At 74.0% G+C, this 96,204-nt stretch carries 78 protein-coding genes and 2 pseudogenes; 45 read left to right on the forward strand and 35 right to left on the reverse strand.

Translation table 11 applies throughout. The features are described from left to right. Window positions 1–160: 160 nt before the first annotated feature. A complete protein-coding gene (pspAA, locus tag ACZ6EJ_RS11625) occupies window positions 161–439 on the reverse strand; it encodes a PspA-associated protein PspAA (RefSeq protein ID WP_469266423.1) in 279 nt (92 codons plus the stop codon). 10 nt (window positions 440–449) lie between these two features. Then, entirely contained in the window at window positions 450–1,232 is a 783-nt protein-coding gene (locus ACZ6EJ_RS11630; RefSeq protein WP_469266424.1) for a PspA/IM30 family protein, read from the reverse strand. A 317-nt stretch (window positions 1,233–1,549) separates the two neighbouring features. On the opposite strand from ACZ6EJ_RS11630, the gene ACZ6EJ_RS11635 reads away from it, so the two are divergent. The 3 genes from ACZ6EJ_RS11635 to ACZ6EJ_RS11645 all read left to right on the forward strand — a co-directional run bounded on the left by ACZ6EJ_RS11635 (window position 1,550) and on the right by ACZ6EJ_RS11645 (window position 4,124). Further along, on the forward strand, window positions 1,550–2,140 hold the full coding sequence (locus ACZ6EJ_RS11635) for a DUF3043 domain-containing protein (protein WP_469266425.1): 591 nt from the start codon (window positions 1,550–1,552) through the stop codon (window positions 2,138–2,140). A 98-nt stretch (window positions 2,141–2,238) separates the two neighbouring features. Then, a complete protein-coding gene (locus ACZ6EJ_RS11640) occupies window positions 2,239–2,931 on the forward strand; it encodes a methyltransferase domain-containing protein (RefSeq protein WP_469266534.1) in 693 nt (230 codons plus the stop codon). An 89-nt stretch (window positions 2,932–3,020) separates the two neighbouring features. Further along, a complete protein-coding gene (locus tag ACZ6EJ_RS11645; RefSeq protein WP_469266426.1) occupies window positions 3,021–4,124 on the forward strand; it encodes a S1C family serine protease in 1,104 nt (367 codons plus the stop codon). A gap of 92 nt (window positions 4,125–4,216) precedes the next feature. On the opposite strand, the gene ACZ6EJ_RS11650 is transcribed toward ACZ6EJ_RS11645, so the two are convergent. After that, complete coding sequence (locus ACZ6EJ_RS11650; protein WP_469266536.1) at window positions 4,217–4,426, reverse strand: hypothetical protein; 210 nt, start codon at window positions 4,424–4,426, stop codon at window positions 4,217–4,219. A gap of 78 nt (window positions 4,427–4,504) precedes the next feature. On the opposite strand from ACZ6EJ_RS11650, the gene ACZ6EJ_RS11655 reads away from it, so the two are divergent. The 10 genes from ACZ6EJ_RS11655 to ACZ6EJ_RS11700 all read left to right on the forward strand — a co-directional run bounded on the left by ACZ6EJ_RS11655 (window position 4,505) and on the right by ACZ6EJ_RS11700 (window position 18,926). Next, a complete protein-coding gene (locus ACZ6EJ_RS11655) occupies window positions 4,505–5,707 on the forward strand; it encodes a bifunctional adenosylcobinamide kinase/adenosylcobinamide-phosphate guanylyltransferase (protein ID WP_469266427.1) in 1,203 nt (400 codons plus the stop codon). Window positions 5,708–6,020: 313 nt separating this feature from the next. After that, the gene (gene cobT, locus ACZ6EJ_RS11660) at window positions 6,021–7,217 is read left to right on the forward strand and encodes a nicotinate-nucleotide--dimethylbenzimidazole phosphoribosyltransferase (RefSeq protein ID WP_469266429.1); all 1,197 of its coding nucleotides are present in this window, start codon (window positions 6,021–6,023) and stop codon (window positions 7,215–7,217) included. Window positions 7,218–7,423: 206 nt separating this feature from the next. Further along, on the forward strand, window positions 7,424–8,206 hold the full coding sequence (locus ACZ6EJ_RS11665; RefSeq protein WP_469266430.1) for an adenosylcobinamide-GDP ribazoletransferase: 783 nt from the start codon (window positions 7,424–7,426) through the stop codon (window positions 8,204–8,206). A 182-nt stretch (window positions 8,207–8,388) separates the two neighbouring features. Continuing rightward, on the forward strand, window positions 8,389–9,951 hold the full coding sequence (locus ACZ6EJ_RS11670) for a leucyl aminopeptidase (RefSeq protein WP_469266431.1): 1,563 nt from the start codon (window positions 8,389–8,391) through the stop codon (window positions 9,949–9,951). Between the two features lie 334 nt (window positions 9,952–10,285). After that, complete coding sequence (lpdA, locus tag ACZ6EJ_RS11675) at window positions 10,286–11,674, forward strand: dihydrolipoyl dehydrogenase (protein WP_469266433.1); 1,389 nt, start codon at window positions 10,286–10,288, stop codon at window positions 11,672–11,674. Between the two features lie 62 nt (window positions 11,675–11,736). Then, the gene (sucB, locus tag ACZ6EJ_RS11680) at window positions 11,737–13,566 is read left to right on the forward strand and encodes a 2-oxoglutarate dehydrogenase, E2 component, dihydrolipoamide succinyltransferase (RefSeq protein WP_469266434.1); all 1,830 of its coding nucleotides are present in this window, start codon (window positions 11,737–11,739) and stop codon (window positions 13,564–13,566) included. 146 nt (window positions 13,567–13,712) lie between these two features. Beyond that, complete coding sequence (locus ACZ6EJ_RS11685; RefSeq protein ID WP_469266436.1) at window positions 13,713–14,336, forward strand: GntR family transcriptional regulator; 624 nt, start codon at window positions 13,713–13,715, stop codon at window positions 14,334–14,336. Between the two features lie 258 nt (window positions 14,337–14,594). Then, window positions 14,595–17,276, forward strand: a complete 2,682-nt coding sequence (gene aceE / locus ACZ6EJ_RS11690; RefSeq protein WP_469266438.1) for a pyruvate dehydrogenase (acetyl-transferring), homodimeric type — start codon at window positions 14,595–14,597, stop codon at window positions 17,274–17,276. A gap of 91 nt (window positions 17,277–17,367) precedes the next feature. After that, complete coding sequence (locus ACZ6EJ_RS11695; protein WP_469266439.1) at window positions 17,368–18,342, forward strand: helix-turn-helix transcriptional regulator; 975 nt, start codon at window positions 17,368–17,370, stop codon at window positions 18,340–18,342. 62 nt (window positions 18,343–18,404) lie between these two features. Further along, on the forward strand, window positions 18,405–18,926 hold the full coding sequence (locus ACZ6EJ_RS11700; RefSeq protein WP_469266441.1) for a DUF4240 domain-containing protein: 522 nt from the start codon (window positions 18,405–18,407) through the stop codon (window positions 18,924–18,926). A gap of 18 nt (window positions 18,927–18,944) precedes the next feature. Here the strand turns inward: ACZ6EJ_RS11700 and ACZ6EJ_RS11705 are convergent, their stop codons facing one another. After that, a complete protein-coding gene (locus ACZ6EJ_RS11705) occupies window positions 18,945–19,463 on the reverse strand; it encodes a GNAT family N-acetyltransferase (protein WP_469266443.1) in 519 nt (172 codons plus the stop codon). A 304-nt stretch (window positions 19,464–19,767) separates the two neighbouring features. Between ACZ6EJ_RS11705 and ACZ6EJ_RS11710 the strand changes: the two genes are divergently transcribed. After that, window positions 19,768–20,667 carry a TIGR01777 family oxidoreductase gene (locus ACZ6EJ_RS11710; RefSeq protein WP_469266445.1) on the forward strand — a complete coding sequence of 300 codons (900 nt, stop codon included), beginning with the start codon at window positions 19,768–19,770 and terminating at the stop codon, window positions 20,665–20,667. Window positions 20,668–20,822: 155 nt separating this feature from the next. After that, window positions 20,823–22,184, forward strand: a complete 1,362-nt coding sequence (locus tag ACZ6EJ_RS11715; RefSeq protein ID WP_469266446.1) for an FAD-dependent oxidoreductase — start codon at window positions 20,823–20,825, stop codon at window positions 22,182–22,184. Window positions 22,185–22,191: 7 nt separating this feature from the next. On the opposite strand, the gene ACZ6EJ_RS11720 is transcribed toward ACZ6EJ_RS11715, so the two are convergent. After that, window positions 22,192–23,787: a regulator gene (locus ACZ6EJ_RS11720; RefSeq protein WP_469266447.1), complete on the reverse strand. Its 1,596-nt coding sequence runs from the start codon at window positions 23,785–23,787 to the stop codon at window positions 22,192–22,194. 347 nt (window positions 23,788–24,134) lie between these two features. On the opposite strand from ACZ6EJ_RS11720, the gene lipB reads away from it, so the two are divergent. The 4 genes from lipB to ACZ6EJ_RS11740 all read left to right on the forward strand — a co-directional run bounded on the left by lipB (window position 24,135) and on the right by ACZ6EJ_RS11740 (window position 27,277). Further along, the gene (gene lipB, locus ACZ6EJ_RS11725; protein WP_469266448.1) at window positions 24,135–24,944 is read left to right on the forward strand and encodes a lipoyl(octanoyl) transferase LipB; all 810 of its coding nucleotides are present in this window, start codon (window positions 24,135–24,137) and stop codon (window positions 24,942–24,944) included. Between the two features lie 142 nt (window positions 24,945–25,086). Further along, window positions 25,087–26,067: a lipoyl synthase gene (gene lipA, locus ACZ6EJ_RS11730; RefSeq protein WP_469266449.1), complete on the forward strand. Its 981-nt coding sequence runs from the start codon at window positions 25,087–25,089 to the stop codon at window positions 26,065–26,067. Window positions 26,068–26,338: 271 nt separating this feature from the next. Further along, on the forward strand, window positions 26,339–26,539 hold the full coding sequence (locus tag ACZ6EJ_RS11735) for an SCO2195 family GlnR-regulated protein (protein WP_469266450.1): 201 nt from the start codon (window positions 26,339–26,341) through the stop codon (window positions 26,537–26,539). 30 nt (window positions 26,540–26,569) lie between these two features. Continuing rightward, entirely contained in the window at window positions 26,570–27,277 is a 708-nt protein-coding gene (locus ACZ6EJ_RS11740) for a DUF4191 domain-containing protein (RefSeq protein WP_469266452.1), read from the forward strand. Between the two features lie 280 nt (window positions 27,278–27,557). Here the strand turns inward: ACZ6EJ_RS11740 and ACZ6EJ_RS11745 are convergent, their stop codons facing one another. Beyond that, window positions 27,558–27,965, reverse strand: a complete 408-nt coding sequence (locus ACZ6EJ_RS11745; RefSeq protein ID WP_469266537.1) for an RDD family protein — start codon at window positions 27,963–27,965, stop codon at window positions 27,558–27,560. Between the two features lie 284 nt (window positions 27,966–28,249). Between ACZ6EJ_RS11745 and glnA (ACZ6EJ_RS11750) the strand changes: the two genes are divergently transcribed. Next, entirely contained in the window at window positions 28,250–29,659 is a 1,410-nt protein-coding gene (gene glnA / locus ACZ6EJ_RS11750; protein ID WP_469266453.1) for a type I glutamate--ammonia ligase, read from the forward strand. Window positions 29,660–29,764: 105 nt separating this feature from the next. Here glnA (ACZ6EJ_RS11750) and ACZ6EJ_RS11755 read toward each other — a convergent pair whose 3' ends face one another. The 3 genes and pseudogenes from ACZ6EJ_RS11755 to ACZ6EJ_RS11765 form a co-directional block, all read right to left on the reverse strand. Further along, complete coding sequence (locus tag ACZ6EJ_RS11755) at window positions 29,765–30,331, reverse strand: GNAT family N-acetyltransferase (RefSeq protein WP_469266455.1); 567 nt, start codon at window positions 30,329–30,331, stop codon at window positions 29,765–29,767. Window positions 30,332–30,417: 86 nt separating this feature from the next. Continuing rightward, window positions 30,418–30,948: pseudogene (gene cpt / locus ACZ6EJ_RS11760) on the reverse strand (chloramphenicol phosphotransferase CPT); the annotation flags it as partial. Window positions 30,949–31,078: 130 nt separating this feature from the next. Further along, window positions 31,079–31,384 (reverse strand): hypothetical protein, encoded by a 306-nt coding sequence (locus tag ACZ6EJ_RS11765; RefSeq protein ID WP_469266457.1) that lies wholly within the window; start codon window positions 31,382–31,384, stop codon window positions 31,079–31,081. A 119-nt stretch (window positions 31,385–31,503) separates the two neighbouring features. On the opposite strand from ACZ6EJ_RS11765, the gene ACZ6EJ_RS11770 reads away from it, so the two are divergent. Next, window positions 31,504–31,869, forward strand: coding sequence for an ArsC/Spx/MgsR family protein (locus tag ACZ6EJ_RS11770; protein WP_469266459.1), 366 nt, complete (start codon window positions 31,504–31,506; stop codon window positions 31,867–31,869). Window positions 31,870–31,981: 112 nt separating this feature from the next. Here the strand turns inward: ACZ6EJ_RS11770 and ACZ6EJ_RS11775 are convergent, their stop codons facing one another. Next, window positions 31,982–32,914, reverse strand: a complete 933-nt coding sequence (locus ACZ6EJ_RS11775; protein ID WP_469266460.1) for a Gfo/Idh/MocA family protein — start codon at window positions 32,912–32,914, stop codon at window positions 31,982–31,984. A 122-nt stretch (window positions 32,915–33,036) separates the two neighbouring features. Between ACZ6EJ_RS11775 and glnII the strand changes: the two genes are divergently transcribed. The 5 genes from glnII to ACZ6EJ_RS11800 all read left to right on the forward strand — a co-directional run bounded on the left by glnII (window position 33,037) and on the right by ACZ6EJ_RS11800 (window position 38,132). Further along, window positions 33,037–34,068, forward strand: a complete 1,032-nt coding sequence (glnII, locus tag ACZ6EJ_RS11780) for a glutamine synthetase (protein WP_469266462.1) — start codon at window positions 33,037–33,039, stop codon at window positions 34,066–34,068. 398 nt (window positions 34,069–34,466) lie between these two features. Next, entirely contained in the window at window positions 34,467–35,135 is a 669-nt protein-coding gene (locus tag ACZ6EJ_RS11785; RefSeq protein WP_469266464.1) for a winged helix-turn-helix domain-containing protein, read from the forward strand. 261 nt (window positions 35,136–35,396) lie between these two features. Beyond that, window positions 35,397–36,302 (forward strand): metal-dependent hydrolase, encoded by a 906-nt coding sequence (locus ACZ6EJ_RS11790; RefSeq protein ID WP_469266466.1) that lies wholly within the window; start codon window positions 35,397–35,399, stop codon window positions 36,300–36,302. Window positions 36,303–36,304: 2 nt separating this feature from the next. Further along, window positions 36,305–37,381, forward strand: coding sequence for a PDR/VanB family oxidoreductase (locus tag ACZ6EJ_RS11795; protein WP_469266467.1), 1,077 nt, complete (start codon window positions 36,305–36,307; stop codon window positions 37,379–37,381). A gap of 34 nt (window positions 37,382–37,415) precedes the next feature. Then, window positions 37,416–38,132 carry a TetR/AcrR family transcriptional regulator gene (locus ACZ6EJ_RS11800; protein WP_469266469.1) on the forward strand — a complete coding sequence of 239 codons (717 nt, stop codon included), beginning with the start codon at window positions 37,416–37,418 and terminating at the stop codon, window positions 38,130–38,132. Between the two features lie 26 nt (window positions 38,133–38,158). On the opposite strand, the gene ACZ6EJ_RS11805 is transcribed toward ACZ6EJ_RS11800, so the two are convergent. The 9 genes from ACZ6EJ_RS11805 to ACZ6EJ_RS11845 form a co-directional block, all read right to left on the reverse strand. Next, complete coding sequence (locus ACZ6EJ_RS11805) at window positions 38,159–38,863, reverse strand: DUF2470 domain-containing protein (RefSeq protein ID WP_469266471.1); 705 nt, start codon at window positions 38,861–38,863, stop codon at window positions 38,159–38,161. A 150-nt stretch (window positions 38,864–39,013) separates the two neighbouring features. Then, window positions 39,014–41,158 (reverse strand): ATP-binding protein, encoded by a 2,145-nt coding sequence (locus ACZ6EJ_RS11810; RefSeq protein WP_469266538.1) that lies wholly within the window; start codon window positions 41,156–41,158, stop codon window positions 39,014–39,016. Between the two features lie 321 nt (window positions 41,159–41,479). After that, window positions 41,480–46,798 (reverse strand): pullulanase-type alpha-1,6-glucosidase, encoded by a 5,319-nt coding sequence (gene pulA / locus ACZ6EJ_RS11815; RefSeq protein WP_469266472.1) that lies wholly within the window; start codon window positions 46,796–46,798, stop codon window positions 41,480–41,482. A 78-nt stretch (window positions 46,799–46,876) separates the two neighbouring features. Continuing rightward, window positions 46,877–48,592: a carbohydrate-binding module family 20 domain-containing protein gene (locus ACZ6EJ_RS11820; RefSeq protein WP_469266474.1), complete on the reverse strand. Its 1,716-nt coding sequence runs from the start codon at window positions 48,590–48,592 to the stop codon at window positions 46,877–46,879. A gap of 265 nt (window positions 48,593–48,857) precedes the next feature. Beyond that, window positions 48,858–49,916, reverse strand: coding sequence for a LacI family DNA-binding transcriptional regulator (locus tag ACZ6EJ_RS11825; RefSeq protein ID WP_469266475.1), 1,059 nt, complete (start codon window positions 49,914–49,916; stop codon window positions 48,858–48,860). Continuing rightward, window positions 49,901–51,628 (reverse strand): glycoside hydrolase family 13 protein, encoded by a 1,728-nt coding sequence (locus tag ACZ6EJ_RS11830; RefSeq protein ID WP_469266477.1) that lies wholly within the window; start codon window positions 51,626–51,628, stop codon window positions 49,901–49,903. The genes ACZ6EJ_RS11825 and ACZ6EJ_RS11830 overlap by 16 nt, the downstream gene beginning before the upstream one ends. Window positions 51,629–51,718: 90 nt before the next feature. Then, window positions 51,719–52,597: a sugar ABC transporter permease gene (locus tag ACZ6EJ_RS11835; RefSeq protein ID WP_469266478.1), complete on the reverse strand. Its 879-nt coding sequence runs from the start codon at window positions 52,595–52,597 to the stop codon at window positions 51,719–51,721. Further along, a complete protein-coding gene (locus ACZ6EJ_RS11840; protein ID WP_469266480.1) occupies window positions 52,594–53,613 on the reverse strand; it encodes a carbohydrate ABC transporter permease in 1,020 nt (339 codons plus the stop codon). The genes ACZ6EJ_RS11835 and ACZ6EJ_RS11840 overlap by 4 nt, the downstream gene beginning before the upstream one ends. Before the next feature lie 19 nt (window positions 53,614–53,632). Next, complete coding sequence (locus ACZ6EJ_RS11845; RefSeq protein ID WP_469266481.1) at window positions 53,633–54,901, reverse strand: extracellular solute-binding protein; 1,269 nt, start codon at window positions 54,899–54,901, stop codon at window positions 53,633–53,635. Window positions 54,902–55,247: 346 nt separating this feature from the next. Here ACZ6EJ_RS11845 and ACZ6EJ_RS11850 point away from each other — a divergent pair, with 346 nt between their 5' ends. Then, a complete protein-coding gene (locus ACZ6EJ_RS11850; RefSeq protein WP_469266482.1) occupies window positions 55,248–56,291 on the forward strand; it encodes a LacI family DNA-binding transcriptional regulator in 1,044 nt (347 codons plus the stop codon). A gap of 86 nt (window positions 56,292–56,377) precedes the next feature. Beyond that, entirely contained in the window at window positions 56,378–57,361 is a 984-nt protein-coding gene (locus tag ACZ6EJ_RS11855; RefSeq protein WP_469266483.1) for a phosphatase PAP2 family protein, read from the forward strand. Between the two features lie 31 nt (window positions 57,362–57,392). On the opposite strand, the gene ACZ6EJ_RS11860 is transcribed toward ACZ6EJ_RS11855, so the two are convergent. The 3 genes from ACZ6EJ_RS11860 to ACZ6EJ_RS11870 form a co-directional block, all read right to left on the reverse strand. Next, window positions 57,393–60,389, reverse strand: coding sequence for a bifunctional [glutamine synthetase] adenylyltransferase/[glutamine synthetase]-adenylyl-L-tyrosine phosphorylase (locus tag ACZ6EJ_RS11860; RefSeq protein WP_469266485.1), 2,997 nt, complete (start codon window positions 60,387–60,389; stop codon window positions 57,393–57,395). 76 nt (window positions 60,390–60,465) lie between these two features. Then, window positions 60,466–61,329 (reverse strand): putative protein N(5)-glutamine methyltransferase, encoded by an 864-nt coding sequence (locus ACZ6EJ_RS11865; RefSeq protein ID WP_469266486.1) that lies wholly within the window; start codon window positions 61,327–61,329, stop codon window positions 60,466–60,468. 327 nt (window positions 61,330–61,656) lie between these two features. After that, window positions 61,657–62,421, reverse strand: coding sequence for a GntR family transcriptional regulator (locus tag ACZ6EJ_RS11870; RefSeq protein ID WP_469266488.1), 765 nt, complete (start codon window positions 62,419–62,421; stop codon window positions 61,657–61,659). A gap of 160 nt (window positions 62,422–62,581) precedes the next feature. Between ACZ6EJ_RS11870 and ACZ6EJ_RS11875 the strand changes: the two genes are divergently transcribed. The 3 genes from ACZ6EJ_RS11875 to ACZ6EJ_RS11885 all read left to right on the forward strand — a co-directional run bounded on the left by ACZ6EJ_RS11875 (window position 62,582) and on the right by ACZ6EJ_RS11885 (window position 64,916). Continuing rightward, window positions 62,582–62,920, forward strand: coding sequence for a hypothetical protein (locus ACZ6EJ_RS11875; protein WP_469266540.1), 339 nt, complete (start codon window positions 62,582–62,584; stop codon window positions 62,918–62,920). Between the two features lie 334 nt (window positions 62,921–63,254). Continuing rightward, the gene (locus ACZ6EJ_RS11880) at window positions 63,255–63,551 is read left to right on the forward strand and encodes a hypothetical protein (RefSeq protein WP_469266489.1); all 297 of its coding nucleotides are present in this window, start codon (window positions 63,255–63,257) and stop codon (window positions 63,549–63,551) included. A 225-nt stretch (window positions 63,552–63,776) separates the two neighbouring features. After that, a complete protein-coding gene (locus ACZ6EJ_RS11885) occupies window positions 63,777–64,916 on the forward strand; it encodes a hypothetical protein (protein WP_469266491.1) in 1,140 nt (379 codons plus the stop codon). A 289-nt stretch (window positions 64,917–65,205) separates the two neighbouring features. Here ACZ6EJ_RS11885 and ACZ6EJ_RS11890 read toward each other — a convergent pair whose 3' ends face one another. Further along, window positions 65,206–65,403, reverse strand: a complete 198-nt coding sequence (locus ACZ6EJ_RS11890) for a hypothetical protein (protein ID WP_469266492.1) — start codon at window positions 65,401–65,403, stop codon at window positions 65,206–65,208. Window positions 65,404–65,783: 380 nt separating this feature from the next. Then, on the reverse strand, window positions 65,784–67,145 hold the full coding sequence (gene glnA, locus ACZ6EJ_RS11895; RefSeq protein ID WP_469266493.1) for a type I glutamate--ammonia ligase: 1,362 nt from the start codon (window positions 67,143–67,145) through the stop codon (window positions 65,784–65,786). Window positions 67,146–67,389: 244 nt separating this feature from the next. Here glnA (ACZ6EJ_RS11895) and ACZ6EJ_RS11900 point away from each other — a divergent pair, with 244 nt between their 5' ends. From ACZ6EJ_RS11900 to ACZ6EJ_RS11915, 4 genes are all read left to right on the forward strand, one after another. Continuing rightward, on the forward strand, window positions 67,390–68,070 hold the full coding sequence (locus tag ACZ6EJ_RS11900; RefSeq protein ID WP_469266495.1) for a DUF3105 domain-containing protein: 681 nt from the start codon (window positions 67,390–67,392) through the stop codon (window positions 68,068–68,070). Next, the gene (locus ACZ6EJ_RS11905) at window positions 68,067–68,798 is read left to right on the forward strand and encodes a DUF305 domain-containing protein (RefSeq protein ID WP_469266496.1); all 732 of its coding nucleotides are present in this window, start codon (window positions 68,067–68,069) and stop codon (window positions 68,796–68,798) included. Before ACZ6EJ_RS11900 ends, ACZ6EJ_RS11905 begins: the two co-directional genes overlap by 4 nt. A 445-nt stretch (window positions 68,799–69,243) precedes the next feature. Next, entirely contained in the window at window positions 69,244–69,669 is a 426-nt protein-coding gene (locus ACZ6EJ_RS11910) for a CBS domain-containing protein (protein ID WP_469266498.1), read from the forward strand. 508 nt (window positions 69,670–70,177) lie between these two features. Then, on the forward strand, window positions 70,178–71,932 hold the full coding sequence (locus tag ACZ6EJ_RS11915; protein WP_469266500.1) for an NAD+ synthase: 1,755 nt from the start codon (window positions 70,178–70,180) through the stop codon (window positions 71,930–71,932). Window positions 71,933–72,152: 220 nt separating this feature from the next. On the opposite strand, the gene ACZ6EJ_RS11920 is transcribed toward ACZ6EJ_RS11915, so the two are convergent. Next, on the reverse strand, window positions 72,153–73,382 hold the full coding sequence (locus ACZ6EJ_RS11920) for an MFS transporter (RefSeq protein ID WP_469266501.1): 1,230 nt from the start codon (window positions 73,380–73,382) through the stop codon (window positions 72,153–72,155). Between the two features lie 183 nt (window positions 73,383–73,565). After that, window positions 73,566–74,591: an endonuclease/exonuclease/phosphatase family protein gene (locus ACZ6EJ_RS11925; protein ID WP_469266502.1), complete on the reverse strand. Its 1,026-nt coding sequence runs from the start codon at window positions 74,589–74,591 to the stop codon at window positions 73,566–73,568. 366 nt (window positions 74,592–74,957) lie between these two features. Between ACZ6EJ_RS11925 and panB the strand changes: the two genes are divergently transcribed. The 3 genes from panB (at window position 74,958) to ACZ6EJ_RS11940 (ending at window position 77,795) form a co-directional block, all read left to right on the forward strand. Continuing rightward, window positions 74,958–75,839 (forward strand): 3-methyl-2-oxobutanoate hydroxymethyltransferase, encoded by an 882-nt coding sequence (panB, locus tag ACZ6EJ_RS11930; RefSeq protein WP_469266504.1) that lies wholly within the window; start codon window positions 74,958–74,960, stop codon window positions 75,837–75,839. Between the two features lie 106 nt (window positions 75,840–75,945). Beyond that, window positions 75,946–76,959, forward strand: a complete 1,014-nt coding sequence (locus tag ACZ6EJ_RS11935) for an ATP-binding cassette domain-containing protein (RefSeq protein WP_469266505.1) — start codon at window positions 75,946–75,948, stop codon at window positions 76,957–76,959. After that, on the forward strand, window positions 76,956–77,795 hold the full coding sequence (locus ACZ6EJ_RS11940; RefSeq protein WP_469266506.1) for an ABC transporter permease: 840 nt from the start codon (window positions 76,956–76,958) through the stop codon (window positions 77,793–77,795). The genes ACZ6EJ_RS11935 and ACZ6EJ_RS11940 overlap by 4 nt, the downstream gene beginning before the upstream one ends. A 9-nt stretch (window positions 77,796–77,804) precedes the next feature. Here ACZ6EJ_RS11940 and ACZ6EJ_RS11945 read toward each other — a convergent pair whose 3' ends face one another. Then, complete coding sequence (locus ACZ6EJ_RS11945) at window positions 77,805–81,182, reverse strand: AfsR/SARP family transcriptional regulator (protein ID WP_469266507.1); 3,378 nt, start codon at window positions 81,180–81,182, stop codon at window positions 77,805–77,807. Window positions 81,183–81,339: 157 nt separating this feature from the next. On the opposite strand from ACZ6EJ_RS11945, the gene ACZ6EJ_RS11950 reads away from it, so the two are divergent. Then, on the forward strand, window positions 81,340–82,146 hold the full coding sequence (locus ACZ6EJ_RS11950; RefSeq protein WP_469266508.1) for a site-2 protease family protein: 807 nt from the start codon (window positions 81,340–81,342) through the stop codon (window positions 82,144–82,146). Window positions 82,147–82,252: 106 nt separating this feature from the next. Here ACZ6EJ_RS11950 and ACZ6EJ_RS11955 read toward each other — a convergent pair whose 3' ends face one another. Continuing rightward, complete coding sequence (locus tag ACZ6EJ_RS11955) at window positions 82,253–82,435, reverse strand: hypothetical protein (RefSeq protein ID WP_469266510.1); 183 nt, start codon at window positions 82,433–82,435, stop codon at window positions 82,253–82,255. 209 nt (window positions 82,436–82,644) lie between these two features. Then, window positions 82,645–83,349 (reverse strand): NADPH-dependent F420 reductase, encoded by a 705-nt coding sequence (npdG, locus tag ACZ6EJ_RS11960; RefSeq protein WP_469266512.1) that lies wholly within the window; start codon window positions 83,347–83,349, stop codon window positions 82,645–82,647. A 152-nt stretch (window positions 83,350–83,501) separates the two neighbouring features. On the opposite strand from npdG, the gene ACZ6EJ_RS11965 reads away from it, so the two are divergent. Further along, window positions 83,502–84,803 (forward strand): MFS transporter, encoded by a 1,302-nt coding sequence (locus ACZ6EJ_RS11965; RefSeq protein WP_469266513.1) that lies wholly within the window; start codon window positions 83,502–83,504, stop codon window positions 84,801–84,803. A gap of 252 nt (window positions 84,804–85,055) precedes the next feature. Here the strand turns inward: ACZ6EJ_RS11965 and ACZ6EJ_RS11970 are convergent, their stop codons facing one another. Next, the gene (locus tag ACZ6EJ_RS11970; protein WP_469266515.1) at window positions 85,056–85,310 is read right to left on the reverse strand and encodes a hypothetical protein; all 255 of its coding nucleotides are present in this window, start codon (window positions 85,308–85,310) and stop codon (window positions 85,056–85,058) included. Window positions 85,311–85,368: 58 nt separating this feature from the next. On the opposite strand from ACZ6EJ_RS11970, the gene map reads away from it, so the two are divergent. Together map and ACZ6EJ_RS11980 are read left to right on the forward strand one after the other, a co-directional pair. Continuing rightward, window positions 85,369–86,226, forward strand: coding sequence for a type I methionyl aminopeptidase (map, locus tag ACZ6EJ_RS11975; RefSeq protein WP_469266517.1), 858 nt, complete (start codon window positions 85,369–85,371; stop codon window positions 86,224–86,226). Window positions 86,227–86,448: 222 nt separating this feature from the next. Then, window positions 86,449–87,114: a biliverdin-producing heme oxygenase gene (locus ACZ6EJ_RS11980; RefSeq protein WP_469266518.1), complete on the forward strand. Its 666-nt coding sequence runs from the start codon at window positions 86,449–86,451 to the stop codon at window positions 87,112–87,114. A 175-nt stretch (window positions 87,115–87,289) separates the two neighbouring features. On the opposite strand, the gene ACZ6EJ_RS11985 is transcribed toward ACZ6EJ_RS11980, so the two are convergent. After that, the gene (locus ACZ6EJ_RS11985) at window positions 87,290–87,961 is read right to left on the reverse strand and encodes a PhzF family phenazine biosynthesis protein (protein WP_469266519.1); all 672 of its coding nucleotides are present in this window, start codon (window positions 87,959–87,961) and stop codon (window positions 87,290–87,292) included. A 146-nt stretch (window positions 87,962–88,107) separates the two neighbouring features. Between ACZ6EJ_RS11985 and ACZ6EJ_RS11990 the strand changes: the two genes are divergently transcribed. Further along, entirely contained in the window at window positions 88,108–89,121 is a 1,014-nt protein-coding gene (locus ACZ6EJ_RS11990; protein WP_469266521.1) for an SCO2278 family lipoprotein, read from the forward strand. 111 nt (window positions 89,122–89,232) lie between these two features. On the opposite strand, the gene ACZ6EJ_RS11995 is transcribed toward ACZ6EJ_RS11990, so the two are convergent. Further along, window positions 89,233–89,979, reverse strand: coding sequence for a bifunctional DNA primase/polymerase (locus ACZ6EJ_RS11995; RefSeq protein WP_469266523.1), 747 nt, complete (start codon window positions 89,977–89,979; stop codon window positions 89,233–89,235). Window positions 89,980–90,194: 215 nt separating this feature from the next. Beyond that, on the reverse strand, window positions 90,195–90,824 hold the full coding sequence (locus ACZ6EJ_RS12000) for a TetR/AcrR family transcriptional regulator (RefSeq protein WP_469266525.1): 630 nt from the start codon (window positions 90,822–90,824) through the stop codon (window positions 90,195–90,197). Between the two features lie 209 nt (window positions 90,825–91,033). Here ACZ6EJ_RS12000 and ddaH point away from each other — a divergent pair. Next, window positions 91,034–91,870, forward strand: a pseudogene (gene ddaH, locus ACZ6EJ_RS12005) (dimethylargininase); the annotation flags it as partial. Between the two features lie 38 nt (window positions 91,871–91,908). Here ddaH and ACZ6EJ_RS12010 read toward each other — a convergent pair. Then, window positions 91,909–92,916, reverse strand: coding sequence for a small ribosomal subunit Rsm22 family protein (locus ACZ6EJ_RS12010; RefSeq protein WP_469266527.1), 1,008 nt, complete (start codon window positions 92,914–92,916; stop codon window positions 91,909–91,911). A gap of 152 nt (window positions 92,917–93,068) precedes the next feature. On the opposite strand from ACZ6EJ_RS12010, the gene ACZ6EJ_RS12015 reads away from it, so the two are divergent. After that, a complete protein-coding gene (locus ACZ6EJ_RS12015) occupies window positions 93,069–94,388 on the forward strand; it encodes a hypothetical protein (protein ID WP_469266528.1) in 1,320 nt (439 codons plus the stop codon). Window positions 94,389–94,490: 102 nt separating this feature from the next. On the opposite strand, the gene ACZ6EJ_RS12020 is transcribed toward ACZ6EJ_RS12015, so the two are convergent. Continuing rightward, window positions 94,491–95,891 carry a multidrug effflux MFS transporter gene (locus ACZ6EJ_RS12020; protein ID WP_469266530.1) on the reverse strand — a complete coding sequence of 467 codons (1,401 nt, stop codon included), beginning with the start codon at window positions 95,889–95,891 and terminating at the stop codon, window positions 94,491–94,493. Window positions 95,892–96,204 lie beyond the last annotated feature (313 nt).

A 96,204-nucleotide genomic window follows, 5' to 3' on the forward strand; every position in this document is an offset into this window, starting at 1 on the left:
GAGAACTGGCACGGCGGCCCCGGTGATCGTTCGTTTTCTTGAGAAGATGCAACTCCCCCGCTTGGGGACGGGGAACCGGCCATGGGCCCCCCCGGGGGGGGCCCCCCCCCCCGCGGCCGGTGGACCGGTCGCGGGGCGGGGGGCGTGCCCGGTACGGGTGTCAGTTGGGGATGAGCCCGTCGTCGCTCAGCATGGCCCGTACGTCTTCGAGGGAGGCGTCGGGCGCGGGCAGGATCAGCTCGGACGGCTCCAAGGAGTCGTCCGGCAGCGGCGCGCCCAGCTCGCGCACCTTGTCCAGGAGCGCGTGGAGGGTGGTGCGGAAGCCGGGGCCGTCACCGCTCTCCATCTCCGCGAGCAGGAGGTCGTCGAGCGCGTTCAGCTCGGCGAGGTGACTGTCGGCCAGCTCTACCTGGCCCTCCCCCATGATCCGTACGATCATGACGCCGTCCTCACTGCTTGTCGAACTTGTGCGGGGACTGCTGCGACTGCGGCGCACCGCCCTGCGCGCCGCCCTCGATGGCCTGCTGCGAGGACGAGGAGCCGCCCGCCAGCTCGGCCTTCATCCGCTGGAGCTCCAGCTCCACGTCCGTGCCGCCGGAGATCCGGTCCAGCTCGGCGGCGATGTCGTCCTTCGCCGTGCCGGTCGGGTCGTCCAGGGCGCCGGAGGCGAGCAGTTCGTCGATGGCGCCGGCCCGCGCCTGGAGCTGCTGCGTCTTGTCCTCGGCCCGCTGGATCGCCAGGCCGACGTCGCCCATCTCCTCGGAGATGCCGGAGAAGGCCTCGCCGATCCGGGTCTGGGCCTGGGCCGCCGTGTAGGTGGCCTTGATCGTCTCCTTCTTGGTGCGGAAGGCGTCGACCTTGGCCTGCAACCGCTGGGCCGCGAGGGTGAGCTTCTCCTCCTCGCCCTGCAGCGTGGTGTGCTGCGTCTCCAGATCGGTGACCTGCTGCTGGAGGGCGGCGCGCCGCGACAGCGCCTCGCGCGCCAGGTCCTCGCGGCCCAGCGCCAGCGCCTTGCGGCCCTGGTCCTCCAGCTTGGCCGACTGGCCCTGCAACTGGTTCAACTGCAGCTCCAGGCGCTTGCGGGAGGTCGCCACGTCGGCGACGCCGCGCCGCACCTTCTGCAGCAGCTCCAACTGCTTCTGGTACGAGTAGTCAAGGGTCTCGCGCGGATCCTCGGCCCGGTCGAGGGCCTTGTTCGCCTTCGCGCGGAAGATCATCCCCATACGCTTCATGACACCGCTCATGGGCTTCGCGCGCCCCCTTCTGACGGGCTGAACTCCAGCACTCCGGATAGAACCCACAGTACGGGCCCTGCCTCTATTACCGCACTGTTCGGGTGCGGATGTGCTCCTACCCAAGAACGACTGCGCCCCTCGGGCGCTCCCGCCCAGGGTGGATGCGAAGGCCCCGAGCCGCGGTGGCCGGCGGCGAAACGGACGGTAAACATCCGTTCTGCCCCGCTCCGGCGGCCGGCCGGGCCGGGTCCGTTGCCGGATCGTGCCCGGCCGGGTCCACGGGCCCGTCCGCCGACCCCGTACCCTTGGGTTTTGTGTTCCGTAGCCGTGCCAAGGAAGAGAAGGCCCCCACCGACAAGGTGACGGCGGACCTCTCCAAGCAGCCCCGCGACCCGCAGGCTCCCAAGGGTCGCCCCACCCCCAAGCGCAGTGAGACGCAGCGCAAGCGCGCCTCCACCACGCCGGTCGACCGGAAGGCGGCGGTCAAGAGGCAGCGCGAAGCGCGCCGCGCCGACCTCGCCCGGCAGCGCGAGGCCCTCGCCTCGGGCGACGAGCGCTACCTGCCGGTCCGCGACAAGGGACCGGTCCGGCGCTTCGTCCGCGACTTCGTGGACTCCCGCTTCTGCGTCGCCGAGTGGTTCCTGCCGCTCGCGGTGATCATCCTGGTCCTCAGCGTGATCCAGGTGCAGAACATCCAGAGCATCTCGCTGCTGCTCTGGCTCGGCGTGATCGTGCTGATCGTGATCGACTCGATCGGCCTGTCGATCCGGCTGAAGAAGCAGCTCCGGGAGCGCTTCCCGGACACCCCGAAGCGCGGAGCCGTGGCGTACGGCCTGATGCGCACGCTCCAGATGCGCCGACTGCGGCTCCCGAAGCCGCAGGTCAAGCGCGGAGAGCGGCCCTGAGCACGGAGGCATCCGGCTCCACCGGGGTCCCCCCGGCGTGGCCGGTCGGCACCGGCGGCGTACGCGACGCGGTCCGCCGGGAGCTCGTCGCACGGCAACTGGACGAGCAGATAGCCGGGCGGTTCCCGGTCGGGCGGCGGCTGCGCGTCCTGGACGTCGGCATGGGCCGGGGCACCCAGGCGCTGCGGCTGGTACGGGCCGGCCACTCGGTGACCGGCCTGGAGTCGGACGCGGAACTGCTCGGGGCGGTGCGCGCCGCCCTGGCGACGGAGCCCGAGGGCATCCGGGAGCGGTTCAGGCTCATCGAGGGCGACGGCCGGGAGACCGGGGTGCACTTCCTGCCCGGCAGCTTCGACGTGGTGCTGTGCCACGGCGTCCTGATGCGCGTCGAGGAGCCGGACCCCGTGCTCGCGGGGCTGGCCCGGATGCTGGCCCCCGGCGGCCTGCTCTCCCTGCTCGTACGGAACGCGGACGCGCTCGCGATGCGCCCCGGACTCGCGGGCGACCACGCGGCGGCCCTGGCCGCCTTCGACACCGCCACCTACACCGACCCGCGCGGCCTCACCGTCCGGGCCGACCGGCTCGACGCCCTGCGGGCCACGCTCGCCGGGATCGCCGCGCCGCTGCACGCCTGGTACGGCGTGCGGGTCTTCACGGACGGCGTGGCGGACGGCGCGGAGCCGCCGGCCGACGAGCTGGAGCGCGTCCTGGCGCTGGAGGACCGGGCCGGGCGGACCGACCCGTACCGGGGCGTGGCGGCGCTGCTGCACCTGTGCGGCGTACGGGGCTGACGCGCGGCTCCCTCCGGGCCCGTTCGGCCCATCAGCGCGGGCACTCGAAAGGGTGGGCGCGGCAGACTCCGGATATGGACACTCCGGGCATGGACGCCTCCCCCTCCCGCAGCCGTGCGCGCGGGCCGCTGCTCCCCCTGTCCGCCGCCGTCTGCGCGATCGTCCTGGCGGGCGGCTGCGCGGGGTCCGGCCCGGCGGCCCCCGAGTCCGGCGCGTCGCAGACCGTGCGCGGCGCCGCGGCCCGCGCGACCGGCGACCCGTCGGGCTCCCCCGGCGATCTGGAGAACGCCTACAAGAAGGTCATCGAGGACGTCCTGCCGTCGGTGGTGCAGATCGACGCCTCCGACAGCCTCGGTTCGGGCGTCGTCTACGACGACCGGGGCCACATCGTCACCAACGCCCATGTGGTCGGCGACGAGAAGAGGTTCAAGGTCAGCGTGGCCACCGGGGAGGCCGTGCTGAACGCCTCGCTGGTCTCCGCCTACCCCGAGCAGGACCTGGCGGTGATCAAGCTCGACGAGGTGCCCGACGGGCTGAAGCCCGCGAAGTTCGGCGACGCGGACGAGGTCGAGGTGGGGCAGATCGTGATGGCGATGGGCTCGCCGCTCGGCCTGTCCAGCAGCGTCACCCAGGGCATCGTCTCGGCGCTCGGCCGGACCGTCAGCGAGAGCCGGGCGGGCGGCGGCACGGGGGCGACGATCGCCAACATGGTGCAGACGTCCGCCGCGATCAACCCCGGCAACAGCGGCGGGGCGCTGGTGAGCCTGGACAGCGAGGTCATCGGCATCCCCACCCTCGCCGCGACCGACCCGCAGATGGGCGACAGCGCGGCTCCGGGCATCGGCTTCGCGATCCCCGTCTCGATGGTGCGGACGGTCGCCGACCAGATCATCAAGGACGGCCGGGTCACCGACTCGGGCCGGGCCGCGCTGAACACCACCGGCCGCACGGTCGTCGACGACGCCTACCGCCCGGCCGGGGTGGCGCTGGTCAGCGTGGAGCGGGGCGGCGCGGCGGACCGGGCCGGGCTGCGGGCCGGGGACATCATCACGAAGCTCGGGAAGGCCCAGGTCACCACCATCACCTCGCTCGCCGAGGCGCTGGCGGGCGAGAAGCCGGGCCGGAAGGTCACGGTGGCCTACACCCGCGACGACGACCGCCGGACGGCCGAGGTCACGCTCGGCGAGATCTGAGCCGGACGGCGTCGCACGACAGGGCGGGCGGCACGAGGAACCGTGCCGCCCGCCCTGTCGCGCCGTGCGCGTGCCGCCCGTGCCGCCGGGGCTCAGGCGTCGTCGGCCCGCAGGCTCATCGGACCGTAGATCTCGGTCGTGTCCTCGAAGAGCGTCACCTGGGCGGCGCCGCCCTCCAGCAGTTCCTTCCAGTGCTCACCGATCCAGGACTCCGCGTCGCCCTGGGTGGTGAACTCCTCCGGCTCCGTCGCCGGCTCCGTCTCCGTACCGTCGGACTTCTCGAACCGCCACGTCCACGCCATGTCCGCCTCCTGGGTCACGTTGCTGCCCGAAGCCTAGCCGGGCGCGCACCCGGCGCGGGGACACGGGAAGATCGGGGGGTGGAACTGACACTGCTCGGCACCGGAGCCCCCGAGGGGCTGCCGCGCCCCTCCTGCCCCTGCGCGGCCTGCGCCTCGGCCCGCGGCCCGTGGGCGCGGGCCGCCGCGGCCCTGCTGGTCGACGACGCGCTGCTGCTCGACCTCACCCCCGGAGCGGAGTTCGCGGCCGCGCGGGCGGGGCGTTCGCTGGGCGCGGTCCGCCAGGTGCTGCTGACCCACCCGCACGACGGGCCGGCCGTCGAGCTGCCCGCCGTGCTGCCGCCGGCCGGCCGGGTGCCGGACGGCCAGGTCCTGACGCTGATCAGCGGCCACCGGGTGCGGGCGGTGCCGATGGACGCGCCGGGCACCGGGTACGAGGTGAGCGCGCCGGAGGGCGAGCGGCTGCTGTACCTGCCGCCGGGGGCCGCGCCCGCGGGGCTGACCGAGCGGGCGGAGCGGCCGTACGACATGGTCGTCTGCGACGTCGTCGGGCGGCCCGACGCGGTGGCCCGGTTGCGGGGGGCGGGGGCGGTCGGCCCGACCACCGAGGTGATCGCGGTCCACCTGGACCACGACGTGCCGGCGGGCCGCGCGCTGGACCGGCGGCTCGCGGCGGCGGGGGCGCGGGCGGTGCCGGACGGGACGACGCTGGTGGTGGGCGAGTACCACGCGGTGCCGGACGTGCCGCGCCGGGTGCTGGTGACGGGCGGCGCGCGGTCGGGGAAGTCGCTGGAGGCCGAGCGCCGCCTGGAGTCGTACCCGGACGTGGTGTACGTGGCGACCAGCGGCCGCCGCGAGGGCGACCCGGACTGGGCGGCCCGCGTGGGGCTGCACCGGGAGCGCAGGCCGGGCGCCTGGCGGACCGAGGAGACCTGCGAGGTCGCGGCGCTGCTGGCCGAGGACGGGCCGCCGCTGCTGATCGACTGCCTGTCGCTGTGGCTGACCGACGCGATGGACCGGGTGGGCGCGTGGGAGGGCGCGCGCTGGCGGGACGGCGGTGAGACGGCGCTGCGGGAGCGGGTCGCGGAGCTGGTGGGCGCGGTGCGCGGGACCCGGCGGCAGGTGGTGCTCGTGACCAACGAGGTGGGGTCGGGGGTGGTCCCGGCGACCCCGGCGGGGCGGCGCTTCCGGGACGAGCTGGGGCGGCTGAACGCGGCGGTGGCGGCCGAGTGCGAGGAGGTGCTGCTGGTGGTGGCGGGCGAGGTGCTGGTCCTGCGGGGGTGACCGCTGGTGCGGGGCGGGGGCGGGGGCCGTTGCGGGGCGGAGCGTCGTACGGGGGCGGGGCGGTGTCCGTTACGGGGCGGAGCGCCGTACGGGGGGGGCGGGGGCCGTTGCGGGGCGTTGCGGCGTACGGGTCCGGGGCGGGGGCCGGTGTGCGTCGCGGGGCGGAGCGCCGTACGGGTCCGCCGGTGTGCGTCGCGGGGCCGTGACGCGGGCCGGGGCTGCCCGGGCGGGCCGACCGGTACTGTTCCGGCAGGAGCCCGCCGCCGGGTTCCCGGACCGGACCCCGACGTGACGACCCGCGAGGCAGACCTCCGTGAACCTGGACGACTTCTCCGACCTGATCGAACGCCCCGACGGGGGCGTGCGCCGCGACGCCGAGGAGCGGCGCGAGCGGTTGATCGTTCCGCCCGGAGCGCTCGGCCGGCTCGACGAGCTGGGCGAATGGCTCGCCGTCGCGCAGCATTCCGTGCCGGTCAGGGCGGTGGAGCAGCCGCGCCTGGTGCTCTTCGCCGGTGACCACGGGGTGGCGGAGCTGGGCGTCTCCGGCCGGCCGGCGGGAAGCGCGTACGAGCTGGTCCGGGCCGTCCTCGACGGGGCGAGCCCGGCCGCGGTGCTCGCGCGGCGCTTCTCGGTGCCGGTGCGGATCGTGGACGCCGCGCTGGACTGCGATCCGGAGCTGCTGCCCGAGTCCGTGGTGCGCCACCGGGTGCGGAGGGGTTCGGGGCGGATCGACGTCGAGGACGCGCTGAGTGCCGAGGAGGCCGAGCGCGCGCTGCGGATGGGCATGGCGATCGCCGACGAGGAGGCGGACTCCGGCACCGACCTGGTGGTGCTGGGCGACCTCAGCGTCGGCGGGACCACGGCGGCGGCCACCCTCGTCGCCGCGCTCTGCGGGACGGACGCCTCCGTGGTGACCGGGCGCGGCGGCGCCGGCATCGACGACCTGGTGTGGATGCGCAAGTGCGCGGCGATCCGGGACGCGCTGCGCCGGGCCCGGCCGGTCCTCGGCGACCAGGTGGAGCTGCTGGCCGCGGTCGGCGGCGCGGACCTGGCGGCGATCACGGGGTTCCTGCTGCAGAGCGCGGTCCGCCGGATGCCGGTGATCCTGGACGGGGTCGTCTCGGCGGCCTGCGCTCTGGTGGCCCAGCGGGCGGCGTTCCGGGCGCCGGACTGGTGGCTGGCCGGCCAGGTCAGCGGGGAGCCCGCGCAGACGAAGGCGCTGGACCGGATGGCGCTGACCCCGCTGCTGGACCACGGCCTGACGGTCGGCGAGGGCACCGGAGCGCTGCTCGCGCTGCCGCTGGTGCAGGCCGCCGCCGCGCTCGCCGCCGAACTGCCCGAGCGCCCCGAGGAGGAGGCGGCGGACTCCGAGGACTCCGCGGGGGCCGACGAGGCCGACGAGGCCGGGGACGCCCCGAGCGCCGGTGACCCGCCGGGCGGGGAGGCGGCCGGGCGGACGGCCGGGGAGCCCTCCGGCGAAGGCGCGGCGAAGGCCGCCGGCGGCGTCTGACCGGCGTGCGCCGGCGCCCCGCGGTCGGCGCCGTCGTACGCGGCGACGGGCGGCGTACCGGCCTGTGCGACGGCGCACGTGCCCGACCCCGCAGCGCCGCCGCGCCGCCCGTGACCCACGCCACCCGCCCCGATGCGCCGGGCTTCCACGCGTTCGTCGGGTTTCGCCCCTTCTGTCGGTGAGCGTCAACGGCTAGCCTGCGCGCGGTGACCTCCCTGAACAGCCACGGCCTCCGTTTCGCCTTCGGCACCCTGACCGTGCTGCCGGTCCGCGTGACCCGCTGGGACCGCGCGACCGCACGGTCGGGAATGCTCTGCGCCCCGCTCGCCGGGCTCGTCGTGGGAGTGCTCGCCGCCGCGCTGGGCTCCCTGGCCCTGCTGGCCGGCTCGGGGCCCCTGCTCGCGGCGGTCGCCTCCGTCGCCGTGCCGGCCGCGCTCACGCGGGGGCTGCACCTGGACGGCCTGGCCGACACGGCGGACGGCCTCGGCAGCGGGAAGCCGGCCGAGGACGCGCTGCGCGTCATGAAGCAGTCCGACATCGGCCCGTTCGGCGTCATCACCCTGCTCCTGGTCCTGCTGGCCCAGGTCGCGGTCCTCTTCGCGCTGTACGGGGACGGCTGGGCAGCGGGCGCGGTGGGAGCGGTCGTGGCCCAGACCGCCGCCCGCCTGGCGCTCACCCTCGCCTCCCGCGAGGGCGTCCCGGCGGCCCGGCCGGAGGGGCTGGGCGCGACGGTGGCGGCCACGGTGCCGCTGGGACGGGCGGTGCTCGCGGCGGCGGCGACCGCGGCGCTCTGCGCGGCGGCCGGCGGGGCGCTGGACCCGGTCTGGGCGCTGCGCTGCGCGCTCGCGGTGCTCGGCGCGCTCGCCGCCGCCGAACTGCTCCTGCGGCACTGCGTTCGGCGGTTCGGCGGGGTCACCGGAGACGTCTTCGGGGGCGTCGAGGAGACCGCGGCGACGGCGGCCCTGGTGGTGCTCTCGCTCGGCCCCTGACCAGCGGGCAAGCAGGCCGGACCGCCCCCCGACCGGGTGGACGGCCCCGCCCGCGTCACGGAGCAGGAACCACGCGCGTAGGCTCATTCCCGGCACATCGCAGGGGCGCCTGCGATGCGCCGGGCATGGTCGGCCCACCCCTCGACCGAAGCCGAACTCAACGGAAGCGAGATTCCACCACCGTGACTGCTCTCACTCTCAGCACCACCGGGGCGGCGACGCTGCGCGCCGACGCGCTCGTCGTCGGCGTCGCCAAGGGCACCGGCCCCACGTCCGGGGACCTGGTCCTCGCGCCGGGCGCCGAGGCCGTGGACAAGGCGTTCGGCGGCAAGCTCGCCGCCGTCCTCGCGACCCTGGGCGCCACGGGTGCCGAGGGCGAACTGACCAAGCTCCCCGCCGCGTCCGGGCTCAAGGCCCCGGTCGTCGTCGCCGTCGGACTGGGTCCGGTCCCGGACAAGGACGACGCGTACGACGCCGAGGCGCTGCGCCGCGCCGCGGGCACCGCCGCGCGTGCGCTGACCGGCGTGAAGAAGGCCGGGTACGCGCTGCCCGCCGGCTCCGTCGAGGACGTCGCCGCCGTCGCGGAGGGCGCGCTGCTCGGGGCGTACGCCTTCACCGCCTACCAGGGCGGCGAGAACAGGCTCGCCCCCAAGGACGCGAAGTCCGCCAAGGCGGACGAGGCGAGGCAGCCGCTCGCCGAGGTGGTCCTGCTCGGCGCCAAGGCGCGCGACAAGGCCCTCAAGGCGGCCGCCGAGCGCGCCACGGCCCTGGCGGAGGAGATCAACCGGGCCCGCGACCTCATCAACACCCCGCCGAACGACCTGTACCCCGAGTCCTTCGCCGCCGTGGCCGCCGCCGCGGGCAAGGAGCACGGCATCAAGGTCCAGATCCTCGACGAGAAGGCGCTCGTCAAGGGCGGCTACGGCGGCCTGCTGGGCGTCGGCCAGGGCTCGGCCTACGGCCCGCGCCTGGTCAAGCTCGCCTACACGCACCCGAAGGCGGAGAAGACCCTGGCCCTCGTCGGCAAGGGCATCACCTACGACTCGGGCGGCATCTCGCTCAAGCCGGCCGGCCACAACGAGACGATGAAGTGCGACATGAGCGGCGCCGCCGCCGTGTTCGCCGCCGTCGTCGCCGCCGCCCGCCTGGGCCTGAAGGTCAACGTCACCGGCTGGCTCGCGCTGGCCGAGAACATGCCCTCCGGCAACGCCACCCGCCCCGGCGACGTGCTGCGCATGTACAGCGGCAAGACCGTCGAGGTCCTCAACACCGACGCCGAGGGCCGGCTCGTCCTGGCCGACGCGCTGACCCGCGCCTCGGAGGAGAAGCCGGACGCGATCGTCGACGTGGCGACCCTGACCGGCGCGATGGTGGTGGCGCTCGGCAACCGCACCTTCGGCATCATGGCCAACGACGACGCCTTCCGCACGTCGATCCACGAGATCGCCGACGAGGTCGGCGAGGCCTCCTGGCCGATGCCGCTCCCGGCCGACCTCCGCAAGGGCATGGACTCCCCCACCGCCGACATCGCCAACATCGGCGAGCGGATGGGCGGCGGCCTGGTCGCCGGCGTGTTCCTCCAGGAGTTCGTGGGCGAGGGCATCGCCTGGGCGCACCTGGACATCGCCGGTCCGGCGTTCCACGAGGGCGCCCCGTACGGCTACACGCCCAAGGGCGGCACCGGCTCCGCGGTCCGCACCCTGGTGCGTCTGGCCGAGCGCACCGCGGCGGGCGACCTCGGCTGATCCGGTCCCCCTCCTACGGCCTCGGGCATGGTTCCGGGGCCGTACGCGTTGCACCCTCCGGTAGCGGCACGCGGGCCGGCCGGTTTCGCTCTCGACGAAACCGGCGGTTTCCGCCGGTCTCTCCGCATCAGTAACCCTCCGGGGCGCACGATCGTGCGCCCCGGAGCCGGGCCCCGCGTCCCGCCTGTCGCCGACAAGTGCGAAGATGGGTTCTCGGCAGGACAGGGCCCCCATCACAGGGCCGAAGACAGAAGCGGCCGAACACCAGCCGACCGGCCGGTCACACCCCAGCGACGGGGCCCGGCGTACGGCGCACATGCATGGAGGACGTGACGTGGCGAACGACGCCAGCACCGTTTTCGACCTAGTGATCCTCGGCGGTGGCAGTGGCGGTTACGCCGCGGCCCTGCGCGGAGCGCAGTTGGGCCTGGACGTCGCCCTGATCGAGAAGGGCAAGGTCGGCGGCACCTGCCTGCACAACGGCTGCATCCCGACGAAGGCGCTGCTGCACGCCGGCGAGATCGCCGACCAGGCTCGCGAGGCGGGCCAGTTCGGCGTCAAGGCGACCTTCGAGGGCATCGACATCGAGGCCGTCCACAAGTACAAGGACGAGGTGATCACGGGCCTCTACAAGGGTCTGCAGGGTCTCATCGCCTCGCGCAAGGTCCACTACATCGAGGGTGAGGGCACGCTCTCCTCCCCGACCTCCGTCGACGTGAACGGCCAGCGCGTCCAGGGCCGCCACGTGCTGCTGGCGACCGGCTCCACGCCGAAGTCGCTGCCCGGCCTGGAGATCGACGGCAACCGGATCATCTCCTCGGACCACGCGCTGAAGCTGGACCGCGTCCCGAAGTCCGCGATCGTGCTGGGCGGCGGCGTCATCGGCGTCGAGTTCGCCTCGGCGTGGAAGTCCTTCGGCACCGACGTCACCATCGTCGAGGGCCTCAAGCACCTCGTGCCGGTCGAGGACGAGAACAGCTCGAAGCTCCTGGAGCGCGCGTTCCGCAAGCGCGGCATCAAGTTCAACCTGGGCACCTTCTTCGAGAAGGCCGAGTACACCGAGGACGGCGTCCGCGTGACGCTGGCCGACGGCAAGACCTTCGAGGCGGAGCTGCTGCTCGTCGCGATCGGCCGCGGCCCGGTCTCGCAGGGGCTGGGCTACGAGGAGCAGGGCGTCGCGATGGACCGCGGCTACGTCCTGGTCGACGAGTACATGCAGACCAACGTCCCGACGATCTCGGCCGTGGGCGACCTGGTCCCCACCCTCCAGCTCGCCCACGTCGGCTTCGCCGAGGGCATCCTGGTGGCGGAGCGGCTGGCCGGCCTGAAGACCGTCCCGATCGACTACGACGGCGTGCCGAAGGTGACGTACTGCCACCCCGAGGTCGCCTCCGTCGGCATCACCGAGGCCAAGGCCAAGGAGATCTACGGCGCGGACAAGGTGGTCGCCCTCAAGTACAACCTCGCGGGCAACGGCAAGAGCAAGATCCTGAAGACCGCGGGCGAGATCAAGCTCGTCCAGGTCAAGGACGGCGCCGTGGTCGGCGTCCACATGGTGGGCGACCGCATGGGCGAGCAGGTCGGCGAAGCCCAGTTGATCTACAACTGGGAGGCGCTGCCCGCCGAGGTCGCGCAGCTCATCCACGCCCACCCGACGCAGAACGAGGCGATGGGCGAGGCCCACCTGGCGCTGGCCGGCAAGCCCCTCCACTCGCACGACTGACCCCCGGTCACCGGGCGCGACGACCGACCACTTCCGCATTTTCGTAAGGAGCAACTGAAACCATGTCGGTTTCCGTAACCCTTCCGGCGCTCGGCGAGAGCGTCACCGAGGGCACTGTCACCCGTTGGCTGAAGGCCGAGGGCGAGCGCGTCGAGGCCGACGAGCCGTTGCTCGAGGTCTCGACCGACAAGGTCGACACCGAGATCCCGGCCCCCGCGTCCGGTGTCCTGACCTCCATCAAGGTCGCCGAGGACGAGACCGTCGAGGTCGGCGCCGAGCTGGCCGTCATCGACGACGGCTCCGGCGCTCCGGCCGAGGCGGCCGCGCCGGCGGCCGAGGAGTCCGCGCCGGCCGAGGACCCGGCCACCGAGGCCCCCACCGCCCCGTCGACCGAGACCGAGGCCCCGGCCCCGGCCCCGACCGCAGAGGCGGCCACCGGCGGCTCGTCCGCCGAGGGCACCGACGTCACCCTCCCGGCGCTCGGCGAGAGCGTCACCGAGGGCACCGTCACCCGCTGGCTGAAGGAGGTCGGCGAGGAGGTCGCGGAGGACGAGCCGCTGCTCGAGGTCTCCACGGACAAGGTCGACACCGAGATCCCCGCCCCGGTCGCCGGTGTGCTGCTGGAGATCGTGGTCGGCGAGGACGAGACCGCCGAGGTGGGCGCCAAGCTCGCCGTCATCGGCGCCAAGGGCTCGGCCCCGGCCGCCGCCCCGGCCCAGGAGGCTCCCAAGCAGGAGGCTCCGAAGCAGGAGGAGCCCAAGCAGGAGGCCCCGAAGCAGGAGGCCCCGAAGCAGGAGGCCCCCGCGGCCCCCGCCCCGGCCCCGGCTGCTCCGGCCCCCGCCGCTCCGGCTCCGGCGCAGCCCGCCCCGGCCGCGCAGGCCCCGGCGGCTCCCGCGGCCCCGGCTCAGCCCGCTCCCGCCGCCCCGGCGCCGGCCGCCCCGGCCGCGTCCTCGGGTGACGAGGGCGCGTACGTCACGCCGCTCGTCCGCAAGCTCGCCTCGGAGAACGGCGTCGACCTGGGCTCGGTCCAGGGCACCGGCGTCGGCGGCCGCATCCGCAAGCAGGACGTCGTCGCCGCCGCGGAGGCCGCCAAGGCCGCCGCCGCACCGGCTCCGGCCGCCGCCACCCCGGCGGCAGCCGCCAAGGCGCCGAAGCTGGAGGCGTCCCCGCTGCGCGGTCAGACGGTCAAGATGACCCGTATGCGCAAGGTCATCGGCGACAACATGATGAAGGCCCTGCACTCGCAGGCCCAGCTCACCACGGTCGTCGAGGTCGACATCACCAAGGTGATGAAGCTGCGCAACCAGGCGAAGGCCGCCTTCGCCGCCCGTGAGGGCGTCAAGCTGTCCCCGATGCCGTTCTTCGTCAAGGCGGCGGCCCAGGCGCTGAAGGCCCACCCGGTCGTCAACGCCCGGATCAACGAGGACGAGGGCACCATCACGTACTTCGACTCGGAGAACATCGGCATCGCCGTGGACGCCGAGAAGGGCCTGATGACCCCGGTCATCAAGGGTGCGGGCGACCTGAACCTCGCGGGCATCGCGAAGAAGACCGCCGAGCTGGCGGGCAAGGCGCGCGGCGGCGGCCTGACCCCGGACGACATGTCCGGCGCCTCGTTCACCATCAGCAACACCGGTTCGCGCGGCGCGCTGTTCGACACCGTCATCGTGCCGCCGAACCAGGCGGCCATCCTCGGCATCGGCGCGACGGTCCGCCGTCCGGTGGTCATCGACCACCCGGACCTCGGCGAGACCATCGCGGTGCGCGACATGACCTACCTCTCGCTCTCCTACGACCACCGCCTGGTGGACGGCGCGGACGCCGCCCGCTACCTGACGTCGGTCAAGGCGATCCTGGAGGCCGGTGAGTTCGAGGTCGAACTCGGCCTCTGAGCGCGGCGGCTGTAACCAGCCTCACCAGCGGCGCCCCCGTCCGGAACCCCTTCCGGACGGGGGCGCCGCCGTATTGTCGTTACCCACCGGCCGCCCCCGCCTCCGACGAGCGGGCGGCACCCGGTTCGCCCGCGAAGGAGCCCTCCATGACCCCGCCCGTCGTCCACTCGCTGCGCGAACAGATCCGCGAGCACATCGTGGAGGGGATCGTCAGCGGGCGCTGGAAGCCGGGCGAGCGGATCGTGGAGCGCCGCATCGCCACCGAGCTGGAGGTCAGCCAGACGCCCGTGCGCGAGGCGCTGCGCGAGCTGGAGACGCTCCGGCTGATCGAGTCGGCCCCCAACAAGGGCGTACGGGTCCGCAACCTCACCGCCGCCGACCTGGAGGAGAGCTACCCGGTACGGGCCGGCCTGGAGCAGATCGCGGCGGAGCTGGCGGCCGCGCGGCTCGGCCAGGACTGCTCGGCGCTGGAGCCGCACGTGACCGCGCTGTACGAGGCGGACCGGCGGGCGGACGGCGAGGCCCAGGTGCGGCACACGGTCGGCTTCCACCGGGAGCTGGTGCGGGCCGCGGGGAACGCGGTGCTGCTGCACACCTGGGAGGGGCTGGGCATCGAGGTGTTCACGGCCCTGTCGATCCGGTGGCTGGGCACGGTGCAGAAGTCGTACGCGGAGGAGCACCAGGCGCTCATCGACGCGTTCCTGCGGCAGGACCCGCAGATCGGGGCCCTGGTGAAGGCCCATGTCCTCGGGTGCGCGCCGCGCGCCTGACCGACCCCCGATCATCTGGCGCGTCCGCCGCTCGTCCGTGCGGACAGCGCCCCATTTGCGCGTTTTGACGCGTCACTCCGTGCCCCGTTTCGCGGCACCCCATGCCACTTTTCTTCGTATCGAGAAGTTTTCCCTTCAATCCTTTGATCGATCATCGATCAGCGACTTACAGTTCACTCCGCGGGCCCACCGGCCCGATCGCCCTGTCCTGCCCGTCAGGGCCTTCTCCACCCCCCTCCTCTCCGGAAGGCGGCGATCATGACCGACCCCGTAGGAAAGCTTCCGAGCGAGCTCGACCAGCTCCCGGACCGCGACCCCGAGGAGACCGCCGAATGGGCGGCCTCCCTGGACGCCGTCACCCAGGCCGCCGGCCCGCACCGGGCCGCGTACCTGATGCGCCGCTCGCTGCAGCACGCCGAGGGCGCCGGTCTCGCGCTGCCCAAGCTGCTGGAGACCGACTACGTCAACTCCATCCCGACCGCCGCCGAGCCCGCGTTCGACGGCGACCTGGAGATGGAGTCGCGGATCACCGCGTGGAACCGCTGGAACGCCGCCGCGATGGTCACCCGCGGCGCCCGGTACGGGGTCGGCGGCCACATCGCCACCTTCGCCTCCGCGGCCTGGCTCTACGAGACCGGCTTCAACCACTTCTTCCGCGGCAAGGAGGGGGACGGCTCCGGGGACCAGCTCTACATCCAGGGCCACGCCTCCCCCGGCATCTACGCCCGCGCCTTCCTCGACGGCCGGATCAGCGAGCAGCAGCTCGACAACTTCCGCCAGGAGGCGGGCGGCGAGGGCCTGCCCTCCTACCCGCACCCGCGGCGGCTGCCCTGGCTGTGGGAGTTCCCCACCGTGTCGATGGGCCTCGGCCCGCTCTCGGCCATCTACCAGGCGCGCTTCAACCGCTACCTGGCCAACCGCAACATCAAGGACACGTCGAACTCGCACGTCTGGGCCTTCCTGGGCGACGGCGAGATGGACGAGCCCGAGTCGACCGCCGCCCTCGCGCTGGCGGCCCGCGAGGGCCTCGACAACCTGACCTTCGTCATCAACTGCAACCTGCAGCGCCTCGACGGCCCGGTCCGCGCCAACTTCCGCGTGGTCCAGGAGCTGGAGGGCGCGTTCCGCGGGGCCGGCTGGAACGTGATCAAGACGCTCTGGGGCAACGCCTGGGACGAGCTGTTCCAGTTGGACACCCAGGGCGCGCTGCTGCGCCGCCTGCGGGAGGTCCCGGACGCGCAGTTCCAGACGTACGCCACCCGCGACGTCGCCTACATCCGCGAGCACTTCTTCGGCGCCGAGCCCGCGCTCGTCGAGCTGGCGAAGCTGCTCAGCGACGCGAAGATCGCCGAGTGCTTCTACACCTCGCGCGGCGGCCACGAGGCCCGCAAGGTCTACGCGGCGTACCGGGCGGCCGTCGAGCACAAGGGCGCGCCGACCGTGATCCTGGCCCAGACGGTCAAGGGCTACACGCTCGGCAAGGGCTTCGAGTCCAAGAACGCCAACCACCAGATGAAGAAGCTGTCGGTGGACGAGTTCAAGGACATGCGCGAGCTGCTCGGCCTGCCGATCCCCGACAGCGCCTTCGCCGACGGCCTGGTGCCCTACGCCCACCCCGGCGCCGACTCCCCCGAGGTCCGCTACCTCCAGGAGCGCCGCGCCGCCCTCGGCGGCCCCGCCCCGGCCCGCCGGGTGCACGCGGCGGCCCTGCCGCAGCCCGAGGAGCGCGCGTTCAAGGCGCTGTACAAGGGGTCCGGCAAGCAGGAGATGGCCACCACCATGGCCTTCGTCCGGCTGGTGAAGGACCTGATGCGGGACAAGGAGACCGGCAGGCGCTGGGTGCCGATCGTCCCGGACGAGGCCCGCACCTTCGGGATGGAGTCCCTCTTCCCGTCCGCCGGCATCTACTCCCCGCTGGGCCAGACGTACGAGCCGGTCGACCGCGACCAGCTCATGTACTACAAGGAGGCCAAGGACGGCCAGATCCTCAACGAGGGGATCACCGAGGCCGGGGCCATGGCCGACTTCATCGCCGCCGCCACGTCGTACGCGACGCACGGCGAGACGATGATCCCGTTCTACATCTTCTACTCGATGTTCGGCTGGCAGCGGACCGGCGACCAGATGTGGCAGCTCGCCGACCAGCTCGGCAAGGGCTTCATCGTCGGCGCGACGGCGGGCCGGACGACCCTGACGGGCGAGGGTCTCCAGCACGCGGACGGCCACTCGCACCTGATCGCGGCCACCAACCCGGCCTCGCTCAACTACGACCCGGCGTTCGCCTACGAGATCGCGGTGATCGTCAAGGACGGCCTGCGCCGGATGTACGGGCAGGCGGCCCCCGGCGAGGACGCGGACGTCTTCTACTACCTGACGGTCTACAACGAGCCGAAGCCCCAGCCCGCGATGCCCGAGGGCGTCGAGGAGGGCATCGTCAAGGGCCTGTACCGCTTCAAGGAGGGCACGCCCGCCTCGGCGGACGCGCCGCGCCTGCAACTGCTGGCGTCGGGCACGGCGATCCACTGGGCCCTGGAGGCCCAGGAGCTGCTGGCCGCCGACTGGAACGTCACCGCCGACGTCTGGTCCGCCACCTCGTGGGGCGAGCTGCGCCGCGACGCCCTGGCGGCCGACGAGGCGCTGCTCCGCGGTGAGGAGCGGGTGCCGTACGTGACCCAGGCGCTCGCCGGCGCGCCGGGCCCGGTCCTCGCGGTCAGCGACTGGATGCGCCAGGTCCCGGACCAGATCAGCCAGTGGGTGGAGCAGGACTGGTCCTCGCTCGGCACGGACGGCTTCGGCCTCTCCGACACCCGCGACGCGGCCCGCCGCCACTTCGGCGTCGACGCCCGGTCGATCGTGGTGGCCGCGCTGGCCCAGCTCGCCAAGCGCGGCGAGGTGCCGGCCGCCGCGGTCAAGGAGGCGCGCGAGCGCTACGGCCTCTGAGCCGGACACCCCCGGTCGCCGGGGCGGGCGCGCCCGACGGCGCCCCGCCCCGGCGGCCGGGGGTTCTCGCCGCCGCGGCCACAATGGGCTCATGCGTGCCGCCCGGTTGATCAAGATGGTGCTGCTCCTCCAGTCCCGCCCCGCCATGACCGCGGCCGAGCTGGCGGCCGAGCTGGAGGTGTCCGAGCGCACGGTGACCCGTGACGCGCAGGCGCTCTGCGAGGCGGGCGTCCCGGTGTACGCGGAACGCGGCCGGGCCGGCGGCTACCGGCTGGTCGGCGGCTACCGCACCCGGCTGACCGGCCTGGCGCGGGACGAGGCGGAGGCGCTCTTCCTCTCCGGGCTGCCCTCGGCGCTGCGCGAGATGGGCCTGGAGGACGCGGCGTCGGCGGCCCGGCTCAAGGTGTCGGCGGCGCTGCTGCCCTCCCTGCGCGACGCGCCCTCCTCCGCCGCCCGGCGCTTCCACCTGGACGCCCCGTCGTGGTTCCACGAGCCGGAGACCCCCGCGCTGCTGCCCGCCGTCGCCGACGCGGTCCGGGACGACCGCCTGCTGCGGGTCCGCTACCGGGCGGGCGGCGGCGAGGGTGCGGAGGCGGCCCGTGAGCTGGCCCCGTACGGCCTCGTGCTCAAGGCCGGGGTCTGGTATCTGTGCGCCGCGGTGGCGGACGGCTTCCGGGTCTACCGGATCGACCGCTTCACCGCCGCGGAGGCGGCCGAGGAGCGGTTCGAGCGGGACGCCTCCTTCGATCTGGCCGGCTTCTGGGAGGCGCGGTCCGCGGAGTTCGCGCGGTCCCTGCTGCGCACCGAGGTGACCGTACGGGTGTCCGGGCGCGGGGCGCGGCGGCTCGCGCGCGTCGGCGACCCGGCGGCCGGCGTCGCGGCGCTGGTCGAGGCGGCCCCCGCCGGGCCGGACGGGTGGCGCACCGTGGTCCTGCCGGTGGAGTCGCTGGACGTGGCGTACTCCCAGCTCATGGCGGTGGGGCCGGAGTTGGAGGTGGTGGCCCCCGAGGAGTTGCGGGCCCGGTTCGCGGAAGCGGCCGAACGCCTGAGCGAGTTGTATTGCTGAAAGGCTTCAATTCGGCGTCAGCGCGTGCGGGAGCACCCGGCAGGCTGGATGCTGTACCCGTGATGGACGAAACGGAATTCTGGGAGATCATCGACCACACCCGCGAGGCCGCCGACGGCGACCCCGAGGACCATGCCGACCTGCTGGTGGACCGGCTGGCGCAGCTCGATCCGGAATCCGTGCTGGACTTCGCCCGGCACTTCGAGGCCCGCTACAACCGGGCCTACCGCTGGGACCTGTGGGGCGCGGCGGCCGTGCTGCTGGGCGGTGCGGGCGATGACGCCTTCGACTACTTCCGCTGCTGGCTGATCGGCCAGGGGCGGGAGGTCTTCGAGGGGGCCCTGCACGACCCGGACGGGCTCGCGGAGCTGCTGGAGGACTTCGACGAGGAGGTCGACGGGGACGGCGAGGACCTGGGGTACGCGGCCGACGAGGCGTACGAGCAGCTCACCGGCGTGGTCGCGCCGGACCTGGGGCTGCCGCCGCAGCCCGCCGACCCTTTGGGCGCCCCTGTCGACCTGGAGGACGACGAGGCCCTGGCCGCCCGCTACCCGGAGCTGTGGGACCGCTTCGGCCCCCGGTGAGCGGGCGGGGCGGCCCCGTCAGACGGTGAGCGAGCGGCCCATCAGGACGTCGTCGACGTAGTCGCCGTGCAGGAAGAACTCTCCGGGCAGCACCCCTTCGACGGCGAAGCCCTCGGAGGCGTACAGCGCGCGGGCCGGGGCGTTGTGCGCCAGCACCCGCAGGGTGATCCGGTGCGCGCCCTGACCGCGGGCCTCGGCGAAAGCGGCCCGCAGCAGCGCCCGCCCGGCGCCCGCCCCGCGCGCCCAGCCGGCCACGGCCAGGCCCTGGATCTGCCGCACATGGGCGTTGCAGGCGAGCGGGGTCGGCGGTACGAGCCGTATGTACCCGGCGACCCTCGCCCCGCCGGCCCCCTCCTCCGCCTCCACCACGAGGAAGTCCTCCGGCCGGTGCCGCTCGTCGAAGAACGGGTCGTACGGCGGCTGGGGCGGCGGCGTCACCGCGTGCAGCGTCGACCAGGCGGCCCGGTCCAGCTCGCCGAGGGCCTCCTCGTCGGCGGGCAGGGCGCGGCGGACCGGGTGGAGGGTGAGTGCGGGCATGGCGTCACTGTGCCATGCGGCCTCTCCGCGCGGCCACGGGATTCGCCCGGCGGCTCAACGCCTCCCGCGCCCGCGCGTCCCGAGAGCTCGCGTCCCCGTCCTGCGTGGCCCCGCCCGTGCACCCGCGCCTCCGGGACCCCTGGGCCTCGTCCCGCGTCCCGGTGGCTCCGCCCGTACGGCTGTGCCTCGGGGGCCTGCCCCTTGGACCTCGCCCCGGCACGTCTCCGCGTCTCCGTGACGCCCCTGGCGTCCCCGCTTCCCCGTGTCTCCGTGTTCCTCGTGGCGCGTGGGGCAGGATGGGTCCATGCCGACCTCCCGTATCGCCGTCAGCGGATCGTCCGGACTCATCGGAGCGGCGCTGGTGCGCTCGCTGCGGGCCGACGGGCACGAGGTGGTCCGCCTGGTCCGGCGGCCCGCCAGGACCGGCGACGAGGTGGCGTGGGACCCCGCGCACGGCCAGGTGGACGCGGCCGGGCTGGTGGGCTGCGACGCCGTCGTCCACCTGGCCGGGGCCGGGGTCGGCGACCACCGCTGGAGCGACGCCTACAAGCGGGAGATCCGCGACAGCCGGGTCCTGGGCACCGCCGCGATCGCCGAGGCCGTCGCCTCGCTCGACACCCCGCCCCGGCTCCTGCTCTCCGGCTCCGCCATCGGCTTCTACGGGGACACCGGGGACCGCGCGGTGGACGAGGGCGCGCCGCCCGGACACGGGTTCCTGCCCTCCGTCTGCGAGGAGTGGGAGGCGGCCACCGCCGCCGCCGAGGAGGCCGGCGTCCGCACCGTGCACGCCCGCACGGGCCTGGTCGTCGCGCGCGGGGGCGGGGCCTGGGGGCGGCTCTTCCCGCTGTTCCGGGCGGGGCTCGGCGGACGGCTGGGCGACGGCCGCCAGTACTGGAGCTTCATCGCGCTGCACGACCACATCGCGGCCCTGCGCCACATCCTGGACACCGAGTCGCTGACGGGCCCGGTGAACCTGACCGGGCCCCACCCGGTGACCAACGCCGAGGTGACCGCCGCGATGGGCCGGGTGCTGCGCCGCCCGACGCTGTTCACCGCGCCCGCCCCCGCGCTGCGGATCGCGCTCGGGGAGTTCGCCGGGGAGGTGCTGGGCAGCCAGCGGGTGCTTCCGGGCAAGCTCCTGGACTCCGGCTTCTCCTTCGCCTTCCCGCGCATCGACGCGGCGATCCGGGCCGCCCTGCGCTGAACCGGCCGGTCCCCGCCGCGTGTGACCCCGCGCCCCGGCGCGCGCGTCTGACCGAGTATCGGCCATCCTCCTCCCCTCCTCGTGAACTCCGTTATTCCGGAGGCCCGTTGGGGGAATGAACCTCCCACCAGTCGCACCGACTCGGGGAGGGGCATGTGCGCAGCACGGCACACCACGCTGACGTGGTCATCATCGGGGCCGGGGTCGCCGGCCTGTCGGCGGCCCGTCTGCTGACCGGCGCGGGGCTCACGGTCACCGTCCTGGAGGCCGGCGACCGGGTGGGCGGTCGGCTCGCCACCGAGGAGGTCGACGGGTTCCGGCTCGACCGCCTCGCCCCCCTGCTCTGCGCGTCCTGGCCCGAGCTGGCCGGCGCTCCGGGGCCCGGCGTGCCGCGCCTGCGGAGGTTCGCGCCGGGGGTGCTGGTCCACAGCGGGGGCCACCTCCATCCCACCGGCGACATCCGGAGTGCGCGGAGCGCGCTCAAGGCGGTGCGCCACCGCTCGTACGCCCTCTGCCCGGGGGGTGCGGGGCACAGCGCGCACGGGGCCCCGGCGCGGGGCGGTCGGGGCGGCGCGGTGACCGGCGCGATCGACCGGGCCCGGCTGGGCGCGGCGCTGTCCCGCCTGGCGGCCACCCCGCCGGCCCGGCTGCGCGCCCGCCCGGAGCGGACCGCGTACACCGCCTCGGCCGCGACCGGCCTGCCCGCCCGCACGGTGGACGGCGTCCTGCGTCCCCTGCTCACCGCCCTGCTGAGCGACCCCGGCCTCACCACGTCGAGCAGGTGCGCCGACATCGCCCTGCGGGACTACGCGTGCGGCGGCCTCTGCGTCCCGGCGGGCGGCGCGGCGGCGCTGCCGGAGCTGCTGGCGGCCTCGCTGCCGCCGGGCACGGTGCGCACGGGCGTGCGGGCGACCGCCGCCGCCACCACCTCCGTGCGGACCGAGGGGCACGGGGAGCTGCGGTGCCGCTCCCTGCTGCTGGCGACCGGCGGAGCGGCGGCGGCCGAGCTGCTGCCCGGACTGCGGTCGCCGTCCTTCCACGCCGTGACGGCCCTTCACCACACCGCGCCCGTCCCGCCGCCGACCGGCAGGTCGCTGGTGCTGGACGGCGACCGGTCGGGCCCGGTGGCGTACACCGCGGTGATGAGCGAGGTGGACCCCTCGCGCGCCCCCGAGGGGCGGAGCCTGGTCACCTCGGCGGTGCTGGGCGCCCCGCCGCCGGACCTGGACCGCTCGGTGCGGGGGCACCTGGCGGCGCTGTACGGCGTGCCCACGGGCGACTGGGAGCTGCTGGCGGTCCATCACGACCCGCAGGCCGTCCCCGCGATGGCGGTCCCGCACGACCCGCGCCGCCCGGTGCGGTTGCTGGCCGGGCTGTACGTGTGCGGCGACCACCGCGACGCGAGCACGGTCCAGGGCGCGCTGCGGTCGGGGCGCCGGGCGGCCGAGGCGATCCTCACCGACCTGGCGGCCACCGGCCCGCACGAGGGGAGCCCGCGCCTGCCGAGGGCGGCGTGACGGGGCCTCAGCCGAGGGCCGCGACCCGGTCGCGGTAGCCGCGGACGGCGACCGCGTCCCGGTAGGGCTCCAGGGCGCGCTCGAAGGCGCGCACGTACTCCGTGGCGCGGACCGAGCGCATCTCGGCCGCCTGCTGGGCCGCCTCCGCGCCCAGCAGGCAGGCCTGTTCCAACTCCCCGAGGCCCAGCCGCGCCGAGGCGAGGACCACCCGGCACAGCAGCCTGCTCCGGGCGTACGCCGGGGCGCGCAACTGGAGCGAGCGCTCCGCGTGCTGGGCGGCGGAGCGGTACTGCTGGAGGTCGCGGTGGCAGTGCCCGAGATCGTCGGCGAGCTGCGCCTCGTCGAAGGAGCGGGCCCAGTGGGGCGCCTCGTCGCCGGGGCGGGCTGCGGCCAGGGCGTGCTCGGCCCGCGTCAGGGCGGCGGTGCAGGCGCGGGCCTCGGCGAGCACCGCGTGCCCGCGGGCCTCGGCCGAGTGCAGCAGGGCCTGGACGAGGGGCGGGGCGGCGGAGCCGATCCCCTGCTGGGCGACGCGGGCGAGCTGCACGGCCTCCCGGCCGTGCCCGAGGTAGACCGCCTGCCGGCTCATCGTGATCAGGACGTACGCGCCGTAGCCCCGGTCGCCGGCGGCCTGGGCGAGCCGCAGCGCCTGGACGAAGTAGCGCTGGGCCAGTCCGTGGGCGGCGATGTCGTACGAGGTCCAGCCGGCCAGCCGGGTCAGGTCGGCGACCGCGGCGAACAGCCGCCGCCCGGTGGCCTCGCCGTAGGCGCCCCGGAGCATCGGCTCGGCCTCGTGCTCCAGATAGCGCACGAGGGCCTGCCGGGCGTGGCCCCCGCCGTAGGTGCGGTCCAGGGAGCGGAACAGCTCGCCGACCGAGCGCAGCGCGGCGACGTCCCCGTTGACCACCCGCTGTCCGGGCCGCCGCTCGCTCTGGCGCTGGCGCGGCACCACGGGCAGCGGGCCGGCTCCGGACGGCGGCGCGCCGCAGGGCGCCGGTGCGGGCGGGCGCGCGGCGGCCGGCCCCGCGGGCGCGGGCCGGGGCGGTCCGGCCGGGCGGGGCGCCGCCCGGACCTCGGGGCGCGGCGCCCCCTCCGGGCGGCCGGGCGGCGGGGGCGGGGCCTCTCCCCCGATCCGCACGGCGGCCCCGACGTCCCGCGCCACCCACTCGTCGGCCCGGCCGATCAGCCAGTCCCGGCTGGGGACGACGAGTCCGGCCGGGGTGAAGGCGATCTTGCGCAGTTCGGTGTGGGTGCCGGAGTCCTTGCGCCACAGGCCGCTGACGATGTCGACGGCCTCGGCCGGGGTGGCGGCGAACTCCAGGCCCGCGTAGACGGGCGCGCAGGCGTCGAGCCCGAGGTCCTGTGCGGAGAGCCGGCGTCCCAGCCGCCGGGTGAAGACCTCCGCGATCAGGGCCGGGGTGGTGCCGCGCGGCTGCTGACCCCGCAGCCAGCGGGTCACCGAGGTCTTGTCGTACCGCAGGTCGAGTCCGTGTTCGAGGCCGAGCTGGTCGACCCGGCGGGCCAGGCCCGCGTGGGAGAACCCGGCTTCCGCGATGAGCGCGGCGAGGCGGCGGTTGGGCGTGCGCTGCGGGGGTCGTTCCGACATCAGCTGTACGGTCTCCTGCCTTCGGGGCCGGGCGGGCAGCCCTCATGGGAACGGCGCGAATGTAGCGGTCACCGGGGCGGCCGCAACCACCCTTTGCTCCTCGTTCATCCGATCGTGTGAGGATTCCGGGGAATGCTGACGGAAACACCCCCGTACGGAACATGTCCGAGGAACACCCGTCCGGCCCGAGCCGCCGCCGGCGGCGGCCGATCCCGGCGGCCCCTCGCCCTGCCGGAGGACCGTCGGCCACTCGGTCGTACAGTGGACGCGGGCGCGATCAGTGCAGGGTGCCGCCACCTCCGGGGACACCTCTCCGGGCACGCGGCGCCCCACCTAGGGAGGCATCGGTGAGCGAGCTGCGGTTCGTCCGTCTGGGCTTCGGCGAGCAGGCCGTCGAGTACCGGGAGGCATGGCAGAAGCAGCGCGAGGTGCACGCGGCCCGGTTCGAGGACCGGATTCCGGACACCTGCCTGCTCCTGGAGCACCCGCCCGTCTACACCGCGGGGCGCCGCACGGCCGACAGCGAGCGCCCGCTGGACGGCACCCCGGTCGTCGACGTGGACCGGGGCGGGAAGATCACCTGGCACGGTCCGGGCCAGCTCGTCGGCTACCCCATCCAGAAGCTCCCGCGCCCGGTCGACGTCGTCGCGCACGTCCGCCGGCTGGAGGAGGCGCTGATCCGCACGGCCGCCGACTTCGGCGTGGAGACCACCCGCGTGGAGGGCCGCAGCGGCGTCTGGGTCCTCGGCGACCCGGTCGAGCGGCGCCCCTCGACGGGCGGGCTCTCCCTGGACTTCGACCCCCGGCTCCAGGACGAGGAGTTCGACGCGCGGCTGAACGGCCCCGAGTACGCCCCGTCCAACGCCGGCCAGCGCCGCGAGGACCGCAAGCTGGCCGCGATCGGCATCCGCGTCGCCAAGGGCGTGACCATGCACGGCTTCGCCCTCAACGTGAACCCGGACAACACCTGGTTCGACCGGATCGTGCCCTGCGGCATCCGCGACGCGGGGGTCACCTCGCTCGCCGCCGAGCTGGGCCGCGACCTCCCCATCGAGGAGGTGCTGCCGGTCGTCGAGAGGCACCTGCGGGACGTCCTGGAGGGCGCCGAGCCCGCTCCCCGCGCGGTCGAGCCGCACCGGGCCGCGACCCCGGCCTGACGCCCCGGCCCGGCGGTCGGGGAGCGCGCCTCCTCGGCCGCAGGTCGGGCAGGCGCAAGACCGTTTGATTAACGGGCGTACCCTGGGGTTCGCCAAAGAATCCCAAGCGAATCACGCAGCGAAAGCAAAGGGGAGTGCCGGAGTGTCCGCTGTCGCACCCGACGGGCGCAAGATGCTGCGCCTGGAGGTCCGGAACAGCCAGACCCCCATCGAGCGCAAGCCCGAGTGGATCAAAACGCGGGCGAAGATGGGCCCCGAGTACAACCAGTTGCAGAAGCTCGTGAAGAGCGAGGGGCTGCACACCGTCTGCCAGGAGGCGGGCTGCCCCAACATCTTCGAGTGCTGGGAGGACCGCGAGGCCACCTTCCTCATCGGCGGCGACCAGTGCACCCGGCGCTGCGACTTCTGCCAGATCGACACGGGCAAGCCGCAGGCGCTGGACCGCGACGAGCCCCGCCGGGTCGGCGAGTCGGTCGTCACGATGGACCTGAACTACGCCACCATCACCGGCGTCGCCCGCGACGACCTGGAGGACGGCGGCGCCTGGCTGTACGCCGAGACCGTCCGCCAGATCCACGCGCTCACCGCGGGCCGGGAGGCGGGCGCGACCAAGGTCGAGCTGCTGATCCCCGACTTCAACGCGGTCCCCGAGCAGCTCGCCGAGGTCTTCTCCTCGCGCCCCGAGGTGCTCGCGCACAACGTGGAGACGGTGCCGCGGATCTTCAAGCGCATCCGCCCCGGTTTCCGCTACGAGCGCTCCCTGGAGGTCATCACGCGGGCCCGCGAGGCCGGCCTGGTGACCAAGTCGAACCTGATCCTCGGCATGGGCGAGACCCGTGAGGAGGTCAGCGAGGCGCTCCAGGACCTGTACGACGCGGGGTGCGAGCTGATCACGATCACGCAGTACCTGCGCCCCTCCGTGCGGCACCACCCGGTCGAGCGCTGGGTGAAGCCGCACGAGTTCGTCGAGCTGAAGGACGAGGCCGACGCGATCGGCTACTCGGGCGTGATGTCGGGTCCGCTGGTGCGCTCCTCGTACCGCGCCGGCCGCCTCTTCCAGCAGGCGATGGACGCGCGCGGCGCGGCCTCCGCCGGGAGCGCGCAGGCCACGTCGGCGGTGTGAATCCGCTCACCGGCGGCCGTCCGCCGGCGCCGAGGGACCGGAGCGGCCCCCGCGCTTCCCGCAGGTCGGGGACGCGGATGGGCCGCTTCGGCGTGCGGGGGGCCGGAAGGAAGGTTTCATTGGTGTTTGACCGACCGGTCATGCGCTGGTAACACCGAGCAGTGACCCTGGGTCACACGTACGGCGGCGGCCCCCCGCCCGCCGCCGGCACGTCTTCCCGTACTCAGTCCGCGCCTCCGGGTGGCGCATCCGCTTTGAGGGAGACACCACGATGCAGGCCGCACCGGTCCGCGCCCACGCCCTTCCGACCGTCGCCACCGCGCTGCGCGCCGTCGAGTCGCTGCTGCTGAGCGGCGGCCAGCGCACGGCCCGCCGCAACGCGTGGAACGCGGTCCTGGAGGACCGCCGCCGCGCCGAGGAGCGGGTGGAGGCCCAGTACGTCCTGCGGGACGTGGCCGACCACCGTTCCTAGCCCGTCCTCGCGGCACGTAAACTTCCGTACATGGCGAGGAAGGCAAAAACCGAAGGCGCGGACAGCGCCCAGAACGCAGGGCGGCTCAAGCAGATCGCCCTGACCTACAAGATGACCCGGCGGACCGACAGCAAGATCGGTCTCATCGTCGCGGGTGTCGGAATCGTCACGTTCGGTGTCCTCCTCGGCATCGGCTTCGCGATCGGCCACCCTGTCTACCTGGGCATCCTGGGCTTCGTCCTGGCCGTCCTCGCGATGGCGATCGTCTTCGGCCGGCGGGCCGAGCGGGCGGCCTTCGGGCAGATGGAGGGGCAGCCCGGCGCTGCGGCCGCCGTCCTGGACCGGATCGGACGCGGCTGGACCACCACCCCCGCGGTGGCGATGAACCGCAGCCAGGACGTCGTCCACCGGGCGGTCGGCAAGGCCGGCATCGTCCTGGTGGCGGAGGGCAACCCGAACCGGGTCAAGAGCCTGCTCGCCGCCGAGAAGCGGAAGATGGCCCGCATCGTGGTGGACGTGCCGGTGCACGACATCATCGTCGGCAACGGCGAGGGCCAGGTGCCGCTGCAGAAGGTCCGCACCAGGATGCTGAAGCTCCCCCGCGTCCTCACCGGCCCCCAGGTGACGGGGACCAACGACCGGCTGCGGGCGATGGGCGACCTGATGAGCAACATGCCGCTGCCGAAGGGCCCCATGCCCAAGGGGATGCGGATGCCGCGCGGCGGCAAGATGCGCTGACCGCGGCACGCGCGGACACGACGACGGGGCGGCCCCGGACCGATGGACGGTCCCAGGGGCCGCCCCGTTCTCGTGGGCGTGCGGGGGCGGCGCCGTAGGGGGCGGGGCGCCACGTGCGCGGGGACGCGTCGTGGGCGTACGCGGGGCGGGGTCCGGCGTGCGCGGGTGGCGTTCGGGCCTACGCGGGGCTGCGGCGCGCGTACGCGGACGGTGCGGGGGTGGCGTGTGTGCGGCTGTCGCGTCCGCGCGGGCGTGCGCCGCGCGCGGGCGGACGACGGCGTCACATGCGGACCTGGACGGCGCGGGAGAGCCGGTCGTGCAGTCCGCGTCCGTCGCGGTCCCAGACCAGCGCGGGGATGACGAGCAGGAGCAGGACGGTCCGCACGGCCACCCGCCCGAGCGGGAGCCGGCCGCCGGCCTCGGCGACCACGCGTACGCCCAGCAGGCGCTTGCCGGGCGTGCAGCCGATGGTGCCGACGGTGAGCAGGCTCATCACGAGGAAGACCCCGAGCGCCCAGTTGCCCGCCGCCTGCTGGTCGCCGCGGGCCAGCAGCCCGTACGCGATCACCATGCAGAGCGCCCAGTCGACGAAGAGGGCCCCGAAGCGGCGGCCCAGCGGCGCGACCGAGCCGGGCCCCTTCTCGGGCAGTCCGAGCCCCTTGCCCCGGTACCCGAAGTCGGCGCCCATCTCCTCGGCGGCCGCGCGGGGACCCGAGAGCCACGATCCGATTGCTTGCCTGTTGTCCACCCGTCCACGGTACTGCGCCCGTGTTTGCGCCCGGCGTGGCGGGGCACTGTAGACCGGCCGCGGAGATGACGCCCGCACCCGCCCCGGTTAACTTGGGCGAAACAAATGGGTCATGCTGGAGAAATCCCGGCTGCCTATGGTCAGGTCCGGCGTGTGCCACCGCACTGGCCGCACAACGAGCTACAACCCCGTCCCTCCCGTGGGCCGGGAGTAGGAGGAGTTGGATGTTCCAGAACGCCGACGAAGTGCAGAAGTACGTAGCGGACAACGACGTCAAGTTCATCGATGTCCGGTTCTGCGACCTGCCGGGAGTGATGCAGCACTTCACGATCCCGGCGGCGGCCTTCGACCCGGCCGAGGAACTGGCCTTCGACGGTTCTTCGATCCGCGGCTTCCAGGCGATCCACGAGTCCGACATGGCGCTGCGCGCGGACCTGTCGACGGCTCGGGTGGACCCGTTCCGCCGTGACAAGACGCTCAACGTCAACTTCTTCATCCACGACCCGATCACGGGCGAGCAGTACAGCCGCGACCCGCGCAACATCGCGAAGAAGGCCGAGGCGTACCTGGCTTCGACCGGGATCGCGGACACCGCGTACTTCGGCCCGGAGGCCGAGTTCTACGTCTTCGACAACGTCCGCTTCCAGACGTCGGCGAACGAGAGCTTCTACCACATCGACTCCGAGGCCGGCGCCTGGAACACCGGCGCGGTCGAGAACAACCGCGGGTACAAGGTCCGCTACAAGGGCGGCTACTTCCCGGTCCCGCCGGTGGACCACTTCGCCGACCTGCGGGCCGAGATCTCCCTGGAGCTGGACAAGAACGGCCTCCAGGTCGAGCGCCAGCACCACGAGGTCGGCACCGCCGGCCAGGCGGAGATCAACTACAAGTTCAACACGCTGCTCGCCGCCGCCGACGACCTGATGCTCTTCAAGTACATCGTGAAGAACGTCGCCTGGCGCAACGGCAAGACCGCGACCTTCATGCCGAAGCCGATCTTCGGCGACAACGGCTCGGGGATGCACGTCCACCAGTCGCTGTGGCAGGGCGGCACGCCGCTGTTCTACGACGAGCAGGGCTACGCGGGCCTCTCGGACATCGCGCGCCACTACATCGGCGGCATCCTCAAGCACGCCCCGTCGCTGCTGGCCTTCACCAACCCGACGGTGAACTCCTACCACCGCCTGGTCCCCGGCTTCGAGGCCCCGGTCAACATGGTGTACTCGCAGCGCAACCGCTCCGCCGCGATGCGCATCCCGATCACCGGGTCCAACCCGAAGGCCAAGCGCGTCGAGTTCCGCGCCCCGGACCCGTCCTCGAACCCGTACCTCGCCTTCTCGGCGCTGCTGATGGCGGGCCTGGACGGCGTGAAGAACAAGATCGAGCCGCCGGAGCCGATCGACAAGGACCTCTACGAGCTGGCTCCCGAGGAGCACGCCAACGTCCAGCAGGTCCCGACCTCGCTCCCGGCCGTGCTGGAGGCCCTGGAGGCGGACAACGAGTACCTCCAGGCGGGCGGCGTCTTCACGTCGGACCTGATCGAGACGTGGATCGACTACAAGCGCACCCACGAGATCGCCCCGATCCAGCTCCGCCCGCACCCGCACGAGTTCGAGCTGTACTTCGACCTGTAGGTCCGCCCGCCCGACCGCGGTCGGGACGGACGGCCGGTGCGGCGAAGGCCGCCGCCTCTCCTCGGAGGCGGCGGCCTTCGCCGTTCCGGCGTCGGGTCGGGCGGTTCACCGCAGCAGGGGGCGGGGGCGGCTCGCCCAGTACTCGTCGGCGGTGATGCCCAGCAGGACCACGTCCTGGTAGGCGCCCGCGAAGAACTCGTGCTGGCGCAGGCGGCCCTCCTCCACGAAGCCGAGTTTGCGGTAGAGGGCCAGGGAGGCGTCGTTGAAGGCGTAGACCTCGACCTCGCACTTGTGGCAGCGCTGCTCGGCGAACATGTACGTGAGGACCAGCTCGCTGGCCTCGGCGGCGTAGCCCTGGCGGCGGTGTTCGCGGGTGACCTCGATGCCGGTGCGGAAGCGTCCGGCCCGTGCGTCGGTCTCGCCCACGGACACCGCGCCCACGAAGGCGTGCTCGAACCGGGTCTCGATCACCAGTTGGTACGCGGCGGGGTTCGGCCCGCGCACGGCCCGCTCGGCGGCCCAGGCGCGGAAGCCCTCGTCCGAGCGGGGCGGTTCGACCAGGTCGGCGTTCCGGGCGTCCACGGTGTGCAGGGCCAGGGCCCGGAAGCCCTCCCAGTCGTCCGGTTCGATGCCCCGCAGGCGCACTCTCTCCCCGGTCCACAGGTCGCTCATCGCTCTGCCCTGTCTCTCTCGCCCGCGGGCGCGGGCGTGCGTACGGGCCCGTCGCCGACGGCGGGCGCGGGCGTCGGGTTCGGCGGGGTGAGCCGGGCCGCGACGGCCCGCGCGCAGTCCAGCGCCTCCGTGCGGGTCGTGTCCACCTCCAGGTCGTAGACCACGCCCCGGTGGACGGTCTCCGCCTGCGACGCGGCCATGCCGCGGGGGCGGTCGCCGCGGGCCGTCTCGCGGGCCGCGGCGACCGCGCTGTCGCAGCGGACGCCGACCCAGAGCACGTCCAGTCCGGCCAGCGCCCCGCGCCACCGCTCCTGGGAGGCCGCTCCGCCGAGGAAGACGTCGTCGACGACGATCCGCGCGCCCGCTCGGGCCATCGCGGCGACGCCCTCGCGCCAGGCCGCCTCCAGCCGCCGGAATGCGGGGCCGACGGCGACAGCGCCGTCGACCCCGAACGCGATGCCGTCGCCCGGCGTCCGCAGGGAGGCGGGCATCGCGTCCACCAGCGCGTCGACGGGAGCGGCGAGCCACGGCTCCGGCAGGACCGCTTGCAGGCAGCGGACGATGCCCGTCTTGCCGGAGCTGGAGCCGCCGTTCAGTACGATCACCTGACTGGTCACCCGGTCACGGTAGAGGCAACCGGCACGCCACTCGACGCGTTTTTCGGACGCGGCCCCTCCCGCGGGGGCGGAGAGCCGGAAGCCCAGCGTCCGGCACACGGTCCGGGACGCGGGTCCCGGACCGTGCGGGTCAGCGGCCGTCGCGGATCAGGGAGCGGACCATGCGGCAGGTGGCGTCGGACGGGCGGTGGATGCCCAGGCGTCGGGCGGTGGTCCGTATGCGGTGGTTCCGGGCGCTGGCGGACTGGTAGACCCCGCTGTCCAGCAGGGCGATCGCCAGGCGCATGGCCTTGAGCCGGCGGTTGTGCGAGACGTACCACTCGCGGGGGCGGCCGGCGGGCAGGCGCTTCTTCGGCAGGGGGGTCGGGAGCGGCGGGTGGACGGGCGTCGGGAGCTGGCGGTCGAGCGGCTCGGTCGTGACTGCGGCAACGGCCATCGGCAACCTCCTGGCAGCGGGGCGGAACCCTGGCGAACTCCCTCCATTTTACTGCCCACCACTGACAATCGCCCCTGGCCAGAGGCTACTTCGGCAACCCCTCGCGTAACCTCGGCCCCATGGAGATCTGGATCAATCCCGCCTGTTCCAAGTGCCGCGGCGCACTCACCCTGCTCGACGCGGAAGGGGCCGACTACACCGTCCGCCGCTACCTGGAGGACGTGCCCTCGACCGACGAGATCCGGGACGTGCTGCACCGGCTCGGGCTGGAGCCGTGGGACATCACGCGGACGCAGGAGGCGGAGGCGAAGGAGCTGGGGCTCAAGGAGTGGCCGCGGGAGCCGGGTTCGCGGGAGCGGTGGATCACCGCCCTGTCCGAGCACCCCAAGCTGATCCAGCGTCCGATCATCACCGCCGAGGACGGCACGGCGGTCGTGGGGCGCACCGAGGAGGCGGTCCGCGCGGCCCTGGCGGCGGGCGCCTGAGTCCGTCCACCGGGGGCCCGGAGCCGCTTCGGCGCCTAGGGCGTGAGCGCGCGGTGGTGCGGAGGGGGGCGGGCGTGAGCCGTCCCCCTCCGCCGCGCCACCGGCCCGAAGCTCAGCTCGGGGAGGTCTCCGCCTCCGCCTCCGCCTCCGCCTCCGCCTCCGCCAGGATCTCCGTCACGCGGGCCGCGAAGCGGATGTCGCACGGGTGCGGGTCGCCGGTGGCCATCGCGTGCAGCAGGGCGTCGATCGCGCGGGCGTACGCGCCTTCCGCGCCGTCGCCCCGGCCCTCGGGGAGCGTGGCCACCCCGTGTTCGCCCAGGAGCCGCACGGTGGAGCCGGCCGCCGCCTCGGGGGCGTGCAGCGAGAGCGCGGCCGTGCTGGACGCCCCCGAGGCGTGCCGCAGGATCAGGTGGGTGAGGTCGGCCGGGCCCCGCGCCGCGGTGACCGAGACGGCGTCCCCGAGGACGGGGAGCAGCACGGACAGGGCGTGCGGGCCGACGTCCCACAGCCCGCCCCGGTCGCGCCGCCACGGGGAGGCGGCGTACGGGCTGTCCGAGCCGGGCGCGTACAGCGGGGCCAGCCACTGCGCGTGGGCGGTGAACCAGCCGCCGCGTGCGGCCTGTTCGTCGATCCAGGCGGCGGTGGTGGGGGCGAACCGCAGGGTGAGGAAGACCACGGAGGCGACGCCCGCCCGTCCGGCGCGCCCGGCGGCGTCCCGAGCGGCGGCGGCCGTCGTGGCGAGCGGTTTGTCGAGCAGGAGGTGGCATCCGGCGTCGGCGGCGCGCCCGGCGAGGTCGGCCTGGACGTCCGGCGGGAGGGCGACGGCGACCGCGTCGCAGTCGGCGAAGAGGGCGTCGACGTCCGCGTACGCCCTGGCGCCGAGGGCGCCGGCGAGGCGTTCGGCCGCCTCCGGTCTGCGGCCCCACACGCCGGTCAGCTCGGCGCGGGGGTGGGCGGCGAGGGCCGGGCCGTGGACGGCGGTGGCCCAGGGGCCGGTGCCGAGGAGGCCGATGCGTGCGGTGCGTGCTGCGCTGGGAGTGGTCACCGCGCCAGTGTGCCCGGCCGCCCCCGCGGTAACACGGGGTTCACACGCGGGCAACTGCCGGGAAACCCCCTGTCGGCAGGCTGTGCGGCAGCTTCGCAGACCCGCACCTGAGGATGGCTTCCGTGACGTTCAAGGCTGAGTACATCTGGATCGACGGCACCGAGCCGACTGCCAAGCTTCGCTCGAAGACCAGGATCGTGCCCGGTTCGCCCGGCGACCTCGCCTCGCTGCCCCTGTGGGGCTTCGACGGTTCCAGCACCAACCAGGCCGAGGGGCACGCCTCCGACCTGGTGCTCAAGCCGGTCGCCCAGTACCCCGACCCGATCCGCGGCGGCGACGACGTCCTCGTGCTGTGCGAGGTCCTGGGCATCGACATGGCGCCGCACGCGTCCAACACCCGCAGCGCGCTCGCCGAGGCGGCCGAGAGGTTCGCCGGCCAGGAGCCGCTCTTCGGCATCGAGCAGGAGTACACCTTCTTCGACGGCCACCGGCCGCTGGGCTTCCCCGAGGGCGGGTTCCCGGCCGCGCAGGGCGGCTACTACTGCGGGGTCGGCGCGGACGAGATCTTCGGCCGCGAGATCGTGGAGAAGCACCTGGACGCCTGTCTGGCGGCGGGGCTCGGCATCTGCGGCATCAACGCCGAGGTCATGCCCGGCCAGTGGGAGTTCCAGGTCGGCCCGCTCTCCCCGCTGGAGGTCTCCGACCAGCTCTGGGTGGCCCGTTGGCTGCTCTACCGCACCGCCGAGGACTTCGGGGTGTCCGCGACGCTGGACCCGAAGCCGGTCAAGGGCGACTGGAACGGCGCGGGCGCGCACACCAACTTCTCCACCCGCGCGATGCGCGAGGGGTACGAGGCGATCATCACGGCGTGCGAGGCGCTCGGCGAGGGCTCCAAGCCGATGGACCACGTGAAGAACTACGGCGCGGGCATCGACGACCGGCTCACCGGCCTGCACGAGACCGCCCCGTGGAACGAGTACAGCTTCGGCGTCTCCGACCGCGGCGCCTCCGTCCGCATCCCGTGGCAGGTCGAGCGGGACCGCAAGGGCTACATCGAGGACCGCCGCCCGAACGCCAACGTGGACCCGTACGTCGTCACGCGGCTGATCGTCGACACCTGCTGCACCGCGCTGGAGAAGGCCGGTCGCGCCTGACCCGCCCGGCACCGCGCACGAGGGGCCCGCCGTACGACGGCGGGCCCCTCGCCGTGCGTTCCGGTCCCGTTCCGCCCCGCGTTCCCGGCCCGTTCCGCGGCGCGGGACCGGCGCGCGGTGACGAAGACGACACCCGCGACCGTATCGACGGGCGAGATCACGACTGCTGCCCCGCCGTGATCTCTGCTTCAATGGGGCCATGGCCGGCTTCCAGTACATCGCGTCGCGTCGCAGCGACCTCGAACCGTTCTGGCCTTCTCGTCAGCACCATGACTTCGACCGGGTGTGTTGCCGCGCGGGGAACGCGCAGGCCCTCTAACGCCGCTCACCCGGCCTTCGGTCCGCGCGCACGACGCACGTCCTCCTGACGAATCCTCGCGCGAAAGAGCTGACCCCTCATGGTGAACACCCGTACGTTCTCCGCCGCGTCCGCTGCCACGGCAGCGTCCCCGGCATCCGCTGCGGCCGCCTCCTCCCCCCGTCCCCTCTCCTCCGCCCGCTCCCTCTCCGCCGACCGGCACCGGCTGCGCGCGGTCGACCGCGACGAGCCCGTACGGCCGTCCGACGTGGCCGACTTCCTCCCGCCCGGCGCCACCTGGCTGCCCGCACCCCCGCACACCCTGCCCACCCTGCCCGGCCGCCCGCCGATGGTCGGCTACCTGGTGCTCGTGCCGGCCGACCAGCACCCGAGCGGCTTCCCCGTCGCCGCGCCCCAACCCGCGCCGGCCCCCTCGCCGTTCCCGCCGCACCCGGCGGCGGAGGCGGTCCCGGCCGAGACGGCCCCCACCGGGCCGGTCCGGATCGACGCGAGCCGGCGCACCGCTTCGGTGGACGGCGTCGCGCTCGACCTCACGTACCTGGAGTTCGAACTGCTGGCCCATCTGGTGGCGCACCCGCACCGGGTGCACACCCGCGACCACCTGGTGACGACGGTGTGGGGTTACGGGCACGTGGGCGACGGGCGCACCGTGGACGTCCATGTGGCCCGGCTGCGCCGCAAGTTGGGCACGGAGTACCGGCGCTCGATCCAGACGGTCCGCCGCGTGGGGTACAAGTACACGCCCTGACCGCCCGATCGGGCGGTACGCCCGCCGGCCCCGGTCCACGGTTCCTCATCGCGGGCCGGGGCCGGCTCGTCGTCCTCCGCGCGTACGCGGCCCGTACCGGGGCGCGGGGCGACGACCGGCGGGTCCCGGTGGTCGCGCACCCGGATCGCGGCCGACGGGCCCGCCGGGGCGTCCGGGGCGTGCGCCCCACCGGGACCGCGGCCGGAGGGAATCCGCCGCACGGCTCTGGCCCTCCCGCTTACCCGTCAGTACATTGACGCCATGTCCAACACGCAGCCGGAGGCGGTCGCCGCGGAGCGAACGCCCCTCAAGGCCCGCAACGTCTCCTTCGCCTGGGAGGAGACCCCTCTGCACTGGGTGCCGGGCGACCCGTTCACCACGCACACCATCAACGTGCTCCACCTGCTGCTGCCGGCCGGGGAGCGCTGGTTCGTCCACGTGTACCGGCAGATACTCCCGTACATCCACGACGAGCGGCTGCGCGAGGACGTCGCGGGGTTCATCGGGCAGGAGGCCGTGCACGCGCAGGCGCACGACGACGTGCTGCCCCGGCTGCGGGAGTCGGGGCTCGACCCGGAGCCGTACACCGCGCAGGTGGACTGGCTGTTCGAGAAGCTGCTCGGGGACCGGACGCTGCCGCCGGGGCGGGCGTCGACCTGGTGGCTGATGGAGCGGGTGGCGATGATAGCGGCGATCGAGCACTACACCGCGTTCCTCGGCGACTGGGTCCTCAACGCCGAGGCGCTGGACCGCCGGGGCGCCGACCCGGTGATGCTGGACCTGCTGCGGTGGCACGGCGCGGAGGAGGTGGAGCACCGGTCGGTGGCCTTCGATGTGTTCCAGCACGTCGACGGCGGCTACCGGCGGCGGGTGCGCACCTGGGCCACGGCGTTCACCGCGCTGGTGTTCCTCTGGCAGCGCGGGACCCGGTTCCTCATGGAGAACGACCCCACCCTGCTGGACGGCAAGGCCTCGTTCCGGGCGTTCCACGCGCGGGGGCGGCAGGGCGCCCTGCCCAGCACGGGGGCGATCCTGCGGTCCGTCCCCGGCTACCTCAGCCGGTCCTACCACCCCTCGCGGGAGGGCAGCACGGCCCAGGCCGTCGCCTACCTGGCCCGCTCGCCCGCGGCGCGCGCCGCCGAGGCCCGTACGGCGGGGGACCGTTGACCATGATCCCGCCCCGCCCCCGTACCGTCGCGCTGACCGCCGGCGCCGCCCTGCTCGCCCGGCGGGCGCTGCGGCGCCGGATAGCCCGCTCCCCGCTGTGGCCCCTTCCCGCGCTGCCCGAGCCGGTCTCCGGCCGCTCCCGGCGGCGTGCGGCGGCCGCCCGCCGACTGCTGGTCGCCGGGCGGGAGCACATCGCCGAGGGGGTCGTCCTGCTCCGGCTGGAGGGGGACGGGCTGCCGCGCTGGGAGCCGGGCGCCCATGTGGACCTGGTGCTGCCGTCCGGGCTGGTGCGGCAGTACTCGCTCTGCGGCGACCCGGAGGACGCGTCCGCCTACACGGTGGCGGTCCGGCTGGTCGAGGACGGCCGGGGCGGTTCGCGCGAGGTGCACGAGCGGCTGCGGGAGGGGATGGAGGTCGAGGTGCGCGGCCCGCGCAACCGCTTCCCGCTGGCCGGGGCTCCCGCCCACGTCTTCGTCGCGGGCGGCATCGGGATCACCCCCGTCCTGCCGATGCTGCGGAGGCTGGCCGCGTCGGGGGCCGACTGGCGGCTGCTGTACGGGGGGCGGTCGCGGGCCTCGATGCCCTTCCTCGCGGAGATCGAGAGGCTCGGGGCGGACGGGGGCCGGGTGGCGGTCGTCGCCCAGGACGAGGCGGGCCACCCGGACGTCGTCGCGGCGCTGAGCGGGCTCGCCCCCGGCACGGCGGTGTACTGCTGCGGCCCCGCGCCCCTGACGGCCGCCGTCACCGCCGCGCTCCCCGAGGGCCGCGCCCCGCACGTGGAGCGGTTCACGGCCGCGGCGGCTCACCCGGCCGGATCGCGGGCGTTCGAGGTGGAGTTGCGGCGCAGCGGGCGTACGGTGCCGGTCGCGGCCGGGCAGTCGGTGCTGGCGGCCGTCCGCGCGGAGCTGCCCCATGTCCCGTACTCCTGCGAGCAGGGCTTCTGCGGCACCTGCCGACAGCCCGTGCTGGAAGGGGAGATCGACCACCGGGACGAGCTGCTGACCGACGGCGAGCGGGGCGGTTCGATGCTGATCTGCGTCTCGCGCTGCCGGAGCGGGCGCCTCGTCCTGGACCTCTAGGGCGTCAACGGGTCGCCCCGGATAGGCTGTCGCCATGACGACCGGGGTGCGGCGCAGGATGGGCGTCGAGGAGCGCAGGCAGCAGTTGATAGGGGTCGCGCTGGACCTGTTCAGCCGCCGCTCGCCCGAAGAGGTGTCGATCGACGAGATCGCCGCGGCCGCCGGGATCTCCCGGCCGCTGGTCTACCACTACTTCCCCGGCAAGCAGAGCCTGTACGAGGCGGCGCTGCGGCGGGCCGCGGACGAGTTGGCGGCCCGTTTCCAGGAGCCGCTGGAAGGCCCTCTGGGCGGACGGCTGTTGAGGGTCATGGGCCGGTTCTTCGACTTCGTCGACGAGCACGGGCCCGGCTTCTCGGCGCTGATGCGCGGCGGCCCCGCCGCCGGCTCCTCCACGGCGAACGCGATGATCGACGGGGTGCGGCAGGCCGCGTACGACCAGATCATCGCCCACCTCGGGGTGGAACGGCCGCCCGCTCGGCTGGAGTTGGTGGTCCGCTCCTGGGTGTCGCTCGCGGAGTCGACGGCGCTCGTCTGGCTGGACGGGCGGCGTGTTCCGCGCGCCGAGCTGGAGGTGCAGTTGGTGCACGACTTCGTGGCACTGGCCGCCGTCAGCGCGGCGCACGACCGGGAGATGGCGGACATCGTGGTGCGGGTGCTGTCGCGGGAGCCGGCGGACGGCCCGTTCGGGGATCTGCTGACGCGGCTGTCCGCGCTGGCCCCGGCCGTGCCCGCGCGCCGCGCGCCCGGCTGAGTCCGCGGATCGCACCGGAGCGGCGTTCAGGCCGGCAGCCCGTTGCGGTGGGAGGCGCGGCGGGCGGCGGCCAGCAGGGCGTGGATCTGCGGGCCCGCCTGGTCGATCCCGGTCACCGGGCGCGGGAACGGCAGCCGTGCGTCCTCGTGCGCGTCCCGGTGTTCGAGGCGCAGGACCAGCCCGTAGCGGTCCATCGCCAGCGGTGTCGCGCGGATCATGCCGCGCCCCGGACGGGGGTGGACCAGGCGCAGCAGCAGCGGGACGAGTTCGCCGTGCCGGTCCGCCAGGTGGGTGAGCATCTCCGCCTCGCATCCGGCGATCGGGTCGGGCTCGGCCTCCTCCAACTCCTCCAGGGTGAGGAAGGTGCGGCCCTCGGCGTCCTCCAGGACCGCCTGCCCGAACTCCATGCAGGTGCTGTGCTCGGCGTCCGTGCCGTACGGGGCGGCCAGCAGCCCGGTGACCGTGACGCGGGCGCGCAGCCGGTCGCGTACGGGGGTGGGTGCGATGTCGGTGAACTCCAGGCGGACGGGGACGCGTTGGCCGGTCGGCGCGTGGTCGCCGCAGGCCGGAGCGTGCAGGTGGATGCAGTCCATCGCCGCCGTGCCGTCGAGGCGGCGGACTTCGGTGTGCCGGCCGTCGCTGACCACCGTCATCGAGTGGGCGACGGTCAGGATGGACCGGACGCGCTCGGCGCGGGTGGGCAGCGTGGCGCGGGGGCGGGAAGGGCGCATCCGAGGTCTCCTGGAGCGGTCAGCGGCACCCAAGCGGCTACTTAGGTATGCCTAACCTTACCTACAGCGCGGGCGGCCGGGTAGCCCAGGGCCGCCGCCGCACCCGGTGAGGGTCCCGTGCGCCTCCGCGCCCGCGCCCCGGACGCGCGGTCAGAGCTGGAGTTCGCTGCGGAGCGCGGCGGCGAGCCCGACCTCCGCGTTGTCGGACCGGCCGCGCTCGAAGGCCCGCTGGTAGGCCGCGTCGCCCACGGCCGCCCGCGCCTGGCGCTCGAACGCCTCGCGGATCGGCCGCAGCTCGGGCGTGCCGCGCTGCGGGTGGCCGACCATCCGCCAGTACGCGTACCCCGTGCCGTAGATCCGCGCGGCCTGCGCCCCCGCGCCCTGGGCGGCGATCGCGGCGGCCAGGAGGTCCAGGCCCATCGCGATCCCGAAGCTGTCACGGAGCCGGTGCTTGCCCGCGAGCATCGAGCGGGCGTGCGCGGCGGACGCCTGGGGGCGCCCCTGGAGCAGGGCGATCAGGGCGAGTTGGTAGTCGGCGTAAGCGCGGGTCCAGTACTCGCCGCCCTGTTCGCAGGTCCGGCGCAGCGCGGTGGCGGCCGCCTCCGACTCCGCGAGCCGGCCCAGGGCCGTCAGCGCGAAGACGGTGACGAGGCGGCAACGCAGCCGGTGGGCGGAGCTCTCGGGCACCCGGTCGGTCATGCGCAGCACGCGTTCGGCCGCCTCCAGGGCCTCGGTGGGCCGCCCGGTCATCAGCCGGGTGAGGCCGCAGAGGTAGGTCGCGCCCAGCATCCCCTCGTCGTCCCGCTCGTGCAGGGCGGTGGCGGTGCAGAGCGCGCCGTACTTCTCGGCGGTCGTGAAGTCGCCCTGGAGCAGGGCCGCGACCCCGAGCACCCAGCGCAGCCGGGTCTGGTGGGCCGCCTCGACGGGTCCCGCGTCCAGCGCGCGCCGGGCGTAGCTCCGGGCCTTGGTCAGATGGCCGCAGCAGGCCCAGAAGAAGCCGACCCGGCCCGCCATCTCCTGGGCCCCGCCGACGTCGTGCACGAGGAGGTGTTCCAGGGCGGCGCACAGGTCGAGGTGGACGTCGGAGACCTTGTGGTACCAGAACACCTGGTCCGTGCCGGTCCATCCCTCGTGGGCGCGGCGGGCGAGGCCGAGGAAGCAGGCGGCGTGCCGCTCGGCCGCCGCCCGCTCCTCCCCCAGCTCCGCGAGCCACATGCGGCCGTACTCGCGCAGGGTGTCGAGCATCCGGTAGCGGTGGCCGTCGCGTTGGACGACGGACTGGGCCACCAGGCCCTGGAGCGCCCGGTCGACGGCGTCCGGGGTGAGCGGGCCCCCCGCGCAGACCTGCCGGACGGCCTCCGCGTCGAAGTCGGTGCGCAGGGGGGTGAGCCGGGCCCACAGGAGGCGTTCGAGGGGGGTGCACAGCTCGTGGGACCAGCCGATGGCGGTGCGCAGGGTCCGGTGGCGGCGGGGCCACGCCGACGCGTCCGCGAGGAGGTCGAGGCGGGACGTGGCCGCCGCTCCGGCGCCGCCGTCCGGGCCGTCGGGGTCGCGGCCCGCACCCTCGGCCCGGTCCGCCCCGCCGCCGTGCTCGGTGGCGGTGAAGCGGGAGCCGATGCGGGCGGCGAGCTGGACCACGGTCTGCCGGCCGATGCCCGCAGCGGCCAGCTCGATGGCGAGCGGGATGCCCTCCAGGCGGCGGCAGATCTCGGCGGCCGCCGCCTCCTCCTCGGGGGTGTCGAGCGCGGCGCGCGGGTCGGCCGCGCGCAGCCGGTCGGCGAAGAGGCGCAGGGCGTCGGGCGCGCCGTCCACCGGGAGGGGCGGCACGTCGATCACGTGCTCCCCGCGGGTGCCCAGCGGTCGCCTGCTGGTGACCAGGACGGTGAGGCCGGGCGCGGTGGTGAGGACCTCGGCCAGCAGGTGCGAGCACGCACGGCGCAGGTGCTCGGCGGAGTCGAGGACCAGCAGGAGGCGCTTGTCGCCGAGCCACTCGCAGAGCACCTCGACGGGCATCCGCAGGGTGTGGTCGGCGAGCCCGACCGCGTCGGAGACGGTGGGCAGCAGCAGCCGGTCGTCGTAGAGCGGGGAGAGGTCGGCCCACCACGCGCCGTCCGGGTAGTGGTCGGCGGCGGCGCGGGCGGCCCGGACCGCGAGCCGGGTCTTGCCGACGCCGCCGGGGCCGATCAGGGTGGTCATCCGCCGGGTGGTCAACGCGGTGCGCAGCCGGGCCAGTTCGGCCCGCCTCCCGACGAAGGTGCTCGTCTCCTCGGGAAGGTATCCCACCTGGGTCATCATCACCGTCCGCACGCTGGGGCAGGGGCGTCGGCGAGCCGGCCGCCCGGTGCGGGGCGCTGCCGCGTGGACCGGCCCGGGGGGGGGGGGGCGCGAGGGGGGGGGGGGGGGGGGGGGGGGGGGGGGAGGGGGAGGGGGGGGGGGGGGGGGGGGAGCCGCCCGCCCCACAGCCCCCCCCCCCCCCCCCCCTGTTCTCCCCCCCCCCCCCCCCCCCCCCCCCCCCCCCCCCCCCCCCCCCCCCCCCCGCCCCCCCGGGGCGGTCGGCCGAGGCGGCTGTCGCGGCTCCGTCGCCGACGTCTGCGGACACCGTAGTGCCGCCGGAGGTCAGCTCAGGACGAAGACCGCCGCCGTGCGGCCCGGTACGGTGAAACTGGCTGATTTCGTGTCGTACCTGGCTCGTTTGACCAGCGGGTCCCCGCCCGCCGCCTGGACCGGGTGCAGGGCGTACGTCCGCCCCTTCGGGGTCGCGAGCCGCTGGACGGCGGGGCCGGGCGCGGCGTTGAGGACGACGACGAGCCGGCCCAGCCGCATGGTGATCACGCCGGGGGTCTCGTCCTTCCCGGAGAGCGGGAAGGAGAGGGCGGACTGCACCTGCGCGGTGGTGGGCAGGGAGAACTCCTTCTCCCCCGTGCGGATGGCGAGCAGGTCGCGGTAGGCGGCGGACGCGGCATCGATCTGCGCGCAGCCGGGGGCGATCGCCGACGCGGAGGCCAGCAGGGGCCGGGCGTAGGGCCACTTGTCCGCGTTGTCGCCGGCCGGCGGCAGGCCCCGGCCGAAGCCGTTGCCGTCGCGGCAGTCCCAGTGCAGGGCGTTGAACCAGTCGCCGCTGTCGTAGGAGTTGCGGTCCAGCGACTTGGAGCGCAGCAGGTCCGTGCCCGCCTGGGAGAGCGAGGGCCCCTGGGAGAGGACGGCGGCCGCCATGGCGACGACCTGGGCCCTGGCCCGTTCGCCGGGCGCGGACCCGGCCGGGAGCTTGAAGGCGAGGGCGTCGAACAGCGTCTCGTTGTCGTGGGCGTCGGAGTAGGCGAGGGCGTCGCCGGGGGCGGACGCGTAACCGGCGGGGGCTCCGTTGTAGTCGACGTCGGAGCCCTTGACCCGGCGGCCGGAGGTGTCGGTGAAGGTGTAGTCGGCGAGGTTCCCGGTGAGGCCGACCTTGATCAGGTCCTGGTAGTGCAGCAGTCGGGCCCGCTGCTCGGCGCGGGTGCCGTTGGCCGGGGAGGCGTTGGGGTCGGTGTAGAGCCCGCTGGCGAAGCCCTGGACGCCGGGGTCGCCGTCGAAGGGGCCGCCGCCGCGCACGGCGTCGCGGGCGCGGTCGGAGAAGGTGGCGACGCCGGTGCCGGCCATGTTCTTCTGGGTGGCCTGGACGAAGCGGGCGTCGTCCGCCACCTCGCCGAAGTTCCAGCCCTCCCCGTACAGGATGACCTTCTTCCCGTCGACGCCGTCCCTGGCGGGCGTGAGTCCGTCCAGGGCCTCGCGGACGGCGAGGATGTTGGCCTTGGGGTGGTGGCCCATGAGGTCGAAGCGGAAGCCGTCGACCTTGTACTCCCTGGCCCAGGTGACGACCGAGTCGACGACGAGCTTGCCCATCATGGTGTGCTCGGGCGCGGTGTTGGCGCAGCAGGTGGAGGTGGCGACGGAGCCGTCCGCCAGGAGCCGCTGGTAGTAGCCGGGCACGATGCGGTCCAGGACCGACTTGTCGTCCTGCCCGGAGGCGACGGTGTGGTTGTAGACGACGTCCATGACGGTCCGCAGCCCGGCCCGGTTGAGCCCCTGCACCATCTGCCGGAACTCGACCGTGCGCCGGGGGCCGTCCGGGTCGGAGGCGTAGGAGCCCTCGGGGACGGTGTAGTGCAGCGGGTCGTAGCCCCAGTTGAAGCCGTCCCCGGCGGCGGACGCGCCGACGCAGGCCTGCTGCTCCGCGGAGTCGGGGGCGTGGGCGGACAGGTCGCAGGCGGGCTCCGCCCGGTCCTCCTTCCTCTCCGGGACGGTCCCGAGGTCGAAGACGGGCAGGAGGTGGACGTGGCTGGTGCCGGAGTCGGCCAGCTTCCTCAGGTGCCGCATCCCGCGCGAGCGGGTGTCGGTGAAGGCGCGGTACTCGCCGGGGTGCTGCGCCGTGCGGTCGGTGAGGGAGAAGTCCCGGACGTGCAGCTCCTGGATCTGGGCGTCGCGCAGCGGGGTGGCGGCGGGCTTCTCCAGGGTGGACCAGCCGCGCGGCGCCAGCTCCGGGTCGGCGAGGTCGACGACGAGGCTGCGGGCGGAGTCGGCGGTCAGGGCGGTGGAGTAGGGGTCGGTGACCTTGTTGGTGACCGTCTTCCGGACGGTGGGGGCCCAGACGGTCACGGCGTACCGGTAGGGCTTGCCCCGCCAGCTCTTCTCCCCGGTGGCCGACCAGACGCCGGTGCGGTCGTCGCGCCTCATCGGGACGGTGCGGCCGTCGAGTTCGAGCGAGACGGTCCGGGCGGTGGGGGCCCACAGCGACAGGGTGGGCGTGCCGGCGCGGAAGACCGGGCCGAGGGCGGCCGAGGCGGCGTTCCTGCCGTACAGGTCGTCCAGGACGCCCGCGGTCTGTACGCCGGTGGCGGCGAGCAGGGCCCCGTCGGCGGCGCGCTGGGTGGCGATGACCTGGCCGCGCAGCGACGCGCGGACCCGGTCCCGGTCGCGGGCGTCCACGGTGAACGCCGGGTAGTCCTTGAGGTGGGGGTGTTTCGCCCGCTGTGCGTCGTCGAGCGCGGTCGGGGCGAGGCGCAGCCAGCGGCCCTCGTCGGAGAGCGCCCCGTCGACGACGGAGATGCCGCCGTCCTCCGCGTACACGAGCTGCTGGCTGGTGGCGTCGGTGGCCTTCACCTTCCAGACGACGGTGTCCGCGTCGATCCACTGCGCCTCGGCCCTGGAGAGGTCGGGGGCCGGGCCGCCGCCGGTCTGCGGGAGGAGGTGGCCGGGCCGGCCGCCGAGCAACCAGACCTCGTGGCCGTACGTGGCGAGGTCGAGCGACTGGTCGGTGGGCAGGTCCTTCTCGTCGCCCTTGTGCAGGATGTAGCTGAGCGAGGCGGCCCCGTCGACGAGCGGCACCTCGAAGGTGGCCCCGTAGGCGTTCTTCTTCACGGGCATCAGCGGCTCGGCCCAGTCGGTGGGCTCCTTGGCCCCGGCCCAGGTGTGCAGCCCCCACCCGTCGTAGTCCCCGTCCGGGCGGTGGTAGTGGAGGACGGCCTTGGCGGTGTCCTGCGGCGGGGTCTCGGGGGCTTCGGTGCGCTGCCCGTCCTCCCCCTGCTCGATCCAGACCTGGCCGGTCGCGCCGAGGTCGATGGTCCGCCGCGGGCCGTCGGCCGTGCCGTCCTTCTCGACGGTGTACGGGAGCGAGGTCGCGCCCTCCTCCAAGTCCAGCCAGGCGAAGGCCCCGAAGGCGTCCCGTCCGATGAACTCGGCTGACGCGCTGCCCGACGTGAGCTGCCAGCCCTCGTAGTCGCCGTCGGCGCGCCGGTAGTGGACGACCGCGTGGTCGCGTTGGACGGCGACCGGTTCGGCGGGCGGCGGGGCCTGGCCGGCGGTGGTCGAGGCGAGGGCGCCGGCGGTGCGGCCCGTCCGGTCCACGACGACGGCCTTGTAGCGCAGCGGGGCGCCCGCCTTCACCGTCGCGTCGAGGTGCTGGGTGACCTTGTACGGGGCGTGGTCGGCCGAACCGAGCGTCTTCCACTCACCCTCGCCCGCCTGGGCGGCGAAGACGACCCGGCTCAAAGGGTCGCCGTCCACGTCGGCGGTGATCTCGACGGTGCCGGTCGCTCCGGCGGCCGGGGCCACGAGGGAGATCGCGGGCGCGGCGGCCGGGGGGCCGACCGGCCGGTCCGCGCGGAGCACGACGGTGGAGAGGGCGGGGACGGTGAGGGCGACCCGCTTGTCGGCGCCGCTGCGGAGCGTGCCCGAACCGCCGTACAGCGTACGGAAGTCCATGCCGGCCGACTCGGTGGCGAGCTGGACCTCGCGCGGCGCGGCGGAGTTGTTGGAGGCGAACAGGTACTCGTACGGGCGCTTCGCCTCGATGCGGGAGACGGCGTGCACCGGCCCCCGCGCGTGCCGCTGGATCTGGACGCCGTCACGCAGCGCCGGGTGTTCCCCGGTGAGCTTCGCCAGCGCGGCGATGGAGCGGTAGAGCGGGTGCGCGGTGTCGTACGCGTCGGAGGCGTGCGTGCGGTCGGTGCCGAGCTGGTCGTCGTCGAGGTAGTCGGCGGTCTTCGAGGCGAAGAGGGTCTGACGGGAGTCCTTGTCGCCGCCCGCGCCGGTGAAGCCCTGCTCGTCGCCGTAGTAGACGACCGGGTTGCCGCGGCCGAGGAACATCAGCTCGTTGGCGAGCCGGGCGCGCCGCACCAGCTCCGCGTCGTCGGCCTGCGGGTTGTCCTGCTTCAGGAAGGTCCCGATGCGGCCCATGTCGTGGTTGCCGAGGAAGGTGACCTGCTCGTAGGCGTTGGCCTTGTCGGTGGTGTAGCGGTAGTCGTTCCCGTACACCGAGGCGAGCCCGTCGGCGGGCGCGCCCCGGGAGGCGAACTGCCGGGCGGCGTCCTGGAAGGGGAAGTCCAGCGTGGAGTCCAGCCGGCCCCGGGTGACATACGGGGAGGTGATCTCGGTGTCGGCGGAGTAGACCTCGCCGAACAGGAAGAAGTCGTCCCGGCCGCGCTCGGCCGCGTAGTCGTCGAGCGCGGTGGCCCACTGGGTCCAGAAGTCCAGGTCGACGTGTTTGACGGTGTCGACGCGGAAGCCGTCGACGTCGAAGTCGCGGACCCACTTCTCGTAGATCCTCGCCATGCCCCGCACGACCTCGGGACGCTCGGTCCACAGGTCGTCGAGGCCGGAGAAGTCGCCGTACTCGGTGGACTCGCCGGCCCACGTCGAGTCGCCCCGGTTGTGGTACATGGTCGGGTCGTTGAGCCAGGACGGCACCTTCACGGCGGCGCCGGGGGCCTGCACGGGGGTGTACGGGAAGGAGTCCCGGTCCACCTTCTTCACGCCTTCGCGGTCGTCGAAGGGGCGGCCGTCCCGGTCGAGGTGGGGGAAGGCGCCCTTCGGCTTGTATCCGTAGGCCTTCTCGGCGTAATCGACGGTGTCGGCGGTGTGGTTGGTGATGACGTCGAAGAAGACCTTCATGCCCTTGGCGTGGGCCTTGTCGATCAGCTTCTCCAGGTCGGCGTTGGTGCCGAAGTGCGGATCGACCTGGGTGAAGTCGGTGATCCAGTAGCCGTGGTAGCCGGCCGAGGCGTCCTTGCCGGCGCCCTGGACGGGCCGGTTCTTGAAGATCGGGGCCATCCAGATGGCGGTGGTGCCGAGGCCCTTGATGTAGTCGAGCTTCTGGGCCAGGCCCTTGAGGTCGCCACCCTGGTAGAAGCCCTTGTCGGCGGGGTCGTAGCCGGTCTCCGGGCGTGCGCCGGCGAGTCCGCCGCGGTCGTTGGAACGGTCGCCGTTGGCGAAGCGGTCGGGCAGCACGAAGTAGAACTGCTCGCGCGTGAGGTCGTGCCGGGCCGGCTCGCGCGCGAGTGCGGCGTTCGAGGGCGGGGACGGCGGCCGGGGCGGCGCGGCGGCCGCGGCCGAGGGGACGACGGGCAGCAGGGCCGCGCACAGGGCCGCCACCGCCCCTCGCCTGAGGGTGGTTCGGGACACGGAGGGTGCTCCTCGGCTGGGATCGGTCGGGGGCGGGCCGGCGGTGGGAGCCGCCGGCCCGTTCGGGGGTGGGATCGGTCAGGGGCGCCAGACGTCGCCGGTCAGCGCGACCCTGCCGGAGGCGGGGACGGTGGCGGTGCGGTTGGCGCCGCTCTCCCAGGTGACGTTTCCGGCGGCGTCCTCGCGGACGTACTTGTAGGCGAACGTGGTCCCGGCGGGCAGGGCCACGTCCAGCTTCCAGACGGGGTACGCCGCCGGGTCGAGCTTCGGCGCGTTCGCCGGGTTCCAGTCGCCGAGGGCGGCCCGGTCGCCGGTGACGTGGATGCTCTGGCCGAGCCGCGTGGTGGCGGTGACGCCGAAGGAGGCGCCGGTCGGGCCGTCGCCCGGCTCGGGGGTGGAACCTCCGCCGCACGAGCGGGCGTTGACGTGCAGGGCCAGGGCCGCGCCGGGGGCGACGGTGGCGGTGAACCGCCCGGAGCCGTCGACGCGCACGCCCTTGCCGGACTGCACGTCGCAGTAGTCGCCGGCGGGCAGCGAGGTCTGGAAGGTGCGACCGAGCGCGGAGCCGGTGTGGTTGAGGACGGCGTACGCCGTGGAGCCCCGGCCGAAGGCGATCCGGTCCCCGCCGTCGTCCCACCAGTCGGTGACGCCCTGGCCGTGCGCCGCGTTGCGGAAGCCGACCATGGAGGCGATCTCCCGCCACGCGTGCTGGCACGTCCAGCCGTCGCTGTGACAGGCGTTCACGTGGCCGCCGTTGGGCGGTCCGGCGTCGCGGTCGCTGAACCCGTAGCCGGAGTGGACGTCCGGGGAGCCGTAGGGCCAGGCCAGCATGAACACGTTGGCCAGCGTGTAGGCGGAACCGTCCTTGTGGCTCAGGGTGTCGCCGCCCCGCTCGGTGTCGTGGTTGTCGACGAAGACGGCGGACTTCCCGGACTCCACGAAGCCCCAGCCCTCGCCGAAGTTCTTCAGGTGCGCCAGGTTCTCGTGGAGGAAGACCTGCTTGAGGCTCCGCCCGTACCGGAACTCCTGGACGTCCCCGCTGCCCAGGTACTCGGAGGGCGAGACGGCCTCGCCGGCGCCGTGGATCGCCTCGTGCTTCCAGTGGACGTTCGGATCGCTCAGCCGGGACTTGACGGCGGCGAGGTCGGCGGCGGGCATGTGCTTGGCCGCGTCGATCCGGAAGCCGTCGACGCCGAGCGAGAGCAGGTCGTCGAGGTAGCCGGCGATCCTGCCGCGTACGTACTCCTCGCCGGTGTCCAGGTCGGCCAGGCCGACCAGTTCGCAGTTCTGGACGTCGGCCCGGTTCCGGTAGTCCGTGACCTCGGACCGGCAGTCGTCGAGGTCGTGGCCCGAATAGAGGCCCGGATAGCCGTACTTGGTGTAGGCGGAGCCGCCGGTGCCGGTGCCGCCGCCTGCCGCCATGTGGTTGACGACGGCGTCCGCGACGACCTTGACCCCGGCCGCATGACACGTGTCCACCATGGCGGAGAAGGCGGCCCGGTCGCCGAGCCGGCCGGCGATCTCGTAGCTGACGGGCTGGTAGGACGTCCACCACTGGCCGCCCTGGACGTGCTCCTGGGGCGGCGAGACCTGGACGTAGCCGTAGCCCGCCGGACCGAGGCTGTCCGTACACGCCTTGGCTACGGAGGCGAACCTCCACTCGAACATCACGGCGGTGACGTCCCTGCCGCCCGGAGCGGCGGCCCGAGCCGAGCCCGCCCCGCCGAATCCGGTGGGGACGACGAGGGCGGCGGCCACGAGGGCGAGTGCGGCGGAGAGGGGTCTGCGTGCCATGTCTTTCCTCCTGCGGGTGGAGAAACGCGGGTGACCGAGCAGCCTCTTCCGGCAACGCGCCCTGCCCTCAAGGCTCATGAAGCTTCTTGCTGCAAGAATGCAAAGCTTGCCGCGCAGCCGACCGTACGAGCCCGTCCGGTACCGGTCAACCCTTGTGACATCTCCCGCTCACATCCGGGAAACAGCGGCGCCATCCGTCCGCAAGACCTTGCGCAACCCCTTGCGCCGCTGCTACGTCGCACCCCCTCCGACCCCGGTACCGCCGTCAGCCGGTGCGTACCGCCGCCGTCGAGCCCCGCACCACCAGCTCGGGCTGGAAGACGTACTCGGTGCGCTGCACCGGGCTCCCGCCGATCTCCTCCAGCAGCGCGCCCACCGCGGCCGCCGCCATGGCCTGCACGGGCTGGCGGACCGTGGTCAGCGGCGGATCGGTGAACGCGATGAGCTGCGAGTCGTCGAAGCCGACGACGGAGACGTCGCGGGGCACGTCGAGCCCCCTCCCCCGAGCGGCCCGCACCACGCCCAGGGCCATCAGGTCGCTGCCGCAGACGATGCCGGTGCAGCCGGCGTCCAGCAGGGCCCCGGCCGCCACCTGCCCGCCCTCGACGCCGAACAGCGTGGAGCAGACGAGCCGTTCGGCGTCGCCCCGGTCCATGCCGAGCAGGGAGGGGGCCGCCGCCACGAACCCGTCGCGCTTGCGGCGGGAGGGCACGTACCGGAGCGGTCCGACGGCGAGGCCGACCCGGCGGTGGCCGAGGTCGGCCAGGTGCCCGAGGGCCATCCGCACGGCGGCGCTGTCGTCGGGCGAGACGAAGGGGGCGCTGATGCGTTCGTTGTAGCCGTTGATCAGGACGAACGGCACGCCGCGCTCGGTGAGCGCGGCGTACCGCGCCGGGTCGGCGGAGGTGTCCGCGTGCAGCCCGGAGAGGAAGACGATGCCGCCGACGCCCCGCTCGACGAGCTGCTCGACCAGCTCGTCCTCGGTCGCCCCGCCCGGCAGTTGGGTGCAGAGCACGGGGGTGAAGCCGTGCCCGGCCAGCACCTGTTCGACGGACTGGGCGAACGCCGGGAAGATCGGGTTGGTGAGTTCGGGCGTCACCAGGCCGATCAGCCCGGCGCTGCGCTGACGCAGCCGCACGGGCCGCTCGTAGCCCAGGATGTCGAGCGCCGCGAGCACCCGCTGGCGCGTGGCGTCCGCGACGCCCTGCTTCCCGTTCAGGACGCGGCTGACCGTGGCCTCGCTGACCGCCGCCTGACCGGCGATGTCGCTGAGGCGGGGCGGGACGCCGGTCCTGGACGCGGGCAGTGTCACACCGTCCACCACACCGCGGTGTCGGCGGGCAGCTCGACCTCGCCGCCGTCCGGGGCGACCGGGGAGCTGGCGAGCAGCACCCGGCCGGGGGCGGCGACGCGGACCGGGGCGCCGGTGGTGTTGACGGTGCAGACGAAGCCGGGGCGGGCGAAGGCGAGGACGCCCTCGGGGGTGTCCAGCCATTCGACGGACGAGCCCGCGCCGAGGCCGGGGTGGTCGCGGCGGGCCGCGATGGCGGCCCGGTACAGCTCCAGCGTGGAGCCCTCCACGCCGGTCTGCGCCTCGACGGACAGCTCGCCCCAGCAGGCGGGCTGCGGGAGCCAGCTCCCGCCGTCGCCGAAGCCGTAGCTGCTGCCCTCGCGGGTCCACGGGATCGGCACCCGGCATCCGTCGCGGAAGCCGTCCTGGCCCGCGGCGCGGAAGAACGACGGGTCCTGGCGGACCTCGTCGGGCAGGTCGGTGACGTCGGGCAGGCCCAGCTCCTCGCCCTGGTAGACGTAGGCGGAGCCGGGGAGGGCCAGCATCAGGAGGGTGGCGGCGCGGGCCCGGCGCAGGCCCAGCTCGCGGTCGCCGGGGGTGCGGATCTGGGTGCCCAGGCCCGGCGGGTTGGCGAACCGGGTGGCGTGGCGGGTGACGTCGTGGTTGGAGAGCACCCAGGTGGTGGGCGCGCCGACCGGGCGCATCGCGTCGAGCGAGGCGTCGATGACCGCGCGCAGCTCGGCGGCGTCCCAGGCGGTGGAGAGGTACTGGAAGTTGAACGCCTGGTGCATCTCGTCGGGGCGCACGTAGTGGGCGGTGCGCTCCACGGTGGGGGTCCATGCCTCGGCCACGGCGATCCGCCCGCCCGTCACCCGCCGCCGCCCTTCTGTCGAAGGCCCTTCGGTCCCCATGGCATCCGGATACTCGTCGAGGATGGTGCGCCAACTGCGGTAGATCTCGTGCACGCCGTCCTGGTCGAAGAAGGGCATGACGTCGTTGCCGAGCAGCTTGAGCTGGTCGTGCGCGCCGAGGTCGGGCAGGCCCTCCGCCTTGACGAGGCCGTGGGCGACGTCGACCCGGAAGCCGTCGACGCCCATGTCGAGCCAGAACCGCAGGATGGAGCGGAACTCGTCGGCGACGGCCGGGTGTTCCCAGTTGAAGTCGGGCTGCTCGGGGGCGAAGAGGTGGAGGTACCAGTCGCCCGGCGTGCCGTCCGGGTTGGCGGTGCGGGTCCAGGCGGGGCCGCCGAAGATGGACTCCCAGTCGTTGGGCGGGAGTTCGCCGTCCGCGCCCTTGCCGGGGCGGAAGTGGTAGCGCTCGCGCAGGGCGGAGCCGGGGCCCTCGGCCAGGGCGCGCTTGAACCACTCGTGCTGGTCGGAGGAGTGGTTGGGCACCAGGTCGACGATGATGCGCAGGCCCAGGCCGTGGGCCTCGCGGATCAGCGCGTCGGCGTCCAGCAGGGTGCCGAACATCGGGTCGATGGCCCGGTAGTCGGAGACGTCGTAGCCCGCGTCCGCCTGCGGGGAGGCGTAGAAGGGGCTCAGCCAGACCGCGTCGACGCCCAGGTCCCGCAGGTGGGGCAGACGGGCGGTGATACCGGCGAGGTCGCCCATGCCGTCGCCGTCGCCGTCGGCGAAGCTCCGCGGATAGACCTGGTAGATCACCGCGTCCCGCCACCAGTCGGTGCGGTGGTCCGGGGCGTCGGGGGACGTGCCGGTAGAGGGGGCAGCGAGGTGCTGGGTCATGTCATCCCTGGGGTGTCTGGAGGGGAGGCGGCGCCGGCGACCGGAGCGCGGGCGCCGCCGTGACGGTGCGGTGGGGCGGGGCGCGGGGCCTCAGCCCTTGACGGCTCCGGCGGACATGCCGGTGACCAGGTGCTTCTGGGCGAAGAGGAACACCAGGGCGGCCGGGATGGCGATGAGGACGGAGGCCGCGGTCATCGGCCCCCACTGCGCTCCGTACTGGTTGACGAACTTCTGGAGTCCGCCGGCGAGCGTGAGGTTCTCGTCGCCCACCAGGAAGGCGGAGGCGTACGCCACCTCGCCCCAGGCGGTGATGAAGGAGTAGAACGCGGTGACGGCGAGGCCCGGCTTGGCCAGCGGCAGGATGAGCCGCCAGAAGGTGCCGAACGGGGTGAGGCCGTCGACCTCGCCCGACTCGTCGATCTCGCGCGGGATGGTGTCGAAGAAGCCCTTCATCATCCAGGCGCAGAACGGGACCGAGATGGTGAGGTAGGTGATGACGAGGCCGGCGGGCTGGTTGAGCAGTCCGAGGCTCGACATGATGTTGTAGATCGGCACGATGAGGACGGCGACCGGGAACATCTGGGTGATCAGCAGCGTCCACATCAGCCCGCGCTTGCCGGGGAAGCGGAAGCGGCTGACGGCGTAGCCGGTGGTGGCGGCGACGAAGACGCCGATCACGGTGGAGAGTCCGGCGATGATCGCGGAGTTGGCGAACCAGCTCAGGAACTCGGTGTCGCGGAGCAGGTCGGTGTAGTTGACGAACGTCGTCTCGCGGAAGAAGTCCGAGGTGGTCGCGTACTTGGCGGGCTTGAGCGAGGTCAGCAGGACCCACAGCACCGGGAAGACGGCGATCACCGAGGCGGTGATCAGGGTGAGGTGGAGCCCGACGGAGGCGAGCGGGGAGCGCTCGCCGCGCAGCCGGACCTTGCCCGCGGCGTGCCGGGCGGGGGTTTCGGTCGCGGTGGTCACCAGTTGTCTCCCTGGGAGCGCAGGACTCGCCGGTAGACCACGGCGAAGAGCATCAGGAGCACGAGGATCAGCACGCCCCAGGTGGAGGACTGGGCGTAGTCGCGCGGGCTGATCTCGAAGGAGAACTTGTACGCCTGGGTCACCAGGATCTGGGTGGCCTCGCCGGGTCCGCCGCGGGTCAGCAGGAAGATCACCGGGAACATGTTGAAGGTCCAGATGGTGGAGAGCAGGACCACCGTGGTGGAGACCGGGCGCAGTCCGGGCAGCGTGATGTGGCGGAAGCGCTGCCAGGCGGTCGCGCCGTCCATCTCGGCCGCCTCGTACTGCTCGGAGGGGATGGACTGGAGTCCGCCGAGGAGGGCGACCATCATGAACGGGACGCCGAGCCAGACGTTGACGGCGATGACGGAGAACTTCGCCCAGGTGGGGTCGTTCAGCCACGGGACGCCGTCGACGCCCGCTCCGCCGAGGATCTGGTTGAGCAGCCCGCGGTCCTCGTTGTAGAGGAAGCGCCAGGCGAAGACCGAGACGAAACCGGGGATGGCCCAGGGCAGGATGAGGGCCATGCGGTAGGCGGAGCGCCCGGCGATGCGGCGGTTGAGGATGTTGGCCAGGGCCATGCCGAGGGCGAACGTGACGCTCACGCAGGAGACCGTCCACACCAGTGTCCAGCCGAGCGTGCCGAGGAACTGCGAGCCGGTCAGCGCCTCGACGTAGTTGTCGGCGCCGACGAACTCGTAGGTGGCGGGCAGTTGGTTGACCCCGATGGAGCGGGCGACGTTGCGCTCGTCGGCGTCGGTCATCGAGAGGTAGACGCCGCGGAGCAGCGGGTAGCCGATGATCACGCCGATCACGACGACGACCGGGGCGACCATCGTCCAGGCGTACCAGTGGGTCGACAGGGCCCGGCGCGTGCGGCCGGACTTCGGTGGTGGGGTGCCAGTACCGCGGCTCCGGCCGCGGGCGACGCTCTCGCCCGCGGCCTTCACCACCGACTGGCTGGTGTGGACAGCCATCAGTCGGCCAACCTTCCTGTTACTTCCAGTCCTTCAGGAGCTTGCGGTAGGAGTCGCCGGTGGCCTTGGCGGCCTTCTCCGGCGTGGTCTGGCCGGTGAGGACCTTGGTGTACTCGATGCCGAGCGGCGGGAAGAGGCTGCCGCCCTCGGGGATCCAGGGGCGCTCGACGGCGGTCTCGACGACCGGCTTGAAGAAGCCGACGATCTCGCTGTCCACGGCCTCCTTCTTGGCGTACGCGGAGGTCCGGGTGGGGAGCAGGTTCAGCTCGCCGGCGGCGGTGGCCTGGCTGTCCACGGAGGTCATGTACTCGACGAATGCGTAGGAGGCGTCGAGGTTCTTGGAGCCCGCGTAGACGGCGAGGTTGTGGCCGCCCTGCGGGGCGCCCTGGGCGGCGGAGCCGGCCGGGACCGGGGCGATGCCCAGGTTGTCCTTGTCCGTGAACTCCTTGCCGGTCAGGGTCTCGGCGACGCCCCAGGGGCCGTTGATCATCATGGCGACGTCGCCGTTCTTGAACGACTGCATCATGTTCTCCCAGCCGTCCGTCGCGTCCGTCTTCGCGGCGCCGGAGTCGACCAGCTCCTTGACGGCCTTGAACGCCTTGACGCCCTCGGGGTTGTCGACGGTGACGCTCTCGGCCTCGGCGTCGACCAGGTCGCCGCCCTCGCCGTAGAGGAAGGAGAGGAAGTAGTACGGGTCGTCGCCGCGCAGGTAGAGGCCGGTCTTGCCGGTCTTGTCCTTGATCTTCGCGGCGGCGGTCTTGAGGTCGTCCAGGTCGGCGGGGGCCTCGACGCCCGCCTTCGCCAGCAGCTTCTTGTTGTAGAAGATGCCCATGGAGTCGATGACCTGCGGTACGGCGTAGGTCTTGCCCTTGTACTCGGTCGAGGCGACGGCCTGCTTGAGGAAGTCGTCCTTCTTCTTCAGCGCGGCCGTGCCGTCCAGCGGGGCCAGGTAGCCGAGGTCGGCGAAGTCCGGCGTCCAGGCGACCTCGGCGCGGATCACGTCGGGCGCGCCGTCGCCGGCCTGGGCGGCGTTCTTGAACTTGTTCTGCGCGTCGCCGAAGGGCACGTTGACGTACTTGACGTCGACCTTCGGGTGCTTCTTCTCGAAGCCCTCGGCCAGCTTCTTGAAGACCTTGTCCTCGCTGCCGACGCTGGAGGTGTCCCACCAGGTCACCGTGCCGGACAGTTCGCCCGAACTCGTGCCGCCGCCGGACTCGTCGCCGCCGCAGGCGGTCGCCGCGAGCGCCAGGGCCGCGACCAGGGCGGTGGCCGTTATGCCACGTCGCATCTGAACTCCTTCAACTGCCGTACCGCTCCGTCGCGGCGCCGGGTCGACGTGAACGTAACAAGGATGAAAGACGACCGAAAGACCTTGCGGAAGATTTCTGCAAGGGCTGGTGATCGTTACATGCACGTGTCCGCAAGGTTGCCGTCATGCCCCTTGACGCGGGCCGCCGCCGCCCGACATCGGCAGGCGGGGCACGGTGCGGCCGCGCGTCGGCGGCCCGGCCCCGCCCCGTGGTCCACGCCCGCAAGTCCTTGCAAGCGGTTGCCGCCGGACCCGGTTCCGGCCCCCTCGGCCGGGCATCGCACACGGTGGGCAATCGGTGACCTGCCCGGTACAGTCGCATCCCATGACCGCACGGCTTGCCGATATCGCAACTCAGGCGGGGGTCAGCGAAGCAACGGTCAGCCGAGTCCTGAACGGCAAGCCCGGAGTCGCGGCGGCCACCCGCGAATCCGTCCTGGCGGCGCTCGACGTCCTCGGCTACGAACGTCCCGTACGGCTGCGCAGGCGCAGCGCGGGGCTGGTCGGCCTGATCACCCCGGAGCTGGAGAACCCGATCTTCCCGGCGCTGGCGCAGGTCATCGGCCAGGCGCTGACCCGGCAGGGCTACACCCCGGTGCTGGCGACCCAGACCCCCGGCGGCTCCACCGAGGACGAGCTGACCGAGATGCTGGTGGACCGGGGCGTCGCCGGCGTCATCTTCGTCTCCGGGCTGCACGCCGACACCTCCGCCGACATGGGGCGCTACGAGCAACTGCGCGGCCAGGGCGTCCCCTTCGTGCTGGTGAACGGCTTCTCCGACCAGGTGCGGGCCCCGTTCATCTCCCCGGACGACCGGGCCGCGATGCGGCTGGCGGTGACGCACCTGGTGGCCCTCGGGCACCGGCGCATCGGCCTCGCGGTGGGGCCCAAGCGCTTCGTGCCGGTGCTCCGCAAGATCGAGGGCTTCCACGCCACGATGCGCGAGCAGCTCGGCCTGGAGCCGGAGGAGGTGGAGGAGTTGGTCCAGCACTCCCTGTACACGCTGGAGGGCGGCCAGGCCGCCGCGTCCGCCCTGCTCGAACGCGGCTGCACGGCGGTCGTGTGCGCGAGCGACATGATGGCGCTGGGCGCGATCCGGGCGGCCCGCCGGCTCGGGCGCGAGGTGCCGCGCGACCTGTCGGTGGTGGGGTACGACGACTCGCCGCTCATAGCGTTCACCGATCCGCCGCTGACCACGATCCGCCAGCCGGTGACGGCGATGGGACAGGCGGCGGTGCGCGCGCTCCTGGAGGAGATCGGCGGAACGCCCGCCCCGCACAGCGAGTTCGTCTTCATGCCGGAGCTGGTGGTCCGCGGTTCGACCGCGTCGGGGCCCGGACACCTCCCAGGGTCCCACGCCCGTCCGTGAGGCGCAGCCCGCCGCCCAGGACGTGCGGCCCGCGCCCGACCGGGGGATGATCGAGCGGGGGAACGCATCTGGCAGACTCTGTGCCCATGGGTGAAACACACGTGACCGCACACGATGGCAGGTCGGCGACCGACCCCTCACCCATCGCGGACGAGGGGGCCCCGGCGCCCCGGCGCGGGACCCGCGTCCGCGCGCACCTGCGTGCGATGCGCTCCCCGCGCCGCCCGCGGCTGTGGTTCGAGATCCTGCTCATCGCGGTGAGTTACTGGCTGTACTCCCTCGTGCGCAACGCGGTTCCGGAGCAGAAGGCCGCGGCCCTGGCCAACGCCGACTGGATCTGGGCGGCGGAGAAGACGCTGGGCCTCGCCTTCGAGGAAACGGTCAATCACGCGGTCAATTCCGTGACATGGCTGATCGTGTCGATGAACTACTACTACGCGACCCTGCACTTCGTCGTGACCATAGGCGTGCTCGTGTGGCTCTTCCGCCGCCATCCCGGCCGGTACGCCGCCACCCGCCTGGTGCTCTTCGCGACGACGGCGGTGGCCCTCCTCGGCTACTACCTCTACCCGCTCGCCCCGCCCCGCCTGATGAACGGCGGGCACTTCATCGACACCGTGCTGCTCCACGAGACCTGGGGCTCGATGGCCTCGGGCAACTTCAAGAACATGTCCAACCAGTACGCGGCGATGCCCTCGATGCACATCGGCTGGTCGCTCTGGTGCGGGCTGACGATCTTCGCGCTGGCGTCCGCGCCCTGGGCCCGCATCCTGGGCCTGCTCTACCCGATGGCCACCCTCGTGGTGATCGTGGCCACCGCCAACCACTTCTGGCTGGACGCGGTGGGCGGCATGGTCTGCCTCGCCTTCGGTTACGCCCTGTCGTGCGGCTGGTACGGATCGCTGCCGCACCGGCTGCCGAAGCGGGTGCCGACCGGCCGCGGCAGGCTGACCGGGGTGCGGGCGGCCCGGATACCCGCCCTGGGCCGGCCGGCGGAGGCGCCCGCGCCGCGCGTGCGCGCCCCGCAGCCGGAGGCGGCGGCGGCGGCGACGGCGGCGCGCCGACCGTAGCGCGGCGGCCGACCCCTCGCCGGGGGCGGCCTCACGAGGACGCCCCGTAGAACCGCTCCTCCACCACCGCCCGAGCCCGCCGCGTGATGCGCCGGTAGTCGTCCAGCATGTCCCCGACGTGCCCCGGCTCGTACCCCAGGTAGCGGCCGACCGCCGCCGTCTCGCGCGGGTCGGAGGGGAACGTGTCGCCGGGCCGCCCCCGGACCAGCATCACCGCGTTGCGCACCCGGCTCGCCAGCACCCACGCCTCGTCCAGCGTCTGCGCCTCCTCCGCCGGGATGAGGCCCGCCGCGCACGCGGCGGCCAGCGCCTCCCTGGTCCGGGTGGTGCGCAGCCCCGGCTCCGCCCAGCCGTGCCGCATCTGGAGGAGCTGCACGGTCCACTCGACGTCGCTCAGCCCGCCCCGGCCCAGTTTGGCTTGGAGGGTGGGGTCCGCGCCGCGCGGCATCCGCTCGGACTCCATCCGCGCCTTGAGCCGGCGGATCTCGCGCACGGCGTCCTCGCCGAGGCCCTCCGCGGGGTAGCGCAGCGGGTCGACCAGCTCGACGAACGCGCGCCCCAGCTCCTCGTCGCCGGCGATCGGCACGGCCCGCAGCAGCGCCTGGCTCTCCCAGACCAGCGACCAGCGGCGGTAGTAGGCGGCGTACGACTTCAACGTGCGCACCAGGGGCCCGCTGCGGCCCTCCGGGCGCAGGTCGGCGTCGATCAGCAGCGGCGGATCGGCCGTGGGCAGTTGCAGCAGCCGCCGCATCTCGGAGATGACGGTCCCGGCGGCCCTGCTCGCCTCCTCGTCGCTGACGCCGTCGCGGGGCCGGTGGACGAAGAGGACGTCGGCGTCGGAGCCGTAGCTCAGCTCGTGCCCGCCGAAGCGGCCCATGCCGATGACGGCGAAGCGGGTCGGCAGGGTGTCGCCCCACCGCTCGCGGACGGCGGCCCGCAGCGCCCCCGCGATCGCGACGGCGTTGAGGTCGGTGACGGCCGAGCCGACGCGGTCCACCAGGGCCCCGTGGTCCTGCTCGGCGGGGTTCTCCTCGGTGCCGTACGAGCCGATGAGGTCGGCGGCCGTCGTACGGAACAGCTCCCTCCGCCGCACCCCGCGCACCGCGGCGATGGCGGACTCCGCGTCGGCCGCCCGGCCCACCGCCGCCAGCACCTCCTGCTCCAGGTGGGCGCGGGTGCGCGGCCGCAGCCCCTCCGGGTCGCCGAGGATCGCCACCGCCTCGGGGGCCCGCATCAGCAGGTCCGGGGCGAGGCGGCCGCCGGAGAGGACCCGCGCCAGGTTCTCCGCGGCGGCCCCCTCGTCGCGCAGGAGCCGCAGATACCACGGGGTCTTGCCGAGCGCGTCGGACACCTTGCGGAAGCCCAGCAGCCCGGCGTCCGGGTCGGCGGAGTCCGCGAACCAGCCGAGCAGCACCGGCAGCAGGGTGCGCTGGATGGCGGCCTTGCGGGAGACGCCAGAGGACAGCGCCTCCAGATGCCGCAGGGCGGCGGCGGGGTCGGCGTAGCCGAGGGCCTCCAGGCGGTGCGCGGCGGCCTTCGCGCTGAGCCGGGACTCGGCCGGCGCCAGTTGCGCGACGGCGTCCAGCAGCGGCCGGTAGAAGATCTTCTCGTGCAGCCTGCGCACGACGGAGGTGTGCCGCTTCCACGCCTTGCGCAGCTCGGGCACCGGGTCGGTGCGCATCCCCAGCGACCGCCCGAGCCGCCGCAGGTCGGCCTCCCCCTCGGGGACCAGGTGGGTGCGGCGCAGCCGGTAGAGCTGGATGCGGTGCTCCATGGAGCGCAGGAAGCGGTACGCCTCGTCGAGCTGGGCGGCGTCCGCCCGGCCGACGTAACCGCCCTCGGCGAGCGCCCGCAGGGCCTCCAGCGTCGTGCCGCTGCGCAGGGAGGCGTCGCTGCGGCCGTGCACGAGCTGGAGGAGCTGTACGGCGAACTCCACGTCCCGCAGCCCGCCGGGGCCGAGCTTCAGCTCCCGGTCGATCCGGTCGGGGGGGATGTTGTCGACGACGCGGCGGCGCATCTTCTGGACGTCGGGGACGAAGTTCTCCCGGTCGGCGGCCTGCCAGACCAGCGGGGCCACGGCCTCGACGTACTCCGCGCCCAGCTCCAGGTCGCCGGCGACGGCGCGGGCCTTCAGCAGAGCCTGGAACTCCCAGGTCTTCGCCCAGCGCTGGTAGTAGGCCAGGTGCGAGCTGAGCGTCCGCACCAGGGGGCCGTTGCGTCCCTCCGGGCGGAGGTTGGCGTCGACCGGCCAGATCGTGCCCTCGACGGTGGTGTCGGAGCAGATCCGCATCATGTGGGCGGCCAGCCGGGTGGCCGCCTGCATGGCCCCGGTCTCGTCGGCCCCCTCGCGCGCCTCCCCGACGAAGATCACGTCCACGTCGGAGACGTAGTTCAACTCCTGCCCGCCGCACTTGCCCATCGCGACGACCGCGAGCCGGCACAGCGCCGCGTCCTCGGGGGCGGCCGCCCTGGCGATGGCGAGGGCGGCGCGCAGGGTGGCTGTGGCGAGGTCGGCCAGCTCGCGGGCGGTCTGGGCGAGGCCGGTGGTGCCGCAGACGTCCCGCGCGGCCAGGGTGAGCAGGCACCGGCGGTAGGCGGTCCGCAGCGCGTCCGGTTCGGTGGCCTCCGCGAGAGCGCGTTCGAACTCGGCGACCTGGGGGTGCAGGTCGGCGGCCTCGTACGTGACGAGCGCCTGCCAGTCCCGCGGGTGCCGGGCCAGGTGGTCCCCCAGCGCCTCGGAGGCCCCGAGGACCCCGAGGAGCCGGTCGCGCAGGGGTTTGGCGGTGATGAGGGTGTCCAGGAGCACCTGGCGCTCGTGCGGCTCCTCGGCCTCCACGAGCCGGACCAGCCCGCGCAGGGCCAGATCCGGGTCGGCGGTGGCCCCGAGCGCCTCCAGGAGGACCGGGTCGGACCGTACGGAGGCCAGGGCGTCCAGGTTCAGGAGTCGCTCGGCGGCGGACGGGTCGGTGAATCCGTGCCGCAGCAGTCTGATGAACGTACTGCTTCCGCGTCCCGGCGCCGTGGTCATCCCGTGCTCTCCCGCCAACCGAACCGAACTGTCCCTGGGTGCGTTGCCGCGTCGCCGCGTCACAGCCCTCCCGAGCCTAGTCCCGCGCGGGCGGGTCCGGAGTGGGGGTGGCGTCCGCCCGGCGGTCGGGGCGGCGCGGGCCCGGCCCCGCCGTGCCGATGACGACGGTGGCGTACAGCTCCTCGCAGACCTCGACGCGCGCGCTCAGTCCGGCGGAGCGCAGGATGTCCACCGCCGTCTCCCGCTGCCGCTCGCCGGCCTCCATGAGGAGGCTGCCGCCGGGCGCGAGCCAGTGCGGGGCCTCGGCGGCGACCCGGCGCATGACGTCGAGGCCGTCGCCGCCGCCGTCGAGGGCGACGAGCGGTTCGTGGACGCGGGCCTCGGCGGGGAGGAGGGCGACGTCGGCGGTGGGGACGTAGGGGACGTTGGCCAGCAGCACGTCGACCCGGCCGCGCAGTTCGGCGGGGAGCGGGGCGAACAGGTCGCCCCGGTGGACGCGCCCGAGCCCGCCGACGTTGCGGCGGGCACAGCGCACGGCGGCGGGCTCGACGTCGCAGGCGTGGAGTTCGGCCCGGTCCACGGCGGTGGCGAGGGCGACGCCGAGCGCGCCCGAGCCGCAGCAGAGGTCGACGACGACGGCCCGGTCGGGGGCGAGGGCGGCGGCCTGCCGCACCAGGAACTCCGTACGGCGGCGGGGGACGAAGACGCCGGCGTCCACGGAGAAGCGGCGGCCGCAGAACTCGGCCCAGCCCACGACGTGTTCCAGCGGGAACCCGGAGGCCCGGCGGCGGATCAGGGCGGCCAGCTCGGCCGGGGAGGCGGCGGCCTCGTGGAGGAGCCGGGCCTCGTCCTCGGCGAAGACGCAGCCCGCGCGGCGCAGGGCGTCGGCGGTGGAGGCGAGGGAGTGCGGGAGGTGGGGAGCCGGAGAGTGGACCGACATGGAGGAGAAGCCTTTCGGAGGAGCCCGATGGGCGCTCCCCGATCGCTTCATGCCGTCCGGTCGGCTGCCGCCGGCCCTTCGACGCGATCATGCGAGGCGAGCACCCAGCCTGATACAGCGGTAATGGGTCTCACCTCCTCGGTCGGTCCCTCGGTACGAGGGGGTCGTCACCTTACAACACCGCGCGGGGGCGGTACGGGGCGCGGTCGGCGGCCGGCGCCGCCACGGCTCGCGGGGGCGGCCCCTGGGCAGGCGGCTCCCGGCCCGGCCCGACGCCCCGGCCCCCGGTCGGGCCGGGAGGGGGCGCGGGCGCGGCGGGCTCCGGGGTCACGCGTCGGGCTGCTCGACGGGGATCTCGTACGCGATCTCCCAGCGGATGTCCGGCACGATGATGTCGGCCGTCTCCACCGGGCGGCCCTCCCGGTCGTAGTACGTGCGCTCCACCAGGGTGACCAGGTCGCCCACGGAGATGCCGAGCAGGTTCGCGTGCTCCCGCGTCGCACGGGCCGGGCGCGGCACTTCGAGGGCGGTGGCGATGAACACGCCGATGGACCGCATCCGCTCGACGACGCCGATCCTGCCCTGCGGCCCCATCTCGGGGAGCAGGGCGGGGGTGCCGCCGGTGATGGCCATGGGCTCCCAGCTCTTGGAGATCTGGACGGGCAGCCCGTCGGCGAGGAACTCGTAGTCGGTCATGACGCAGAGGTCGCCGGGCTCGATCGCCAGCCGTTCGGCGACGTCCGCCGGCGCGGGGACGCGGGCGGTGCTGTGGCACTCCCAGTCGGCCTCGTAGTCGTGCTCGTTCATGGCGCGGGCGAACGGGCTGCCGCCGCGATCCTCCCGGTGGCGCGAGCGGACCATGCGGCGGCGCTCGCGGGCCTGGCGGACGTACGTGCCCGATCCGGCGCGGCCTTCGAGGATGCCCTCGATGATCAGGCGCTCCATGGCCCGCTGGGCGACGGACTGGCCGACGCCGTACTCCTCGGCGAACCGTGCTCGGGACGGCAGCTTCTCCCCGACCGCCCATTCCCCGGCCCGCACGCGGGCTCGCAGAGCGTCGGCCACCTGCAGGAACGACTTGTCACGTGGCATCAGAGCAGCTCCGTGGGTCGGACGTCGATGTGAGCGTCGGTGTTGACAAAGCTAACCCATCAGGTTGAAGCTGAATATTCAGCATTACATGGAGTGACATTCGGTCCATCAGGGGAGAAGTGTGCGCTCTGCACAAGCGCGGTTCGCGGCGCTGGCCGGGATGCTCAGCGCCGCCATGGGCACCGAGCCGCGGGTGATCGCCGACCGGGACGCCTTCCGCGTGGAGGCGGACGTTCCCGCGGAGTTCAGCGCCACCGCGCACACAGCCGTCCTCGCCGCCCTGGCCACGGCGGACCGCTACGGACACACCCTCACCCGCACCTCCGAATTCGTCTGGGCCGAGATCAACAGAGAGGCGAACGTGACCACGACCGATTCCCCCGACGCGGCGTACCGCGCCCTGCTCGGCCACACGATGACATGCCCCGCCTGCCGCACGGGCGCGAACTGCCCCGACGCCACGAAGCTCGTCCGCGCCTGGCGGGAAGCCCGCAGGTGAAGCACGGCCCCCACCCCGGCTACCCCCGCCGGCGCGGTCCGAACGCCCGGACGCCCGCACGGGACCGCCAAGCCCCGTACGCCCGGTCGCCCGCACGGGACCGCCAAGCCCCGTACGCGCCCCCGGACCCGCCCCCTCCCCACCGGCCCGAAGCCGACCGGGCCCGCCCCTGCCCCCTGACGGCTCCCCACCCCCGGCTTCTCCCCCCGGCCCCCGCCCCCGGCCGCCGACGCCCCGGAGGCGCGGCCGGGCCGTACGCCACCCATCCACCGACGACGGAGGCGCCCATGCGCACCACCCGCCACGGCTTACCCGCACCGTCGGGGAGGCCCCGATGATCCCGCTCACCGCCACGGACGTCCGCGTCTGCGAGGCGTGCTGGAACGCCCCGGTCACCGCCGCCCGACACACGCCCGGCGGCCGCGACCTGCTCTGCGCGGAGTGCGCGGAGGGCGACTACCCGCGCCGCGTCGACCTCTTCCCCCCGTTCGGCGTCTACGGCCTGACGGCCCGCAAGGTGCTGAACGACGGCCGCCACGGCAGCGGCCCGCCCCGCACCCCGCCCGACCAGGGCCCGCCCCTCCCCCACCCGCCCCCGACCCCGTCCCCTCCGGGCACCCCGCCGGTCTGACCACCGGCGCACTTCCCTGACCGGGCCCGCGCCCGTCAGAAGGCGGAGGCGGGTCCGGTCGGGAGAACACGCCCGAGCGAACCACCGGTCAACCGATTGGCACTCAAGTGGCGTACGTCACTAACCTGTCGGCCCATGGTTACCTTGGGGGAGGCCGGACGCACCGGTACAGGCGCCTATCGCGGATTCACCCGCGCGAAGCGCGTGTTTCACCAGCGTTCCTTATTGGCCGACATCAGATATCGAGCAACTGTCGAAGCCCTCCGTCCGGGCCGCAGACGGGACGACCCGATCCCACCCGCCATCGCTCAGGCAGCCAGGCTGCTGTGCGACGAGATGGACTACGTGGAGATTCCGGAGGAGCGCAGCCGCGGACTCATCAGGGGGGTGCGGCGCAGGTTCCAGGAGAGCGTCACCCACGGGGTCCGCTTCCCGGAGTGGCGGCACGGGATGAACACCACGTTCTTCAGGCGCCTCGGCCTCTGGGGCCAGCGGACGGCTGAGACGGCGAAGGGGAGCGAAGCCCTCGCCCTCGCAGGGCTCACGCCCGGCCCCGAGCAGGCAGCCCTGTTCGGCAAGCGCTTCTCCGTGGCCACCTACGGGCTCCTGATCGAAGCGCGTGGGCCGTCCGACGCGGAAGAGGCCCTGCGCGTGGAGATGGCCAACGAGATCCTCCACGGCATGTCGGACGAAGGCCGTGTCGAGCGCTATCGGCTGCTCCAGGACGCGGTGAACTCGGTGGCCACCGGGCTGGCGACCATGGCGACGAGTTACCTGGGCTTCGGCCAGTCCTTCGATGACGCCCTGGCCTTCAGCGGCGCGACCTTCGCCGTCGCGGCGGGTGTCACCGCGGCTCGGCATCTCGGCCCCCAGGTTCTGGGGGAGAAGATGACGGAGGCGCGGCGGCAGGCGAGGAACTGGCTCTTCTCCCTGCACGCCTGGATGATCGGTTACGTCGTGTGGGGGCAGGGGGCGGTGGAGCGGGGCGAGTACGAGGGGCTCGACCAGTTGGCCTACATCGCCCGGTGCCTCGCCACCCGCGATGCGGAGGTCCCCGACCTCCCGCGAGACGAGACCATCCAGGAGGACCTGGTGCTGCTCATCGAGAACGCCGAACGGGCCGGCGACACCGAGCTGACCGCGGCGCTCATGAGGCTGCAAGGCGTCCTGCGCTGGAGGAGCGAGCACTTGGGCTCAGCCATCGGCAACCTCATCGCCACGATCCAGAACGTGCCGGACATCGATGAGGACATCAGCGCCCCCCTCGCGCTGAACAACGGCGAAACCGGCCCGCCCGCCCTCCCCTCCTCCCGAAGCCCCGACACCGCGACCAGAGAGCCGCGCGCCGAAATCCCCCCTTCCTGATCCCACCCCGCACGACCTCGCGGCCCCGACTCGCATCGGGGCCGCGAGGCCCACCAGGCACACCGGACGCCCACAGCCGGAAGACGGAACAGACCCAGCGGCGCACGACCGCCGGGCCCGAACGCGAGGTCAGGGCGTCCCCCTCCAGCACCGGCATCGCAAGCGGCAAGCCGGATGGCAACGGGCCGACCAGACCCTCCGGCTGGACCCCCTGCCACGTGCCCGCGCCCGACTCAGGCCCGGACCGGAAGGCCTCGGTCCGGAGCCTGTAGCGAGGCGTCCGGAAGGGCTATGGGCTCTTCTTCCTGATCTCGTAGCCGTACGGCTTGTCGACGTTCGTGCTGAAGAAGAGCACCTGGGGCGAACCGTCCTCCGCGACCATGAGGGAGGCGACCTCGCTGTCCTGGAACGAGCCGCCGGCGTCGACATTCAGGATCAGGGTCGCCTCGTCGACGGGATCCCGCGCCCAGGTTCCCGTACCCGACACTCGGGTCGCACCGTATCGCGGCTCGCTCCAGGTGAAGCCGACGGACTCGGCGGGAATCCCCCTCATGCTGAACCGCCCGTCGGCTTGGAACTCGACCCGGCCGCCGCCACTCCCGGTCCAGACACCCGGCAACCCGGCAGTGTCCACGGCTGTCGTGCCGGCCGTGGAACACCCGCCCAGAGTCAAGGCCAGACCCAGAGCCGCGGATATGGCGGCGCATCGCCCTCTTCCCATCCACATCCTCCCGGCCCGCCCACCCGCGTGGGCGATGGCCCGCTTCACCTACTCGCAGCGAAGGTCACCAGAGCAGACCATAATTGCAGGCGGGTCGCTTCGGTTGAACCGGGCGGCCCGCCCGTACCTCGTTCTCCGAGCTGCGGCTACAGCACCGGCAGCAGTGCCTTCAGCTCGAAGGCCGTGACCTCGCTGCGGTACTCCTCCCACTCCTGCTTCTTGTTGCGGAGGAAGAAGTCGAAGACGTGCTCGCCCAGCGTCTCGGCGACCAGTTCGCTCTTCTCCATCAGCGAGATCGCCTCGCCCAGGTTCTGCGGGAGGGGTTCGATGCCCATCGCCCGGCGTTCGGCGTCCGAGAGGGCCCAGACGTCGTCGTCGGCGCCGGCCGGGAGTTCGTAGCCCTCCTCGATGCCCTTGAGGCCCGCGGCCAGCAGGACCGCGTAGGTGAGGTACGGGTTGGCGCCGGAGTCGATGGAGCGGACCTCGACGCGGGCCGAGCCGGTCTTGCCGGGCTTGTACATGGGGACGCGGATGAGCGCGGAGCGGTTGTTGTGGCCCCAGCAGATGTACGAGGGGGCCTCGCCGCCCGCGCCCGCCGCGCGGGAGGAGCCGCCCCAGATGCGCTTGTAGGAGTTGACCCACTGGTTGGTGACGGCGGAGATCTCCGCGGCGTGGGTGAGCAGGCCGGCGATGAAGGAGCGGCCGACCTTGGAGAGCTGGTACTCGGCGCCCGACTCGTAGAAGGCGTTGCGGTCGCCCTCGAAGAGCGAGAGGTGGGTGTGCATCCCCGAACCCGGATACTCCGAGAACGGCTTCGGCATGAACGTGGCCTGCACGCCCTGCTCCAGCGCCACCTGCTTCATCACCAGACGGAACGTCATGATGTTGTCCGCCGTGGAGAGCGCGTCCGCGTAGCGCAGGTCGATCTCCTGCTGGCCGGGGGCGCCCTCGTGGTGGCTGAACTCGACCGAGATGCCCATGGATTCCAGCATCGTGATCGCCTGGCGGCGGAAGTCCATGCCGACGTTCTGCGGGGTGTGGTCGAAGTAGCCGGAGCTGTCCGCCGGGGTCGGGCGGGTGCCGTCGACCGGCTTGTTCTTCAGCAGGAAGAACTCGATCTCGGGGTGGGTGTAGAACGTGAAGCCCAGGTCCGAGGTCTTGGCGAGGATGCGCTTGAGCACGTACCGCGGGTCCGCGAAGGACGGCGAGCCGTCCGGCATCAGGATGTCGCAGAACATCCGCGCGGTGCCGGGGGCTTCCGCGCGCCAGGGCAGGATCTGGAAGGTGCCCGGATCGGGCTTGGCGATCATGTCCGACTCGTAGACGCGGGCGAAGCCCTCGATCGCCGAGCCGTCGAAGCCGATCCCCTCGTCGAAGGCCTGTTCCAGCTCGGCCGGAGCGACGGCGACGGACTTGAGGAACCCGAGGACGTCGGTGAACCACAGCCGCACGAAGCGGATGTCGCGCTCCTCAAGGGTCCTGAGGACGAATTCCTGCTGCTTGTCCATTGCCACATCCTTGCAGTTCAGACGGCCCGTGCACCACCGTCCGGGGTAGGGGGACACTGCCAGTATCACCACTCGGGATTTCCCCCAGATTACGCACTCCGCGGGAGGGGGAGCACGTGGCCACCCACTACCATCGGCGACCACGGCGGGCGGGGCTGTGCCCCTTCGATCCCGCCGGTCGCCGCACCCCGCTCCACGGACCGCCCGCCCCTTTTCCCCGCCCCGGCAGAAGGACTCGCCCCGCATGAGCTTCGATCCCCGGCACCCCCGGCCGCCCGCCCCGGACACCCGTGCCCGCGCCCAGCGCAACCGGGCCGTCGCCATCGGGGTGGGGGCCGCCGTCGTGGCCGGTCTCCTCGCGTTCGGCTCGTACGCGCTGCTGGAGAGGTACCAGGGGGACGAGAAGCGCGCCGACGCCTCCGCGGCGCAGGACGCCAAGCAGCCGGGCGGCGGGGAGGCGGAGACCGGCGGGGCCGTCGAAGGGCTGCGGAGCTGGGACGCCGCGAAGCTGGGCCGCGCCCACGTGGCCGGCCCGGTGGACTACCCGATGAGGCCCCCGGTGGGCGGCGACCACGCCCAGGCGTGGATGGACTGCGACGGCGACGTGTACGGCGAGGCCGTCCCGGACGTCAACGCCGTGCACTCCCTGGAGCACGGCGCGGTCTGGATCACGTACAACGACAAGGCGTCGAAGGCGGACGTCGCCGCGCTGGCCCGGCGGGTCGAGGCCACACCGTTCTCCCTGATGAGCCCGTACGCGGGCCAGGAAGGGGCGATCGTGCTCAGCGCCTGGGGCGCGCAGGTCACCGTGGACGGCGCCGACGACGAGCGGGTGGACCGGTTCCTCGCGCAGTACGTACAGGGCCCGCAGACGCCCGAGCCCGGCGCACCGTGCACCGGCGGCCTGGCGACGGTGGCGCGGTGACGGCGGCCCCGGAGCACGACGGCGCGGATCACGACGGCGCGTACGGGGACGAGGAGCGGCGCAGGACCCGGCGCACCCGGTGGGCCGCCGGGACCGCCGTGGCCCTCGCGCTGGTCTTCGCGGGGGCGGCCGCCGTCGCCTCCGCCGGGGGCGGCACGGGAGGCGGGGAGGCGTCGGGCGTCCCGACGGCGGGGTCAGCGGACGCCGGGTTCGCGCGGGACATGGCGGTCCACCACCAGCAGGCCGTGGAGATGTCGTTCGTCGTCCGCGACCGCACCGGGGACGAGGACGTGCGGCGGCTCGCCTACGACATCGCCAACACGCAGGCCAACCAGCGCGGCATGTTGCTCGGCCGGCTCGACCTGTGGGGGCTGCCGAAGGTCGCCCCCGACGACGGGAAGCCGATGGCGTGGATGGCCGGCGCCGAGGGGCACGAGGACCACGCGGGGCACCTTACGGGCGGGGCCGACGGCGTCCTGATGCCGGGCATGGCCTCCCGGTCCGAGCTGGAGCTGCTGGGGCGGCTCGACGGGCGGCGGGCGGAGGTCTTCTTCCTCCAGCTCATGACCGACCACCACCGGGGCGGCGTCGCCATGGCGGAGGGCTGCGTGTCGCTGTGCGGAATCCCGGCGCAGAAGCGGCTCGCCCGGAGCATGGTCGAGGGCCAGCAGTCCGAGCTGGGCCTGATGCGGGACATGCTCGCCGCACGCGGGGCGAAGCCCCGGTAGAGGCCGTCGGGCCCCTGGGGCTGCGGCCGGACCACGTCCGAGGCGTCAACCGCAGCCCGCGCGGTCGGCGTACGGCGGCGTCGACCGGTGCCCGCGCGGTCGGCGTACGCCCACCGCGCGCCGGTTCCGGACGCCGCCGAGGCTCCGCGCCCCGCCACGACCGGCGGGCCTCGGTCGCGGGCGTACGCCGGTCCACGCCCGCCCACCCCGCCCCGGCACCGGATGTCGCCGAGGCTCCGCGCCCCCGCCACGACCGGCGCGCGCGGACCGGTTGGCCTCGGTAGCGGGCGTACGCCGGTCCACGCCCGTCCGCCCGCCCACCCGTCAATCCGCCCCTCCCCCACCCGAATGGGTGCTTGTGGTCGCGCGGCCCGGTCGGGCCGATGACGATGGGTGTCGCTCGGGGCCGTACGCAGTGCCATCGGCACGCAGGAGGAAATTCCCCATGACGACCGCCAGAGACATCATGAACAGCGGAGCCCGTTGGATTCCGGCGCACGAGACGCTCGACCGGGCTGCGCAGTTGATGCGCGAGCACGACCTGGGCGCACTGCCCGTCTCCGCCGACGGCGACCAGGACCGGATGGTCGGCATCATCACCGACCGCGACATCGTGATCGAGTGCGTGGCGCGGGGCCACGACCCGTCGAAGGTGACGGCGGGCGAGCTCGCGCAGGGCACTCCGCGCTGGATCGAGGCGGACGCGGACGTGGACGCGGTCCTGGAGGAGATGCAGACCCACCGCATCCGCCGCCTGCCCGTCGTCGAGAACAAGAAGCTGATCGGCATGATCAGCGAGGCTGATCTCGCACGGCACCTCACCGAGGAGCAGATCGCGGCCTGGGTCGGCCAGGTCTACTCCCGCGGCTGACCGGCCCGGCGCCCCACCCGCGGCCGACCCGCCAGGCTGAACCTTCCGCGCGGACCCGCCAGGCTGACCCGCCCGGCCGACCCACCCGGCTGCCATCCCGCGCGGGCCCACCAGGCCGAGTCTTCCCGCGCGGGCCCGCCCGGCTCACCCGCCTCGCGCCCGCAGGCCGCCCGGCGGACCCGCCCCACGCCTGCGGACCCGCCCCACGCCCGCAGGCCCGCCCGGCTCCCCGGCCGCTCCGGTGGCGGGGCGCCGGAGCGGCACGCGGGAGCCGTGCGCCGGTGCCGTGCGCGGGATCCGCACGCCGGTGCCGCACGCCGGAGCCGCACGCCGGTGCCGTACGCGGGAGCCGTACGCCGATGCGCGTACGACCCTGCCGTACACGCACCCGCCCCGCGCGACGGCCGTCCCGGCCACCCGCGCGATGACCTGCGCGTTCGGGGCGCCGGGGCCGCTTCCGCCCGGCCCACCCCGGCATTGCGTCAGAGAGACGATTACACTGGGCGGCGTGCCTCAACTACGCCTCGCACTGAATCAGATCGACTCCACCGTCGGCGATCTCGCCGGCAACGCGGAGGCGATCGTCCACTGGACCCGGCACGCCGCCGAGCAGGGCGCCCATATGGTGGCGTTCCCCGAGATGGTGCTGACCGGATACCCCGTCGAGGACCTGGCCCTGCGGTCGTCCTTCGTCGAGGCCTCGCGTCAGGCGCTGCGCGCGCTCGCCGCCCGGCTCGACGCGGAGGGCTTCGGCGAGCTGCCGGTCGTCGTCGGCTACCTGGACCGCTCCGAGCACTCCGCGGCGCGCTACGGCCAGCCCGCCGGCTCGCCCCGCAACGCGGCCGCCGTGCTGCACCGCGGCGGGATCGCGCTGAACTTCGCCAAGCACCACCTGCCGAACTACGGGGTGTTCGACGAGTTCCGGTACTTCGTGCCGGGCGACTCGATGCCCGTCGTGCGCGTCCACGGCATCGACGTGGCCCTCGCGATCTGCGAGGACCTGTGGCAGGACGGCGGGCGCGTGCCGGCCGCGCGCGCCGCCGGCGCCGGGCTGCTGCTGTCGATCAACGCCTCGCCGTACGAGCGGGACAAGGACGACACCCGCCTCGAACTGGTCCGCAGGCGGGCCCGCGAGGCCGGCTGCACCACCGCCTACCTGGCGATGATCGGCGGGCAGGACGAGCTGGTCTTCGACGGCGACTCGATCGTGGTCGACAAGGAGGGCGAGGTCATCGCCCGCGCCCCGCAGTTCTCCGAGGGCAGCGTCATCCTCGACCTGGAGCTCCCGGCCGCCTCCCCCGAGCCGCCCGCGGGCGTCGTGGAGGACGGGCTGCGCATCGACCACGTGGTCCTGTCGCAGGAGCCCCTGGAGGCGTACGAGCCCGAGTTGGCGGGCGGGTACGCGGAGCGGCTGGACGACGACGAGGAGGTCTACTCCGCGCTGGTCGTCGGGTTGCGCGCGTACGCCGCGAAGAACGGCTTCAGCAGCGTCCTGCTCGGCCTGTCCGGGGGGATCGACTCGGCGCTCTGCGCGGCCATCGCGTGCGACGCGCTCGGCGCGCGGAACGTGTACGGCGTCTCGATGCCGTCGAAGTACTCCTCGGACCACTCCAAGGGCGACGCGGCCGAGCTGGCGCGGCGTACGGGGCTCAACTACCGCACCCTGCCGATCGAGCCGATGTTCGACGCGTACATGGAGTCGTTGGAGTTGACCGGGCTGGCCGAGGAGAACCTCCAGGCACGGCTGCGCGGCATGATGCTGATGTCCCTGTCCAACCAGGAGGGGCAGATCGTGCTGGCGCCGGGCAACAAGTCCGAGCTGGCGGTCGGCTACTCCACCCTCTACGGGGACGCGGTCGGCGCGTACGGGCCGATCAAGGACGTCTACAAGTCGTCGGTCTTCCGGCTGGCGAAGTGGCGCAACCGGGCCGCCGAGGAGCGGGGGCAGACCCCGCCGATCCCGGAGGCGTCGATCACCAAGCCGCCGAGCGCGGAGCTGCGGCCGGGGCAGGTCGACACGGACTCGCTGCCGGACTACGACGTCCTGGACGCGATCCTGGAGCTGTACGTCGACCGCGACCAGGGCCTGGACGCCATCGTGGCGGCCGGTTTCGACGCGGAGCTGGTGGCGAAGACGCTGCGGATGGTGGACACCGCGGAGTACAAGCGGCGGCAGTACCCGCCGGGCACGAAGATCTCGCCGAAGGGGTTCGGGAAGGACCGCCGGCTGCCGATCACCAACCGGTGGCGCGAGTCCCCCTGAGGCGCACGCCGAGGGGAGCGCACACCGCCGGGCGCGCACGCCGAGGGGCGCGCACGCCGCCTGACGACGTACGCCGCCCCGGTGCGCGGGCGCTCCTCGGCGCGTACGCCGTCTGACGCGCGCGCATCCCCGCGCGGGCACGCCGCCTCGGCGCGCACGCCGCCCGGTGCGCGTGTCGTCCCGGTGGAGGGAGCGGTCACCGCGGCGCGCGGTGGCCGCTCTACTCCCGGACGCCGACCCGGTCCGACGCGGCCGGCTCGGCGGCCGGGGCGCCGGGGCCTCCCGCGACCACCCGCGAGGCCCCCGCGGGCGTGCGGTCCAGGTAGCCCGCCGTGAGGGCCACCGCCAGGCCGGTCACCGCGAGGACCGCGCCGACCAGCGCCGGGGAGGTCCACCCCCAGCCGGCGGCGATGGCCAGGCCGCCGAGCCAGGCGCCGCCCGCGTTGGCCAGGTTGAACGCGGAGTGGTTGGAGGCGGACGCCAGGGTCGGGGCGTCCTTGGCCTTGTTCATCACCAGCATCTGGAGCGGGGTCGTCGTCATGAAGCCGACGCCGCCCAGCAGCACCACCATCACCAGCGCCGCCCACCGCACGTGCGCGGCGAACGGGAAGACCGCCAGGACCACGGCGAGCGCGGCGAGCGACCCGTACAGCGTCGGGCGCAGCGCCCGGTCGGTGAGCGGGCCGGCCGCCAGCGCGCCGAGGGTCATGCCGATGCCGAAGAGGGCCAGCACGAGGGTGACGGAGGAGGAGCCGAAGCCCATCGCCTCCGTGGTCATGGCCGAGAGGTAGGAGTAGACCGCGAAGACCCCGGCGAAGCCGAACACGGCGGTGAGCAGCCCGAGGAGCACCTGGCGGTCGCCGAGCGCGCGCAGCTCGCGGCGGACGTCCTGGTGGGCGTCGACGGGGACCTGCGGCACCAGGCGGGCGAGGGCGGCCATGGCGACCAGCCCGATCACCGCGACGACGAGGAAGGTCGCCCGCCAGCCGAGGTGCTGGCCGAGCAGGGTGGCCGCGGGGACGCCGACGATGTTGGCGACGGTCAGGCCGAGGAACATCGTCGCCACGGCGCGCCCCTGGCGGCCGTCGGAGACCAGCCGGGCGGCGACGACCGCGCCGACGCCGAAGAACGCGCCGTGCGGCAGACCGGCGAGGAAGCGGCCCGCGACGAGCCAGCCGAAGTCCGGGGCGAGCGCCGAGGCGAGGTTGCCGACGGTGAACAGCGCCATCAGGAGTAGGAGCATCCGCTTGCGCGGGACGCGGGAGCCGACCGCGGTGAGCAGGGGCGCGCCCAGGACGACGCCGATCGCGTAGGCCGACACGAGGTGTCCGGCGGTGGGGACGGAGGTGCCGAGGTCGTCCGCCACGTCGGGCAGCAACCCCATCATGACGAACTCCGTCGTGCCTATGCCGAAGGCGCTCACGGCCAGGGCGAGGAGGGCCAGGGGCATGGGGGAGGAACCTTTCGGGGGTACGGGGGCGGGCGCACGGCAGAGAGCCGCTGCCGGGGCGCACAGGGCGCCGGGCAACGGCTCACGCCATATGTAAGTTACTGGAACAAATCCTGCCGGACGTTTATGCCGGGACGCCCACCGCCAGGTGAACGGCTCGTTGCGCCCGCCGGGCCGGGCGGCTCACAGCTCCAGGCGGGCGGCGATGGGCAGGTGGTCGCTGTCGGTCGCCGCCAGCGTCCAGGAGGACTTCGGCTCGACGTTCCTGACCAAAATCTGGTCGATCCGCGCCATCGGGAACGAGGCGGGCCAACTGAACCCGAAGCCGTCGCCCGCCGCGCCCTGGGTGGAGCGCATCTGGGCGCTGACCGCGCTCAGCGAACGGTCGTTCATGGTGCCGTTCAGGTCGCCGAGCAGGACGACGCGCTCGACGCGCTCGCGCTTGATGGCCTCGCCGAGCGCGTCGGCGCTGTCGTCGCGCTGGTTGGCGGTGAACCCGGCGTGCAGCTTCACCCGGACGGATGGCAGGTGGGCCACGTACACCGCGACCTCGCCCTGGGGCGTGCGGACCGTGGAGCGTATGGCGCGGGTCCAGCCCATCTTGATGTCCACCTCGCGCGTGTCGGCCAGCGGGTACTTGCTCCACAGGCCGACGGTGCCCTGCACCGCGTGGTGCGGGTAGCGGGCCGCCAGCGCCCTCTCGTACGTGAAGACCTGCCGGCCCGGAAGCTCCTGGAGGGCCACCACGTCCGCGCCGGAGCCGGCGACCTGCTGGGCGGTGCCGCGGGGGTCGGGGTTGTCCGCGTTGACGTTGTGGGTGACGACGGTGAGGTCGCCGCCGGCCCCGGACTTGTCGGTGAGGAGGCCGCCGAACATGTTGAGCCAGACCGCGACCGGCAGCACCAGCGCGACCAGTGCGGTCGCCGAGCGCCGCAGCAGGCCGAGGAGGAGCAGCAGCGGGAGGAAAACCGCCACCCAGGGCAGGAACGTCTCGACGAGGCTGCCGAGGTTCCCCACCCGGTTCGGGATCCGGGAGTGGACGCCCATCAGCAGGGTCAGCGCCATCGAGCAGAGGGCCAGCACGATCCCGCGCCGCCAGATCCCCCGGTCCCGTTTCAGTCTGTCCCACAGGCCCCGGAAGCGGGTCGCGCTGGGCTGCGGCCGCTCCGCGCTGCCGTTGCCCGTGTCCGCTCCGTACGCCTGAACCATCGCCTGTCCTTACTTCTCTCGACCGTCACCTTGCCGCGCCCCCGACCCTAGGGGATCAGCGGAGCCTTTCCCGCCGCTTTCCGCCCCGCCCCACCCCGGTCGGGCCCCCGGACCCGCGGGCGCGCCGACGGTGTCCGTACGCACAGCACGACGAGCGGGCCGGGACGCGGAGTTCCTGCGCGGCCCCGACCGTGCGGCCTTGTGACAGAACGAGCACATGCCCCGGCCTCCGGGGCTCCGGCCGGTGCGCCCCGGAGCGGAGCGGTGGCGCGGACCCACTTCCCGACCGCCGGGGCGGGATGCCACCATGGAAGAGGTCCGGGGACGCCGTCAGGGCGCCTCGAGATGACGAAGGAGCCGTTCGCCATGTCGCTTCAGGCTGCGCAGAATCAGCCCTCCCCCGCCGGCGCCCCCGCCGGCAACGGCAAAGCGCTGTACGGGGGGAAGTCCACCCGCCGCGTCACCGTCCACGACATCGCCGCCGCCACCGAGCGCGGCGAGAAGTGGCCCATGCTCACCGCCTACGACGCGATGACCGCGTCCGTCTTCGACGAGGCCGGGATTCCGGTCATGCTCGTCGGGGACTCGATGGGCAACTGCCACCTCGGTTACGAGACCACCGTGCCCGTAACGATGGACGAGATGGCGATGCTGTCCGCCGCCGTCGTCCGCGGCACCAGGCGGGCCCTCATCGTCGGCGACCTGCCCTTCGGCTCGTACCAGGAGGGCCCCGTGCAGGCGTTGCGCAACGCCACCCGGCTGGTCAAGGAGGCGGGCGTCGGCGCGGTCAAGCTGGAGGGCGGCGAGCGGTCCCACGCGCAGATCCGGCTCCTCGTCGAGTCCGGCATCCCGGTCATGGGGCACATCGGCCTGACCCCGCAGTCGGTCAACGCGATGGGCTACCGGGTCCAGGGCCGCGGCGAGGAGGCCGCCCAGCAACTGCTGCGGGACGCGAAGGCCGTCCAGGACGCGGGCGCGTTCGCCGTCGTGCTGGAGCTGGTGCCCGCCGAGCTGGCCGCCGAGGTCACCCGTACGCTGCACATCCCGACCGTCGGCATCGGCGCCGGTTCCGCGACCGACGCACAGGTGCTGGTCTACACCGACATGGTCGGGCTGACCGGCGGCAAGGTCCCGCGCTTCACCAAGCAGTACGCGAACCTGCGCCAGGTGCTCGGGGACGCGGCGAAGGAGTTCGCGCAGGAGGTCGTCGGGGGCACGTTCCCGGCGCCGGAGCACACCTTCCACTGAGCCGGCGCACCCTTCCGGTTCTTCCCGACAGCCCGCCGACACTCCCGTCGGCGGGCTGTCGGCCGCTTGTCGGCGCGCTGTCGGCGGGCGCTGGTCTGCTGAGGGCATGACGCGAATCGACAAGAACCCCGCGCACGGCCGGAACGCCGTCGAGGTCCGCGGGCTGGTCAAGCACTACGGCGGGACCAGGGCGCTGGACGGCGTGGACCTCGACGTCCGCGAGGGCACCGTCCTCGGCGTCCTCGGCCCCAACGGCGCGGGCAAGACCACCCTCGTCCGCTGCCTGTCCACGCTGGTCGCCCCCGACGCCGGCCACGCCGTCGTCGCGGGCTTCGACGTGGTGCGCCAGCCGCGCCAACTGCGCCGGGTCATCGGCCTGACCGGGCAGTACGCCTCGGTCGACGAGAAGCTGTCCGGCTGGGAGAACCTCTACATGATCGGGCGGCTGCTCGACCTGCCCCGCAAGCGGGCGCGGGCGCGCGCCGACGAGCTGCTGGAGCGGTTCTCGCTCACCGAGGCCGCCCGGCGGGCCTGCGCGGAGTACTCCGGCGGTATGCGCCGCCGGCTCGACCTGGCCGCCTCGATGATCGGCAGTCCCGCCGTGCTCTACCTGGACGAGCCGACGACCGGGCTCGACCCCCGGACCCGCAACGAGGTCTGGGAGGAGGTGCGGCGGATGGTCGCCGACGGCGCGACCGTGCTGCTGACCACCCAGTACATGGAGGAGGCCGAACAGCTCGCGCGGGAGCTCACGGTGATCGACCGGGGGAAGGTCATCGCGCACGGCGGGGTCGACGAGCTGAAGGCGAAGGTCGGCGGCCGCACCCTGCGGATCCGGCCCTCGGACCCGGCCGAGCTGCCCGCGATGGCGCGGGCGCTGCGGGAGGCGGGGCTCGACGGGATCGCCGGGGCGCAGGCCCTCCCGCACGAGGACGTGCTGTCCGTGCCCATCCTCAGCGACCAGCAACTGACCGCCGTCATCGGGCTGCTGGGGGCGCGGGGCTTCTCCCTCGCCCATGTCTCCACCGACCTGCCCAGCCTGGACGAGGTGTTCCTCGCGATCACCGGCGACCGGGCCGCCGCCTACTCCGCCCCCGCTCCCCAGGAGGTCGCCGTATGAGCACCACCACCCTGTCCCCCGTCCCCGCGACCGCCCCGGCGGCGGCCGGCGAGGGCCGGATCGGACCACGCGCCACGCTGCGGCACATCGGGGCCCTGGTCCGGCGCAACCTGCTCCAGATCAAGAAGGACCCGGAGTCGATGTTCGACGTCCTGCTGATGCCGATCGTCTTCACGCTGCTGTTCGTGTACGTCTTCGGCGGGTCGGTCGGCGGCAGCCTCGGCGGCGACCGGCAGGACTACCTGAACTACCTGGTGCCGGGGTTGATGGCGATGATGGGCATGAACATCTCCATGGCCGTCGGCACCGGCGTCAACGACGACTTCCGCAAGGGCGTCATGGACCGGTTCCGCACGATGCCCATCGCCCGCTCCTCGGTGCTCATCGCCAAGATCACGGTCGAGCTGGGCCGGATGGCGGTCGCCACGCTCATCCTGCTGGCGATGGGCTTCGCCCTCGGCATGGAGCTGGGGACGTCGGTGGCCGGGCTCCTGGGGGCGGTCGCCCTGTCGGCGGTGTTCGCCGCCGCCATCATGTGGATCTTCATCCTGCTCGGGCTGAGCCTGAAGACGGCCCAGGCGGTCCAGGGGACGGGGATGCTCGTGCTGATGCCCCTGCAGTTCGGCTCCTCCATCTTCGCCCCGCCGCAGACGATGCCGGGCTGGCTCCAGACCTTCACCGACTACAACCCCCTGTCCAACCTGGCGGACGCGGTGCGGGGTCTGATGATGGGCGGCCCGGTCGCGCAGCCGGTCTGGACGACGCTCGCCTGGGCCGTCGGCATCACGCTGCTGGCGGCTCCCCCGGCGGTGGCCAGGTTCCGCAAGGCGTCCTGACCGCCGCGGTCACCGAGGCGGCGGGCGGCGGTACGACTCCGCCAGGGCGGTGGCCCGCTCGACCGTGAGGCCGCCGCCCTCCGCGTACGCCGCCGTGTACTCCGCGTCCCCCAGCCGGGCGCGGCAGGCCCGCTCGGCGTCCGCCAGGTTCCGGCGCTCCATCGCGGTCGGCACGTGCCCGGCGGGCAGGAGCACCGCCTGGAGGCCGAGCAGGCGGGCGGCGGCCTCGGCGGAGCCGGGGGCGTCCTCCAGCCCCGCCAGGGCCCGCGCGATGGTCATGAGCTGGATGGAGGCCATCTGCGGGGCCATCATCTCCGACATCCGGTCGTGGGAGCGGCCCAGCACCGTCAGGGCGGTGTCCAGCGCGGAGGCGTACGCGCCCTCCAGGTTGTCCAGCCAGGCCAGCACCCCGAGCACGAAGCTGTCGAAGACGGCCAGTGCGCGGGAGCTGAACTCCCGCATGAGCAGCAGTTGTTGGCGCGCCTCCGCGGTGCGCCCGGTGCGCCCCAGCAGGAAGCCGAGGAAGAGCCGGGCGGTCGTCGCGGCGTCCAGGCTCGTGTACCGCCCGGCGTCGATGACGTCGCGCAGGATGGCCTCGGCCTCGTCGAAGCGGTCGAGTTCGGTGAGCACCCCGGCGTACCGGGAGCGCAACAGCGCCACCTGCGCCTGCGCCCCGAGCCGCCGGGCGTGGCCGACGGCGGCCAGGTAGTCCTCGGCGGCCGCGGTGTAGCGGCCGCGGCGCTCGTTCGCCTCGCCGCGCGCCGAGAGGGATTCGGCGGCCCCCCAGTCGTCGCCGAGCCGGAGGAAGAGCGCCAGGCTCTCGTCGGCGTCGGCCAGGGCCTCGCCGGCCCAGTCGGGGCGGCTGGTGAGGACGTTGGCCCGCATCAGGAGCGCGGAGCCCAGCTCCCACGCGTCGCCGTACGCCCGCGAGGCCCGGACCGTCTCGTCCAGCAGCTCGCGGACGTCGTCGACCTTCCCGGTCAGCAGGACCGCGTACATCCACAGCGAACCGGGGGTGCGGCAGGTCTGCGGCTGCCCGGCCCGGTAGGTCCGGGTGATGGCGCGCAGGCGCTCCTGCCCGGCGGGGGACGACCACGCGTCCGCCCCGTGCTCGGTGTTGGCCAGGTGGATCAGGGCCACCCCGCGCCGGGCCTCGGCCAGTTGGTCGGGGGCCATGGGCGGGGGCCGGTCCGTGGCCCGCTCCAGCAGCGCGGGGGCCCGGACGCCGGGCGGGGCGAACGGGTCGGGGCCGAGCGAGGCTGCGTCCCGAGCCCACTGGCGGGCGTCCGCGCGCAGGTCGCGCATGGTCCAGTACCAGGACAGCGAGAGCACCAGGCAGAGCGCTTCGTGCTCGTCGCGCGCGGCGACGGCGTGGCGCAGCGCGGAGCGCAGGTTCTCGTACTCCCGGCCGAAGAGCGCGATGGCCTCCCGCTGCCCGGCGCCGCGCAGCTTCGGGTCGGTGGTGCGGGCCAGTTCGCGGTAGTGGACCAGATGGCGCCGCTCGACCGCCTCCCGTTCGGCGGCCTCGTCGAGGCGCTCGGCGGCGTACTCCCCGACCGTCTCCAGCAGGCGGTAGCGCATCTCCCCGTCGTCGCCGGGCGCGGCGACGACGAGCGACTTGTCGACCAGGGACCCGAGCAGGGCGGCGACGTCGCGGGGGTCCACCGCCGGGCCGTCCCCCGCGGCGGGCAGCGCGCAGACCTCCTCGGCGGCGGTGAGCCCGCAGCCGCCCGCGAAGGCGGCCAGGCGGCGCAGGACGGCCCGCTCGGGGGCGTCCAGCAGCTCCCAGGACCAGTCGACGACGGCGCGCAGGGTCTGCTGGCGGGGCAGCACGGTCCGGCTGCCGTTGGTGAGGAGGCGGAAGCGGTCGTCGAGCCGGTCGGCGATCTGGCGCGGGGCGAGCGACCGCAGCCGGGCGGCGGCCAGTTCGATGGCGAGGGGCAGCCCGTCGAGGCGGCGGCATATCTCGGCGCAGGCGGCGGCCGTCCCCTCGTCGGCGTCGACGCGGAAACCGGGCCGGGCGGCGGCCCCGCGCTCCGCGAGCAGGCGCAGCGCCATCGGGTCGGGGAGCGGGTCGACGGGGCGGACGGACTCGCCCGGCACGTTGAGGGGTTCGCGGCTGGTCGCGAGGACGGTGAGCCGCGGGCAGTGGGCCAGCAGGTGGTCGACGAGGGCGGCGGCCGCCCCGACGACGTGTTCGCAGTTGTCCAGGAGCAGCAGCATCCGCCGGGGGGCGCAGTGCTCGGTGAGGCGTACGAGGGGGTCGTCGCCGCCGCGGTCGGCGGAGCGCAGCTCCTCGGCGCCGGCCCCGCGCAGGACGGTCTGGCGGGCGCCGAGCGCGCCCAGCACCGCCTCGGGCACGGCGTCCGGGGCGTCCACGGGGGCCAGTTCGGCCATCCAGACGCCGTCGGGCCACGCCTCGGCGGCTGCCTCCGCCACCTCCTGCGACAGCCGCGTCTTCCCCGCGCCGCCGGGGCCGAGCAGGGTGACGAGCCGGGTTCGGGCCAGGTCCTCGCGGAGCGCGGCGATCTCGGCGCCCCGCCCGACGAAGCTGGTGGGCCGGGCTCGGAGGTTCCCGCGCGGGGGCGGAAGGGGCGCTCCGCCCGACGCGGCGGGCGGCGGGGCGCACGGCGCGGGCCCGGCCGGGCGCTCACCCCGCTCCGGTTCCCCCTGGCGGAGCAGGTCGGCGTGCAGGGCGCGCAGCGCCGGGCCGGGGGCCGTGCCCAGGCGGTCGGCGAGGACGACGCGCACCTCCTCGTAGGCGGCCAGCGCCTGGGCCGTGCGCCCGGCGTCCCGCAGGGCCGTGATGCGCAGGGCCTGGAGCGGTTCGTCGAGCGGGTGGTCCGCGCTGAGCGCGGTCAGCTCCGGCAGCGCCGCCTCGGGCCGCCCGAGGGCGAGGAGGGCGGCGAGCCTGGTCCGCCGCGCCTCGCTCCCGCGGGCCTCCCAGCGGAGCGCGGCGGCCGCGCGGTCGGGGAGGTCGGCGAGCGCGGGCCCGGCCCACAGCTCCAGGGCCTGGTCGAGGGAGGCGAGGGCCCCTGCGGCGTCGCCCGCGTCCAGGGCCCGGCTGCCCGCCCCCGCCAGGCGCTCGAAGCGGTACAGGTCGACGGCGTCCGGCGGGGCGGCGAGCCGGTAGCCGCCCTCCGCGGACTCGACGGCGGCCCGCCCCAGCGCCCGCCGCAACCGTCCGACCAGGGCCTGGAGCGCTCCGGCCGCGTCGGCGGGCGGGTCGCCGTCCCACACCTCGTCGACGAGCGCCCCGGCGGGCACGGTTCGTCCGGGCCGCAGCGCCAGCACGGTGAGCAGGGCGCGCAGCCGGGCCCCGCCGAGGGCGACGGCCGTACCGTCGTCGCGGAGTGCCCGTGTGGTGCCGAGGATGCAGTAGCGCACGGGCCCATTGTCCGCGAAGGATCGGGGCGCGGTGTTGACGGGGCGGAACTCCGGCCCCGGTCCCCGACGTTCCCGACCTGTCGGACCGTACGATCACCACTGCGGTCCGCCGTCAGGACAGCACCTCGTATGCCCCCAGCCCAGGAGTCGTGTGCCGATGACCACCACAGCCGCCCGCGGCGACCGGAGGATCAGCCCGGTCTTCCTCGGCATCGCCGCCGTCACGGCCGTCGCGGGCTGGGCGGTGTGGACGGGTTTCGCCGGGGCGACCGGGTTCGCGGTGTTCCTGTTCGTCACCGGGGCGTGGGTCGTCTCGCTCTGCCTCCACGAGTACGCGCACGCCCGCACCGCGCTGCACAGCGGGGACGTCTCGGTGGGGGCGAAGGGCTATCTCACGCTCAACCCGCTCAAGTACACCCACGCCCTGCTCAGCGTCGTGCTGCCCGTCCTCTTCCTGGTCATGGGCGGGATCGGGCTGCCGGGCGGCGCGGTCTACATCGAGCGGGGGCGCGTCCGCGCCCGGTGGCAGCACAGCCTGATCTCGGCCGCGGGCCCGCTGACGAACGTGGCGTTCGCCCTGGTGTGCACGGCCCCGTTCTGGCTGGACGCGCTCGACGGGGTGCCCCCCGCCTTCCAGTACGCGCTGGCGTTCCTCGCGATGCTCCAGGTCACGGCGGCGATCCTGAACTCCCTGCCGATTCCGGGCCTGGACGGCTACGGGGTGGTCGAGCCCTGGCTCCCGTACCGCATACGCCGCCAGGTGGAGCCGATCGCGCCGTACGGGCTGATCGCGGTGTTCGCCCTGCTGTGGATCCCCGGCGTGAACGCGGCGTTCTTCGACGCGATCGACGCGCTGCTAGGCGGCCTGGGCGTCGAGGAGACGCAGCGGTACTGCGGGTACGACGCGTACCGCTTCTGGCGGGGGGCCTTCGACGAGCAGGACCCGGTGTGCGCGGTGGGGTGACGCCCGGTGCGGACGGGGCGCCCGGTGCGGACGGGGTCGGCGGGTCGGGAGCGGCGCGGACGGGGGCGGGACCGGCGGGCCGGGAGCGGGGCCGGGGCCGGCCGGGTCAGTGGGCGGCGTCGGAGGCGGTCATGCGGTGCTTGCGCAGGGAGAACCAGAACATGTTCGACGAGAGCCCCGCGATGAGCACCCAGACGATCCCGAGCAGGCTGCCCTGGACGAAGGAGACCACCGCCGCCACGACGGCGAGGACGCAGACGACGAGGGCGTAGAGAGCGAGGCGGGGCATGGGGGGAGGCTCCTGTCGGGGAACGGGTCGCGGTCCCGTCCAGTGTCCCCCATGCCCCGGTGTGCCCCGCCTCGGGCCCGCCCCTCGCGGCGCTCCGCCGGCCCGCCTGCCGGCGGGGCCGGACAGGCGCGGTGCGTACGACCTCCCCGGCGGGCGGCCCCCCGCTCCCCGATGCGCACAATCGGGTCACCCCCGTGCGCGCGGTCGGGTCAGACGTCGGTGGCGCGCAGCCCGGCGTGGACCTTGTAGCGCCGGTTGACCGAGATCAGGTTGGCCACCAGCGACTCGACCTGGTGGGCGTTGCGGAGGCGGCCGGCGAAGATGCCGCGCATTCCGGGGATGCGGCCCGCCAGCGCCTGCACCAGGTCGGTGTCCGCGCGGACCTCGCCCAGGACCAGGACGTCGGTGTCGATCTCCTCGATGCCCTCGTCCTGGAGCAGCACCGCGGAGAGGTGGTGGAAGGCGGCGGTGACGCGGGAGTCCGGCAGCAGGGCGGCGGCCTGCTCGGCGGCGCTGCCCTCCTCCGGCTTGAGGGCGTAGGCGCCCTTCTTGTCGAAGCCGAGCGGGTTGACGCAGTCGATCACGAGCTTGCCCGCGAGCTCCTCGCGCAGGGACTCCAGCGTGGTGGCGTGGCCGTCCCACGGCACGGCGACGATCACGATGTCGCTGCGCCGGGCGCACTCCGCGTTGTCCGCGCCCTCCACCCCGAAGCCCAGCTCGTCCGCCGCCTGCCGGGCGCGCGCCGCGTCCCGTGAGCCGAGGGTGACCCGCTGTCCGGCGCGGGCGAGCCGGTAGGCGAGGCCGCGGCCCTGCGGGCCGGTCCCGCCGAGCACGCCGACGCTGAGTCCGGAGACGTCGGGGAGGTCCCACGGGTCCTTGGCGGGGGGCTTGGCAGCGCTGTCCTGTGTAGTCATGAGGCCGACCCTACTGCGGGGCAGCCGCCCGCCGGCGGCCCCGGGGGCACGTGCGCCCACCCGCCGCCGCGCCCCCTCTCCGCAGGTCGGGGGCGGGCGGAGCGGGGATAAGGAGTTGCCCGGCGACGCGGCAGTGCCGATCATGACCCTTCGTGACCTCACCAGCTCCCCCCGCGTCCCCGCCGCCGGGCCGGCTCCGCGCTCTGCTGCCGGACCTCTCGCCCTGGCGCTCCTCCCCCGACTTCCGCCTGCTGTGGATCCAGGGGCTCATCACGTACTTCGGCAGCTTCATGGCGCTCATCGCGCTGCCGCTCCAGATCAAGCAGCTCACCGGCTCCCCGCTCGCGGTCGGGGCGATGGGCGCGGTGGAGCTGGTGCCGCTGGTCGTCTTCGGGCTGTACGGCGGGGCCCTCGCGGACTCCGTGGACCGGCGGCGGGTCATCCTGCTGACCGAGGCGGGCCTCGGTGTGCTCGCCGCCGTCCTGCTGGTCAACGCCCTGCTGCCCGAGCCGCTGCTGTGGCCGCTGTACGTGGTGGCCGGCGGGGTGTCCGCGCTGGCCGGGCTCCAGCGGCCCGCCCTGGACTCGCTGATGGCCCGGATCGTGCCGCACGCCCAGCAGACGGCGGCGGCGGCGCTGAACTCGCTGCGCTGGCAGGTCGGGGCGATCGCGGGTCCGGCGCTGGCCGGGCTGGTGGTGGCGTACGCCGGTCACGGCACGGCGTACGCGGTGACGGTGTGCACCTTCGCCGCCTCCGCCGTGCTCTGCCTGCGCCTGGCCCCGGCGCCGCCCGCCGGGGACGCGCGGAAGCCGTCGCTGCGGGGGATCGTCGAGGGCGCCCGGTACGCGTGGAGCCGGCCGGTGCTGCTGGGCACGTACGCGATCGACCTGGCGGCGATGTTCTTCGCCTTCCCGAACACGATCTTCCCGTTCCTCGCGGACGAGCTGGACGCGCAGTGGTCGCTGGGCCTGATGTACGCGGCGGGCTCGGTCGGCTCGCTGGTGCTGGGGCTGACCAGCGGGTGGACGACCCGCGTGCGCAGGCACGGGCTGTTCGTGGTGTTCGGCGCGGCGGCGTGGGGGCTGGCGATCGCCGCGGCGGGCTGGTTCTCCAGCGTCTGGGTGGTGCTGCTGTGCCTGGCCGTGGCGGGCGCGGGCGACATGCTGAGCGGGTTGGGGCGCTCGACGATCTGGAACCAGACGATCCCGGAGGAGCTGCGGGGCCGGCTGGCGGGCATCGAGGTGCTCTCGTACAGCGTCGGCCCGCAGCTCGGCCAGGTCCGGGCCGGCGCGATGGCCGGCTGGACGGGGACCCGGTCGGCGATCTGGACGGGCGGGGTGGCGTGCGTCGCGTCGGTGGTGCTGCTGACGGCGGCGCTGCCGAAGCTGGTGCGGTACGACTCCGAGACGGACGAGGACGCGATACGCAGGCGGGAGGCCGGAGCCGAGGCGTGAGCCGGGGCGGAGGCGGCAGGTGTGCCGGGCGGAGAGTGAGCCGAGCCCCCGGCCCCGCAAGGCCGCTCGGCCGCCCTCGATCCGACCCGGCTCGACCGGGCCGGCGGAGGCCCGGCGACGTGACCGCTCAGCCCACCGGGCCGCCGGACCGACTGGCAGGCCGCCTGGAGATCCCGCGCGGCGGGCCGTCGAAAGGTCACCGCGCGCCGGGCCGCCGCGTCAGCCGCCCGGCCGCCCGGACCCGGCGTGCGCCTACGGCCGGTCGGGGCCCGCGCCGCCCGGTGCGTCGTCGGGGGCGTCGCCCTGGTCGTGCCACCGGGGATCGTTCTCCCACTCCGCGTTCCGGTCGCGCGCCGTGTCCATCGCGTGCTGCGCCGCCTCGCGGGAGGCGTAGGGGCCGAACCGGTCCTTCGCCGGGCACTCGGGGCCCTCCTCGACCTTCTTGTGCTCCAGGCAGTAGTACCACTCGCCCGGTTTGCCGACCGTGCGCTTCTTGAACAGGGCCATCGACGGCTCCTTTCCTTATCGCCATGGTGCCCCGGAGCCGCTGGTTAGACTCGCTGGCATGTCTGGCCAGTCGCTTCTCGTACCAGGGGAGATCACTCCCGTCCGTTCCGTACCCGGAAACATCCGGCGCCCCGAGTACGTGGGGAAGCCGGCCCCGACGCCGTACACCGGCCCGGAGATCCAGGACGCCGACACCGTGGAGCGGATGCGCGTCGCGGGCCGCATCGCCGCGCAGGCGATGGAGGAGGCCGCCAAGCACATCGCTCCGGGGGTCACCACCGACGAGCTGGACCGGGTCGCGCACGCGTTCATGATCGATCATGGCGCATACCCCTCGACGCTCGGCTACCGGGGCTTCCCGAAGTCGCTGTGCACCTCGGTCAACGAGGTCATCTGCCACGGCATCCCCGACTCCACCGTGCTGCGCGACGGCGACATCGTGAACCTGGACGTCACCGCGTACATCAACGGGGTGCACGGCGACAACAACGCCACCTACCTCTGCGGCGAGGTGGACGAGGAGTCGCGGCTGCTGGTCGAGCGCACCCGCGAGTCGCTGAACCGGGCCATCAAGGCGGTCCGCCCCGGACGGCAGGTCAACGTGATCGGCCGGGTCATCGAGTCGTACGCGAAGCGGTTCGGGTACGGAGTGGTGCGCGACTTCACCGGGCACGGGATCAACTCCTCGTTCCACTCCGGGCTGATCATCCCGCACTACGACAGCCCGCACGCGACGACGGTCATGCAGCCGGGCATGACGTTCACCATCGAGCCGATGCTGACGCTGGGCACCCACGAGTACGACCTGTGGGAGGACGGCTGGACCGTGGTGACGAAGGACCGCAAGCGCACCGCCCAGTTCGAGCACACGCTGGTGGTCACGGAGACCGGGGCGGAGATCCTCACGCTGCCGTGAGCCCGGCCGGCCACCGCGCCCGGCCGCCCTGCGCCCTGCCACCCCGCCGACCGGGTCGGCAGGGCGTAGGTTTTACCGACAGACAGTCGGGAACCATTGACTTAGGTATGCCTAAGTAAGAAGATCGGCACAACGGCAGGCGCTGTGCGCACCACGGCGGTCGCCTGCCGGCATCTCCGTCTTTCCTGGACTTCCCGTCCCCTCGGTCTCCGGAGGCCCGCTTTGGACGCAACCGCCACCGCCATCCCCTTCTCGACGCTCATCCGCACCGCCTCGCACGAGCAGCACACCGAGGCCGAGACCTCGTCCTTCATGAGCGACCTGCTCGGGGGACGGCTGGGGGTGGACGCGTACACGCGCTACACCGAGCAGTTGTGGTTCGTGTACCGGGCGCTGGAGGAGGGCGCGGAGGCCCTGCGCGCGGACCCGGTCGCGGGCCCCTTCATACAGCCCGAGCTGATGCGCTCCGCCGAGCTGGAGCGCGACCTGGCCCACCTCGGCGGGGCCGACTGGCGCGAGGGCCTGCGGCCGCTGCCCGCCACCGCCGCCTACGCGGACCGGATCACCGAGTGCGCCCGCACCTGGCCGGCCGGTTACGTCGCCCACCACTACACGCGCTACCTCGGCGACCTCTCGGGCGGCCAGATCATCCGCGACAAGGCGGAGAAGACCTGGGGCTTCGAGCGCAAGGGCGACGGCGTGCGGTTCTACGTCTTCGAGCGGATCACCAACCCCGCCGCCTTCAAGCGGGGCTACCGCGAGCTGCTGGACGCCGTGAACGCGGACGACCTGGAGAAGCAGCGCGTCGTCGAGGAGTGCAAGCGCGCGTTCGCCCTGAACACCGCGGTCTTCCGCGCGTTGGGCGAGGCGTTCCCGCTCGGCGCGTGAGCCCCGCGTACGGCCGTACGGCCCCACCGGGTGATTCCGGTGGGGCCGTACGCGGGGGAAGCGGCCCGCGGGCCGCGGGTCAGTCGACCGCCCCCATCGACCGGGCGGACGCCGCCTGCTCCTCGCGGAGCACGGCTTCGTGCTCGGGCCGCAGGGCGATGCTCCGGCCCTGACCTCAGCCCCGGACGGCCATCAGGACGCGGCCCCCGACCTCGACCGTGCCGTCCGGCGCGGGAGCGGTGAGGATCTGGGAGCCGCGCCCCTGCCTGATGTTGAGGGCGCGGCCGAGCCGCGCGCTGAGCAGCAGCGCGGCCGCGCCCGTCGCCTCGTCCTCGACGGCGCCCTCCCCGCGCCGGGGGAAGTCCCGTGCGCGTACCCGCCCCGCCGCCTCGTCCTCCCAGGCCCAGGCGCAGAGGGGGCCCTCGCCGGGCGGCGGGCCGGGCAGCGCCGCCACCTCGGCGGCCGTCGCGTACTGCTGGAACGTGTGCGGCGGGGCCCACTCGGGGCGGGCGGTGATCCAGGTGAACTCCCCGTCCTGGCGCGCGAACACGTCCCCGACCGCCAGCTCCAGGATCTCCAGGTCCAGCAGCCAGGCCGCGCCGACCAGCGGATGCCCGGCGAACGGCAGCGGTCCGCCGGGAGCGTGGATGTCCACGCGCCCGCGCTCGGGGTCGTCGACGAACACCGTCCCGCTGAACCCGAGCCGCCGCGCGAGCCGCCGCCGGGACGCCTCGTCGGGGTGGCCTCGCCCGTCGCGTACGACGCCGAGGGCGTTGCCGTGCCGGTCGTCGGGGCCGCAGAACACCCGCAGGACGTCGATGCCTCGGGGTACGTCGTCTTCGTTCACGGGGGCATTCAAGCACTGCCGGGCGAACGGGCGGGACGGCCCCGGACGCGCATCCCGTCCTCGGTCACCGCCCGGTCCCCGACCGCCGCCCGGTAGGGTTTCGACGGTCAGCGCGGGCGACGGAGCAGAAGGCGCAGAAGCAACGGATGACAAGGCTGGGTCGACTGACGGCGGGGTTCGCGACGGCCACGGTGCTGTGCGTGACGGTGAGCGGCTGCGTGACGGTGCACGGTGAGCGCGAGGTGCTGCCCGGCGCGACGAAGTCCGAGGCGGCCCAGGCCCTTACGGACTTCCTGACCGCCTACAACGCGGCGGACAAGGCGCTCGATCCGGCGCTGGACGCGGACCGGGTGACCGGGTCGCTCGGCGCGATCAACCAGGCCGGTCTCACCGCGCGCCGGACGTACAACCCCGGCGGCAACAAGGCGCACAGGCCGCTGGTCCTCGACGACGCGACCTATGCCATCCCCAAGAAGGCGGGGTGGCCGCGCTGGTTCCTGGCGGACACCGACTCCAACCGGGACGAGGACGGCGGGAATCCGGACACCCGCTGGCTGGTGGTGTTCGTGCGGACCGGCCCCGACGCCCTGTGGAAGGCGTCCTACCTCGCGGTCCTCCCGTCGTCCCAGGTACCGGAGTTCGCTCTGGACGCGGACGGGTTCGCCGCCCCCGTCGAACCGCGCGACGACGAACTCGCGGTCGAGCCGGCCGAGTTGAGCGCCACGTACACCGCGTACCTGCGCGACGGCGAGCCCGACGCGTTCGCGCCCGGCCCTACCACCTCGGGCTGGCGCGAGGCACGCCGCACCACCCGGCGGCCGGGCTTCTCCTACCAGTACGTCGACCAGCCGCTGACCGCCTCGGCGTTCGCCCCGCTCGGGCTGCGCACCGAGGACGGCGGGGCGCTGGTCTTCTTCAGCAGCAGGCACTTCGAGCGGCAGACCGCGGCGCGGGGGCTCAGGCCGGAGGTCAACGCCGACGCGAAGGCGCTGCTCACCGGCGAGGTGGGCAGCAGCCTCACCAAGGAGCGGGTCTCCAGCCAACTGGCGTACGTCCCGCCGCGCGCGACCGGCGCCGGCCCCGGCTCCGGCGCCCCGTCCGGGGACAAGGTGCGGGTGCTGAACCGACTGCCGGGCCTGGTCGCCGCCAAGGGCGAGTAGCGCGAAGCCGCCCGGACGGCGGCCGGTCGACTCGGGGCGGCCCGACCCCCCGCGGCTCGGCCCGACCCCCCGCGGCTCGGCCCGAGACAGCGGCTCAGCGACCCGAGCGGCTCAGCGGCTCAGCGGCCAGGCGATCGCGTCGTGGTCCAGCTCGCTCTGCTCGGCGCTGCCCGCATAGCGCGCGCAGGCGTCGGTCAGCGTCTCCAGCAGGGTCAGCGGGTCGGGCAGCGCGTGCTCGGGGCCGCGCACCCAGTGGACGTCCAGCTCACCGGGGAGCCGGGCGGGGGGCAGGAGGACGTAGCTGCCGCGGCAGTGCCAGCGCAGGCCGGGGTGGGCGTCCATGGTCTCGGGGTGGCAGTCCAGCTCGCACGGCCACCACTCGTCCTCGTCCTCGGGGGTGCCGCGGGTGGCGGTGAAGAAGAGCATCCGGTCCTCGCCGGACTGGGCGACCGGGCCGACCTCGATGTCCGCGGCGAGCAGGCGCTCCAGGGCCTGGCGGCCGGCGGTGAGCGGGACGTCCAGCACGTCGTGGACCATGCCCGTCGCGGTGATGAAGTTGGCCAGCGGCTGGCCGTGGGCCCAGCGCTCGATCTGGGCGCGGTCGGTGGTGGCCTGCGTCTGCCAGGCGAAGGAGACGGGGTGCCGGGCGGGGGTGGGACAGCCGATGCGTTCGCACGAACATCGGTATCCCTGGGGATGGGCGGCGGGGGCGATGGGCATACCCGCGTCGGCGACGGCCAGCAGCAGCTCCGCCCTGGCCGTGTCGGCGGCCTCGGCCCCCGGTGGTTTGGGGCGTCGTCGCAGCCACTGGGAGATCCTGTTCTCTGTGCCGCGGAAGCGGCCGGAATCGGCGCCCATCTATCCCCTCACCTCAGCGTTGCTCTTCCATGGTCGCACCATCCTGCGCTCCGGGTGGCCAGAGTGCACCAGTGGGACCGCCTACCACCGCACCGAGTGAGCACCGTCACGCCCGCCGCCGCACCTCGCACCGGGCCGGAAAGCACCCCGTACCGGACACGGAACGGCGCCGGGCGCCCGCGTTCCGCACGGTTGCACCGGCGCACGGCGCGGTGTCACGGGCGGGGCGTGAGCCCGCCGAGCGCGTAGTCGACGATCGCGTCGGCGTAGGCGTGGGTGAGCGGCCGGGTCCTCAGCAGCCAGCGGTGGGTGAGCGGGCCGACGAGCAGTTCCAGGGCGATCCGGGGATCGGCGTCGGCACGCACGTGCCCGGCCTCCTGGGCGGCCCGCAGCCGGGTGGCGTACAGCGCGAGCTGGGGGTCGAGCAGCTTCTCGACGAACTCCGCGCCCAGCTCCGCGTCGACGACCCCCTCGGCGGTCAGCGCGCGCATGGGGACCTCCATCGCCGGGTCGTTCAACTCGTCGACGGTGGCCCGCAGGACGCGCTTGAGGTCGGCGGCCAGGTCCCCGGTGTCGGGGAGGCCCGGCACGGCGTCCCCGGACCGCGGTCCCGCCCCTTCGGCGGCCCGGCCGGCGAGGTCCAGGAAGGCTTCCATCAGGACGGCGGCCTTGGAGGGCCACCAGCGGTAGATGGTCTGCTTGCCGACCCCGGCACGGGCGGCGATACCCTCGATCGTCGTGCGCCGGTAGCCCGTCTCCCCGACGAGGGCGAGGGCGGCGTCGTGGATCGCCCGGCGGGAGCGGTCGCTGCGGCGGCTGGAGTCGGGTGCCTTGGTGGGTGCCATGGCGGCCAATCTACCGCCGGACAATCCGATACGTATCGTCTTGCCGTCGCCCCTGCCCGTCACCTCGTCCACGGGCGGCGGTCCGGCCGGTGACGGCGCGCGGGCGGTCGCGTGAACCACCCGATCGATGCACTGCGCATCGGGCGCGCACCCCCCACCATGGGCTCACGCGCAGACCGCGCGCATCCCACCGTTCCGCGGCTCAGGCCGCCGTGCGCGAGGAGCCCCAGTTGAACCGTGACGCCACCCCTCGTCGCTACCTGATGTGCGCTCCGACGCACTTCCGGGTCACGTACTCCATCAACCCGTGGATGGACCCGTCCAAGCCCGTCGACCTGGCGCTGGCCCGGACCCAGTGGGAGGGCCTGCGCGACCGCTACCGCGGCCTCGGCCACACCGTCGAGCTGATGACCCCCCGCCCCGACCTGCCGGACATGGTCTTCGCCGCCAACGGCGCCACGGTGATCGGCGGGCGGGTGCTCGGCGCCCTGTTCGCCTACCGGGAGCGGTTCGAGGAGGCCGGGGCCCACCGGGACTGGTTCCGGGCGAACGGCTTCACCGACGTCCGCGAGCCGGAGCACGTCAACGAGGGCGAGGGGGACTTCGCCGTCACCGCCTCCTACCTGCTGGCCGGGCGCGGGTTCCGCTCCAGTCCGCTGTCGCACGCCGAGGCGCAGGAGTTCTTCGGGACGCCGGTGATCGGGCTCGACCTGGTGGACCCGCGCTACTACCACCTGGACACCGCGCTGTGCGTGCTGGACGCGGCGGCCGACGAGATCATGTACTACCCGGACGCCTTCTCCCCGGGCAGCCGGGCGGTGCTGGCGCGGCTCTTCCCGGACGCGCTGCTCGCGCGGGAGGCGGACGCGGCGGCGTTCGGGCTCAACTCGGTCAGCGACGGCCGCCACGTGCTGCTGCCGCAGGGCGCGACGGGGCTGCTCGCCCCGTTGCGGGACCGGGGTTTCGAGCCCGTCCCGATGGACCTGGGCGAGCTGCTGAAGGGCGGCGGCAGCGTGAAGTGCTGTACGCAGGAGCTGCGCGGCTGAGGGGCCGCCCCGCCTCGTCCGCCGGCTCGCCGGGCCCGTCAGGGGGTGTCGGCGTCCGGGCCCTCGGGGGGCCAGGCGTCCCCCCAGTCGGTGTCCCTGGCCGCCCGGTAGCGCTCGCCGTGGCGCTTGGTGACCGTGGAGCGGGCGAGGCCGTCGTCGCGCGTGCACAGCTCCAGCAGCACCTGCCCCTTGCGGATCTGGGGCCTGCGGACGACCCTGGCGGCCGCCGGGGAGGCGGGGAAGCGGGTGGCGACCACGTAACCGAACTTCTCGTCCTCGTGGCTGAGGGAGCCGCCCTTGACCTGCCGGTGCAGGGAGGAGCGGCTGACGCGGGCCGAGAAGTGGCACCAGTCGGCGCCGGGCTCGATCGGGCAGGCGGCGCTGTGCGGGCAGGGGGCCGCGATCCGCAGCCCGGCGGCGATCAGCCGGTCGCGGGCCTCGATGATCCGGGCGTACCCGTCGGGGGTGCCGGGCTCCACGACGACCACGGCCTGCCCGGCCCCGGCGGCCGCGTCGACCAGCTCGGCCCTGGCCCGCGCGGTGAGTTCCTTGAGCACATAGCTGACGGTGACGAGGTCCGCCGGGGCGAGCTCCAGCGCCGCGCCGATCCTGGCCCGCTCCCACCGGGCCGCGCGCAGGGCGGGGACGCCGGACGCCTCGGCCAGTTCGCGGCCGAGCGCGAGGGCCGGCTCCGCCCAGTCCAGGACGGTGGTGGCCGGGCCCTCCCAGGCTCCGGCCACCGCCCAGCTCGCCGCGCCGGTGCCGCCGCCGACGTCGGTGTGGGTGGCGGGCGTCCAGTCGGGCGCGGCCGCGCGCAGGGCGTCGAGGGCGGACCGTACGGCCTCGAAGGTGGCGGGCATCCGGTACGCGGCGTACGCGACGACGTCCGAGCGGTCCCGCAGGATCGGGGCGTCGGTCGGGGTCTCCCCGCGGTAGGTGGCGATCAGCCGGTCGACGGCCTTGGCGGCCTGCTTGGGCGGCAGCCCGTCGAGCAGTCCGGACAGCGCCGCGCGGAGGGCCGGGGCGGTGGGGAGAGTGGCGTTCACCGCCGAATTGTAGGCGCGGGGCGGGGGCCGGGCGTATTCCGGCGACCGCCCCACGACGGGCGCCCGGCGGCGCGGTCGGCGAACTCCTTTCCCCTTCCGGCCTGTTGCTACGCTGACCCGCGCGGGCCTCGGCCGTGTCCATCGGGGGAGCCATGGGAGAGAAGATCGTGCGCCCGGCCCTGGCCGGCGGGGTGGTCCTCCTCGCGCTGCTCCTGCTGCTCGCCACCTGCGGCAGGGGCTCCGACGACCGGGGCGGGGGCGGCCCGGCCGCCGGGAAGGCGGAACCGGCGCGGTCGGGCGGAGCCCCGGTGACCCGGCTGACCGTTCCGCCGCACTACGCGACCGACCGCGGCTGGGAGGTCGTCGGCGTCTCGCCCGAGGTGGCCGTCTCCCACGCCACGGGTCTGCTGGCCTTTCTGGAGCGGGCCTCCGGGAGCCGCTACCGGCTGCGGACCGTGGACGCGGCGACCGGCGCTCCGGGGTGGCGCGGCGCGGCCTGGCGGCCGCTGGACCCGTCGCTCCTTCCGGGGCTCGCCCTCGTCACCCGAGGCGACCGGCAGACCTTCGTGACCTGGTCGTACGGGAAGGCGGGCGACGGGCTGTCCCCGGCGGGCACGTTCCTCTCGCTGGACCTGTACGACGTGACGGACGGGACGCGGCAGCGCGTCGAGGTGCCGTGGGCGGGCCCCCCGGCCGTCGGCACGAGCGGGCCGGACATCGTGGTCAGCGACGGCCGGGCGAACAGCGTGCTGGTCGACCCGGTCACCGGCGCGGTCTCGGAGTTGAGCGCGGACGAGTTGGCGTACCCGAAGGGGTGCGGGGCGTGCAGGCGGCTCACCGAGGTGCACGGGCAGACCGAAGGCGGGCTCCTGGTCGGCGGCGTCCAGGAGTTCTGGGTGCGCGGCGGCTGGTTCAGCCGGGACGTCGCGCCGAAGGGCGCCGACCGGACCAGCGGCGTCCCGACGTCGGTCGCCTCGAACCGGGTGCTGGCGAAGTGGGCGCTGGAGAGGAAGGCGGCTCGGGCGGCCACCCACGAGCTGTGGGCGGTGCACGACGGGACGACCGGGAAGGTGCTGGCCTCGGTGGAGTGCCACCGGCCCGCGATCAGGCCCGGCCGCTACCCTCGGGCCGCCCTCTCCCCCTCGCGCGACCACCTGGTCGCCGGGAACCTCGCCTTCGACCTGGCGGCCGGGGAGGGCCGCTGCTTCGAGGACGAGGGGGGCGTCGCCCGTCTGACGCTGGCCACGGTGACGGACGACGGCATCGCCTACGGGGCGGAGAACGCCCGCGACGCCGCGGAGGCGCTGGACGGCGGCGGCCTCCCGGTGTCGCTGCGCCTCTCGACCGGCGCCGCCGAGCCGTTGGCGCGCGACGCGCGGCTGCCGGAGACGGAGACCGCCGGGGTCGGGGTGTTCCGGTGGACGGACCGCCAGGACCGCGTGCACCTGATCGGCTACCCGCGCACCGACTGAGGCGCACGGCCGGGCCGGCTCCTCAGCGGTCGCGGGGCGCCGGGGGCGGCCCGGACGCGTACGGGCCGCGCGGGCGTACGCGGGCCCGGACGCACGGCCCTCTCAGACCCCGCCGGCCTCGCGGGCCGTGCGCTGCCAGGGGCGGCACAGACCGAGGAAGCAGCCGACCGCCGCCAGCGCGCACACCACCTGCACGACCGCCATCGGGACGGCCGTGTCCTCCCCCGCGATGCCGACCAGCGGGGAGGCGATCGCGCCGATGAGGAACGAGGAGGTGCCGAGCAGCGCGGAGGCGGAGCCCGCCGCGTGCTTGGTCCGCATCAGCGCCTGGGCGTTGGTGTTCGGCATCGCGAGCCCCATCGCCGACATCAGCACGAAGAGTCCGGCCGCGACCGGGACGAGCCCCACCTCGCCGAAGACGCCGGTGGTCATGAGCAGCAGCGCGACGGCGGCCAGCACGATCACCGCGAGGCCGAGGCCGAGGACCTTGTCCAGGCTGATCCGGCCGACGAGCAGCTTGCCGTTGACCTGCCCGACGACGATGAGGCCGATCGAGTTGAGGCCGAAGAGCAGGCTGAAGGTCTGCGGCGAGGCCCCGTAGATCTCCTGGACCACGAACGGGGAGGCAGAGATGTAGGCGAACAGCACGGCGAAGGCGAGCCCGCCCGCGATCATGTAGCCGGTGAAGACCCGGTCGGCGAGGAGGCCGCGCATGGTGTGCAGGGCCTCGGTGACGCCTCCGGTGTGGCGGCTGCCCGGCGGCAGCGTCTCGTGCAGCCACTTCCACACGACGAGGGTGAGCAGGACGCCGACGGCGGTGAGCACGACGAAGATGCCCCGCCAGTCGGTGATCCGCAGGACCTGCCCGCCGATCAGCGGGGCGATGATCGGGGCGACTCCGGAGATCAGCATCAGGGTGGAGAAGAACCGGGCCATCTCCACGCCGTCGTAGAGGTCGCGCACCACGGCCCTGGCGATCACGATCCCGGCCGCGCCCGCGAGTCCCTGGAGGAGGCGGAAGCCGATGAGGAGTTCGGCGCTCGGGGCCAGGGCGCAGATGGCGGTGGCCAGGACGTAGACGACCATGCCGAGCAGCAGCGGCCTGCGGCGGCCCCACCGGTCGCTCATCGGTCCGACGACGAGCTGCCCGAGCGCCATTCCGGCCAGGCAGGCGGTCAGCGTGAGCTGGATCGTGGCGGCCGGGGCGCTCAGGGAGTCGGTGACCGCGGGCAGCGCGGGGAGGTACATGTCCATGGACAGCGGCGGCAGCGCGGTGAGCCCGCCGAGGACCAGGGTGACCAGCAGCCCGGTGCGCCGGGCCGCCGTCGCCGCCGGGCCCGGCAGGCCCGCGGGGGCGGTGACCCGCGGGGCCGCCGGGTCGACGGACAGGGCGCCGGCGTCCGCGAGGGGGATGGCCGGGGCGCCGTCCTCCGGGGCGCCGCCGTCGCCTCGGGGGGTGGGTATGGGTGCTCGCTGGGCCCGGCCGCCGCCGTTCTCCGGCATTCTCGTCTCCACATCGTTGAATTCGCACCTATGTTCTCAGCTCGACCCGAGTGGTCGATGCCTTTTCGGCGGGGCGGGGGCGCCGGGGTGCGTTCCGGCGGCGGACTCACGGCGGCCCGGCGGGCGGCGGCGCGGAGGTCTCGCGGGTCGTCACGGGCGCCTGCGACGGCGTGCCACGGCGGCTCGACGCGGTACGGGGCCGCGTCGGCGTCCGCCGCGGGGGGGGGGGGGGGGGGGGGGGGGGGGGGGGGGGGGGGGGGGGGGGGGGGGGGGGGGGGGGGGGGGGGTTTCGGGGGGGGGGGGAAGAAAGGAA

The organism is Streptomyces sp. NPDC041970, assembly GCF_055588985.1.

Coding starts and splice junctions, on each gene's coding strand:
- ACZ6EJ_RS11990 (WP_469266521.1), top strand. CDS start 88,108: ATGACAAGGCTGGGTCGACTGACGGCGGGGTTCGCGACGGCCACGGTG.
- ACZ6EJ_RS11875 (WP_469266540.1), top strand. CDS start 62,582: ATGCTCAGCGCCGCCATGGGCACCGAGCCGCGGGTGATCGCCGACCGG.
- ACZ6EJ_RS11935 (WP_469266505.1), top strand. CDS start 75,946: ATGACGCGAATCGACAAGAACCCCGCGCACGGCCGGAACGCCGTCGAG.
- ACZ6EJ_RS11735 (WP_469266450.1), top strand. CDS start 26,339: ATGCAGGCCGCACCGGTCCGCGCCCACGCCCTTCCGACCGTCGCCACC.
- ACZ6EJ_RS11855 (WP_469266483.1), top strand. CDS start 56,378: ATGGGTGAAACACACGTGACCGCACACGATGGCAGGTCGGCGACCGAC.
- map (WP_469266517.1), top strand. CDS start 85,369: ATGTCTGGCCAGTCGCTTCTCGTACCAGGGGAGATCACTCCCGTCCGT.
- glnA (WP_469266453.1), top strand. CDS start 28,250: ATGTTCCAGAACGCCGACGAAGTGCAGAAGTACGTAGCGGACAACGAC.
- ACZ6EJ_RS11740 (WP_469266452.1), top strand. CDS start 26,570: ATGGCGAGGAAGGCAAAAACCGAAGGCGCGGACAGCGCCCAGAACGCA.
- ACZ6EJ_RS11805 (WP_469266471.1), bottom strand. CDS start 38,863: ATGCGCCCTTCCCGCCCCCGCGCCACGCTGCCCACCCGCGCCGAGCGC.
- ACZ6EJ_RS11630 (WP_469266424.1), bottom strand. CDS start 1,232: ATGAAGCGTATGGGGATGATCTTCCGCGCGAAGGCGAACAAGGCCCTC.
- ACZ6EJ_RS11900 (WP_469266495.1), top strand. CDS start 67,390: ATGAGCTTCGATCCCCGGCACCCCCGGCCGCCCGCCCCGGACACCCGT.
- ACZ6EJ_RS11860 (WP_469266485.1), bottom strand. CDS start 60,389: ATGACCACGGCGCCGGGACGCGGAAGCAGTACGTTCATCAGACTGCTG.
- panB (WP_469266504.1), top strand. CDS start 74,958: ATGTCGCTTCAGGCTGCGCAGAATCAGCCCTCCCCCGCCGGCGCCCCC.
- npdG (WP_469266512.1), bottom strand. CDS start 83,349: ATGACTACACAGGACAGCGCTGCCAAGCCCCCCGCCAAGGACCCGTGG.
- ACZ6EJ_RS11845 (WP_469266481.1), bottom strand. CDS start 54,901: ATGCGACGTGGCATAACGGCCACCGCCCTGGTCGCGGCCCTGGCGCTC.
- ACZ6EJ_RS11770 (WP_469266459.1), top strand. CDS start 31,504: ATGGAGATCTGGATCAATCCCGCCTGTTCCAAGTGCCGCGGCGCACTC.
- ACZ6EJ_RS11790 (WP_469266466.1), top strand. CDS start 35,397: ATGTCCAACACGCAGCCGGAGGCGGTCGCCGCGGAGCGAACGCCCCTC.
- ACZ6EJ_RS11720 (WP_469266447.1), bottom strand. CDS start 23,787: ATGTCGGAACGACCCCCGCAGCGCACGCCCAACCGCCGCCTCGCCGCG.
- ACZ6EJ_RS11700 (WP_469266441.1), top strand. CDS start 18,405: ATGGACGAAACGGAATTCTGGGAGATCATCGACCACACCCGCGAGGCC.
- ACZ6EJ_RS12015 (WP_469266528.1), top strand. CDS start 93,069: ATGGGAGAGAAGATCGTGCGCCCGGCCCTGGCCGGCGGGGTGGTCCTC.
- ACZ6EJ_RS11995 (WP_469266523.1), bottom strand. CDS start 89,979: ATGGGCGCCGATTCCGGCCGCTTCCGCGGCACAGAGAACAGGATCTCC.
- ACZ6EJ_RS11840 (WP_469266480.1), bottom strand. CDS start 53,613: ATGGCTGTCCACACCAGCCAGTCGGTGGTGAAGGCCGCGGGCGAGAGC.
- ACZ6EJ_RS11920 (WP_469266501.1), bottom strand. CDS start 73,382: ATGCCCCTGGCCCTCCTCGCCCTGGCCGTGAGCGCCTTCGGCATAGGC.
- ACZ6EJ_RS11820 (WP_469266474.1), bottom strand. CDS start 48,592: ATGGCACGCAGACCCCTCTCCGCCGCACTCGCCCTCGTGGCCGCCGCC.
- ACZ6EJ_RS11870 (WP_469266488.1), bottom strand. CDS start 62,421: ATGCCACGTGACAAGTCGTTCCTGCAGGTGGCCGACGCTCTGCGAGCC.
- ACZ6EJ_RS11810 (WP_469266538.1), bottom strand. CDS start 41,158: ATGATGACCCAGGTGGGATACCTTCCCGAGGAGACGAGCACCTTCGTC.
- ACZ6EJ_RS11705 (WP_469266443.1), bottom strand. CDS start 19,463: ATGCCCGCACTCACCCTCCACCCGGTCCGCCGCGCCCTGCCCGCCGAC.
- ACZ6EJ_RS11795 (WP_469266467.1), top strand. CDS start 36,305: ATGATCCCGCCCCGCCCCCGTACCGTCGCGCTGACCGCCGGCGCCGCC.
- ACZ6EJ_RS11685 (WP_469266436.1), top strand. CDS start 13,713: ATGACCCCGCCCGTCGTCCACTCGCTGCGCGAACAGATCCGCGAGCAC.
- ACZ6EJ_RS11800 (WP_469266469.1), top strand. CDS start 37,416: ATGACGACCGGGGTGCGGCGCAGGATGGGCGTCGAGGAGCGCAGGCAG.
- ACZ6EJ_RS11950 (WP_469266508.1), top strand. CDS start 81,340: ATGACCACCACAGCCGCCCGCGGCGACCGGAGGATCAGCCCGGTCTTC.
- ACZ6EJ_RS11955 (WP_469266510.1), bottom strand. CDS start 82,435: ATGCCCCGCCTCGCTCTCTACGCCCTCGTCGTCTGCGTCCTCGCCGTC.
- ACZ6EJ_RS11765 (WP_469266457.1), bottom strand. CDS start 31,384: ATGGCCGTTGCCGCAGTCACGACCGAGCCGCTCGACCGCCAGCTCCCG.
- ACZ6EJ_RS12020 (WP_469266530.1), bottom strand. CDS start 95,891: ATGCCGGAGAACGGCGGCGGCCGGGCCCAGCGAGCACCCATACCCACC.
- ACZ6EJ_RS11865 (WP_469266486.1), bottom strand. CDS start 61,329: ATGTCGGTCCACTCTCCGGCTCCCCACCTCCCGCACTCCCTCGCCTCC.
- ACZ6EJ_RS11650 (WP_469266536.1), bottom strand. CDS start 4,426: ATGGCGTGGACGTGGCGGTTCGAGAAGTCCGACGGTACGGAGACGGAG.
- ACZ6EJ_RS11850 (WP_469266482.1), top strand. CDS start 55,248: ATGACCGCACGGCTTGCCGATATCGCAACTCAGGCGGGGGTCAGCGAA.
- ACZ6EJ_RS12000 (WP_469266525.1), bottom strand. CDS start 90,824: ATGGCACCCACCAAGGCACCCGACTCCAGCCGCCGCAGCGACCGCTCC.
- ACZ6EJ_RS11970 (WP_469266515.1), bottom strand. CDS start 85,310: ATGGCCCTGTTCAAGAAGCGCACGGTCGGCAAACCGGGCGAGTGGTAC.
- ACZ6EJ_RS11695 (WP_469266439.1), top strand. CDS start 17,368: ATGCGTGCCGCCCGGTTGATCAAGATGGTGCTGCTCCTCCAGTCCCGC.
- ACZ6EJ_RS11755 (WP_469266455.1), bottom strand. CDS start 30,331: ATGAGCGACCTGTGGACCGGGGAGAGAGTGCGCCTGCGGGGCATCGAA.
- aceE (WP_469266438.1), top strand. CDS start 14,595: ATGACCGACCCCGTAGGAAAGCTTCCGAGCGAGCTCGACCAGCTCCCG.
- ACZ6EJ_RS11925 (WP_469266502.1), bottom strand. CDS start 74,591: ATGGTTCAGGCGTACGGAGCGGACACGGGCAACGGCAGCGCGGAGCGG.
- ACZ6EJ_RS11830 (WP_469266477.1), bottom strand. CDS start 51,628: ATGACCCAGCACCTCGCTGCCCCCTCTACCGGCACGTCCCCCGACGCC.
- ACZ6EJ_RS11910 (WP_469266498.1), top strand. CDS start 69,244: ATGACGACCGCCAGAGACATCATGAACAGCGGAGCCCGTTGGATTCCG.
- ACZ6EJ_RS11645 (WP_469266426.1), top strand. CDS start 3,021: ATGGACGCCTCCCCCTCCCGCAGCCGTGCGCGCGGGCCGCTGCTCCCC.
- sucB (WP_469266434.1), top strand. CDS start 11,737: ATGTCGGTTTCCGTAACCCTTCCGGCGCTCGGCGAGAGCGTCACCGAG.
- ACZ6EJ_RS11710 (WP_469266445.1), top strand. CDS start 19,768: ATGCCGACCTCCCGTATCGCCGTCAGCGGATCGTCCGGACTCATCGGA.
- ACZ6EJ_RS11785 (WP_469266464.1), top strand. CDS start 34,467: ATGGTGAACACCCGTACGTTCTCCGCCGCGTCCGCTGCCACGGCAGCG.
- ACZ6EJ_RS11880 (WP_469266489.1), top strand. CDS start 63,255: ATGATCCCGCTCACCGCCACGGACGTCCGCGTCTGCGAGGCGTGCTGG.
- ACZ6EJ_RS11745 (WP_469266537.1), bottom strand. CDS start 27,965: ATGGGCGCCGACTTCGGGTACCGGGGCAAGGGGCTCGGACTGCCCGAG.
- ACZ6EJ_RS11940 (WP_469266506.1), top strand. CDS start 76,956: ATGAGCACCACCACCCTGTCCCCCGTCCCCGCGACCGCCCCGGCGGCG.
- pspAA (WP_469266423.1), bottom strand. CDS start 439: ATGATCGTACGGATCATGGGGGAGGGCCAGGTAGAGCTGGCCGACAGT.
- glnA (WP_469266493.1), bottom strand. CDS start 67,145: ATGGACAAGCAGCAGGAATTCGTCCTCAGGACCCTTGAGGAGCGCGAC.